At 72.8% G+C, this 110,830-nt stretch carries 107 protein-coding genes, 1 pseudogene and 1 riboswitch (2 of these 109 cut by a window edge); of the genes and pseudogenes, 60 read left to right on the top strand and 48 right to left on the bottom strand.

What is annotated here, in order from left to right; translation table 11 throughout:
* The 7 genes from ABT118_RS07910 to ABT118_RS07880 all read left to right on the top strand — a co-directional run.
* On the top strand, positions 1–39 hold the 3' end of the coding sequence (locus tag ABT118_RS07910; protein ID WP_350645799.1) for a MarR family winged helix-turn-helix transcriptional regulator. 411 nt of this gene lie to the left of the window's left edge; the window shows 39 of its 450 coding nt (coding positions 412–450); the start codon falls outside the window, past its left edge; it ends in the stop codon at positions 37–39.
* Positions 40–281: 242 nt separating this feature from the next.
* Entirely contained in the window at positions 282–1,748 is a 1,467-nt protein-coding gene (locus ABT118_RS07905) for an AMP-binding protein (RefSeq protein ID WP_350645797.1), read from the top strand.
* A complete protein-coding gene (locus ABT118_RS07900) occupies positions 1,745–2,008 on the top strand; it encodes an acyl carrier protein (protein ID WP_350645795.1) in 264 nt (87 codons plus the stop codon). The genes ABT118_RS07905 and ABT118_RS07900 overlap by 4 nt, the downstream gene beginning before the upstream one ends.
* A gap of 63 nt (positions 2,009–2,071) precedes the next feature.
* The gene (locus tag ABT118_RS07895) at positions 2,072–2,446 is read left to right on the top strand and encodes an ectoine synthase (RefSeq protein WP_350645793.1); all 375 of its coding nucleotides are present in this window, start codon (positions 2,072–2,074) and stop codon (positions 2,444–2,446) included.
* A 78-nt stretch (positions 2,447–2,524) separates the two neighbouring features.
* Positions 2,525–3,643, top strand: coding sequence for an acyl-CoA dehydrogenase family protein (locus ABT118_RS07890; RefSeq protein WP_350645791.1), 1,119 nt, complete (start codon positions 2,525–2,527; stop codon positions 3,641–3,643).
* Positions 3,644–3,675: 32 nt separating this feature from the next.
* On the top strand, positions 3,676–4,353 hold the full coding sequence (locus ABT118_RS07885) for a transglutaminase-like domain-containing protein (RefSeq protein WP_350645789.1): 678 nt from the start codon (positions 3,676–3,678) through the stop codon (positions 4,351–4,353).
* A gap of 10 nt (positions 4,354–4,363) precedes the next feature.
* Complete coding sequence (locus ABT118_RS07880) at positions 4,364–5,173, top strand: maleate cis-trans isomerase family protein (RefSeq protein WP_350645787.1); 810 nt, start codon at positions 4,364–4,366, stop codon at positions 5,171–5,173.
* A 131-nt stretch (positions 5,174–5,304) separates the two neighbouring features.
* On the opposite strand, the gene ABT118_RS07875 is transcribed toward ABT118_RS07880, so the two are convergent.
* Together ABT118_RS07875 and ABT118_RS07870 are read right to left on the bottom strand one after the other, a co-directional pair.
* On the bottom strand, positions 5,305–5,814 hold the full coding sequence (locus ABT118_RS07875; protein WP_350645785.1) for a hypothetical protein: 510 nt from the start codon (positions 5,812–5,814) through the stop codon (positions 5,305–5,307).
* 23 nt (positions 5,815–5,837) lie between these two features.
* The gene (locus tag ABT118_RS07870; RefSeq protein WP_350645783.1) at positions 5,838–6,203 is read right to left on the bottom strand and encodes a gamma-glutamylcyclotransferase family protein; all 366 of its coding nucleotides are present in this window, start codon (positions 6,201–6,203) and stop codon (positions 5,838–5,840) included.
* A 181-nt stretch (positions 6,204–6,384) separates the two neighbouring features.
* On the opposite strand from ABT118_RS07870, the gene ABT118_RS07865 reads away from it, so the two are divergent.
* Positions 6,385–7,521 carry a hypothetical protein gene (locus ABT118_RS07865; protein ID WP_350645781.1) on the top strand — a complete coding sequence of 379 codons (1,137 nt, stop codon included), beginning with the start codon at positions 6,385–6,387 and terminating at the stop codon, positions 7,519–7,521.
* A gap of 63 nt (positions 7,522–7,584) precedes the next feature.
* Here ABT118_RS07865 and ABT118_RS07860 read toward each other — a convergent pair whose 3' ends face one another.
* The 4 genes from ABT118_RS07860 to ABT118_RS07845 form a co-directional block, all read right to left on the bottom strand.
* A complete protein-coding gene (locus tag ABT118_RS07860) occupies positions 7,585–8,157 on the bottom strand; it encodes a PASTA domain-containing protein (protein ID WP_350645779.1) in 573 nt (190 codons plus the stop codon).
* Positions 8,154–8,702 carry a SigE family RNA polymerase sigma factor gene (locus ABT118_RS07855; RefSeq protein WP_350645777.1) on the bottom strand — a complete coding sequence of 183 codons (549 nt, stop codon included), beginning with the start codon at positions 8,700–8,702 and terminating at the stop codon, positions 8,154–8,156. Before ABT118_RS07855 ends, ABT118_RS07860 begins: the two co-directional genes overlap by 4 nt.
* Positions 8,703–8,742: 40 nt before the next feature.
* Positions 8,743–9,027 (bottom strand): VOC family protein, encoded by a 285-nt coding sequence (locus ABT118_RS07850; RefSeq protein ID WP_350645775.1) that lies wholly within the window; start codon positions 9,025–9,027, stop codon positions 8,743–8,745.
* A 98-nt stretch (positions 9,028–9,125) separates the two neighbouring features.
* Entirely contained in the window at positions 9,126–10,292 is a 1,167-nt protein-coding gene (locus tag ABT118_RS07845; RefSeq protein ID WP_350645773.1) for an epoxide hydrolase family protein, read from the bottom strand.
* 192 nt (positions 10,293–10,484) lie between these two features.
* Here ABT118_RS07845 and ABT118_RS07840 point away from each other — a divergent pair, with 192 nt between their 5' ends.
* Entirely contained in the window at positions 10,485–11,672 is a 1,188-nt protein-coding gene (locus ABT118_RS07840) for an acyl-CoA dehydrogenase family protein (protein ID WP_350645771.1), read from the top strand.
* 88 nt (positions 11,673–11,760) lie between these two features.
* Here the strand turns inward: ABT118_RS07840 and ABT118_RS07835 are convergent, their stop codons facing one another.
* Positions 11,761–13,050 carry a chitinase gene (locus ABT118_RS07835; protein WP_350645769.1) on the bottom strand — a complete coding sequence of 430 codons (1,290 nt, stop codon included), beginning with the start codon at positions 13,048–13,050 and terminating at the stop codon, positions 11,761–11,763.
* A gap of 471 nt (positions 13,051–13,521) precedes the next feature.
* On the opposite strand from ABT118_RS07835, the gene ABT118_RS07830 reads away from it, so the two are divergent.
* Positions 13,522–13,920 carry a hypothetical protein gene (locus ABT118_RS07830; protein WP_350645767.1) on the top strand — a complete coding sequence of 133 codons (399 nt, stop codon included), beginning with the start codon at positions 13,522–13,524 and terminating at the stop codon, positions 13,918–13,920.
* Positions 13,921–13,993: 73 nt separating this feature from the next.
* A complete protein-coding gene (locus ABT118_RS07825; protein WP_350645765.1) occupies positions 13,994–15,244 on the top strand; it encodes a DUF6357 family protein in 1,251 nt (416 codons plus the stop codon).
* Between the two features lie 51 nt (positions 15,245–15,295).
* On the opposite strand, the gene ABT118_RS07820 is transcribed toward ABT118_RS07825, so the two are convergent.
* The 7 genes from ABT118_RS07820 to ABT118_RS07790 all read right to left on the bottom strand — a co-directional run bounded on the left by ABT118_RS07820 (position 15,296) and on the right by ABT118_RS07790 (position 24,894).
* A complete protein-coding gene (locus ABT118_RS07820; protein ID WP_350645763.1) occupies positions 15,296–17,065 on the bottom strand; it encodes an SMI1/KNR4 family protein in 1,770 nt (589 codons plus the stop codon).
* A 52-nt stretch (positions 17,066–17,117) separates the two neighbouring features.
* Entirely contained in the window at positions 17,118–18,827 is a 1,710-nt protein-coding gene (locus ABT118_RS07815) for an ABC transporter ATP-binding protein (RefSeq protein WP_350645761.1), read from the bottom strand.
* Positions 18,828–18,894: 67 nt separating this feature from the next.
* On the bottom strand, positions 18,895–20,679 hold the full coding sequence (locus ABT118_RS07810; RefSeq protein WP_350645759.1) for an ABC transporter ATP-binding protein: 1,785 nt from the start codon (positions 20,677–20,679) through the stop codon (positions 18,895–18,897).
* A gap of 35 nt (positions 20,680–20,714) precedes the next feature.
* On the bottom strand, positions 20,715–21,770 hold the full coding sequence (locus ABT118_RS07805; protein WP_350645758.1) for an iron-siderophore ABC transporter substrate-binding protein: 1,056 nt from the start codon (positions 21,768–21,770) through the stop codon (positions 20,715–20,717).
* A 90-nt stretch (positions 21,771–21,860) separates the two neighbouring features.
* Entirely contained in the window at positions 21,861–22,739 is an 879-nt protein-coding gene (locus ABT118_RS07800; RefSeq protein WP_350645756.1) for an ABC transporter ATP-binding protein, read from the bottom strand.
* Positions 22,740–22,783: 44 nt separating this feature from the next.
* Positions 22,784–23,842: a FecCD family ABC transporter permease gene (locus tag ABT118_RS07795; protein ID WP_350645754.1), complete on the bottom strand. Its 1,059-nt coding sequence runs from the start codon at positions 23,840–23,842 to the stop codon at positions 22,784–22,786.
* Positions 23,839–24,894, bottom strand: a complete 1,056-nt coding sequence (locus tag ABT118_RS07790; protein WP_350645752.1) for a FecCD family ABC transporter permease — start codon at positions 24,892–24,894, stop codon at positions 23,839–23,841. The genes ABT118_RS07795 and ABT118_RS07790 overlap by 4 nt, the downstream gene beginning before the upstream one ends.
* 378 nt (positions 24,895–25,272) lie before the next feature.
* On the opposite strand from ABT118_RS07790, the gene ABT118_RS07785 reads away from it, so the two are divergent.
* The gene (locus tag ABT118_RS07785; RefSeq protein WP_350645750.1) at positions 25,273–25,407 is read left to right on the top strand and encodes a hypothetical protein; all 135 of its coding nucleotides are present in this window, start codon (positions 25,273–25,275) and stop codon (positions 25,405–25,407) included.
* 97 nt (positions 25,408–25,504) lie between these two features.
* Here the strand turns inward: ABT118_RS07785 and ABT118_RS07780 are convergent, their stop codons facing one another.
* A complete protein-coding gene (locus tag ABT118_RS07780; RefSeq protein ID WP_350645748.1) occupies positions 25,505–26,971 on the bottom strand; it encodes an MFS transporter in 1,467 nt (488 codons plus the stop codon).
* 161 nt (positions 26,972–27,132) lie between these two features.
* On the opposite strand from ABT118_RS07780, the gene ABT118_RS07775 reads away from it, so the two are divergent.
* Entirely contained in the window at positions 27,133–27,780 is a 648-nt protein-coding gene (locus ABT118_RS07775; RefSeq protein WP_350646298.1) for a TetR/AcrR family transcriptional regulator, read from the top strand.
* Between the two features lie 42 nt (positions 27,781–27,822).
* The gene (locus ABT118_RS07770) at positions 27,823–28,368 is read left to right on the top strand and encodes a GNAT family N-acetyltransferase (RefSeq protein WP_350645746.1); all 546 of its coding nucleotides are present in this window, start codon (positions 27,823–27,825) and stop codon (positions 28,366–28,368) included.
* 9 nt (positions 28,369–28,377) lie between these two features.
* On the opposite strand, the gene ABT118_RS07765 is transcribed toward ABT118_RS07770, so the two are convergent.
* Complete coding sequence (locus ABT118_RS07765) at positions 28,378–28,803, bottom strand: nuclear transport factor 2-like protein (protein ID WP_350645744.1); 426 nt, start codon at positions 28,801–28,803, stop codon at positions 28,378–28,380.
* 87 nt (positions 28,804–28,890) lie between these two features.
* On the opposite strand from ABT118_RS07765, the gene ABT118_RS07760 reads away from it, so the two are divergent.
* The 3 genes from ABT118_RS07760 to ABT118_RS07750 all read left to right on the top strand — a co-directional run bounded on the left by ABT118_RS07760 (position 28,891) and on the right by ABT118_RS07750 (position 31,597).
* The gene (locus ABT118_RS07760; protein WP_350645742.1) at positions 28,891–29,463 is read left to right on the top strand and encodes a PadR family transcriptional regulator; all 573 of its coding nucleotides are present in this window, start codon (positions 28,891–28,893) and stop codon (positions 29,461–29,463) included.
* Positions 29,447–30,247 (top strand): SGNH/GDSL hydrolase family protein, encoded by an 801-nt coding sequence (locus ABT118_RS07755; RefSeq protein ID WP_350645740.1) that lies wholly within the window; start codon positions 29,447–29,449, stop codon positions 30,245–30,247. The genes ABT118_RS07760 and ABT118_RS07755 overlap by 17 nt, the downstream gene beginning before the upstream one ends.
* A 70-nt stretch (positions 30,248–30,317) precedes the next feature.
* Positions 30,318–30,404: riboswitch (ZMP/ZTP riboswitch) on the top strand.
* 35 nt (positions 30,405–30,439) lie between these two features.
* Positions 30,440–31,597, top strand: a complete 1,158-nt coding sequence (locus ABT118_RS07750; RefSeq protein ID WP_350645738.1) for a phosphoribosylaminoimidazolecarboxamide formyltransferase — start codon at positions 30,440–30,442, stop codon at positions 31,595–31,597.
* A gap of 34 nt (positions 31,598–31,631) precedes the next feature.
* Here ABT118_RS07750 and ABT118_RS07745 read toward each other — a convergent pair whose 3' ends face one another.
* Positions 31,632–32,111 carry an NUDIX domain-containing protein gene (locus ABT118_RS07745; RefSeq protein WP_350645736.1) on the bottom strand — a complete coding sequence of 160 codons (480 nt, stop codon included), beginning with the start codon at positions 32,109–32,111 and terminating at the stop codon, positions 31,632–31,634.
* A gap of 271 nt (positions 32,112–32,382) precedes the next feature.
* Between ABT118_RS07745 and ABT118_RS07740 the strand changes: the two genes are divergently transcribed.
* Positions 32,383–33,105 carry a siderophore-interacting protein gene (locus tag ABT118_RS07740; RefSeq protein ID WP_350645734.1) on the top strand — a complete coding sequence of 241 codons (723 nt, stop codon included), beginning with the start codon at positions 32,383–32,385 and terminating at the stop codon, positions 33,103–33,105.
* A gap of 54 nt (positions 33,106–33,159) precedes the next feature.
* Here ABT118_RS07740 and ABT118_RS07735 read toward each other — a convergent pair whose 3' ends face one another.
* The 3 genes from ABT118_RS07735 to ABT118_RS07725 form a co-directional block, all read right to left on the bottom strand.
* Positions 33,160–33,750: a hypothetical protein gene (locus tag ABT118_RS07735; protein ID WP_350645732.1), complete on the bottom strand. Its 591-nt coding sequence runs from the start codon at positions 33,748–33,750 to the stop codon at positions 33,160–33,162.
* 3 nt (positions 33,751–33,753) lie between these two features.
* Positions 33,754–34,119 (bottom strand): PH domain-containing protein, encoded by a 366-nt coding sequence (locus tag ABT118_RS07730; protein ID WP_350645730.1) that lies wholly within the window; start codon positions 34,117–34,119, stop codon positions 33,754–33,756.
* 85 nt (positions 34,120–34,204) lie between these two features.
* A complete protein-coding gene (locus tag ABT118_RS07725; protein ID WP_350646297.1) occupies positions 34,205–36,052 on the bottom strand; it encodes an eCIS core domain-containing protein in 1,848 nt (615 codons plus the stop codon).
* A 214-nt stretch (positions 36,053–36,266) separates the two neighbouring features.
* Here ABT118_RS07725 and ABT118_RS07720 point away from each other — a divergent pair, with 214 nt between their 5' ends.
* Positions 36,267–37,049, top strand: coding sequence for a sporulation protein (locus tag ABT118_RS07720; protein WP_350645728.1), 783 nt, complete (start codon positions 36,267–36,269; stop codon positions 37,047–37,049).
* Between the two features lie 48 nt (positions 37,050–37,097).
* On the opposite strand, the gene ABT118_RS07715 is transcribed toward ABT118_RS07720, so the two are convergent.
* Entirely contained in the window at positions 37,098–37,889 is a 792-nt protein-coding gene (locus tag ABT118_RS07715) for a VOC family protein (protein WP_350645726.1), read from the bottom strand.
* Between the two features lie 253 nt (positions 37,890–38,142).
* Here ABT118_RS07715 and ABT118_RS07710 point away from each other — a divergent pair, with 253 nt between their 5' ends.
* Genes ABT118_RS07710 through ABT118_RS07700 form a run of 3 tightly spaced genes read left to right on the top strand, consistent with a single transcriptional unit; the run spans position 38,143 to position 41,347 of the window.
* Entirely contained in the window at positions 38,143–39,267 is a 1,125-nt protein-coding gene (locus ABT118_RS07710) for a DegT/DnrJ/EryC1/StrS family aminotransferase (RefSeq protein ID WP_350645724.1), read from the top strand.
* A gap of 10 nt (positions 39,268–39,277) precedes the next feature.
* Positions 39,278–40,216, top strand: a complete 939-nt coding sequence (locus ABT118_RS07705; RefSeq protein ID WP_350645722.1) for an NAD-dependent epimerase/dehydratase family protein — start codon at positions 39,278–39,280, stop codon at positions 40,214–40,216.
* 24 nt (positions 40,217–40,240) lie between these two features.
* Positions 40,241–41,347, top strand: coding sequence for a glycosyltransferase family protein (locus tag ABT118_RS07700; protein ID WP_350645720.1), 1,107 nt, complete (start codon positions 40,241–40,243; stop codon positions 41,345–41,347).
* A 188-nt stretch (positions 41,348–41,535) separates the two neighbouring features.
* Here ABT118_RS07700 and ABT118_RS07695 read toward each other — a convergent pair whose 3' ends face one another.
* The 3 genes from ABT118_RS07695 to ABT118_RS07685 all read right to left on the bottom strand — a co-directional run bounded on the left by ABT118_RS07695 (position 41,536) and on the right by ABT118_RS07685 (position 44,039).
* Positions 41,536–42,264, bottom strand: a complete 729-nt coding sequence (locus tag ABT118_RS07695) for a polysaccharide deacetylase family protein (RefSeq protein WP_350645718.1) — start codon at positions 42,262–42,264, stop codon at positions 41,536–41,538.
* Positions 42,264–43,073 carry an SDR family NAD(P)-dependent oxidoreductase gene (locus ABT118_RS07690; protein ID WP_350645716.1) on the bottom strand — a complete coding sequence of 270 codons (810 nt, stop codon included), beginning with the start codon at positions 43,071–43,073 and terminating at the stop codon, positions 42,264–42,266. Before ABT118_RS07690 ends, ABT118_RS07695 begins: the two co-directional genes overlap by 1 nt.
* Before the next feature lie 84 nt (positions 43,074–43,157).
* Positions 43,158–44,039, bottom strand: a complete 882-nt coding sequence (locus ABT118_RS07685; protein ID WP_350645714.1) for a DMT family protein — start codon at positions 44,037–44,039, stop codon at positions 43,158–43,160.
* An 85-nt stretch (positions 44,040–44,124) separates the two neighbouring features.
* Between ABT118_RS07685 and ABT118_RS07680 the strand changes: the two genes are divergently transcribed.
* Positions 44,125–44,697, top strand: a complete 573-nt coding sequence (locus tag ABT118_RS07680) for a YdeI/OmpD-associated family protein (protein WP_350645712.1) — start codon at positions 44,125–44,127, stop codon at positions 44,695–44,697.
* A 20-nt stretch (positions 44,698–44,717) separates the two neighbouring features.
* Here ABT118_RS07680 and ABT118_RS07675 read toward each other — a convergent pair whose 3' ends face one another.
* Entirely contained in the window at positions 44,718–45,866 is a 1,149-nt protein-coding gene (locus tag ABT118_RS07675) for an ABC transporter substrate-binding protein (RefSeq protein ID WP_502884495.1), read from the bottom strand.
* 541 nt (positions 45,867–46,407) lie between these two features.
* Between ABT118_RS07675 and ABT118_RS07670 the strand changes: the two genes are divergently transcribed.
* Together ABT118_RS07670 and ABT118_RS07665 are read left to right on the top strand one after the other, a co-directional pair.
* Complete coding sequence (locus ABT118_RS07670) at positions 46,408–48,543, top strand: family 20 glycosylhydrolase (RefSeq protein ID WP_350645710.1); 2,136 nt, start codon at positions 46,408–46,410, stop codon at positions 48,541–48,543.
* A gap of 150 nt (positions 48,544–48,693) precedes the next feature.
* Positions 48,694–49,896 (top strand): saccharopine dehydrogenase family protein, encoded by a 1,203-nt coding sequence (locus ABT118_RS07665; RefSeq protein WP_350645708.1) that lies wholly within the window; start codon positions 48,694–48,696, stop codon positions 49,894–49,896.
* Positions 49,897–49,920: 24 nt separating this feature from the next.
* Here the strand turns inward: ABT118_RS07665 and ABT118_RS07660 are convergent, their stop codons facing one another.
* Positions 49,921–50,379, bottom strand: a complete 459-nt coding sequence (locus ABT118_RS07660; protein WP_350645706.1) for an Lrp/AsnC family transcriptional regulator — start codon at positions 50,377–50,379, stop codon at positions 49,921–49,923.
* A gap of 62 nt (positions 50,380–50,441) precedes the next feature.
* Between ABT118_RS07660 and ABT118_RS07655 the strand changes: the two genes are divergently transcribed.
* The 5 genes from ABT118_RS07655 to ABT118_RS07635 all read left to right on the top strand — a co-directional run bounded on the left by ABT118_RS07655 (position 50,442) and on the right by ABT118_RS07635 (position 53,317).
* Complete coding sequence (locus tag ABT118_RS07655) at positions 50,442–51,185, top strand: AzlC family ABC transporter permease (RefSeq protein ID WP_350645704.1); 744 nt, start codon at positions 50,442–50,444, stop codon at positions 51,183–51,185.
* On the top strand, positions 51,178–51,507 hold the full coding sequence (locus ABT118_RS07650; protein ID WP_350645703.1) for a branched-chain amino acid transporter permease: 330 nt from the start codon (positions 51,178–51,180) through the stop codon (positions 51,505–51,507). Before ABT118_RS07655 ends, ABT118_RS07650 begins: the two co-directional genes overlap by 8 nt.
* Before the next feature lie 73 nt (positions 51,508–51,580).
* Positions 51,581–52,165 (top strand): RNA 2',3'-cyclic phosphodiesterase, encoded by a 585-nt coding sequence (gene thpR, locus ABT118_RS07645; RefSeq protein WP_350645701.1) that lies wholly within the window; start codon positions 51,581–51,583, stop codon positions 52,163–52,165.
* 87 nt (positions 52,166–52,252) lie between these two features.
* Complete coding sequence (locus ABT118_RS07640; RefSeq protein ID WP_350645700.1) at positions 52,253–52,444, top strand: hypothetical protein; 192 nt, start codon at positions 52,253–52,255, stop codon at positions 52,442–52,444.
* 81 nt (positions 52,445–52,525) lie between these two features.
* Positions 52,526–53,317, top strand: coding sequence for a YhjD/YihY/BrkB family envelope integrity protein (locus tag ABT118_RS07635; RefSeq protein ID WP_350645698.1), 792 nt, complete (start codon positions 52,526–52,528; stop codon positions 53,315–53,317).
* Between the two features lie 25 nt (positions 53,318–53,342).
* Here ABT118_RS07635 and ABT118_RS07630 read toward each other — a convergent pair whose 3' ends face one another.
* Positions 53,343–54,821: an FAD-binding oxidoreductase gene (locus tag ABT118_RS07630; RefSeq protein WP_350645696.1), complete on the bottom strand. Its 1,479-nt coding sequence runs from the start codon at positions 54,819–54,821 to the stop codon at positions 53,343–53,345.
* Positions 54,822–55,210: 389 nt separating this feature from the next.
* On the opposite strand from ABT118_RS07630, the gene ABT118_RS07625 reads away from it, so the two are divergent.
* Positions 55,211–55,414 (top strand): cold-shock protein, encoded by a 204-nt coding sequence (locus ABT118_RS07625; protein ID WP_350645694.1) that lies wholly within the window; start codon positions 55,211–55,213, stop codon positions 55,412–55,414.
* 90 nt (positions 55,415–55,504) lie between these two features.
* Here the strand turns inward: ABT118_RS07625 and ABT118_RS07620 are convergent, their stop codons facing one another.
* The 5 genes from ABT118_RS07620 to ABT118_RS07600 form a co-directional block, all read right to left on the bottom strand.
* Positions 55,505–56,197 (bottom strand): class F sortase, encoded by a 693-nt coding sequence (locus tag ABT118_RS07620; protein ID WP_350645692.1) that lies wholly within the window; start codon positions 56,195–56,197, stop codon positions 55,505–55,507.
* A 3-nt stretch (positions 56,198–56,200) separates the two neighbouring features.
* Positions 56,201–56,866, bottom strand: a complete 666-nt coding sequence (locus ABT118_RS07615) for a hypothetical protein (RefSeq protein WP_350645690.1) — start codon at positions 56,864–56,866, stop codon at positions 56,201–56,203.
* 268 nt (positions 56,867–57,134) lie between these two features.
* Positions 57,135–58,529 (bottom strand): protein kinase domain-containing protein, encoded by a 1,395-nt coding sequence (locus ABT118_RS07610; RefSeq protein WP_350645689.1) that lies wholly within the window; start codon positions 58,527–58,529, stop codon positions 57,135–57,137.
* Entirely contained in the window at positions 58,526–59,284 is a 759-nt protein-coding gene (locus ABT118_RS07605; RefSeq protein ID WP_350645687.1) for a serine/threonine protein kinase, read from the bottom strand. Before ABT118_RS07605 ends, ABT118_RS07610 begins: the two co-directional genes overlap by 4 nt.
* Before the next feature lie 128 nt (positions 59,285–59,412).
* Positions 59,413–60,033: a TetR/AcrR family transcriptional regulator gene (locus ABT118_RS07600; RefSeq protein WP_350645685.1), complete on the bottom strand. Its 621-nt coding sequence runs from the start codon at positions 60,031–60,033 to the stop codon at positions 59,413–59,415.
* A 111-nt stretch (positions 60,034–60,144) separates the two neighbouring features.
* On the opposite strand from ABT118_RS07600, the gene ABT118_RS07595 reads away from it, so the two are divergent.
* The 4 genes from ABT118_RS07595 to ABT118_RS07580 all read left to right on the top strand — a co-directional run bounded on the left by ABT118_RS07595 (position 60,145) and on the right by ABT118_RS07580 (position 66,657).
* Positions 60,145–60,930: a hypothetical protein gene (locus tag ABT118_RS07595; protein ID WP_350645683.1), complete on the top strand. Its 786-nt coding sequence runs from the start codon at positions 60,145–60,147 to the stop codon at positions 60,928–60,930.
* A 101-nt stretch (positions 60,931–61,031) separates the two neighbouring features.
* Entirely contained in the window at positions 61,032–61,637 is a 606-nt protein-coding gene (locus tag ABT118_RS07590; RefSeq protein ID WP_350645681.1) for an SGNH/GDSL hydrolase family protein, read from the top strand.
* A 346-nt stretch (positions 61,638–61,983) separates the two neighbouring features.
* Positions 61,984–63,660 carry a glycosyltransferase family 2 protein gene (locus ABT118_RS07585; RefSeq protein WP_350645679.1) on the top strand — a complete coding sequence of 559 codons (1,677 nt, stop codon included), beginning with the start codon at positions 61,984–61,986 and terminating at the stop codon, positions 63,658–63,660.
* Positions 63,661–63,675: 15 nt separating this feature from the next.
* A complete protein-coding gene (locus tag ABT118_RS07580) occupies positions 63,676–66,657 on the top strand; it encodes an acyltransferase family protein (protein WP_350645677.1) in 2,982 nt (993 codons plus the stop codon).
* A 56-nt stretch (positions 66,658–66,713) separates the two neighbouring features.
* Here the strand turns inward: ABT118_RS07580 and ABT118_RS07575 are convergent, their stop codons facing one another.
* Complete coding sequence (locus ABT118_RS07575) at positions 66,714–67,631, bottom strand: LysR family transcriptional regulator (protein WP_350645675.1); 918 nt, start codon at positions 67,629–67,631, stop codon at positions 66,714–66,716.
* A 102-nt stretch (positions 67,632–67,733) separates the two neighbouring features.
* Between ABT118_RS07575 and ABT118_RS07570 the strand changes: the two genes are divergently transcribed.
* On the top strand, positions 67,734–68,471 hold the full coding sequence (locus ABT118_RS07570) for an SDR family NAD(P)-dependent oxidoreductase (RefSeq protein ID WP_350645673.1): 738 nt from the start codon (positions 67,734–67,736) through the stop codon (positions 68,469–68,471).
* 51 nt (positions 68,472–68,522) lie between these two features.
* Here ABT118_RS07570 and ABT118_RS07565 read toward each other — a convergent pair whose 3' ends face one another.
* The 3 genes from ABT118_RS07565 to ABT118_RS07555 all read right to left on the bottom strand — a co-directional run bounded on the left by ABT118_RS07565 (position 68,523) and on the right by ABT118_RS07555 (position 71,455).
* Positions 68,523–69,101, bottom strand: a complete 579-nt coding sequence (locus tag ABT118_RS07565) for an AMIN-like domain-containing (lipo)protein (RefSeq protein WP_350645672.1) — start codon at positions 69,099–69,101, stop codon at positions 68,523–68,525.
* A gap of 69 nt (positions 69,102–69,170) precedes the next feature.
* A complete protein-coding gene (locus tag ABT118_RS07560) occupies positions 69,171–70,484 on the bottom strand; it encodes an aldehyde dehydrogenase family protein (RefSeq protein ID WP_350645671.1) in 1,314 nt (437 codons plus the stop codon).
* A gap of 44 nt (positions 70,485–70,528) precedes the next feature.
* Complete coding sequence (locus tag ABT118_RS07555; protein ID WP_350645669.1) at positions 70,529–71,455, bottom strand: NADP-dependent oxidoreductase; 927 nt, start codon at positions 71,453–71,455, stop codon at positions 70,529–70,531.
* A 116-nt stretch (positions 71,456–71,571) separates the two neighbouring features.
* Between ABT118_RS07555 and ABT118_RS07550 the strand changes: the two genes are divergently transcribed.
* From ABT118_RS07550 to ABT118_RS07510, 9 genes are all read left to right on the top strand, one after another.
* A complete protein-coding gene (locus ABT118_RS07550; protein WP_350645668.1) occupies positions 71,572–72,009 on the top strand; it encodes a MarR family winged helix-turn-helix transcriptional regulator in 438 nt (145 codons plus the stop codon).
* A 338-nt stretch (positions 72,010–72,347) separates the two neighbouring features.
* Positions 72,348–76,217 carry a Pls/PosA family non-ribosomal peptide synthetase gene (locus tag ABT118_RS07545; protein ID WP_350645667.1) on the top strand — a complete coding sequence of 1,290 codons (3,870 nt, stop codon included), beginning with the start codon at positions 72,348–72,350 and terminating at the stop codon, positions 76,215–76,217.
* Between the two features lie 35 nt (positions 76,218–76,252).
* Entirely contained in the window at positions 76,253–77,611 is a 1,359-nt protein-coding gene (locus ABT118_RS07540) for a M1 family metallopeptidase (RefSeq protein WP_350645666.1), read from the top strand.
* A 64-nt stretch (positions 77,612–77,675) separates the two neighbouring features.
* Positions 77,676–78,374, top strand: coding sequence for an alpha/beta hydrolase (locus ABT118_RS07535; RefSeq protein ID WP_350645664.1), 699 nt, complete (start codon positions 77,676–77,678; stop codon positions 78,372–78,374).
* Between the two features lie 35 nt (positions 78,375–78,409).
* Positions 78,410–79,174: a bestrophin-like domain gene (locus ABT118_RS07530; protein ID WP_350645663.1), complete on the top strand. Its 765-nt coding sequence runs from the start codon at positions 78,410–78,412 to the stop codon at positions 79,172–79,174.
* Positions 79,175–79,327: 153 nt separating this feature from the next.
* The gene (locus ABT118_RS07525; protein ID WP_350645661.1) at positions 79,328–80,215 is read left to right on the top strand and encodes a hypothetical protein; all 888 of its coding nucleotides are present in this window, start codon (positions 79,328–79,330) and stop codon (positions 80,213–80,215) included.
* Positions 80,182–80,697, top strand: a complete 516-nt coding sequence (locus tag ABT118_RS07520) for a hypothetical protein (RefSeq protein ID WP_350645660.1) — start codon at positions 80,182–80,184, stop codon at positions 80,695–80,697. Before ABT118_RS07525 ends, ABT118_RS07520 begins: the two co-directional genes overlap by 34 nt.
* Positions 80,690–81,985 (top strand): Dyp-type peroxidase, encoded by a 1,296-nt coding sequence (locus tag ABT118_RS07515; protein ID WP_350645659.1) that lies wholly within the window; start codon positions 80,690–80,692, stop codon positions 81,983–81,985. The genes ABT118_RS07520 and ABT118_RS07515 overlap by 8 nt, the downstream gene beginning before the upstream one ends.
* A complete protein-coding gene (locus tag ABT118_RS07510; RefSeq protein WP_350645658.1) occupies positions 81,982–82,431 on the top strand; it encodes an SRPBCC family protein in 450 nt (149 codons plus the stop codon). The genes ABT118_RS07515 and ABT118_RS07510 overlap by 4 nt, the downstream gene beginning before the upstream one ends.
* Before the next feature lie 17 nt (positions 82,432–82,448).
* Here the strand turns inward: ABT118_RS07510 and ABT118_RS07505 are convergent, their stop codons facing one another.
* A complete protein-coding gene (locus tag ABT118_RS07505) occupies positions 82,449–83,771 on the bottom strand; it encodes an ABC1 kinase family protein (RefSeq protein ID WP_350645657.1) in 1,323 nt (440 codons plus the stop codon).
* 189 nt (positions 83,772–83,960) lie between these two features.
* On the opposite strand from ABT118_RS07505, the gene ABT118_RS07500 reads away from it, so the two are divergent.
* A complete protein-coding gene (locus ABT118_RS07500; protein WP_350645656.1) occupies positions 83,961–84,620 on the top strand; it encodes a winged helix-turn-helix transcriptional regulator in 660 nt (219 codons plus the stop codon).
* Between the two features lie 31 nt (positions 84,621–84,651).
* Here ABT118_RS07500 and infA read toward each other — a convergent pair whose 3' ends face one another.
* Positions 84,652–84,879, bottom strand: coding sequence for a translation initiation factor IF-1 (gene infA, locus ABT118_RS07495; protein WP_350645654.1), 228 nt, complete (start codon positions 84,877–84,879; stop codon positions 84,652–84,654).
* 73 nt (positions 84,880–84,952) lie between these two features.
* Positions 84,953–85,735, bottom strand: coding sequence for a GNAT family N-acetyltransferase (locus tag ABT118_RS07490; RefSeq protein ID WP_350645652.1), 783 nt, complete (start codon positions 85,733–85,735; stop codon positions 84,953–84,955).
* Between the two features lie 339 nt (positions 85,736–86,074).
* Between ABT118_RS07490 and ABT118_RS07485 the strand changes: the two genes are divergently transcribed.
* Positions 86,075–87,256, top strand: a complete 1,182-nt coding sequence (locus ABT118_RS07485; RefSeq protein ID WP_502884494.1) for a serine hydrolase domain-containing protein — start codon at positions 86,075–86,077, stop codon at positions 87,254–87,256.
* A gap of 1,191 nt (positions 87,257–88,447) precedes the next feature.
* Here the strand turns inward: ABT118_RS07485 and ABT118_RS07480 are convergent.
* Positions 88,448–89,797: an NsdA family TPR-like regulatory protein gene (locus ABT118_RS07480; RefSeq protein ID WP_350645650.1), complete on the bottom strand. Its 1,350-nt coding sequence runs from the start codon at positions 89,795–89,797 to the stop codon at positions 88,448–88,450.
* Positions 89,798–90,112: 315 nt separating this feature from the next.
* Here ABT118_RS07480 and tgmA point away from each other — a divergent pair, with 315 nt between their 5' ends.
* From tgmA to ABT118_RS07455, 5 genes are all read left to right on the top strand, one after another.
* A complete protein-coding gene (tgmA, locus tag ABT118_RS07475; RefSeq protein ID WP_350645649.1) occupies positions 90,113–90,367 on the top strand; it encodes a putative ATP-grasp-modified RiPP in 255 nt (84 codons plus the stop codon).
* Between the two features lie 3 nt (positions 90,368–90,370).
* Complete coding sequence (gene tgmB, locus ABT118_RS07470) at positions 90,371–91,351, top strand: ATP-grasp ribosomal peptide maturase (RefSeq protein WP_350645648.1); 981 nt, start codon at positions 90,371–90,373, stop codon at positions 91,349–91,351.
* Entirely contained in the window at positions 91,348–92,442 is a 1,095-nt protein-coding gene (locus ABT118_RS07465; protein WP_350645647.1) for a methyltransferase domain-containing protein, read from the top strand. The genes tgmB and ABT118_RS07465 overlap by 4 nt, the downstream gene beginning before the upstream one ends.
* 505 nt (positions 92,443–92,947) lie before the next feature.
* Positions 92,948–94,351 carry a hypothetical protein gene (locus tag ABT118_RS07460; RefSeq protein WP_350645646.1) on the top strand — a complete coding sequence of 468 codons (1,404 nt, stop codon included), beginning with the start codon at positions 92,948–92,950 and terminating at the stop codon, positions 94,349–94,351.
* A gap of 167 nt (positions 94,352–94,518) precedes the next feature.
* Complete coding sequence (locus ABT118_RS07455) at positions 94,519–95,658, top strand: serine hydrolase domain-containing protein (protein WP_350645645.1); 1,140 nt, start codon at positions 94,519–94,521, stop codon at positions 95,656–95,658.
* A gap of 21 nt (positions 95,659–95,679) precedes the next feature.
* On the opposite strand, the gene ABT118_RS07450 is transcribed toward ABT118_RS07455, so the two are convergent.
* The 4 genes and pseudogenes from ABT118_RS07450 to ABT118_RS07435 all read right to left on the bottom strand — a co-directional run.
* Complete coding sequence (locus ABT118_RS07450) at positions 95,680–96,294, bottom strand: hypothetical protein (RefSeq protein WP_350645644.1); 615 nt, start codon at positions 96,292–96,294, stop codon at positions 95,680–95,682.
* 20 nt (positions 96,295–96,314) lie between these two features.
* Entirely contained in the window at positions 96,315–97,247 is a 933-nt protein-coding gene (locus ABT118_RS07445; protein WP_350645643.1) for a S1 family peptidase, read from the bottom strand.
* Between the two features lie 273 nt (positions 97,248–97,520).
* Entirely contained in the window at positions 97,521–98,060 is a 540-nt protein-coding gene (locus ABT118_RS07440) for a YbhB/YbcL family Raf kinase inhibitor-like protein (protein ID WP_350645641.1), read from the bottom strand.
* A 484-nt stretch (positions 98,061–98,544) separates the two neighbouring features.
* A pseudogene (locus ABT118_RS07435) lies at positions 98,545–98,643 on the bottom strand (IS5/IS1182 family transposase); the annotation flags it as partial.
* A gap of 718 nt (positions 98,644–99,361) precedes the next feature.
* Here ABT118_RS07435 and ABT118_RS07430 point away from each other — a divergent pair.
* The 7 genes from ABT118_RS07430 (at position 99,362) to ABT118_RS07400 (ending at position 107,106) form a co-directional block, all read left to right on the top strand.
* Positions 99,362–100,687: an aminotransferase class I/II-fold pyridoxal phosphate-dependent enzyme gene (locus ABT118_RS07430; protein WP_350645639.1), complete on the top strand. Its 1,326-nt coding sequence runs from the start codon at positions 99,362–99,364 to the stop codon at positions 100,685–100,687.
* A 650-nt stretch (positions 100,688–101,337) separates the two neighbouring features.
* Positions 101,338–101,934 (top strand): GNAT family N-acetyltransferase, encoded by a 597-nt coding sequence (locus tag ABT118_RS07425; protein ID WP_350645637.1) that lies wholly within the window; start codon positions 101,338–101,340, stop codon positions 101,932–101,934.
* A 205-nt stretch (positions 101,935–102,139) separates the two neighbouring features.
* A complete protein-coding gene (locus tag ABT118_RS07420) occupies positions 102,140–102,592 on the top strand; it encodes a type II toxin-antitoxin system PemK/MazF family toxin (RefSeq protein WP_350645635.1) in 453 nt (150 codons plus the stop codon).
* Positions 102,593–102,743: 151 nt separating this feature from the next.
* Positions 102,744–104,801: a phosphocholine-specific phospholipase C gene (locus ABT118_RS07415; protein WP_350645633.1), complete on the top strand. Its 2,058-nt coding sequence runs from the start codon at positions 102,744–102,746 to the stop codon at positions 104,799–104,801.
* 92 nt (positions 104,802–104,893) lie between these two features.
* Positions 104,894–105,466 (top strand): MarR family winged helix-turn-helix transcriptional regulator, encoded by a 573-nt coding sequence (locus ABT118_RS07410; protein WP_350645631.1) that lies wholly within the window; start codon positions 104,894–104,896, stop codon positions 105,464–105,466.
* Positions 105,463–106,263, top strand: a complete 801-nt coding sequence (locus ABT118_RS07405; RefSeq protein ID WP_350645630.1) for an arylamine N-acetyltransferase family protein — start codon at positions 105,463–105,465, stop codon at positions 106,261–106,263. The genes ABT118_RS07410 and ABT118_RS07405 overlap by 4 nt, the downstream gene beginning before the upstream one ends.
* A 51-nt stretch (positions 106,264–106,314) precedes the next feature.
* Positions 106,315–107,106 carry an isocitrate lyase/PEP mutase family protein gene (locus ABT118_RS07400; protein ID WP_350645628.1) on the top strand — a complete coding sequence of 264 codons (792 nt, stop codon included), beginning with the start codon at positions 106,315–106,317 and terminating at the stop codon, positions 107,104–107,106.
* A 96-nt stretch (positions 107,107–107,202) separates the two neighbouring features.
* Here ABT118_RS07400 and ABT118_RS07395 read toward each other — a convergent pair whose 3' ends face one another.
* Genes ABT118_RS07395 through ABT118_RS07380 form a run of 4 tightly spaced genes read right to left on the bottom strand, consistent with a single transcriptional unit; the run spans position 107,203 to position 109,599 of the window.
* Positions 107,203–108,165 (bottom strand): poly-gamma-glutamate hydrolase family protein, encoded by a 963-nt coding sequence (locus ABT118_RS07395; RefSeq protein WP_350645627.1) that lies wholly within the window; start codon positions 108,163–108,165, stop codon positions 107,203–107,205.
* 40 nt (positions 108,166–108,205) lie between these two features.
* Positions 108,206–108,676 (bottom strand): DUF5360 family protein, encoded by a 471-nt coding sequence (locus tag ABT118_RS07390; RefSeq protein WP_350645626.1) that lies wholly within the window; start codon positions 108,674–108,676, stop codon positions 108,206–108,208.
* A gap of 42 nt (positions 108,677–108,718) precedes the next feature.
* Positions 108,719–109,051: a DMT family transporter gene (locus tag ABT118_RS07385; RefSeq protein ID WP_350645625.1), complete on the bottom strand. Its 333-nt coding sequence runs from the start codon at positions 109,049–109,051 to the stop codon at positions 108,719–108,721.
* Positions 109,048–109,599, bottom strand: a complete 552-nt coding sequence (locus ABT118_RS07380) for a TetR/AcrR family transcriptional regulator (protein ID WP_350645624.1) — start codon at positions 109,597–109,599, stop codon at positions 109,048–109,050. The genes ABT118_RS07385 and ABT118_RS07380 overlap by 4 nt, the downstream gene beginning before the upstream one ends.
* Positions 109,600–110,210: 611 nt before the next feature.
* On the opposite strand from ABT118_RS07380, the gene ABT118_RS07375 reads away from it, so the two are divergent.
* Positions 110,211–110,830, top strand: the 5' portion of a protein-coding gene (locus tag ABT118_RS07375) for an aminotransferase class I/II-fold pyridoxal phosphate-dependent enzyme (RefSeq protein ID WP_350645622.1). It continues 619 nt past the right edge of the window; only the first 620 of its 1,239 coding nucleotides appear in the window; it begins with the start codon at positions 110,211–110,213; its stop codon lies off the right edge, out of view.

Genomic DNA, 110,830 nt, shown 5'->3' with positions numbered 1-110,830 from the left:
GGTCCCACCGTCCAGGCCCTGCGCGCAGCCCGGGTCTGACCCCGGGTCAGCCCTGGTCGGGCCCTGCTCCACCCGTACTTCCCCGCCCCGAACGCACTCAGCGTTCGGGGCATTTTTTTGCTTGAACATGCAACTTAAGTGGTCTGGGTCACACCCACTTCGGCAAGTAGATGCTTGACCAAGCATGTACTTGCCCGGGTACCTTCAAGTCCGACAGCGCACGATTCGAACAGTCGGACGGCACCGATCGCCGACGGCTGAACCGACGCGAGGAATCCCCCGTGCCATCGTCCCGCTTGGCCGAAACCGTCGCCGCCCACGGCGACAGCCATCCCCATCGCATCGCGCTCCACTACAACGACGAGGCCGTCAGCTACGGCCGCCTGTGCGACCTGACCCGGCGTCTGCGCACGGGGCTCACCCGGCTCGACCTCCCGGCGGGCAGCACCGTCTGCGTCCCGGCGCACAAGACGCCGGGGACCGTGGCCCTGCTGCTGGCCGTGCTCCAGGAGGGTCACACCGCACTCGCCCCCTCACCCGACCTGGGCAGTGCCGCGCTCGACCGGCTGGCCGGGCAGGCCCGCGTCTCCCACCTGCTCACCGCGACCGAGGACGGCGGGATCACCGCCGTGCCGGTGCGGCCGGAGGACGGCGCGGCCGACGGGTTCACGACGCCGGACCCGGGCCGGACCGGGCTGCTGCTGACCACCTCGGGCTCGACCGGCACCCCCAAGATCGTGCCGATCGAGGCCGCCGGGTTCGACGCCTTCGCGGACTGGGCCACCGAGGAGTTCGGCCTGTCCGACCGCGACACCGCCCTGTCCTACGCACCCCTCAACTTCGACCTGGCACTGCTCGACGTCTGGACCTTCCTCCGGCTCGGTGCCGCCGTGGTCCTGGTGGACCGTCAGCGGGCCACCGACGCGGCGCACCTGGCCGGGCTGGCGGCCCGGCACCGGGTCACCTTCGTCCAGGGCGTGCCGATGATGTACCGGCTGCTGCTGGAGCACGGCGACTCGTTCGGCACGGTGCGCCACGTCGTCTTCACTGGTGAGCAGATGCCGGGCGAGCTGCTGGGCCGGGTCGCCCCGGCCTTCCCCCGGGCCGCCTTCCACAACGTGTTCGGCTGCACGGAGACCAACGACTCGTTCATCCACCGGGTCGACCCCGACCTGGGCGGGCCGCTGCCCATCGGCCGTCCGATCCGCGGCACCGAGGCCCTGGTGCTGGACGCCGACGGCGTGCCGCTCGCCTCGGCCGGCACTGGCGAACTCCTGGTCTCCACACCGTTCCAGACCACCGGATACCTGCGCCGGGACCTGAACGACGCGGTGTTCACCCAGGTCGGGGACCGGATCTTCTACCGCACCGGCGACATCGTCACCCGCACCGCCGAGGGCCTGCACCACCTGGAGGGGCGCGCGGACTGGCACGTGAAGGTCAGGGGCGTGCGCACCAACCTGCAGGAGGTGGAGAACGTGATCGCGGCCCACCCGGACGTCACCGAGGCCGTGGTGGTGTCGCTGCCCGACCCGCAGGCGGGCGTCCGCCTGCACGCCCAGGTCACCAGCCGCCCGGGCAGCGGCCTCACCAGCCTCCGGCTCCGCACCCACCTGGGCCGGCACCTGCCGCGGCACGCCATCCCGGGATCGGTGCACCTGACCGCGGTCTCCCTGCCCCGCACCTCGACCGGCAAGCCCGACCGCAACCTGATCAAGCAGAACTGCCTGAAGGAGAGCGACGCATGAGCAGTACCGACATCGCCGGCGAGATCCGCGCCTACGTCGCGGCCGAGTTCCTGGCCGGGGAGGACACCGCGGACCTGACCGGTGACTACGACCTGATCGACTCCGGCGTCATCGACAGTCTCGGCCTGGTGAGACTCCTCTCGCACGTCACCCATGTCTATCAACTCCCGGTCGACGAGATCGAGTTCGGGCCGGACAACTTCCGCACCGTCGACGCGATCGTGGCCCTGGTCGAGGACCACCGGCCGGCCGCGGTCTGACCCGCCCCCGATCCGCACCACCACCCTGCACCACCAACCTGATTCAGAAGGAGAACCAGAGAGATGTTCGTTCGCAGCCTCGATGATGTCGCCCCGGTCGAGTGGGGCAACGGTCTGAGCTACCGGCTACTGACCAAGGCCGACGGCATGGGCTTCGCCGTCGCGGACACCCTGGTGCGGAAGGGCACGTCGAGTGCCCTGCAGTACCGCAACCACCTGGAGGCCTGCTACTGCGTCGGCGGCTCGGGCGAGGTCGTGGAGAAGGACGGCACCCGCCACAAGATCACCAAGGGCACCATCTACGTCCTCAACGAGCACGACCCGCACTACCTGGTCGCCTCCGACGACGAGGACCTGCTGCTGGTGTCGATCTTCAACCCGCCGATCGTCGGCAACGAGAAGCACGTGCTGTCCGAGGACGGCTTCTCCCAGTACTGACCGGACCGGGCACCACGCCGGGCCGGGCCGGGCCCCGGCCCGGCGTGGTGCCTCCGCCACCGACCCCGAGGACCTGCCGTGACCGAAGACCTCTTCCACCTCACCGCCCCGTGGGCCGACCGACTCAACGCCGAGACCCGCGAGTTGGACGCGGCGGGCGCCTTCCCGCACGACAAGTGGAAGGCCCTGCGGGAGACCGGACTGCTGCGCACCCACTTCGATCCGGAGTTCGGCGGCGCCGGCCGCAGCCTGACCGAGACGATGCGGGCGCTGGAGGGGCTCGGCCACACGTCGAACGACGCCGGCCTCTCCTTCTCCGCCTCGACCCAGATCGTGTCCGTGGGCGTACCACTGCAGCGGTTCGGGAATCAGCAGCAGAAGGAGCGGTACCTGCCGGGGATCATGTCCGGCGAGTCGATCACCGCCCACGCGATCACCGAGCGGTCCGGCGGTTCCGACGCGCTGAACCTGGCCACCGCCGCCCGCCGCGACGGGGACCACTACGTGGTCGACGGCGACAAGATGTTCATCACCAACGCCCCCGTCGCGGACCTGTTCCTGCTCTACGTCCGGACCGGCAGGCCCGGCCCGTTCGGCCTCACCACCCTGCTGGTCGAGGCCGGCACCCCCGGCCTGACCGTCGGCCCCGCGATGGACAAGATCGGCCTGCGCACCAGTCCGATCGGCACGCTCGCCTTCGACGGACTGCGCGTCCCGGTGGCCCAGCGGGTCGGGCAGGAGGGCGCCGGTTTCCTGGTGCTGGACCACGTGATGAAGCGTGAGGTCCTGTTCGGCTTCTCCATCACCCTGGGCGAGATGACCCGCCGGCTGGAGCAGACCATCGCCTTCGCCCGGGAGCGGCGCCAGTTCGGCCAGGCGATCGGCAGCTACCAGGGCGTCTCGCACCGGATCGCGGACATGAAGATGCGGGTGGAGACGGCCCGCAAGTGGCTCACCGACACCGGCGCCAAGGTCGAGCGGAACGAGGACGCCGCACTCGACCTCGCGGCCACCAAGACCATCGTCTCCGAGGCCAACCTGCAGACCGCGCTCGACGCGGTGCAGATCCACGGCGGCCGCGGCGTGCTCACCGAGTACGGGATCGAGCGCGACCTCCGCAACTCGGTCGCCGGGACGATCTACTCCGGCACCTCCGAGATCCAGCGCAACCGCATCGCCACCCTCCTCGGGCTCTGACCCGCCATCCGACCGACCGACAGGAAGCACTGATGACCGAGCAGTTGGACCATCTCACCCGACCGACGGCCTTCCTCGACTACGAGACCGACGCGGTGCAGGACTTCATCGACCACGCCGTCAAGGACCGTTCCGCCGACCGGCGGACCAACGCGGTCGAGTTGTACTACGCCGTCCGCGACGGCGTCTTCTACGAGGTCTACGGCGCCCCGCTCTCCCGCGACGGACTCCGGGCCTCGCACACCGCCGCCACCAAGTCCGGGTTCTGCCTGCACAAGTCGGCCCTGTACGCGGCCGCCGTACGCGCCCTGGGCATCCCCTCCCGGCTGGTCTACGGCGACGTGCGCAACCACCTCGCCTCGCCCCGGCTGCTGGAGCACATCGGCGGCGACGTGTTCTTCCACGCGCTCACCCAGGTCCACCTGGACGGCAAGTGGGTCAAGGCCACACCGGTGTTCAACAAGCTGCTCTGCCGGATGTACGGCATGCAGGCGCTGGAGTTCGACGGTCTGAGCGACAGCCTGCACCACCCGTTCGGGGAGGGCGGCGGCTCGATGGAGTTCCTCACCGACCACGGCAGCTTCGACGACGTCCCCTACGACTTCGTCCTGGAGTCGATGCGCGGCCGCCACCCCAGGTTCCTCGACGCCGACGGGACCGGCACCGTCGGCGGCGGCCGGCTCGCCGACGAGTCCACCCTCACCCGGTAAGGAGCGCGCCATGACCGGCACCCCCGCACCGCTCGACGGCTGGGACGCCTCGACCCGGATCGGCGTCGTCGTACCGCACGCCGACGTCGGCCCGGAGGCGGAGCTGCAGGCCGTCGCCCCCGCCTCCGTGTCCGTGCACGCCTCCCGGATCCACTTCGCGGCGATGCGGGCGGGCGGCGAGATGGACGAGAAGATCCCGCACGACCCGATCCTGGCCTTCGTCCAACCCCCCTACCTGGACCAGGCCGTGGAGCTGCTGGCCGCCGCGCCGCTGCACGCGCTCGCGCTCGGCTTCACCTCCTCCAGCTACGCCCTGAAGGCCCGCGGCGAGCAGGAGCTGTACGAGCGGCTGCGGCCGGTCACCCGCGGGCTGCCGATCACCGGCACGACCCGGGCCGCCCGGGCCGCGTTCGACGCCCTGGGCGCGGACCGGATCGCGGTGGTGAACCCGCCCTGGTTCGACGACCTGCTGTCGGGCCAAGGTGCGGACTACTTCCGCGAGTTCGGCTACCAGGTGGTGCACCACGGCCCTTGCGGACTGCCCTCGAACCAGAAGGCGATCACACCGGAGAACCTGTCGGCGTGGATCCGCGGCACGGTCGCCGCGCATCGGCCCGACGCCGTCCTGGTGGCAGGCAACGGCATCCGGGCCGTGGGCACCGTCCAGACCCTGGAGGACGAGCTCGGCCTCCACGTCGTCACCGCCAACCAGGTGATCCTCTGGCACGCCCTCCACCTGGCCGGTGCCGCCGACACCGCCCACGGCATCACCGGGTACGGCCACCTCTTCACCACCGCCCCCAAGGCCGAACGTACCTGAGCCTGCTCGATGCCCGCCCTCGGCCAACCGGCCGTACCCCCGAAGCCGGGCATCAGCCGGCCGCCACCCCCGGCCCCACCCGGGGGTGGCCGTCGTTCCCGGCCGGGCCCGCCGGCCCGGCGCCGAGCGGGTCAGGCGCAGTGGGCGGCGACCTGTTTCCGGAAGTCGGCCACGGAGACGACCTCCGACCCCGACGTGCCGTGGCCGACCACGACCTGGTCCGGCCCGAGGCCGAGCAGGGTGGCACCGTCGACCCTGACCTTGCCGGGATCGAGCAGGCCGTCGCGGCTGACCGAGACCCCGATCCGGTACGTCGCGCCGGTCCGGGGCGCGCCCGGCAAGTCCCCGCTCGACGCCCAGTCCGGGCCGAGCTCCGCCGGTTTCGCCGGGTCGGCCTGCGCCGTCGGAGTCCGGGGCAGCGCGACCCAGCTCTCCAGTTTCCCGTCGGCCTCGGTGACGACGGACAGGTCCGCCACCTGCTCGTCCGGACACCGGGCCGGTTCGATGACCAGGCTTCCCTGCTCCATCCGGACCCCGACGAGCCGGGTCTCGGCCGGGGTGCAGGCGGCCAGCACGGGCAGCGTCAGGGCACCGGCGAGCGCCGCGACCAGCAGCCGGCGTCCCCGATCGAACGAACGCATCGATCCTCCTCCGCGGTCGGGTTTCAGTCTCGGCTGCCGGTGGCCGCTTCGGGATCCGCCGCGAGGTAGACCCAGGCGGTGGTGCCCGAGGCGAGCCGGACCTCGGAGCGGGCGTAGTCGTCCACCTCGTAGTCGTCGGCCGCGGCCAGGTCGGCGTCGGTGAGCTCGAAGACCGTGCCGTCGACGGCGTCCCGGGTGTCGGCCGAGGGCAGGACCAGCGGGTGGCGGTCGGTGCCGCTGCTGGCGATGACGGCGGGGTCGGTGACCTCCACCCAGGACAGCCGGAAGCCCGGCAGTGCGTCCGGACGCCCGGTCAGCAGCCGGCCGAACCGGTCCCGCTGCACCTGCTCCAACTGGAGCGTTCCGTAGGAGAACAGACGGTGGGTCATGGATTCGGACACGGTGAGAACCCCCACGGACTCGGCATCGCCATCGGGCCGGATCCTAGCCTGCGGGCGTTCCGCGCCGTTGAGGAGGTTTCTTTTCCGGGTTGCCGTGGTGAGTGGCAGTTCGGCCCTGTGGCCACCGCGACAGGTGGTATGACGGTGCAGAGCCTGGAGGTGGTCCGTCATGACCCGGTACTGCGTCGACCCCGTCCGCTACGAACTCATCGCGACCTGGGGGAGTGGGGAGGGCGATCTGGCTGCACGGATCGCCGCCGTCCCGTCCGGCACCGACATCGGGGCCCTGTCCCGCGTCGCCGTCACCCTCACCCAGCTGTCCAAGGCGGCCTGGGGCACCTACACCCACCCGGCCGGCGCGGTCGACTCGCTCGAACCCGACAGCGAGGGCTGGCGCCGGGAGCACGAACGCAAGGCCTTCGGCGAGATCGCCCGGGCGGTGGCCGAGCCGCACCTCCCCCGGGGCGGCTCGATCGAGGTCTCGTACAGCCCGCTGGTGGAGTCCGCGAACCGGCTCGGCCGCGCGCTGCTGGCCCTGGCCGTACCGGAGTTGAGCGAGGCCGTGCAGACCGAGGTGGCCACCGAGCTGGCCTCGGTCGAGAGCGCCGAGCTCGGCGACCTCTCCGGGCGGGCGCAGCAGGCCGTGCTGCTCAGCCGCGAGGACGCCTCCCCGGTGCAGGTCGCCGAGGCCGACCGCCTGTTGCAGCAGGACCCGTTCGGGCCGCGCGCGCTGTTCTCCGACGTCGACCCCACTGCGGCAGCGGTGGCTGCGGCGCACTGGCTGTACGCCGCGGCGGAGACCGTCGCGGAGACGTCGGGGCACGTGGTCACCTCGGTGGTCCTGGAGGCGGACAACATCGAGAGCCTCCCGCACGAGACGCCGACCCTCGTGCTCGAACTCCTGGAGTCCGGCGCCTCGCCGTACGACGTGGTCACCGGGCTGGTGCGGCACGCCATGCGGGTGGCCGACGGCGTGCTGCCCGACCCGGGGGCCTTCCGCGAACAGCTCGACGAGGCCGAGGAGATCCTCGCCGAGTACACCGACGACGACGAGGACGCGGAGCTCGGCGGCCTGCGCCTGACCCCGCTCGACCCCAAGCGCCCGGCCCGCGACCTGCTGGAGGACCTGCTGGCCGGCATCCACGGCTGCTGGCTGCTGCACGACGAGCACGCCGAACCCCTCGACGACGGAGCCGACGACGAGGGGGCCGACCTGCGCGCCGAGCAGCAGCAGAACCGCAGCCGCGAGGAGTTCGCCGCCCGCGTGCGCACCACCGCCGGCCGGCAGCACGACCGGCTCATCTGACGGGTCGGGCCGCCCGGCCCGCACGGAGCCGTCGCCGGTGGGCAGGCCGAAGGGCCTGGTTGCTCATGTTCCGCCGGGTTTGCCGGTCGAGACGTGCAGGAGGACGGACGAGCCCGGTGCCACCGGTTCCGCGCCGCCCCGAGGATGAGTGCTCATCACCTGGCCGGCGGGGGTGTTCCAGTCTGTGTGCCGCATGATCGTGCAGCCCAGTCCGAGTCCGCGCAGCAGGCGTTCGGCCTGTTCTGCCGGCATCCCGGTCAGGTCCGGCAGCGTGATGCCCGCTCCCGCGGTCCGTTCCTGTGCCGGAGTCGCGTTGGCGCTTCCGCTCTGAGGGGTACCGGTGGCGAGCGGGGCGCACGCCGCGCTCACCGGCGGGGACAGGGCTGGGGAGGCGCCGGGCGCGGGCGCCACGGGCTTCAGGGCGACGAACCCCACCGTGGCGCACGCCATCGCGCAGCACGTCACGGCAGTGCCGAGGATCATCCGGCGAGTGCGGCTGCGGCTGACGGATCGCTCGATCGCGGCCGCCTCCACGACCGGCGCGGTAGGCCCGTCGGCGAAGGAGGTCAATGCAGCACGCAGCTCGGCTTCCAGGCCCGGCTCGAACGGAGCCGGTCCGGACGACGTATTCCTCACTTCGTACCTCCGAAAGCGGCAGACGGCGTGTGCGGCGCCCGGGCGCCCGGTACGGAATCGCGCAGCTTGGCCAGGCCGCGGGCGAGCTGCGACCTCACCGCACTCGAAGAGATGTCCAGGACATCGGCAATCTGCCGGGTGTCCAGATCGTGCAGGTAGTACAGGACCACCACGCTGCGCATGCCCATCGGCAGCCCCAGCAGCGCCGCGATCAGTTCCGCGCGCAGATCCACGTGGCCGAACCGGTCCCGGGGGTCGGCTGCTTCGGGCACCCCCGACAGGCCGACGCGCTCACCCCGGCGGGACAGCCGCCGCCAGCGGTCGTTGGCCAGGTTCACCAGCACCTTGCGTACGTACGCCTCCGGCGAGTCCGCCACCGCGACCCTCCGCCACTGCCGGCATGCCCGCTCCAGCGCCTCCTGCACCAGATCCTCAGCCGTATGCACGTCACCGGTCAGTGCGTACGCGGTGCGGAACAACGCTCCCGACCGCTGTGCGACGAACTCCGCGAATCCGTTGCCCGGACCGCTCCTGCGAAATTTCACCCGCCGACCTCCTCTCCTCGTCCCGTCTCGATCACTGCCCTCAAGACGGCGAAACGGGGCCGGGTGCTGCACCGAGTCGCCGACAGTGACGTGAATCACAACCGGGGCGGGGGTGCTCCGCGACCCCGCGCCGGTGCCGCCCATGACGCGGGCGGCAGTCCGGCGAAGCGGAGGATCTCCGGCCGTCGGCGGCGGCGTCCCGTTCGAGCTGGATCAGGGCGTCCGTACGGATGAGCTCCCTGAACCCGAGGTACTCGGTGAAGAAGCGGCTGGAGGCGGCCGGGTCGCCGACCGCCAATGCCACGGTGGTGGACGTGATGTTCATGCCGCCCAGCCTGGGCCGGGCGGCCGACGTGAACAACGACGGTTCCCGCAACGTTCGTCAACCCTGGTGTCCGCGACGGGTTCGGTGCCGGGGAAGTGTCAGCGCTTGTCCAGGGACCGGTTGAACGCCTGGACGTCCTGCACGTACAGATCCGGCTGCTCCAGCGCGGCGAAGTGGCCGCCCCGGTCGAACTCGGTCCAGTGGCTGAGCGTCGGCAGCACCTTCTCGGCGAACCGGCGGATCGGCGGCGCCATGTCGTGCGGGAACACCGCGACGCCGGCCGGCATGGTCAGCGGCCAGGGACCGGCCCAGCCGGCGGCCGGGTTCTGGGCGGTGCGGTCGGCGGACTCGTAGTACAGCTGGGCCGAGGAGCCGGCCGTGGCGGTGAGCCAGTAGATGGTGACGATCGCCAGCATCCGGTCGCGGTCGACGGCGTCCTCGGGCACCGACTCGGAGTCGGTCCACTCCTTGAACTTCTCCACCAGCCAGGCCAGTTGCCCCACCGGTGAGTCGGTCAGGGCGTACGCGACGGTCTGCGGCCGGGTGGCCTGGAGCTTCAGGTGCCCGGACAGCTCCTGGTCGAAGCGCATCAGCTGGCCCAGGCGCTGCACGTCCTGCTCGGTGAGCTCGCCCAGCTCGGCCGGGTCCTCGGGCGGGAACGTCACCAGCATGTTCAGGTGCACGCCGGCCACGTGCTCGGGGTCGATCTGGCCCAGTTCCAACGACACCAGCAGGCCGAGGTCGGAGCCCTGGGCCAGGTACCGGTCGTACCCGAGCCGGGCCATCAGCTCCTGCCAGGCCCGGGCGATCCGGCCCACGTCCCAGCCGGCCGCGCCGGTCGGGCCGGAGAACCCGAAGCCGGGCAGGGTCGGGATGATCACGTGGAACGCGTCCGCCGGGTCGCCGCCGTGTGCGCGCGGGTCCGTCAACGGGCCGATGACGTCCAGGAATTCCACGAACGAGCCGGGCCAGCCGTGCGTGATCAGCAGCGGTGTGGCATCCGGCTCGGGTGAGGTGACGTGCACGAAGTGGACGTTCGCGCCGTCGATCTCGGTGGTGAACTGCGGGAGTTCGTTCAGCCGGGACTCCATCGCCCGCCAGTCGAACTCCGTGCGCCAGTACTGCGCCAACTCCTTGAGGTAGTCCACCGGAACACCACGTGCCCAACCAGCCCCTGGTACCTCGTCAGGCCAACGGATGTGCTCCAGCCTGCGGTTGAGGTCGTCCAGATCGGCCTGCGGAATTTCGATGCGGAAAGCTCGCATGTCTGCTCTGCCTTTCGTCCGGGATGCGCAAGCCACTATTTCCCGGGCGGCGGCCGGATCTTTCTCCGGAGTTGCCTTCTTTTCGGAACCGAACAATTTGGAAGAAGATCTCGAAAGCCCGCTGTGGCAGTGTTGTTGACGTAGGGACGTTCCGCTTTTGCACGGTCCTTTCCATTTGACCGAGGGGCACAGATGACGACCGCCGAAACGCAAGCGCAGCGGGCCGAGCTGGTCGGCCGGGCCACGGACCTGGTCGGCCTGATCCGCACGCGCGCCGCGTGGCAGGAGGAGAACCGGCTGCTGCACGACGAGGTGCTGCAGGGGCTCGTCGACGCCGGCCTGTTCCGGCTGCGGGTGCCGAAGCGCTACGGGGGATACGAGTCCGACGTCCGCACCGTGTGCGAGGTGATCGCCGAACTCGCGCGCGGGGACGGCTCGGTGGGGTGGACCGCCAGCACGCTGACGATCGGCTCCTGGCTGGTCGGCCTGTTCCCGGACGAGGTGCAGGACGAGATCTTCGCCGACCCGGACGCCCTGGTCGGCAGCAGCGTCAGCCCGAACGGGATCGCCGTCCCGACCGACGGCGGTGTGGTCCTCAACGGCAAGTGGGCGTTCAGCACCGGCGCCCTGCACAGCCGGTGGTTCATCCACTCCGCCCTGCTGGCCACCGAGGACGGCGGCCACGCCCCCGTCATGGTCGCCGTCCCGCTGACCGACCTGACGGTCGTCGACGACTGGTACACCTCCGGACTGCGCGGAACGGGCAGCGTGACGACGGTGGTCCGGGACCTGTTCGTGCCCGGGGCCCGGGTGCTGCCGCTGATCCCGGTGCTGGCCGAGAACAGGCACCGCTCGAAGCTGAACGCCGCCGCGCCGATGTGGCGGATCCCGTTCTCGCCGATCACGGCCGCCGGTGCCGCCGCCGTCCCGCTCGGCCTGGCCCGGGCCGCGCTGGAGGTCTTCCTGGAGCGGCTGCCGGAACGGAGGATCAGCTACACCCACTACGAGCGCCAGAGCGAGGCGCCGATCACCCACCTCCAGGTGGCCGAGGCGAGGATGAGGATCGACGAGGCCGAGTTCCACGTCCGGCGCGCAGCCGGGCGGGTGGACGGCAAGTCCCGGGCGGGCGAGGCCTGGAGCCTGGAGGAGCGGGCCGTCGCGCGGATGGACATGGGCGCGTCCTGCCTGCTGGGCAAGGAGGCCGTCGACCTCCTCAACACCGCCAGCGGCGGCTCCTCCATCTACTCGGACCAGCCGATGCAGCGGATCGAACGGGACATCCAGACGGTCAACCTGCACGGGGTGCTGCACCCGAACACCAACCTGGAGCTCTACGGCCGGGTGCTGTGCGGGCTGGAGCCCAACACCCAACTGATCTGACGCCGCTCCGCACGCACCGTTGCCGACGGACGGGCCGCACCGCCGGGAGCGCGAGCTCCGCGGCGGTGCGACCCGCATCCGGCCGGGTTCAGCAGGCGCCGTTGTCGGCCCAGACCCCCCACTGGCCGCTGAGGCTCGGGTCCTCGTTCAGGGTCCACCACTTGTTGGTCCAGTAGTGGCCCTTCCAGGAGACCTTGGTGCCCGCGGTGGCGTAGGTGGTGGTCGCGCTCCAGCTCGGCGCGGCCGAGCAGGTGCCGCCGGACGGGCTCGGGCTCGGGCTGGTGCTGTTGCTGGGCGTGGCGCTGGGGGTGCTGGTGGGCGGGGTCGCCCCGGCGAACTTCACCGTGAACTTGGTGAAGTCCCAGTCGTTCTGCACCACGCTGGAGCAGGAACCGGACAGGCCCGGGTCCACGGTGCCGGCGCACTGGCGGTCGCGGTTGACGGACCAGTAGGTGTAGCGGGCCATCCTGTGCGAGGTCGCGAAGTCCAGCACGGTCTGGAAGTCGGCCTGCCGGAAGTACTCGGCGGCATCGGTGCGGCCGTTCATCAGCGAGACGCCCTCGTGGGCGTACGCGGTGGCCTCGTTCCAGCCGAAGGTGCTCTGCAGGATGCCGTTGAACTTCACCAGCGCGTCGGTCTGCGCCGCCGCACCGTTGAAGCCGCCGTCGAACGGCATGATCGAGTAGTTGTCGGGGGTGAAGCCCTGGGACTTCGCCTCCAGCAGCATCTGGGTGCCGAACCAGCCGGTGCCGGCGTTGGTGCCCGCGGTCGTGATGGAGATGTAGATCCCCGGGTTGTTCTGCTGCAGGATCCGGGCCGCGCCGATCTCGTTGTGGATCGCGGCGGTGTTCTCGTACTCGGGCTCCTCGAGGTCGAAGTCGATCGCCTTGAGGCCGTACTTGGACACGACCTTCTGGTACGCGGCGGCGGTCGCCTCCGGGGTGCCGCAGGTCTGGCCGAGCTTGGTGCCGCCGTAGCCGCCCACCGACACCGAGACGTCGCCGCCCTTGTTGCGGATGGTCTGGATCACGGACGGCATGGTGGTGTCCGAGTCGATCGGGGAGGTCCCGCCCCAGGCCGGGCTGCAACTGCTGCCCTGGGCAAGGATGAAGGCCAGCTGGAACGCCTTCTGGCCGGTCGCGTCCATCACCGCGGCGGCGTTCGGCGGGCTGTTGTCCTCGGGCATCAGGTACGGCGCGGAGGCGTACCAGTTGGATCCGATCCCGGCGGCGGCGTTCGCCGGACCGGAGGCGGTGACGGCGGCGACCGTTCCGGCCAGCAGGCCGAACACGGACAGTGCGACCGCGACGGCGCGGCGCGGACTGCGCCGGGACGCCGGTGCCGGGGCGGGGGTGTGAGGGGGAAGTGCGCGTTCCATCGGGAACCTCTCCAGGAGGCGGCGAGGACGGCGGCCCGGGCGCGCGGAACTGACGGTGGGGGAGCGCTCCCGGGCCAACGGTCTGATACCAAGCCGAAGTTGACGTGACTGACCACTGGTATAGACCTATGCCAGGTCGCCGTCAACCTCTGCCGCGCGGTCACCGCCGGACCGCCTCCGGATCGACAAAGCGCAGGTCAACTGGGGGTCAAGGGGATTCAGTACCCGGTGAATTGAGGATCCGTCCGTTGTCACCGACGGTCCTCCGCACACGACTGCCGAACCGCCCCTACTGCGGGACCGATTCCGTGCCGGATTCCTCCCGGACGGGCAGGAGCAGCAGACTCACCGGGCCGGCCACTGGCCGGACCCGCCGGTTCTCCCGGCCGTCTGTCGGCGACGATCGGTAGGTTCATCCGCATCCGGTCCGGCTGCCCTGGCGGACCCGTCCCAGGTGAACGAAGGATGCGCATGGCCCGCCCCTACCGCCCCGGCCCGAAACAGTTCGTCTTCGCCGTCGGTGACGGCAACGACCACTTCGGCCAGTGGTTCGGCGACCTGGCCGACCTCGACGCGTCACCCGAGGTCCGCGGTGCCGCCAGCGCCGCCGCGATCACCACGGAAGCGGCCGCGATCGAGGCAGTCGCCCGGATCTGGGCGAACTCGGGCTACGTCGACCCGAGCGACCAGTACTACGTCTTCTTCGACTCGCACGGTGCCGAGGACGACCGCGCCGAACGGGCCGAACTGCTCCGGCTGATCGGGTTCCTCGGTCTCGAACGGGTCGACGCGCCGGCCGGCGCCGCCGGGGGCGAGGTCTGGGTGCGCACCGACGCACGCCTCGACGCCGCCTCCGCACGATGGGCGTGAAACAGCCGGTCCCGGGTGGGGCCGCGACGGCACCGTGCGGTCGGCCGCTACCGTTCCGGGGATGAGTGAGGCCATGAGAGACATCGTTTACACACGTACGAGCGGCTGGATCCCGCAGGTGGTCCGCGAGGACGGCGAGCTGAAGCTGACGCTCGGCGCCGGGGCCGACGCCAACCACGAACCCCGCACGTTCTCGTTCCCGATCGGCGCAGCCCATCTCGTGGTGATCCAGCAGGACCTGGCCCGGCACCTGTTGCTGTGGAGCGCGGTCCTCCCGCTGTGCGAGGCCGCCGGAACCCGGGGCGGGCTCGACCAGAACGCCGCCGTCGCGCTCCTGGACCCGATCCTCCTGGCCGAACCCGCGGACGTCGACGCGCTCTTCCGGCGCATCCCGTGGGAGACGGGCCGACTCGTCTCCCACGGGGCCGACATCGGCCTGCTCGAGCGCGGGCAGGTGTGCGCGGCGATGCGCGCGGCCACCGAGACGCCGGACGGGAAACGGGCCGCGACGTACCAGGTGACCCGCCGTCGGGCCGCGCGCGGAGTCGTACTCGGTCCGCTCGACACCGCGATCCTGAAGTACACGGGCCAGTACCTGCACGGCGCCACCGTCCCGGGACGGATACCCGGTGCCGTCGACCCCGCACTCCTGCCCGAGGTCATGCGGGTGGTCGGCGTTGCGGAGCAGGCGTGCGCAGGCCTGCGGATCGGCCGCGATCCGCGCCGCGGAAAACGCGCCACGGACAAGCGCGACTGGGAACGGATGGAGACGAGGGTCGAAGCGGCCGTGCGCCGTGCACACCCCGGGCTCGCCGAGGACGCGGTGCGCACGCTGAGTTCCCTGATGTGCTCGGAGGCCGCCGCCCGCTCCAGGAACACCCCTGTGGAGGACGAGGAGGAGGACACCGGTCAGGGCGCCGCCAGGAAGACGGCCCTGACCTTCACCGACGACAAGGGCGCCGAGCAGAAGTGGCGGCAGGACGGTCCCCGCACCGCCGTCGCGGAGTTCTGGGAGTTCGTCGGCGACCGCTCGGCCCGGGACAACGAAGTGTTCACCATCGAGGACGAGGAGATGGGCGAAGGGATCCAGGTCCACTTCTACGCCGACTCGGTCGCCCGGATCACGACGCTGCGCAAGGGCAGTGGCGGAGCGGAGCCGCAGTACCGGGTGGAGTACGGCCTGGTCGACGGTATGAGCGGGTACCGGAAGCTGGTGAGCACCTTCGTCCGCGGTGGTTGCGCCGCACTCGATCCCTACGGCCCCTGGATGTCGGACGTCGCCGAGTTCGAGCGCGCACGCCGGCGACGGCGCGACGCCCGGTAGTCCGGTTCGCCGAGCAGCAGTGCTCACCCTCGCTGTCGGGCCGCTGCGCGATCAGCGGGACAGGTCCGCCGCCAGCTCGTCGCGCCAGCGCACGGACAGGCGCAGGTTCAGGACCGTCTCCGCCGCCGCGGGCAGCGGCAGCAGCAGGAACCGGCGCAGGGCCCCGGCCGCCGCGTCCCGTCCGTGCCACGCCGCGAAGTCGGCCTCGGTGACGGGCGCCGGCTCCTGCTGGTGGCGGGCCGCGTCGAGCAGTCCGCGGACGGCCCGGGTCTCGGCCCGGATGGTCCGCATCCGCAGGTCGAGGGCTCCGTCGGCCGCCAGGTCCACCGGCTCGCCCCGACCGGCCTGCGCCAACGCCCGGACGATCTCCGGGTAGCCGTCGGTTCCGGTCTCCGCCGCCAGCCGGGCGAGCTGCGCCGCCACGGCGGAGCGCAGCCGCTCCGGCGCGGTCCGCTGCACCAGGGTGCCGAGGTCGAAGTCGCGGACGAAGGTGATCTGGTGCCGCGGTTCCGGGAGTTCGTCGAGGACCGGCAGCAGCAGCGCACTGGCCAGCGGTGCCGACGCGTCGTCCGCCGGGTCCCAGCTGATGCCGTGATCCGCCGTCAGGGCGGCCAGCAGCTGAGTGTAAGCGGCGGTCGAGCCGGGCCAGGGATCGACGCCGATCCGCTCCCACTGCTCTCCGTCGGGACCGGTCACGTAGTCCTCGCGCGGCGACATGACCCGGTGGCCCGCCTCCGGAAGCTCCGTGCCGTCCTCCACCACGGTCACCCGCACCTCGGGGCCCTCCTTCGCCAGCCGCACCACCCGGGTGCCGCGGGACAGCCGTCCCATCACCTCGGCACGGCCGAACTGGGCGTCACCGCCCTCCTGGGTGGCGTACGACCACCCGTCGCCGCAGGACCCGGCCCGGACCATCGGGCGGTGCGCGGCCCAGGGCGCACCGGCGGCCAGCCGGGCCTGCTCCCGGCTGCGCGGCCCGGCGGTCGCAGGCACGGCGCCCAGTCGGTCCAGCAGCTCCCCGGGGTCGATGCCCGCCACGAACACGACGTCCGGCTGCACCGGTGCTGCGGGCTCGGCTCCGAAGAGCCCGCCGCTCCCGAAGGCGACGGTGAGGTGAAGCCCGTCGGACTGCGGGCCGGGCGGGGCCGGTCGGGCCGTGGACGGCACCTGCGGCTCGGCGGCGCGGGCAGCGAGGTCCAGGGCGGAGGCCGGGTCGGCGACGAGCGTCCTGCCGCTGTCCCAGATCAGCCGGCCGTCATGGGCCAGGGGTGTCTGCCCGGCGAACGGCGATCCGTGCTCCAGCGCCGTGGCGACGTCGGAGAGGACCTGCCGCAGTCCCGACCAGGGGGTGAAGGCCGAGCCCGTCTCGTCGAAGTACCGGCCGACCCGCCCGCGGTGCGGGCCGGGGCGGGTGGCCAGGAAGAGCCCGTCGGAGGACTGCCAACTGATGCCCAGGGTGACCAGCAGCCGTTCGTGCGGCCAGTACGCGTACTCGTCGCGCTGCTCCTCGTCGAGCCCGTCCTCCTCCTCGGCGTCCGCCCCGATCCCGCGCAGGAACTCGGTGCTCTGGACGATCTCCTCTACTCCGGACGGCGGTCCGTAGTGGTCGAGTTCGAGCGTCCCGTCCTGGAGCTCCACACCGTCGTGGCGCAGCAGCGACTCCCGCAGGTCCGGCGGAAAGGCCACCCCCAGCCGGAGTTCGGCCGCCGCGACGTCCGCCGGGACGGCGGGCGGTCGCAGCAGCCCGTGGGTGACGGGGGCGTGCTGCGCGAGCCAGCGCTCGATGCGGTCCCAGGACTCGTCGACGGTGAACGTGATCATGCCCGTCACCCTAGGCCCGGGCACCGACACCCGGACGGGCCGGGGCCCGTGCTCAGCGGGCGACCGCGCGGGCGTAGTCCTGGTCGCGCGCCAGCAGTTCGCGGTGGGTGCCCTCGGCCGTGACGGCTCCGTCCGCCAGGACCAGGACCCGGTCGGCAGCGTCGAGCAGAGCCGGGCTGCTGGTGACCACCAGGGTGGTACGGCCCCGGCGGAGCTGCACGAGACGGTCGGCGATCGACTGCTCGGTGACCGCGTCGACGGCGGTGGTCGGGTCGTGCAGCACCAGGATGCCGGCGTCAGCGGCCAACGCCCTTGCCAGGGTCAGCCGTTGGCGCTGGCCGCCGGAGAGGTTCGACCCCCGGTCGTGCACCTCGTGGTCGAGCCCCCGGGAGTGCAGGGCGACCACATCGGTCAGCATGGACGCCCGCACCGCCTCGGCCACCCTCGTACCGCTGCCCGCCGGGTCGATGTTCGAGCGGAGCGTGCCCGCGAAGACCTCGGCGTCATGGGGGTTCACCAGCAGCTCGGCACGGACGGACGCGACCGAGAGCTCCGCCAGCGGCCGGCCGCCGAGCCTGACCACCCCCTGGTACCCGTCGGAAGGCACGTGCAGAGCCAGCACCGCGAGGAGGTCGGCCGCCTCCTGCGGCCGGTGCGCCAGCACGGCGGTGAACTCCCCTGCGGGGAGCCGGAGTCCGAGGCCACGCAGGGATCCGTACCGGAGCCCGTCCAGCTCCAGGCCCTCGCCGGGACCGGGAGCGGCGCGGTCCGGTCCCGGCCCGGTGACCGGCGGGGCGGACAGCACCAGGGCCATCCGCTCCGCCGACGCGCGCGCCGTCATCACGTACTTCGGCATGTCCGCGCACAGCTTGAGCGGCTCCAGCACGAACTGGGCCAGACCGACCGCCATGACCAGCTCGCCGATGCCGATCCGCCCGTCGAGGGCGAGCCAGCCGGCCGCCAGCGACACCGTGACGGCGAGCACCGCGTTGAGCGTCAGCGCGGTGCCCGCGTAGGTGCCGTTGGCCCGGGCGACGGTGACGGCCTGGTCCCGGGCCCGGGAGCTGAGCCGGCGGTAGGAGAGGAAGGCCGCGTGGTTGCCCCCGAAGCCGTGCAGCGGGCGCAGTCCGTTGATCAGGTCGGCGACCTTCGCCCCGGCCTGCGCCACCCTGGCCTGCTGCTCCTTGGTGCTCCGGCCGATCCGTCCCGACAGCAGGCCGAGCACCGCCAGGATGGCGGCGCTCCCGGCCACCACCAGGACGCCGAGCCCGATGCTCGCGGTGCCCAGGGCGACCGCCGTGACCGCCACCGCGACCAGCGAGCTGATCAGCACCGGCACCACTTCGACGATGTCCGCCGTCTGGTCGGCGTCCTCGGTGGCGATGGTCAGCACTTCACCGGAGCGCAGCCCGGTGTCCCGGGCCACCGGCTCGAGGCCGCAGGCCGCGACCCGGACCCGCCAGTGGTGCGCCTCGGTGGTGTTGGCCCGCTGGAGGATCCGCATCCCGAACCGCCAGGACAGCGAGACGGTGGTGATGATCGCGGCCAGGGCCGCGAGCGCCACGGCCAGGGACACCGGGCTGCGTTCGGCGAGCGTGTGCTCGACGATCAGGCCGAGCGCGATCGGGAAGGCCGTCTCGCCGGCCTGGTACAGGCCCATCAGGGCGGTGCCCCGGAGCATGGCGCCCGCGTTGCGGCGGAGCGCGGTACGGAGGATCTCGGAGCCGGGGGTGCGGGGGCGCAGAAGGCCGGGAAGGTTCATCGGGTGACGGACAGTCGCTTCCGGAGCTGGTGGGGGAGAGGTTCTCGACGGCCGGTCCGGGCCGGTGTCATCCGGTCCGGACCTTCGGGCGTTCCGGGTCGCTGCTGCCCCGCCAGGCATGCCAGAGGCGCGCGTACCGGCCGTCCAGCGCGACCAGCTCCGCGTGGGTGCCCTGCTCCACGATCCGCCCCGCATCCAGGACGGCGATCCGGTCCGCCGCGGCGGCCTGGGTCAGCCGGTGCGCCACCAGCAGGGTGGTCCGGCCGGCGCGGGCCGCCTCCACCGCCCGGTCCAGGCCGGCGGCGCCCGCGCTGCCGGCCTCGGCGGTCGACTCGTCGAGCACCACCACCGGGGCCCGGCCCAAGGCCAGCCTGCAGAGCGCGAGTTGGGCCACCCGCAGCCCATCCGGTCGGACGCCGCCCTCGCCGACCACGGTCTGCAGCCCGTCAGGCAGCGACTCGACCCAGCCGAGCGCGCCGACCGCGCGCAGGGCGTCCGTCAGAGCGGCGTCGGTGGCCTCGGGCGCGGCCAGCCGGAGGTCGTCGGCGAGCGGTCCGGAGAACACGTGCGTCTCCTGGGTCAGGATGCTCACCAGGCTCCGCACCTCCGCCTCGCCGAGGCCGGCCAGCGGGACGGAGCCGATGAGCACCCGGCCGGTCTGCGGCGTGCCGATGCCGGCCACCAGGGCGGCCAGGGTCGACTTCCCCGCGCCGCTCGCGCCGACCAGCGCGAGCGAACCACCGGCCGGGATGGTCAGGCTGACGTCCCGTAGCACCGGCCGCTCGGCTCCAGGGTGACGGAAGGTCAGCCCCTCCACCACCACCGAGCTGTCGGCGGGCCCGGCCGGGGCGGTCGCCGGATCGCCCACCAGCCGTTCCGCCGATGGCTCCGAGAGCACCCCGACCAGCCTGGTCAGGCTCGCACCCGACTTCTGGAACTCGTCGAAGGTGAACATCACCGCGCCCAGCGGGTTGAACAGCCGGTGGAAGACCAGCGGCGCCGCCGCCACCGCGCCGAGGCTCGCCGATCCGTTCTCCAGCAGCACGTAGCCGACCAGGACGATCAGCGCGAGGCCGATGAACTCCGCCCGGTTCTCCCGGCCGACGAAGCGGCCGAAGAGCCGGAAGACCTCCACGCCGAGATCCCTGACCCGCAGTGACTCCTCGGCGACCCGCCCCCGGAACTCCGGCTCCAGCCGGTAGGCACGGACGGTGTCGATGCCGTTCAGTCCGCTGATCAGCACCTGGGCGCGGTCACCCTGCGCGGCCCGCTGCCGCCGGTAGAGCGGTGCGGAACGGGGCAGGTACCAGCGCAGCGCGAAGCCGTACGCGGGCAGGCTGCAGGCGCCCGCCACACCGAGGCGCCAGTCGAGGCCGAACATGCCGACCGTGGCGATCACCACCAGGACCCCGGCGGAGAGCACCGTGGGAACGGCCGACCGGATCCCCCGGGACAGCACGGCGACGTCGTCGCCGACCCGGGACAGCACGTCCCCCCGGCCGACCTGTGCGATCCGGGCACCGGGCAGTCCGAGCACCGTCCGCACCGCGCCCTCCCGCAGCCGGGCGAGCAGGTCGGCCCCGAGCCGTCCGATCAGCCGGGTCGACACGGCGGTGGCCGCCGCACCGAGCAGTGCGGCGGCCACCATCACGGCCCCGGTGCCGAGCAGGGCCGAACGCGACCCGCCCCCGGCCACCCCGTCGACCACCCTGCTCAGCAGGAGCACGGGGAGGATCTGGAACGCGGCCCCCGCCACCGTGCTGAGCACGGTGGCGGTCGTCAGCCAGCGCCGCTCCCGGCAGTACGCCGCGACCCAGCGGGCCGCCTCGCCACCGGTGGTCGTCCGCAGCACGGCCGGACCGGGCCCCGTTCCGCCGTCGTCCACGCTCAGCCGACCGACTTGACGAGCTCGTCGATGGCGTACGGCACGGAGAGCAGCGTGGCCTGCGAGATGGCCGCGCCGGCCGCCGGGCCCTCGCTGTCCAGGAGGTAGGAGACCTTGCCGTTCTTGGCGACCTTCAGGTTGGTGAAGAGCTCGAACTTCTTGAGCGCCTCGGTGTCGGCCTTGTCGTTGATGACGAACACCCGGTCCACGTCGACGAGTTCGGTCCGCTCCGGGGAGAGCTGGGTGTAGAACTTGTCGCCCGCGATCTTGTCGATCTCGGTCTGCGCCTTGAAGCCCATGCCGGTCAGGAGCTGACCGCGCACGTCGGTGCTGGTGAAGGGAGCCAGCGAGTCCTTGTACCAGGACAGCGCGACGGCGGTCTGGCCGGCGAACTCCGGGTGGGCCTGCTTCGCCGCCGCGAGCTTGTCGTTGATGCCCTGGACCATCTTCCGGCCCTCGTCGGCCTTGCCGACGGCCTTGGCGATCTGCAGGGCGTTGTCCTGCCAGGGAGCGCTGAAGGGCTCCTTCTCCGCCTTGGTCCGGCCGACCGTCGGGGCGATCTTCGAGAGCTTGTCGTAGCCGGCCTGGTCGATCTCGGAGTAGACCGCGACGATCAGGTCGGGCCGCAGCGCCGCGATCTTCTCGAAGTTGGGGCCCGCGTCGCCGTTGCTCATGATGACCTCGGGCTTGGCGTCGCCCCACTTGTCCTTGACCCAGGGCCACTGGGTGTTGACGTCGGGGCTGGTGCCGGCCGGGTTCGGGTACTGGTCGACCATGCCGACCGGCTTGATGCCGAAGGCCAGCACCGACTGGTCGTCGGTGTAGCCGACGGTGACCACGCGCTGGGGGGCCTTGGTGACGGTGGTGGACCCGAAGGCGTGCTCCACCGTCACGGGGAAGGCACCGGAGGCGGCCGCGTCACCCGCGCCGGCCTTCCCGTCCTGGTCCGACGCACCGGAACCGCAACCGGCCAGCAGCCCGGCTCCGAGGGCGGCTGCCGTGGCGGTCACTGCCACCCGCTGCCAGGGGCTGGTGCGGTGGGAACGGTCGAGGAGCATGCGGGATCCCTTGCCTTCGTGCGGTCGTGCCGAGTCGGACCGGGCTGCCTGAGCAACCCGGCTCCGATGATCATATTAGGTGAGCCTAGCCTAAGCTTCGGGGTGCTTCCGGACCCACCCGGCCTCCCGGTCGTGCGTCCGGCCCTGCTTCCGGCCGATCGGGACGATGAGCGGGCCGCCGCTCACCGGGTCCTCGACCACCTCGGCCCGCAGGCCGAACGCCTCCGCCAGCAGCTCGGTGGTCACCACCGCGCCCGGGTGCCCCTGGGCCAGCACCGAACCGGCCTTCATCACCACCAGGTTGTCGCTGTAACGCACCGCCAGATTGAGGTCGTGCAGCACCATCACCACGGTGCGCCCGGCCTCCCGCAGGTCGTCCACCAGATCGAGCACCTCGACGGCGTGCGCGAGGTCCAGGAAGGTGGTGGGCTCGTCGAGCAGCAGCAGGTCGGTGCCCTGGGCGAGGGTCATCGAGATCCACACCCGCTGGCGCTGACCGCCCGAGAGCGTGTCGACCGGACGGTCCGCCAGATCGGCCACCCCGGTCATGGCCAGCGCGTCGGCGACCACCGAGGCGTCGTCGGAGGACCACTGCCGGAGCCAACTCTGGTGCGGGTGGCGGCCCCTGGCCACCAGGTCCGCCACCGTCAGGCCGTCGGGCGCGACCGGCGACTGGGGCAGCAGGCCGAGCTTCCGCGCCACCTCCCTGGTCCGGAGCCGGCCGATGTCCTCGCCGTCGAGCAGGACCGCCCCGGCGGTCGGCCGGAGCAGCCGGGAGAGGGTGCGCAGCAGGGTGGACTTGCCGCAGCCGTTGGGCCCGATGATGGTGGTGGTCGCACCCCGGGGGATCACCACGTCCAGGGCTTCGATGACGGTCCGGTCGCCGTAGCCGACCGTGACGCCCGCGGCCGCCAGGCGTGCGGGCTCGGCGGCGGGCGCTTCGGCCACGCGGGTCTGATCCACGGTCAAGACTGTTCCTCTGCTCGGGGGGTGCGGAACTGCGGCGGGCACGGTCAGCGGCGGTTGGCCCGCACCAGGAGGTGGACCAGGAACGGGCCGCCGATCGCGGCCGTGACCACGCCCACCGGCAGCGAGACCGGCAGCACCGTGCGCGAGACCAGGTCGGCACCGATCAGCAGAACGGCGCCCACCGCCCCGGAGGCCGCCAGCGGCGGGGTGGCGGAGCGGGTCAGGCGCATCGCCGCCTGAGGGGCCATCAGGGCCACGAACGGCACCGGTCCGGCGGCGCTCACGGCCGTCCCGGCCAGCAGCACCGCGCACAGCAGCAGCACCGCCCGGACCCGGGAGTACCTGACGCCCAGGCCGGCGGCCACGTCGTCGCCCAGGTGCAGCGGTCGGAACTGGAAGGCGGCGGCGGCCACCACCACCAGCAGCGCGGCCGTGCCCCAGAGCGCCGGCCGGACCTCCTCCCAGGACCGGCCGTCGAGCGAACCGACCAGCCACGCCTGCGCCCGCGCCACGTCCCTGATGTCGGCGGCGGTCAGCAGCCAGCTCGTGACCGCCTCCGCCGCGGCGCTGACCGCGACCCCGATCAGGATCAGGCGGAAGCCGTCGATGCCGCGCCGCCAGGCCAGCAGGTAGACCAGCAGGCCGGTGCCCAGGCCCCCGGCCAGCGCGGCCGCCGAGATCCCGATCGAGCCCGCCAGCGCCGACGCGGCACCGCCCGAGACCGTCACCAGGAAGACCGCGACGGCACTGGCCCCGCCGGTGACGCCCAGGATGTCCGGGCTGGCCAGCGGGTTGCGGGCGACGGACTGGGTGATCGCCCCGGAGATCCCCAGGGCCACCCCGACCACCAGTCCGGCGGCCGCCCGGGGCAGTCGGAGGTCCATGACCACGAACTCGTCCACCCGCTCGCCCCGGCCGAAGAGCGTGGCGAGCACGCGCGGCAGGCCGATCGGGAAGTCCCCGACCGCGATGGACACGCAGAACAGCAGGAACGCCGTGCCCACCAGGAGCAGCGTCACCAGGAGCAGCCTGGGCCGCCAGGGGAAGGACGTACCGGCTATCCGCAGGCCCGGTGCGAGCGCGGGCGCCGTCGACTCGGTCATGTGGTCCTGAACCTCCCGCGCCACACCATGGCGGCGAAGAACGGGGCGCCGAGCAGCGCGACCAGCAGGCCCGCCTCCAGCTCGCCCGGTCTCACCACCAGACGTCCGACGATGTCGCAGAGCAGCAGGACGAGGGCGCCGAGCAGCCCGGCGAACGGCACCGACCAGCGGTGGTCCGGTCCGGTCAGCGGGCGGGCCAGGTGAGCCACCATCAGACCCAGGAAGGCGATCGGGCCGCAGGCGGCCGTGGCCGCGCCCGCGAGGAGGGTGATGGCGGCGATGCCGACGGTCCGCATCAGGGCGATGTTCACGCCCAGGCCGCGCGCCACGTCGTCCCCCAGGTTCAGCAGGTTGAGGGTGGGCAGGGTGGCGAGCGCCAGGCCCAGCCCGAGCACGACGAAGAGGGTCATCGGCCAGATCACCCCGAAGCCGACCCCGGCCACCGATCCGGCGTTCCAGAACCGCAGCGCGTTCAGCGCGGCCTTGTCCGACAGTGCGACCGCCGTGGTCATCGCCGCGAGGAACACCGTGACCCCCTGGCCGGCCAGAGCCAGCGTCAGCGGGTTCCCCGCGCCGCGGCCGATGCTGGACAGGCCGAAGACCACGACCCCCGCGACCGCCGCTCCCAGGAAGGCGAACCAGACGTACTGGAACGGGTCGGTGAGGCCCAGCAGCGAGATCGCCGACACCACCGCGAACGAGGCGCCGGTGTTCACTCCCAGCAGCCCGGTGTCGGCGATGGGGTTGCGGGTGTAACCCTGGATCAGTGCACCGCCCACGCCCAGCGCGAGGCCGGCCACGACGGCGAGCACCGTCCTGGGCAGCCGGACGGTCTGCACGATGAGCCGGATTCCGGTGAGCTCCTGGTCCGCGACGGGCGGGTCGAACAGCCCGTGCCAGACCTCGCCGGGGGTCAGCGCGCGGGCGCCGACGAACAGCGAGAGCACGGCGGTGACCAGGACGGCGGCGCCGAGGACGCCGAGGCCGACCCGTCTGCGGCGGAGTTCCGAGGCCTGGTGACGCGCCGCCGGTGAATCTGTGGTCGTGCCCATGGTGACGTGCGTGATCCCTCGTGAACGCCGTGCTGTCCGAACCCCGTGCCACCCGGGCCCGGTGCGCTGCCGGCCTCCGGGCGCGACTTAGGCGAGGCTAACCTGATGAGCGCGCAATGTCGACCTTGCTCGGAGCGCCGTGGCGGCGAGGGCAGGTCCGGGTACACCGGCCGCAGGCCGTCCCGGAGTTGGCGCCGACCTCGGTCGACTGAGGCTCAGGTGGCACTTTTGCCTTCGATCATGAGGCGAAAAGCTGAACAGAATGGAAAATGAAAGGCGTTGGCCCGAATCGGGTGTAGGATCTGAAGCACAGAGGGTGAGCCGGGGGATCGGCATCGCGGTGATGCCAACGGAGCACCCATCGACTGGGGGATTGCCATGACCTACCACCTCGAAGCGGCCCGGGCGACGATCGACAACCGCCTGCGGGAGGCCGAGGACTACCGCCTCGCCCGTACGCTCCGACTGAAGAGCCGTGCCGCGCGCGCCGCCAAGCGTGCCCGCAAGGCCTGACCGCATGAGCACCACCGGCAACGGGCCGTCACCAGAACACTGGTGACGGCCCGTCCGTGTTTCCCGGGCCGCTCGGCCCGGGCCGGCTGATGCGGTGTCAGCCGTGCGACTCCTCGGTGGAGTGCGAGTCGGTGAGGCTGAGCGCGCCGAAGGCCGTGACCAGGCCGACCACCAGTGCCAGTACGGCGTAGGTGATCCGCTCGCCGTGGAAGAACGACTGGACCAGGGCGCTGTCCCAGACCCCTGCGGGCAGCTGCGTGGTGACCAGGGCGGCGATCAGGGTGCCGACCACGGCGGTGCCGACGCTGCTGCCGACCTCCTGGGCGGTGTCGTTGAGGGCTGTGCCGATCGAGGTGCGGTTGGCCGGCATCGCCTCGACCAGGGCGATGGCGCAGATCGTCATGACGGTGCGCAGGCCGATGGTCAGCACCACCATGCAGAGCGCGATGGCGGCGTACCCGTGGTCGACGCCCCAGGCGAGGCCGGCCAGTGAGCCGGCCAGGCAGGCCGCGCCGACCAGGCAGGCGATGCGGTGACCGAAGCGTCCGGCGAGCCACTCGGACAGCGGCGTCGCGACCAGCATGGTGACGATGATCGGCAGGTTCGCCAGGCCGGCCCGGACCGGGCTCCAGCCGTAGGCGTACTGGAAGTGGAGGATCAGCCCGAACATCACCGCGGCCATCGCGATCGCCGTGCCGAGCTGCGCGATGGTGGCGCCGCGGACGGTGCCGTTGGAGAAGAGCTTGAGGTCCAGCATCGGGGAGGAGCTGCGCCGCTCGTGCCGGACGAACGCGACGGTCGCGAGCAGGGAGCCGAGCACCGATCCGAGCGTGACGGCGGAGAGCCAGCCGTGCTCGACGCCGCTGGTCAGCGCGTAGCAGGCCAGGCCGATGGCGGTGACGCTCAGTGCGGCGCCGGGCAGGTCGAGCCGGTCCTGGGTCAGGTCCTGCGGCCGGTCGGCCGGGACGCCGAGCCGGACGCCGATGGCGGCGATCAGGGCAATCGGGGCGTTCACCAGCAGCAGCCACTGCCACTGCACGTGGGCGAGCGCGGTGCCGCCCAGCACCGGGCCGAGCACGAAGCCCGACATGCCGACGATGATCATCACGGTCATCGCCCGCATCCGCAGGGCCTGGTCCTCGAAGAGCCGGAAGACCAGCGAGTTGGTGATCGGCGCCATCGCGGCGGCGGCGATGCCGAGGGCGGCCCGCAGGGTGATGAGCTGACCGGTGCCGGTGACGAAGACGACACAGAGGCTGATCAGGCCGAACGCGGCCAGACCGACCAGCAGGACGCGTCGGCGGCCGAGCCGGTCGGCCATCGATCCGGCGGTCAGCAGCAGGCCGCCGAAGGTCAGCGAGTACGCGCCGGTGACCCACTGGAGGGCGGTGGTGCCGCTCCCGAGGTCGCGGCCGATGGTCGGCAGCGCGATCGAGAGCAGGGTGTTGTCGACCATCTCGACGAAGAAGGCCAGGCAGAGCGCGGCCATCGGTATCCACGCTGCGCGCAGGGACGGGTAGGTGCCCGGTGCCGTGGGCGCGGGGGCGGTACTGGTGCCGGCCATAGGCGGCCTCCTCTCGGAATGTCGCCGAGTATCGAACGACGTTCCACAGTAGAACGCAGTTCGATAATTCTGCAAGCTGTGATTGGATGGGGACCATGACACGCCCGCGCCCACGTCCCGCCGACCGGCCGACCCGGGAGCGCCGACGGGCCTCGCACTCCCTGGAGGCCGTCCTCACCGCAGCCGTGGCCCTGCTGGACGAGGCGGGTGAGTCCGCGCTGACGCTGCGGGCCCTGGCGAGCCGGCTCGGCACCGGCGTCGGCAGCATCTACTGGTACGTGTCCGGCAAGGACGACCTGCTCGACCGGGCCATCGACTACGTGCTGGGCGGGGTGCTGACCGCCGACGACTGGCGCACCGTCAGCGACGACCCGGTCGACGACCTGCGCGGCATGGCCGTCGCGCTGTTCGAGGCCGTGGTGGACCGGCCCTGGCTGGGATCCCGCTTCATGCGCGGCATCGACGCCCCGAGCAACACCCTCCGGCTGTACGAGGAGCTGGGGCAGCAGGCACTCCGGCTCGACCTGACGCCGCGGCAGCGGTTCCACGCCGTGTCGGCCGTCGTGGGCGTCGTGGTCAGCAACGCCGTCGACCTCGGCCAGGACCCGCCCGAGGCGGTGCTCGACGGCAGTGTGGACCGGGACGAGTTCCTCGGCCGCTACGCCGAGACCTGGCGCGCGCTCGACCCGGCGGAGTACCCGTTCGTGCACGACATCGTCGACGAGTTCGACGGGCACGACGACCGGGAGCAGTTCCTCGCCGCGCTGGACCTCACCCTGGCCGGCCTCCGCCTCCAGGCCGGACGGTAAATCCGCTGGGCCCGCCACCAGGGCCGATGCGAGGATCTGCGGATGAACCACATCATCAGGGCGGTACGGCACGAGGACTGGGCGAGGATCAGGGCGCTGCGGCTGGACGCGCTGCTGGACCCGGTCGCGCACCTCGCGTTCCACGACACCCACGAGCGGGCCGCGGCCCAGCCCGACGACTTCTGGCAGGGCCGGGCCGCCGGGGTGGCCGAGGGCCGGGCCGGTCGGCAGTTCGTCGCGGAGGCCGAGGACGGGCGCTGGCTCGGCACGGTCTCGGTGCTGGTCGAACGGCCCGGCGTCGAGACCTTCTTCGGTGACGTGCCCGAGCTGGCGCAGACGCACATCGTGGGCGTCTTCGTCCGGCCCGAGGCCCGCGGCACCGGGCTCGCGGCGGAGCTCTTCCGCGCCGCGCTGGAGTGGTCCTGGTCGCTGGCCGAACCGTCGGTCGAACGCGTCCGGCTCTTCGTGCACGAGGACAACGTCCGGGCGGAGGCGATGTACGGCAAGGTCGGCTTCAAGCGCACCGGCCACTCGGTCCCCGCCGCCGGAGCGCGCAGCGACTACGAGCTGGCCCTGCGCCGCAGCTGAGGCCGCGGGCTACTGCGCGGGCAGCAGGCCGTCGGCGACCAGGCCGCGCAGGACCGCGGCGGAGAGGGTCTGAACGGCCGTCAGGGGCCGGACCATCACGGTGAACTCGTTGATCCGGCCGTCCTGGTCGAACTGGAGCTGATCGATGCCGTGGATCTGGCGGCCGTCCACCGTGGTGCGGAACGGCAGGATCACCGCCGGGGCGGCGGGTCCGCCGCCGGTGGTCTCGGTGCTGCCCTCGAACCCGCCCAGGTAGCGGAAGTCCTCGAAGGTGCGCAGCAGCACGCCGAACAGCCCGAGCACCAGCGGGCGGCCCTCGAACGGGCTGAACTTCACCGGGCTGTAGAACCGGATGTCCGCACTGAACAGGTCCGCCAGCGCGGCGTGCTCGCCCTTCTCGACGGCGGTGCGGAAGCGGTCGGCGGTCGGTGTCACGGGGTCTCCTCGATAGTCATCGATCTGACTAGTCAGTTTCTTGAGTATGATGCAGGGGCGGACCTCGGATGGGAAGGGGCGGTGGAGATGGCACTGCGGCACGCCGTACTGGCTGCGCTGCTGGACGACGAGTACAGCGGCTACCAGCTGGCGAAGGCGTTCGACATCGGCGTGGCCAACTTCTGGCACGCGCTGCCCCAGCAGCTCTACGCCGAGCTGGCGAAGCTGGAGAAGGAGGGCCTGCTGTCGGGTCGTCAGGTGCTCCAGGAGGGGCGGCCCAACAAGCGGCTGTTCCGGGTCACCGAGGCCGGGCGGGCCGAACTGGAGGCGTTCGCGGAGACGGTGGCCAAGCCGTCCTTCATCCGGGACGACCTGATGGTGAAGGTGCAGGCCGCCGACCGGATCGGCACCGCAGCGGTGATCGCCCAGCTGGAGGAGCGGGCCGAGGTGTCCCGGGGCAAGGCCGAGTTCCTGACCGAGCTGCTCCGGACCCTCCGCGGCGGCGCACCGGAGGACGAGTACCTGCGCCACGGCGAGCGGATCGGGCCGTACCTGACCTGTCTGCGCGGCGTGGCGTTCGAACAGGAGACCCGGGACTGGTGCCTGCGCATCGCGGCCGTCCTGCGAGCGCGACAGGAGAACCGTGCCGAACACGCCTGACCCCCGGCCCCGTACCTACCTGCGGTACGTCGCCCTCGGCGACAGCCAGACCGAAGGCGTCGGCGACGGGGACGACACCGTCGGCCTGCGGGGCTGGGCGGACCGGCTGGCCGAGCAGCTGGCCGCCGCCGACCCCGCCGTGCAGTACGCCAACCTGGCCGTCCGGGGCCGGCTGGCCGGGCAGGTCCGGGCCGAACAGCTCGGCCCCGCGCTCGCGCTCCGCCCCGACCTCGCCACCGTGGTGGCGGGGGTCAACGACCTGCTCCGGCCGAGTTTCGACCCGGTCGCGGTGGCGGGCGAGCTGGAGGCGATGTTCGCCGCGCTCACCGAGGCGGGGGCGCAGGTCGCCACGGTGACCTTCCCCGACATCGGACGGATCGTCAGCCTGGCCAGGCCGCTGCGCCCCCGGGTGCTCGAACTGAACGACCGGATCCGGGCCGCCGCCGCCCGGCACGGCGTCGCGGTGGCCGAGACCGCCCTCCCGGAGGCGTCCACCGACCCCCGGATGTGGAGCACCGACCGCCTGCACGCCTCCCCGCTCGGCCACCAGCGGATCGCCGACGCGGTGGCGGACGCCCTCGGCCTCGCGGGCAGCGACGACTCCTGGACCAGGGGGCTGCCGCCGCAGGCCGTCCCCGGCGGTCTGCGCGCCACCGCCGCCGAACTCCGCTGGGCCGGCGCCTTCCTGGGCCCCTGGCTGGCCCGCCGCATCCGCGGCCGCTCCTCCGGCGACGGCCGCACCGCTCGCCGCCCGGCCCTGCTGCCGGTCGCCGCGGCGGGCTGACCGCGGCCGGAGCGCGCGGCTGGAGCGCGTGGCCGAGGTGGCCGCAGGCGTATCCGCGCAGGGTAGGATCCTGCTCAGCCGCGACTGGCGAAGGTGGACAACCACCGGGGAGCGGTGAGGGATTCGTACGTCTGCGTCGACCGCCTGGGCGCCTGCGTCAGTGATGTTCCAGCTGACCCAGGAGGCAATGACGTGGATCTGCGCTACGGGATCAACCCCCAGCAGCGGGCAGCCGGCGCCGAGCCGGTACAGCCCGGCCAGTGGCCGGTGCGGGTGCTCCAGGGGAGCCCCTCGTACATCAACATGCTGGACGCCCTGAACAGTTGGCAGCTGGTGCTGGAGGCGAGCCGCGCCCTGAACCGGCCGGCCGCAGCCTCCTTCAAGCACGTCTCACCCGCCGGAGCGGCCCTGGCCGGGCCGGTCGACGCCGTCACCGCCGAGCTCTACGGCGTCGACCCCGACCGGATCGGCCCGCTCACCAGCGCCTACCTCCGGGCCCGCGACTCCGACCCGAAGTCCTCCTACGGGGACTTCGTCGCCGTCTCGCACCCGGTCGACGCCGAACTCGCCGACCTGCTGGCCCGGGTGGTCTGCGACGGCATCATCGCCCCCGGCTACGCCCCGGGCACCACGGCGGTGCTCGGCCGGAAGAAGAACGGTCGGTTCCTGGTACTGGAGGCGGACACCGCGTACGCGCCGCCGCGGCAGGAGTCGCGCGAGGTGTTCGGCCTGCGGCTGACCCAGCAGCGCGACGAACAGGCTGTGTACGCCGGGCTGTTGGACGACGTCGTGTGCGGCACGCTGTCCACCGGGGCGACCGAGGACCTGCTGCTGGGCCTGGCCACGCTGCGCTACACCCAGTCCAACTCCGTCTGCTACCTGCGGGGCGGCCAGACGCTCGGGATCGGCGCGGGCCAGCAGTCCCGGGTGGACTGCACCCGGCTGGCGGGAGCCAAGGTCGACACCTGGTGGCTGCGGCGCCACCCGGCCGTGCGCGCCCTCGCCTTCCGGCCGGAGGTCCGGCGCCAGGAGCGGATCAACTGGCAGATCCGCTTCATCGAGGGCGACCTCACCCCGGACGAGACCGCCCGCCTGTCCACCGCACTCTCCGCCCCTGCCCCCGAGTTGACGGACAGTCAGCGGACCGACTGGCTCGCGGGCCTGCACGACGTCGCGTTCGTCTCGGACGGCGCCCTGCCCTTCCGCGACAACGTCGACCACGCCCACCGGCACGGCGTCTCCTGCATCGCCGAGCCCGGCGGATCCATCCGCGCCACCGAGGTCGAGGACGCCTGCCGCGAACACGGCATCGCCCTCGCCCGCACCGGCCTCCGGCTCTTCCACCACTGACCCCGCCCGGATCCCCGCCCACCCGGGCCGCTGCTCAGCCGACCAGGGAGCAGGGATCCTCGGCGGTGCCCCAGCCGTGGGTGGAGAACCCCCGGCCACCGCCCAGGTAGGACGTCAGCGCGGCATGCGCGGTGGCGAACATCGGAGTGGGCAGGGCGTCGGTGTCCGACCACAGGACGGCCAGGTGCTTGTCGGGCTCCCGGTTCACCAGCGCGCCCTGCCAGCCGGTGGCCGCGAACACCGAGAGCAGGAACGGCCCCTTGCCGTCCCAGCTCTGGCGGACCTGGACGGTGTGCACCAGGCGCAGCTCGTCGGGCGCCACGACCAGCCCGGTCTCCTCGACGAGTTCCCGAGCGGCGGCCTCGTCCAGCCGCTCACCCTCCTCGACCTTGCCGCCGGGGATCGTGTAGGCAGGTGTGCTGCTCCAACTGTCGTTTGCGTACCGGATGGTGGCCACCTTGGCGGCCTTCTCGTCGTGGACGATGACGCACACGGCCTGACGCAGACTCTGCATGGCGGACTCCAAGTGGTAGCGCGGACGGGTGTGCTGGTGCCGCCGGGGCGCAGTGTGGTCGGGAGGGGCGGTTCGGCGACCGTCCCGCTCCACCGGCCGACCCCTGATGATGGTGCTGTTCGAATTGCTCCATCAACCCGGATTCTCGGCCCTTCGCCCCGCGACCACAGGATGCCCCGCCCGCTCCGGTGATGTGGGCAAGAGATACCCGGCTCTGGAAATTAGGTTAGGCTAACCGAACCAGGCTGGGCTGGGTGATGCGGGAGGGCACATGGGGCACGGGTGGGAGGGCGTCGTCCTCAAGTTGATGCGGGGGCGGGACTTCGCGTTCACGGTGACCGGGGCGGAGGACGTCACGGAGCACTGCCGGCGGGTGCACTTCACCGACGGCGGCATGCTGGCCGCCACCGGTGTCCACCCGACCATGTGGGTGCGGCTCTGGTTCGACCACACCGGGCGTCCGCACCAGCGGGCATACACCGTGGTCGACCCCGACCCGGCGGCTGGTTCGTTCAGCATGGAGTTCGCGCTCCACGACGGCCCCGCCAGCGCGTGGGCGCGGACGGCGGGTGTCGGTGACACCGTCCAGGCCACGGTGCAGGGTTCGGCCTTCACGGTCCCGGACCCGCTGCCCGAGCGGATGTTCCTGATCGGGGACAGTGCCTCGCTGCCCGCCGTCAACTCCCTGCTGTCCGCGGTCCCCGACATCCCCGCCACGATCTGGCTGGAGACCCAGGACGACGCCGACGACCAGCTCCCGCTGCGCGGCCGCCCCGCCCGCCACGAGGTCCGCCGGATCCGGCGCGGTGCCCCGGCGGCCGACCTCGCCGCCACGGTCCGGCGCGACCTGCCGGAGCTGCTGGGGGACCCGTCGGGCGCGTACGTGTGGATCGCCTGTGACACCGTCACCACCCGTGCCCTGGCCCAGTTCGCCCGCAAGGAACTCGCCGTCCCGAAGGCGCAGGTGCACGCCCTCGGCTACTGGCGCCCCTGAGCGGCACCTCCGGCCCAGGGTCCGGCATCCGGTGCGGGTGGGGCGCGGCTGCGGTCAGTCGCCGCCGATCCAGTACAGCGCGAGGTCGATGTCCCGGGCCGTCCAGTCGGCCCCGAACGTGCCGGGCTCCCGGAGCAGTTGGTCGAGCAGGTCCAGGTACCGGCCGTACCGGCCGGAGGCACTGGTCAGCGTCAACCCGAACGACTCCAAGGCCCGTTGGGCCCGCTTGTCGTAGACCGCCATCCGCGCCGGGGCTGCCGCGGTGAGGACGGCGGAGGCCAGCGCGTCGCCGCTCCGGAAGCCCGGGAGGGCACTGATCGCGGCCCGGCCCGCCCGGGCCGCCTCCCCGCGCGTGACCGACGGGTCCCGGACGGCTGCCAGCGCCCGCCCCGTGACGGCCCGTACCCGGAGGTCGGGGACCGCCATCAGTTCGGCGGCCCACCGGGTGCGGGCGGAGAGGCGCTTCCAGGTGACCAGCGCGCCGAGGTCGGCCTTGCCCAGGCTGCCCGACTTCTCGGCCCGCCGGGCCACCTCCCACAGCACCTCGTCGTAGGCCGGAGCGGTCGCCGCCAGGTACGAGGTGCGGGCCGTGGCCAGCAGCGGCCAGATGTGCCGGGCCCGCTCCGGGTCGATCTCGGCCGCCACCGGCTACCTGGCCACGTAGCCGGTCAGGATGGCCTGGACCTCGTAGATGTCGACGCCCTTGGTGAAGGTCTTCTGGATCGGCACCGGGTTTCCGGAGACCCAGATCTTCAGCTCGGCGTCGAGGTCGAAGGTGCCGGCCGTCTCGACCGCGAAGTGGGTGATGCTGCGGTAGGGGACGGAGTGGTACTCGGTCTTCTTCCCGGTTATGCCCTGCTTGTCGATCAGGATCAGCCGCCGGTCGGTGAACAGGAAGGTGTCGCGGATGAGTTGGTACGCCGCGTGCACCTGCTCGCCCTGCCCGAGCAGCCGCGCGAACTCCTGCCCGGCCGCCGCCGGGTCCACCTGGTGCGCATTGCCGAAGAACGCCATGCCGGTCCTCTCGCCGTGCGCCCGCCCCGGGGCGCTGTGCTGAGAGTCTGTCAGCACGGCGCCCCGGGGCGGGCGGGGTGGTGGGTCAGAGGGTGTGCAGGGCCATCATCCGGCCGTGGGTGTGCAGCAGGGCCTGGACGTTGCCTTCGTGGCGGTTGGGGTTGGCGACCGCGGTGTGCAGGGCGAGCAGCCAGGCGGCGGTGCGGGCGGGGTCGCCGTGGTTGTTGGCGGCCAGGCGGACGTTGGCGTAGCGGAGGCCCTTGAGGACGTTGATCAGCTCGGTGTGGGCGTCCGGGGCGGGGCCGACCAGGTTGTGGTCGTCCTTGATGGTGTTCAGGGCCACCGCCGCGTACAGGGTGTCGGCGATCGCGTTCCACCGGGTCTCGGGGCGGGCGACGCGCAGGGTGATCGGGTTGGCGAAGCTGCGGACGCCGGGGGTGACCGGCTGGTGGGTGGGGGCGAGATGGGGCGGGGCGACGGCCGGGACCGGGGCGGGGATGGCGGCCATCGGCGTGGTGGTCCAGGCGGTGTGCCAGGTGTCCCCGGCGGCGGCCGGGTCGGTCTGGTAGAGCTGGAAGTAGTACCGGGAGTCGTGGCCGGCCACGCCGTCCTCGGCGTTGCGCGCGTAGTTCTCCAGCGTGATGACGTCGGTGCCGTCGGCGGCGACCACACCCGCCCAGTGGTCGCCCCAGCTCCGGTTCGCCAGCAGGACGGGATTGACCGCGCCGACCGGACGGTAGTGGTCGGTGTGGGTCGGATAGCCGCCCTGGACCAGCGCGACGCCCGCGACGATGTCGGTCAGGCCGCTGGTCAGGAAGCCTTCGCCGACGCCGGGCGCGGCGTACTGGTTCAGCCCGTAGTGCTGGAGCTGACCGGTGAACACGGCCCCGGCGGCGTGCGCGGCGGCGCCGTAGGCCGCGGCGATCACCCGGCCGGTGTTGGCGGCGTTGATCGGCGAGCTCACGTCGATGGCCGGCGGGTGCGGCAGCGGGAGCAGCGCCCGGGCGACGTTGTACTCGATCAGGTGGGCCGGGGGCACGTGCGGGTCGTTCTCGAACCGCGGGCCGGGCGCGGTCTGGCCGATGACGTGCTCGATCATCAGGTTGCACTGCTGCGGCCCGGTGGTGCCGAGCCCGGTGGTGCCGACGGCGACGTTCTGCGGCAGGACCCGGAGCAGGGTGTTGCCGCCGATGGTGATCCGCCGCTGGGTCGGGCCGACCGGGTCGGCGACCAGGCGGTAGTTGGACCCGATCAGCGTCAGCCGCTGGTTGCTCGCGGTCACCACGGCCTGGGTGGCGTAGAAGCACTTGGGCTGACGGCCGCTCAGGTCGCAGTCCTCGATCGCGATCCGGTTGTTCGCGGACACCCGCAGGGTCACCCCGGCCGGGTTGGTCGACGCCAGCCGGACCACCGGGGCCGCCCCGGCGGTCATGAACGAGGCGCCGCCGCCGGCCTTGACCTGGCCGATGAACGAGTCCTGCGGGTTCACCGGCGCGTTGTGCGCCCCGCCGCCCACCACCACGAACGGCGCGCCGAGCCCGGCCGCGTGCACGGTGTAGAACTGCGTCACCGCCGGCGCGTACGCACGAGCACCCGCCCGGCGGGGCGCGCCGTGGATGCGGACCGCGAGCCCCCGGGCGATCCGGCGGCCGGCCCGGACCGCCTCGGCCTCCAACTCCGCGTCCGCCACCGGGTCCTGCCCGGCCGGGCGGACCCGTCCGTACCGCTGCTGCAGCACGTGGGCCAGCTCGTGGCCGATGACCTCGCGCCCGGCCGCCGTGGTCGGGTCGTACGCCCCCGGCGCGAACGCGAGGTCCGCACCGTGCGCGCAGGCGACCGGTCCTGCCGCCCTCAATCCCCCCTGGTGGACCCGCACTTCGGCGAATCCCACCCCGAACAGCTCCTCGAACCCACGGCGTACCCCCGCCGTCATGGCACGACTGGTCCCCATAGCAGCCCCCCTGCTCGATCCGGCCCCCGTCTGCCCGCGAGGGTACGCGTCCGGTCCGCACCGGTGGCCCGCTTCCTCGGGACCGGCCACGGCGGGCGGTGATTTCCGGCCACCGCCACGCACCGGCCGTCCGGGCGGGATGGGAGACTCGGGGCAGATCCGTACGGGCACCGCTGCCCCGACGAGAGGAACTGTGATGGGTTTCAAGCGCATGCTGGCCGGGCTCGGTGCCGGGGGCGCCTCGGTGGAGACGGTCCTGGCCGAGCCGAACGTGCTGCCCGGCGGCACCCTGCACGGTGAGGTCCGGATCCAGGGTGGCAAGGTCGACCAGCGGATCGAGGGGCTGACGCTCAGCCTCCAGGCCCGGGTCGAGGTGGAGGGCGGCGACAGCGAGCGCCACCAGGACATCCGGTTCCAACAGAACCGCCTGGGCGGTGAGTTCGAGCTGAAGGAGGGCGCGCTGCACGTGGTCCCGTTCAGCTTCCAGGTCCCGTTCGAGACCCCCGTGACGGCGGTCGGCGGGCAGCAGCTGCGCGGCATGGTGCTCGGGGTCAACACCGAGCTGGCGATCGACCGCGCGGTGGACGCGGGCGACCTCGACCCGATCGCGGTGCACCCGCTGCCGGTGCAGCAGGCCGTGCTGGACGCGTTCGGCCGCCTCGGCTTCCGGTTCAAGAGCGCGGACCTGGAGCGTGGCCAGATCCGCAACACCCGCCAGCGGCTGCCGTTCTACCAGGAGATCGAGTTCTACGCCGCGCCGCAGTACCCCGGGCTGAACCAGGTCGAGCTGTCGTTCGTCGCCGACCACCAGGCCGTGGACGTGGTGCTGGAGATGGACAAGCGCGGCGGCCTGTTCACCGAGGGCTCCGACACCTTCCGCTCCTTCACCGTGGCGCACGCCGACGTGGCCACCACCGACTGGGCCGGCTACCTGCACCAGTGGCTGCACTCGGTGGGTGGCCGACGCGGCTGGGTCTGACCGGCGCCCCCGGCGCGAGCTGCGCCGGGGGCGGACCGCCGGAGCGGGTCACTTCCTCGGTTCGGGCTTCAGCAGCGCGAACACGGCCCCGAACGGGTCCGCGAGCCAGGAGATCCGGCCCACCTCCGGCACGTCCGCCGCCGGCATCAGCACCGTCCCGCCGTTCGACTGCGCCGCCGCCACCGTTGCATCGACGTCGACCGAGTGGAAGTACGGCACCCAGCGCGGCTTCCCGGCGCCGCCGCCCGCACCGTCGCCCAGCGGGGCGACCCCGCCGAAGGACGCGTCCTCCAGGTCGCCGTCCCGGACGCTCAGCACCCGGTACGTCATGCCGGGCACGTCCATGTCCTGGCTGCGCCAGCCGAACAGGCCCTGGTAGAACGCGATCGCGCCGACCGGGTCGGGTACGTGCAGCTCCGCCCAGAGCAGCGAGTTCGGGGCGGAGGCCAGCTCCAGACCTGCGGTCCGGGCGGGCTGCCAGAGCGCGAACTCGGCGCCCTGCGGGTCGGTGGCCTGCGCCAGCCGGCCCTCGCCCATGACGTCCGTCGGCTCCATCCGGACGGCACCCCCGCCCGCCGTCACGGCGGCCACCGTGGCGTCGATGTCCTCGGTCCTGAAGTGCACCATCCAGGCCGAGCTCGCCCCCTCCTCGGTGAGCGCCCCGAGCGCGCCGACGGTCTTCCCGTCCAGCTGGAAGAACCCGTAGCCGCCCGTCTCGGGCCCGGCGGACTCGAAGCTCCAGCCGAACACCGCCCCGTAGAACGCGGCCGCCGCCCCGGTGTCGGGACTGCCGAGGTCGAGCCAGGTGGGCGAGCCGGTGCTGAAGTCGGTGCCGAGCATGGGACTCCTCCAGGGATGCGGGGTGCAGGGTGCAGGGGTGGGGTCGGACTGCAAGCCACACTGCCGCTCCGTCCAGGGACCGTCCACCCACGGGCAGCCGAACAGGTCGCGCCCGGCTGCGGGTCACCCGACCGGTGCGGCAGACGGGTGACCCGGCGCGGTGCTCCCCGGAAAGACCGTCAGGCGGCCGTAGCCTGAGTCGCGCTGATCGAGCGGATTCGTACCGGTCGGTCCTGGTTGCTGGAGGTACCGTATGGCCGTTCCCCCGGCCCGAGTGGTGTTCAGCGAGAGCGACCGCTCGACGGTCGCGGCGGCGGTGACGGAGATCCTGTCTACCGGGGAGCTCACCCTGGGGCCCCGCACCGAGCGGTTCGAGGCCGGGTTCGCCGCCGCCCACGAGGCCTCGCACGCGGTGGCGGTCGCCAGTGGCACCGCAGCCCTGGAGATCGCGCTGCGCTGCGTGGGCGTGGCGGGGCGCGAGGTCGTCGTTCCGGCGAACACCTTCTACGCGACCGCCGCCGCCGCGGTGCACGCGGGAGCGAAGCCCGTCCTCGCCGACATCGAGGCGTCGACCTTCGCGCTGACCGCCGAGAGCGTCGAGGCGGTCCTCTCACCGGACACCGCCGCCGTCGTCCTGGTGCACATCGGCGGCCTGATCACGCCTGCGGTGGACGAGCTGCGGCAGCTCTGCGACGCGCGCGGCATCGCGCTGATCGAGGACGCGGCGCACGCGCACGGCTGCAGCTACCTGGGCCGCCCGGCCGGATCCTTCGGCCTGGCCGGGGCGTTCTCGTTCTACCCGACCAAGGTGGTCACCAGCGGCGAGGGCGGGATGATTCTGACCGAGTCGGCCGAGCTGCGCGACGAGGCCCGGATCCTCCGCGACCAGGGCAAGGGCGCGTTCGGCACCAACCACCACGTCCGCCACGGCGCCTCCTGGCGGCTCAGCGAGGTCAACGCGGCGGTCGGCGAGGTCCACCTGCGGCGGCTGAAGGAGTTCGTCGAGCTGCGCCGCTCGGTGGCCGAGCGCTACACCGCCGCACTCGCACCGCTCCCCGGGCTCGACCCCCTGGTCGAACCGCCCGGCGGCCGGAGCAACTTCTACAAGTACGTCGTGCTGCTCCCGCGCGGCACCGACCGGGACGGCTTCAAGCGCGAGGTGCGCGAGCGGTTCGACGTCCGGCTGGCCGGCGAGGTCTACGAACTGCCGCTGCACCGGCAGCCCGTCTTCGCCGACCTGGTGCACGGCCCGCTGCCGGTCGCCGAGGACGTGTGCGCCCGGCACGTCTGCCTACCGGTCCACTCGGACATGACCGACGACGAGGTCGACCAGGTGATCGCCGCCGTCTCGACCGTCCACTCCGAGCTGGCAGGGTGAGGGAGCGGTCATGCGCGTTGCGGTCACCGGCGGCTGCGGATTCATCGGCTCGCACGTCGTCGAACGCCTGCTGACGGCCGGTCACGAGGTGGTCGTGGTGGACTCGGTGAGCCGCCGCCTGCACCCGTCGGCGGAGTACGCCCGGGTCGACATCCTGGACCCGGCCGGCCTGACCACGGCCCTGGAAGGCAGCGAGGTGGTCTTCCACCTGGCCGCGATGGCCGACGTCGAGCAGGTCAGGGACGACCCGGTGCGCGCCGTCCGGCTCAACGTCGAGGGCACCACCAGCGTGCTGGAGGCCGCCCGCCGGGCCGGGCTCGGCCGCACCGTGCTCGCCAGCACCGTCTGGGTGTACGGCGCGGCGGCCGGCGACGGGGAGCAGCCCGGCCCCGGGCTGGACGAGGACGTCCCGTTCGACCTCGGCCGGAGCGGCCACCTGTACGTCGCCAGCAAGCTCGCCGCCGAGCTGGTGGCCCACAGCTACCGCGACCTGTACGGGCAGCACTTCACCGTGCTGCGCTACGGCATCCCGTACGGGCCCCGGATGCGGGACGAGCTGGTGGTGGCGCGGTTCGTGCAGGAGGCGCTGGCCGGGCGGCCCATCACCATCGCCGGGAGCGGCGGGCAGACCCGCAACTTCGTCTACGTCGGGGACCTGGCGGACGCCCACGTCCGGGCCCTGTCCGCCGCCGCGCAGGACCAGACCTTCGCGCTGGAGGGCGCCACCGCCGTGTCCGTGCGGGAGATCGCCGACACGGTCGACCGCCTGCTCGGCCCGGTCACCATCGAGCACGTCCCGGCCCGCGACGCGGACTACAGCTCCCGGCGGATCTCCAACGCCAAGGCCGAGCGGCTGCTGGGCTGGTCCCCGACCACGCCGTTCGACGAAGGCGTCCGCCGCTACGTCGACTGGCACCTCGCCCAGGACTCCCGGGACTCCCGGGGCTGACCCACCCGCTGCCGGGAGGCCGCCGTGCCGCACGCTCTGCTCATCTCCGGATCACTCGGCCAGGGCCACGACGTGATGGCCCAGGCCTGCGCCGACTCGCTGCACGAACGCGGCTGGACCACCCGCACCGTCGACGCGATGGCGCTGCTCGGCCGGGCCGGCTCGGCCGTCGGCGAGCGCCTGTTCCGCCGCCTGCTCGACCTGCCCGGCGTGTACGACGCCTTCCACTTCGCCGCGCTGCGCCCCGGCGCCCGGATCGCGCTGCTGGCCGAGTCGGCGGCGCGGGCCCGGCTGGTCCCGCAGCTGCGGGAGCTGCTCGCGGAGCAGCCCGCCGACCTGGTGGTCTCGGTCTTCGCGACCGCCACGGCGGCGGTGAACGAGCTGGGCGACAGCCTGCCGGGGCCGGTCCACCTGGTGCTGTGCACGGATGTGACGCCCCATCGGCTCTGGGTGCAGCAGGGCACCGACCTGTTCCTGGTCACCTCCGAGGTGGCGGCCTGCGCGGTCCGCCGCTACCGCCCGGAGGCCGAGATCGCGGTGGTGGCCGCGCCGCTGCGGTCCGGCTTCTACCGGCCGCCCGATCGGGCCGGGGCCAGGGCTGGGCTCGGGATCCCGGCGGAGGCGGCGTGCGTGCTGCTGATGTCCGGGTCCTGGGGTCTGGGGCCGATCGCCCGGACGGCGGAGCAGCTGGCGGCCGCCCGGCCGCACGTCCTTGCCGTGGCCGGGCACAACCGGGCCCTGGAGCGCCGGCTCAGGGCCGTCGCGGCCCGGCAGCCCCGGGTGCACGCCTTCGGCCACACCGACCGGATCCCCGAGCTGATGGCCGCCGCCGACCTGGTCGTCACCAGCTCCGGCGACACCTGCAGCGAAGCCAGGGCGCTCGGCCGCCGCCTGCTGCTGCTGGACGTGGTGCAGGGCCACGGCCGCGACAACCTCCAGCACGAGCTGGAACTCGGCCACGCCGACGTCACCTCCGCCCGCCCCGACGAGGTGGTCCGCAACGCCCTGGCCGCACTGGAGCGCCCCGCACCCGCACCCTCCGCGGGAGCCTTGCCGGGGGCCTGGCGGGAGGGGTTTGCCGAGGCGCTCGCCCGGGTCGGTCTCGCCGACGGTGCGCGGGCCGGGCAGTAGGGCCTGTCACACCGTCAGGCCGTGGTCGCGCAGCGGCCCGAGCTGCCCGCAGGGCCTTGGCCGCACTGGAGCGTCCCGCGCCCGTGCCCTCCGTGGGAGCCTCGCCGGACGGCTGGCGGGAGGGGTTCGCCGAGGCGCTCGCGCGGGTCGGTCTGGCCGACGGTGCGCGGGCCGGGCAGTAGGGCCTGTCACACCGTCAGGCCGTGGTCGCGCAGCGGCCCGAGCGTCAGCCCGAGCTGCGCGCAGCGCTCGGCCAGCTGCGGCAGCGCGCCCAGTGCCGACCGCCAGGCCCCCGGCGCGGAGGTGCAGTCGGAGTCGTGCAGCAGCACGGTGGCGCCGCCCCGCAGGTCGGGCAGCAGGGTCCGGTACACCGAGGCGGCGGTGGCCCGGTCGGTCCAGTCCCGGCCCCAGGCGGTCCAGAGCACCGGCCGCAGCTCCGCCCCGCGGGCGGCGGCGAGGAGTCCGGCCGTGAGCACGCCGTACGGGGGGCGGTACCAGGTCGGGCGTACGCCGCACGCGGCGGTGACGGCCTCGACGGTGCGGCGGAGTTCGCGCGCGTCCCGTCGGGGGGAGGGCCGCCACTGCCGCCGGTGGTGCCAGCCGTGCACGGCGACCTCGTGGCCCCGGTCGGTGAGTTCGCGGCCGAGGGCGGGGGCGCGTTCGAGCATGTCGCCGAGGAGGAAGAAGGTGGCTCGGACGCCGAGCGCCTCCAGGCCGTCGAGGAAGCGGGGGGTACTGGCCGGGTCGGGCCCGTCGTCGAAGGTGAGCGCCACGTGGCCGGGGGCGCCGTGGCCGGCCAGTCCGGGGCGGAGCCGCCGTCCCACCGGCGCCAGCCGGGCGGCCGCCGGGGCCAGGTGGGCGGCCTCGACCGCCACCGTGGCGGCCCCGGCCAGCAGGGCCGTCCGCCGCGCGTCCATCAGCCGAACCGGGAGCTCAGCCGTCGGAACAGCTGCGGCGCCGTCCCGTGCACCCGGGCGGGGAACCCGAGCCAGCCCGGGACGAAGAAGTCGTCGCGGGGGCTGCCGATGGCCCGCAGGATCGTGTCGGCGACCCGCTCCGGCGGGATCGGCCGGGGGTGCCGGCGCTGGTACGGGGTACCCCGCCGGCTGAAGAACGCCGTGTCGACCGGCCCGGGCAGCACCACCCGGACGCCCACGCCGCTGCCCCGGATCTCGTACCGCAGGCTCTCCGCGAACATGGTCAGCGCCGCCTTGGTGGCCGCGTAGGCGGCCTCGTCCCGGACCCCGACCGCGCCCGCGATCGAGCCGACCAGGACGATCCGGCCGCGCCCGCGCTCCAGCATGCCCGGCAGCAGCAGGCGGCAGAGCCGCAGCGGGGCGGTGAGGTTGACCTCGACCATGCGGTCCAGCACGTCCAGCGGCATCCGGGCGAACGGTCCGCGCCAGCCGATGCCCGCGTTGGCGACCAGCAGGTCCACCCGCCCGGCCACCGCGAGCGCGCGGTTCGCCAGTTCCTGCGGGCCGCCCGGCGCGGCCAGGTCCTCCACCAGGGCCCGGCCCCCGGCGCCGGCCGCGACGGCGTCCAGGCGGCCCGGGTCCGACCCGGAGAGCAGCGGGAACCAGCCCTCCTCCGCCAGCCGGGCGGCCGTCGCGGCCCCGATGCCGGAGGAGGCCCCGGTCACCAGGGCGACCGGCGAGCGGCCGGCGGAGACGGGGAAGGCGGCCGCAGGTGTCGGCGAGGGCGGGGAGAGCGGGACGTCAACCATGGGGTCACCTGTCCACCGGGTGCGGCGGTCGTACGGGCCGGAATACCTCGGATCTCCACGGTCCCACCGGATCATCCGCTCCGCTCAGGGGGACCGGGTGGCGGTGCTCCGGGCCGCTGCGGCCGGGACCGGAGCGCCGTCGAGGGGCGCGACCTCGCCGAACCGGGAGAGCGCGAACGTACCGCCGACGGCCACCAGGAACCCGGCCACCGCGAGCCAGCCGAGGCCGGGCCTGGCCTGGTCGCCCAGCACCAGCACCCCGACCAGGCCGGGCGCGAAGGTCTCCGAGACGGTGGAGGCCGCGGTGGCGGCGGTGACCGAGCCGCGCTGGAGGGCGAGGGCGTAGGCGAGGTAGCCGCCGACCCCGCCGAGCGCCAGCGCGTACCCGGCCGGGTCGGTGAGCAGGTCGGCCGGGCCGGACAGGTCCAGCACCCGCACGGCCAGGCTGGTGACGCCGAAGCCGACCCCGGCGAGCAGGCCGAGGCCGGCCGCCGCCCAGTCGCCGTCCCAGCGGCTCAGCACGGCGGTGAGCAGCAGCATGGCCAGCGTCGCCGCGAGCAGCGCGAAGTGGAACAACGGGCCGGCGGAGTCGCGGCCCTCGGCCCCGGAGGCGGCCGCCAGCAGGATCAGACCGGCCACCACGGCGGCGATCCCCGCCAGGTCGCGCGGCCGGAGCCGGACGCCGAGCAGCCGGACGGCGGCCCCCGCCGTCACCGCCAGGCTCGCGTTGGTGACCGCCTGGACCAGGAACAGCGGCAGGCTGCGCAGGGCGATGATGCTCAGCGCGAAGCCGGCCACGTCCAGCACCGTGCCCAGCACGAACGGCCAGGACCGCACCAGCCGCGCCACCAGCCCGGCGCGCAGCCGCGCCTCGCGCGGCACCGCACGGGCCCCGCGCGCCTGGAAGACGGACGCGAACCCGAAGCAGACGGTCGCGACCAGAGCGGTGGTGAGTCCGAGGAACATCACCACCAGTGTCGGACCGCCCGCGTCCGCCCGCAGCCGCCGCGCGGTGCCACCCGGGCCCCTGGTACGGCACTAGCCTGACGGTATGGAGCAACGGGACGGTGTGGAGATCATCGCGTTCGCCGACGGCGCGGCGTTCGAGAGCTGGCTGGCCGAGCACCACGGCCGGGCGGCGGGGGTGTGGGTGAGGGTGGCGAAGAAGGACTCCGGCATCCCCACCGTCACCGACCAGGAGCTGGTCGACATCGGGCTCTGCTACGGGTGGATCTCCGGCCAGCGGCGCTCCCTCGACGCGCAGTGCTATCTGCAGCGGTACGTCCCGCGCCGGGCCCGCAGCCTGTGGTCGCAGGTGAACGTGGACAAGGTGGCCGAGCTGACCGCCGCCGGCCGGATGCGCGAGCCCGGCCTGGCCGAGGTCCGCCGGGCCCAGCGGGACGGCCGTTGGGCGGCGGCGTACGCCTCCCAGCAGAACGCGACCGTCCCGCCCGACTTCACGGCCGCCCTCGCGGCGGAGCCCGCCGCCGCGGCCGCGTTCGAGGCGCTCGGCCAGACGGCCCGCTACCAGGTCATCCTGCCGCTGCTCCAGGCCCTCACCCCGGAGACCCGGCAGGCCCGCCTGACCCGGGCCGTCGGTCGGCTGGCCGGGGCGGGGGACTGACGGCGGGGGACTGACGGCGGTCACTGCGGGCCGGGGGTGACGGTGGACCAGGTGCTGCGGACCAGTCGGAGCGCCTTGGCCTGCTGGGCCTCGGTCGGGAAGTCGGGGACGCCCTCGACGGTCGGCAGCCGGGCGGCGAGGGCCGTGTCGAGGGTGCCGTTCGCGGCCATCACGTCCATCAGCACCGGCCGGGCGTAGTCGACCAGGCGCAGGTTCTGGCCCTCCGGACCGGCGAGGTACTCCTCCCAGAGCCGGGCCGCGGCCGGGTGCGGGGCGTCCTTGTTGACGGCCTGGGCGTAGTACTGGGAGAAGCTGCCGTCGAACGGGATGGACACCTTCCAGTCGGCGGTCGTGGTCCTGAGGTCGTCGGCGTGGCGGAGGTTGAGGTAGTCCCACTCGATGTTGATCGGCGTCCGGCCGTCGGCGATCGCGTCGAGGGTGGAGTTGGTGCGGTTGAAGTTGCCGACCCGGTCGAGCCGGCGGAAGAAGTCGATGCCCGGCCCGATGTCGTCGAACGACCCGCCGTTGGCGAGGGCCGCCGCGTAGACGGCGGCGAAGGCCGAACCGGCGGTGGTGGGCTCGCCGGTGAGCGCGACCATGCCCTTGTACTGCGGTTCGAGCAGGTCGGCGTAGGAGACGGGGCAGTCCGGGACCCGGCTGTGGTCGCAGCCGATCGAGATGTAGCCGCCGTAGCTGTTGTACCAGCGGGCCTGACGGTCCTTCTGGGCCGACGCGATCCGGTCGTAGCCGGCCGTCCGGTACGGGGCCAGCAGGCCCTGCTGCGCGGCGGACTGGGCGAAGGAGTCGCCGAGATCCAGCACGTCGGGTGCCTGGGGCAGGCCCCGGTAGCGCTTGACGTCGTCGATCTCCTGCTGGCTGGAGCCCTCCGGGTTGTCGTTGACGACCTTGATCCCGTACTTCTTGGCGAACCCGTCCATCAGACCGCCGTAGTTCGCCCAGTGCGGGAGCAGCGTGGTCGTGTTGAGCTGCCCCTCGGCTTGGGCCAGCCGGATCAGCGCGGCCAACCCGCCCGCTTCCCGGGCGGAGGCGGCCTGGGCCGCGGGCACCGGTGGTCCGGTCCCGCTTCCGCCGCAGCCGCCGAGGCCGAGCGCCACCAGGCCGAGACAGGTGGCGAGGGCGAGGGTGCGGCCCCGCTGACGTGTGGTCACGACGACGCCTCCCGGAACAAGGACGGGAGAGGGGCCACGGAGGGCTGCTGTCGGAACCAGCGCGGCAGCCGGGCTTCGGTGGCCGGGATGCCGGGCGGTTCGTCAGCTCGGCTTCGGTGCCGGCGCCGCGTGCAGTCCTGAACATCGCGGCAGGGGGGCCGCGAGGGGGCGGATCGCCGAACAATCTCCCGGGGGTGACCGTTACGGATTCCAGCGTACTCGGCAGGCCCGTCCTGCACCGGGAGAGCGGGACGGCGGCCGGAAAAGCGGACACACTCTCCCGTAAACGAACATGTTCGCGCGGCCTCGGCGGGCGGGCCCGATCGGCCCGATGCTTGCATGTGCTCGAATCTGCCCACTAGCATGCACGATCAAGCAGTGGCGGGGCCCGGCGCAGACCGGCCCGCCCGTGCCTCCTCCACGCACGACCGGGATTCTCCCGTAGTTCGCAGGTGCGTCACCTCCAAGCCGTGTCCGGCCGTTCCGGGCGCCGCGCCATGCCCAACGGCGTTGCGGCCCCGTTCACTTGAAGGAGTCATCGATGCGGTTGCTTCGTGGGCGAGACCGCTGTCTCGCCGTGTTCGGTGCGATGGCGATGGCCGTCCCGCTGCTGTCGGGCACGGTGGCGGCCGGCCCCGCCGGTGCCGCAGCGGTGCTGCCCGCCGTCGTGCCCCAGCCGGTGTCGGAGACCGCCGTGGCGGGCAGCGGCTTCACGCTGTCCGCCCAGACCCCGGTGGACGTGCTGTCCACCGACGCCGCCGCGGTCGGCGTCGGCGCCTACCTGGCCGGGCTGTTGGCGCCCGCGACCGGCTACACCCTGCCGGTGGTGAGCACCGCGACGGCGCAGGGCCAGGCGATCGTGCTCGACCCCAACGGCCCGCTCGCGCTCGGCCAGGAGGGCTACACCCTCGCCTCCGGCAGCACCGGTGTCACGGTGACGGCGCACGGGGCGGAGGGCCTGTTCCGCGGGGTCCAGACGCTGCGTCAACTCCTGCCCGCCGCAGTGGAGTCGAGCACGGTGAAGCCCGGGCCGTGGACGGTCGCACCGGTGCAGATCTCCGACGCGCCCCGCTATCCCTACCGGGGCGCGATGCTCGACGTGGCGCGCCGGTTCTACCCGGTCGCGCAGGTCAAGCGGTTCATCGACGAGGCCGCGACCTACAAGATCAACACACTGCACCTGCACCTGACCGACGATCAGGGCTGGCGGATCGCGATCGGTGCGCTGCCGAGCCTGACCACGGTGGGGGCGAGCACGCAGAGCGGCTTCACCGGGGGCACCTCCTGGTACTACACCGCCGCCGACTACCAGGACCTGGTCGCGTACGCCAAGTCCCGCTTCATGACGGTGGTTCCGGAGATCGACGGCCCCGGGCACACCAGCGCCGCGCTGGCCTCGGTGGCCGGGCTGAACTGCAACAACCAGGCGAAGGCCCCGTACTCCGGCTTCGACGTCGGCATCAGCCTCTACTGCCTGGGCGACGCGCAGCACATCGCCGGCGTCGGCTCCTTCCTCAGCACCGTGATCAGCGCGGTGGCGGCCCTCACCCCCGGCCCGTACGTGCACGTCGGCGGTGACGAGACCCCGCAGGCGACGGCGTCCCAGTACGCCGCGTACGTGTCGGCGGCGGCCTCGGCGACCAGCGCGCAGGGCAAGACGCTGATCGGCTGGCACCAGCTCGGCCAGGGGACGCTGCCGGCCGGCAGCCTGCTCCAGTTCTGGGGTGACGCCGCGGACCGCGCCAGTGTGGGCGGTTCGCAGGAGACCGTCGGCATCCGGCAGGTCCGGGCCGGGGTCGCGCAGGGCGCGAAGTTCATCATGTCCCCGTCCGACCACGCCTACCTGGACATGAAGTACGACGCGTCCACTCCCTACGGTCTGTCCTGGGAGGGCTACGTGTCGGTCCAGAAGGCGTACGACTGGGAGCCGACCACCGTCACCGCGACGACCGACGGGACCTCGCCGGTCGTCCCGGCCGGCCGGATCGCCGGAGTCGAGGCGGCGCTGTGGGCGGACCGCGCCTACGCGGGCAGCACCAGCCTGCCGAGCTCGACCGGCCAGTTCCCCGAACCCTGGGTCTACACCGACCACATGAGCTTCCCCCGGCTCCCGGCAATCGCCGAGATCGGCTGGTCGCCGCAGTCCACCCACGACTGGGCCTCCTTCAGCCGGCGCCTCGCCACCCACGGGCCGCGCTGGACGGCGGCGGGCATCAACTTCTATGCCGCGCCCGGCATTTCCTGGCCCAGCAGCGGCACGCCCGGCAGCCTCGACGGGGTGCACACCGTGGCCACGGGCGGCCAGGCGCTGGACGATCCGGCGAGTTCGACGGCGACCGGCCTCCAGCTGGACACCTGGGCCCTGCACGGCGGCAGCAACCAGAAGTGGACCTTCGCCCAGCAGGCCGACGGCAGTTACACCCTCACCAACGGGGCCTCCGGCCTCTGCCTGGACGTCAACGGCGGTTCGATGTCCGCGGGGGCGGCCGTGATCCAGTACACCTGCAGCGGCGGCGCCAACCAGCGCTGGCAGGTCACCGCGCTCACCGGCGGCGGGTACACGCTGGCCTCGGCCAGGAGCGGCCTGCTGCTGACCACCGGCTCCACCGCCAACGGCGCACCGGTGACCCAACAGGCCGACTCCGGCTCCGCGCTGCAGCACTGGGTGGTCGGCTGACGGTGCGCCGGCACCCGACCCGCCGCCGGATCGGCGGGCTGGCCCGTCGGGGCGGAGGTGGCGGAGAATCCGGGTGAGGCAGGGACCGGCCGGTGCTACAGCGACCGGCCGGTGTCCCGCCCGCCCGGCCGCCGACAGGGAGAGGACCGCATGAACCGCAGCCCGGAGGACCAACCGCTTTACGACGTCACGCTCTTCGGTGCGACGGGGTTCGTCGGACGGCTCACCGCCGAGTACCTGGTGGCGCATGCGCCGCCGGGGTGCCGGGTGGCGCTGGCCGGGCGCAGCCGGGCGAAGCTGGAGCGGCTGCGGCAGCAGTTGGCCGTGCGGTATCCCGACCGGGCCGCCGGGCTCGCGCTGGTGGCGGCGGACGCGGCCGATCCGGCGGCGATGCGCGGGCTCGCGGAGTCCACTCGGGTGCTGGCGTCGACGGTGGGGCCGTACGCCTGGTACGGGGAGGAGCTGGTCGCGGCCTGCGCGGCGGCGGGGACGGACTACACCGACCTCACCGGCGAGCCGGAGTTCGTCGACCGGATGTTCGTGCGCTACGGCGCGCTGGCCGCCCGGACCGGCGCGCGGATCGTCCACTCGTGCGGGTTCGACTCGCTGCCGCACGACCTCGGTGCGTACTTCACCGTCCAACAGCTGCCGGAGGGCGTGCCGTTGACCGTCGACGGCTTCGTCCGGACCAAGGCGATGTTCTCCGGCGGGACGCTCGCCTCCGCGCTGGCCGCGATCGGGCGGCAGTCCCAGACCCTGGCCGCCGCCCGCGAGCGGCGGCGGCACGAGCACCCGCCGGTCGGGCGGACGGTCCGGACGCCGCTGGGAGTGCCGCGCCTCAGCCGGGAGACGGCGGCGTGGGCGCTGCCGCTGCCGACCATCGACCCGCAGGTGGTGGGGCGTTCGGCCGCCGCGCTGGAGCGGTACGGGCCCGACTTCCGCTACCGGCACTACGCGTCGGTGCAGACGCTGCCGATGGCGCTGGCGGCACCGGCCGGGCTGGGCGCGCTGGTCCTGGCCGCTCAACTGCCCGCCGTACGTTCGTGGTTGACCAGCCGTTACGCCCCGGGGGACGGGCCGGACGAGGAGCGGCGGGCCCGCAGCTGGTTCCGGGTCCGGTTCGTCGGCGCGGGCGGCGGCCGCCAGGTGTTCACCGAGGTCTCGGGCGGCGACCCGGGCTACGGCGAGACCGCCAAGATGCTCGCGGAGGCGTCCCTCTGCCTCGCCCTGGACGAGCTGCCGAAGACCTCGGGCCAGGTCACCCCGGCGGTGGCGATGGGCGACGCGCTGATCGACCGGCTGGGCGCGGCCGGAATCCGCTTCCGGGTCAGCCGGGTGCGCCGCTCGGGCTGAGCCGGCCGGCCGGGGTGCGGGCCGTCAGGGGCTGCTCTTGATCGTCTTCATGGTCAGGTGCGACTCCAGCCGCAGCACCCCGGGCAGGCCGCTGAGCTTGCGGGTGAGGAAGGCCTCGTACGCGGCGTGGTCGGCCACGGCGACCCGGATGAAGTAGTCGGGGCGGCCGAACAGGCGACGGAACTCGATCACCTCCTCGTAGGAGGCCACGGTCTCCTCGAACTCCTCGAAGCTCTTCCGGTCGGTGGCGCTGACCTCGACGTCGACCAGCACCTCCAGGCCGCGGCCGAGCGCCCCGGGCTCGATCACGGCCCGGTACCCGCCGATGACGCCCTCCTCCTCCAGCCGCTTCACCCGGCGCAGGCACGGCGGCGGGGTCAGGCCGACCCGCTTGGCCAGCTCGACGTTGGTCAGCCGCCCGTCCCGGGCCAGGTGGAACAGAATGTCCCGGTCGATGCGATCGAGATGAGGTTCATTGCGCACAGCCGGATCATAGAGGCATGACCGGCAACCATATGAGGCCGAATCTGGCCTAATGTGTCGGCATGCCCATACTTCCGTCCGCCGTCGGCGCTCCGGCGCCTGCGGCCCCGGCCCCCACCGCCGCCTCGGCCGCCTCGGCCGCGTTCAGGGACTCCGCCTCGGTCGGCCTGGGGCTGGTCCCGCTCGGCCTCGCCTTCGGGGTGCTCGTCACCCAGTCCGGCCTGGCCTGGTGGTGGGCGACGGCGTTCACCGCGCTGGTCTACGCCGGGTCGTTCGAGTTCCTGCTGGTCGGCCTGGTGGCAGCCGTCGCACCGCTGGGGACGGTCGCCCTGACCGCCCTCCTGGTCAACATCCGGCACGTCTTCTACGCGCTCTCCTTCCCGCTGCACCGGGTGCGCGGGCGCCTCGGCCGGACGTACAGCACCTTCGCCCTGACCGACGAGGCGTACGCCCTGACGACCGGTCAGCAGGCCCGCTCCTGGCCCGGCGGCCGGATCCTGTGGCTCCAGTCGTTCATGCACCTGTACTGGGTCGGCGCCGCGACGGCCGGCGGGCTGCTCGGCGCGCTGATCCCCGCCGGCGTCACCGGCCTGGACTTCGCCCTGACCGCCCTGTTCACCGTCCTGGCCCTGGACGCGGTGCGGGAGCAGCGCGGCGACCTGTCCACCCCCGTGCTCGCGCTGCTCAGCGCGCTGGCCGCCCGCGTCCTGGTCCCCGGCCAGATGCTGCCGGTGGCCTTCGTCCTGTTCACCGCCGCGCTGCTGGCCCGGCACCTCAGCACCCGGAGGGCGGCCCGCGATGCCTGACACCCGCTACCTGCTCGCGGCGGTCGCCGTCTCCACCGCCGTCACCTGGGCCCTGCGCGCCCTGCCGTTCGCCGTGCTGGCCCCGCTGCGGGCCAGCAGCACGGTGCGCTACCTCAGCACCCGGATGCCGGCCGGGGTCATGGTCATCCTGCTCGTGTACTGCCTGCGGGACCTCCCGCTGACCCAGCCCCGCGCCGTCGCCCCGCTCGCCGCCCTGGCCGTCACGGTCGGCCTGCACCTGTGGCGCCGCAACGCCCTGCTCAGCATCCTCGGCGGCACCGCCGTCCACGTGGCCCTCGCCAGCGCGGTCTTCACCGGCTGAGGGCGTCCGCAGGCCGGCCCGCGACGGCCGACACGGTGCGGGGACCGGCCCGACGGGGTGTTAGAAATCCCTGGTGACCGATCAACCGCAGTCCCCGACCGTCCGTGTGTTCGTCGCGCTCGCCCCGCCGGACGAGGCGAAGGACGAGCTGGCGCGGGCCCTGCGGCCCGCCTACGAGGCGTACCCGCGCCTGCGCTGGAACCGGATCGAGGACTGGCACATCACCCTGGCCTTCCTCGGCGAGCAGCCGGTGGCGGCCGTCCCGCTGCTGCGCCCGGCCCTGGCCGGACTCGCGGCCGACCGCCCGCCGCTGCGGCTGGGCCTGCGCGGCGGCGGCCACTTCGACGAGCGGCTGCTGTGGAGCGGGATCGAGGGCGACCTCGACGGGCTGCACCGGCTCGCCGCCGACGTCCGCGACCTGGCCAGGTCCTGCGGCGTCGCCTTCCAGGAGCGGGTGCTGCGCCCCCACCTGACGCTGGCGCGGGCCCGCCGGGACGATCCGGTCGGCGCGGTGCGGGTGGCCGCCTCCCTCGACGGGTTCGCCGGGCGGCCGTGGGCGGCCGAACGCCTCCACCTGGTGGGCAGCAACATCGGCCGGGGCCCGGGGGTGATCCGCTACCGCGACATCGAGGCCTGGACGTTCGGCGGCGGGTCCTGATCCCGGGTCGGCGCGACCCGGGCGGAGAGCGGTCGCAGTACGGTGGGGAGTCGACCGTTCGGACCCTCCCGGGGAGGAGCCACCGCCATGACCGCCGCCAACCGTGAACCGACCACGCTGGGAGAGCTCTTCCCGGCCGACACCGAGCCCCCTGGTCCGGACGTCCGGGCCAAGGTGCGGCTGCTGGTCGCCTCGTACGCGACCGGCCCGGACGACTGCCGGCTGCTGCTGGAGGTGCTCGGCCTGCTGCCGGTCGAGGAGGGCCCGCAGCCGGACTGACCCGGTGTCAGTCCGGCGGCCGAACCGCGGCACGGCCGTGGCTGCACCGTCCTGGGGCCCGGTGCTGCATAGGCTGGCACGGTGAGCACTCTCTCCCGGCGGCTTCAGGTCGCGGTCACGGCGGTGTGGCGGCAGGGCCGGGAGGTGGAGCTGCTGCACCGGTCGATGGCCTTCGCCGCGCTCTGCTTCGTCACCCTCGTCCCGCTGCTGGTGGTGATCGCCGCGGCCTCGCCCACCGGCGGCAGCGGCATCGCCGACTGGGTCACCGACGGCCTCGGGCTGTCCTCGGCGGGGGCGGACGCGGTGACCGAACTGTTCGCCTCCCGCCGGGAGGTGCTGAGCACCACCACCGCCTTCGGCCTGGCCGTACTGGCCGTGTTCGGGGTCAGCCTGATGGCCGCCGTGCAGAACGCCTACGAGCGGATCTGGGAGATCAGACCGGGTGCCTGGCACGCGGTGTGGCGCCAGGCCCTCGCCCTCGCCGGGCTGATCGGCTACGTCCTGGTCTCGGCCTGGAGCGGGGTGCTCTGGCAGGAGGGGCCGGCCAAGCTGGCGGTCCGGGTGGTGACCACGCTGGGCGGCGGGGCGCTGATGTTCTGGTGGCTCCAGTGGCTGCTGCTCGGCTCCCGGGTCGCCTGGCGCCGGCTGCTGCCCGGGGCGCTGGCCACGGTGGCCGCGCTGGCCGGGCTGCGGGTGTTCTCCCGGCTGGTCTTCGCCCCGCTGGTGGTCTCCAACGCGGTCTCCTACGGCCCGGTCGGCACCGTCCTGGTGGTCCAGTCCTGGCTGATCGGCGTCGGCTACACGGTGTACGCGGGCGCGCTGGCGGGCCGCGCCTTCGACACCCACCCGCCGCACCCGCAGCACCAGCGGTGAGCGGGCGGGCGGGGTGTCGCGCCCTTCAGGCTCGGGACACCGACTGGGGGAAGGCGAAGACCTGGTCGGGGTCGTACTGCCGGGAGACCCCTTGCAGCCGGGCCAGGTTGTCGCCGTAGTAGGCGGTACCCCAGTCGGGCAGGGTGGCGTCGATGTAGTTCACGTACGCCCCCGTCGCACCCAGCGCCGCCAGACCGTCCCGGATCGCGTTCACGGCGGCGGTCGCCCCGGCCCGGCCGGCCGGCGTCGTGCTGGCGTAGACCTGCGCGCTGGCGAGCGCGCAGCGGTGCGGGAACGCGGTCGCGTCCGGGGCCAGTCGGGCCACCTCGCCGCCCAGGGAGTCCAGCAGCAGGTCGATCCCGCTGTGACCGGCCATCAGGTCGGCCACGCCGCCCCCGTCCAGGGCCGAGCCGAGCACCCGGGAGGCGGCGACGAAGGAGGAGCGGGGGAGGCGGCCGCCCTCGGAGACCGGGTGGCACTGCGCGACGGTGTCGTTGGCGCAGCCCGCCATGTACTTCATCGCGTCCAGGTAGGACTTGGGCTGGACGCTCCGCGAGGTCGGGCCGGTCCCGGCGGCGGCGACCAGCCGGTCCAGCATCTGGTCCAGCGCGTTCGGCGGGCCGACGTAGCAGCCGCCCACCCGGGCGGTCGGCGGGGTGCCGCCGGAGACCACGCAGTTGGACCAGAGCTCGAAGGGGGCGTCGGCGATCCACTCCTGCCAGGCGCCGATCACCGCCGGGGCCGCACCGGCGGGGAAGCGGAGCGAGAACACGGTCAGGTCCGGGGCGGGCTCGGTGCTGAAGGTGAACCGGGTGACCACGCCGAAGTTGCCGCCGCCCCCGCCGCGCAGTGCCCAGTACAGGTCCGGCTCGGAATCCGGCGCGGCCGTCAGGACCCGCGAGTCGGCGGTGACCACCTGGGCGGACAGCAGCCGGTCGCAGGTCAGCCCGTACTTACGGGTCAGCACGCCGATGCCGCCGCCCAGGGTCAGCCCGCCGACGCCGACGCTGGGGCACGAACCGGCGGGCAGCAGCCGCCCGGCCCGGGCCAGTGCGGCATAGACCTCGATCAGCCTGGCCCCGGCGCCGACCTCGACCGCGCCGTCGGGCCCGACCCGGACCTGGGCCAGTTCGCGCAGGTCCAGCACCAGCCCGCCCTCGGGCACGCTGTACCCGAGGTAGCTGTGGCCGCCGCTGCGGGCCGCGATCGGTACGCCGTGCCCGCGCGCCACCTCCAGGCAGGCCTGGACGTCCGCCGGGGAGGTGCAGCGGGCGACCGCGGTGGGGAACTGACCGTCGTTCAGTTCGTTGTAGCCGAGCCGCTCCACGCCGTACCCCGGGTCCCCGGCCAGCAGCAGCCGGCCCGCCAGGCGTTCCCGCAGTGCCTGCCAGTCCGGCGGGCCGCCGGCCGCCGCGGCACGTCCGGCGCCGGTGCCGGCACCGGCGAGGACCGCTGCGCCGCCCGCCCCCAGTACGGTCAGAAACCTGCGTCGGTCGATCCTCATCCGCCCACCACTTCCGCCGGCCCGCTCGACCGCGCCCGTCGCGCGGCCCCTGTCGCGGTCATCCTCGCGCCGGGGTCCGGCCGGGCTGCGGGTCCGGGCGGAGGACGCGCCGTGATGTCGGCCTCGCGGGGGAACGGCATGGGAGGACTACGAACATCTGGGCGATTTGCCCGGTCTGCACAAATAATTGGCGGGTTTCTCCAGAAATGTCACTCCGCCTGCTACAGTCGTGTTAGTTGCAGTTGTGGTCCCCAGGAACTCTGTGTGCGCCTGCTGTTGTGATCGCAGGCGCATTTCTGTTTTTTCCCGGTTCTTCCCGGGTGGGTCATCATCGCGGCGACTCGGCTCCACACAGGTCGGAGTCGACCCGCACCCCAAGGAGAATTTTTATGGCTAACGGCACCGTTAAGTGGTTCAACGCGGAAAAGGGCTTCGGCTTCATCGAGCAGGACGGCGGCGGTCCTGACGTGTTCGCCCACTACTCGAACATCAACGCCAACGGCTTCCGCGAGCTGCTCGAGGGCCAGAAGGTCGAGTTCGACGTCACCCAGGGCCCGAAGGGCCCGCAGGCCGAGAACATTCGCCCGCTGTAGTTTCTGACTGCGCCGGCCCAGCCGTGCAGTGAGGGGCCCGCTCCGCGTTCACACGCGGGGCGGGCCCCTCGGGCGTTCCCGCCCGCCGTCTCAGTCAGTGGCAGTGCCGGTGAGGTGGGCGAAGACGACGGTGTTGTCGCGGTAGGTGTGTTTCCGGCGGTCGAAGGGGCCGCCGCAGGTGACCAGCCGCAGGGCGGGGTGGCCGGGGTCCTGGTAGACCCGGTCGGCGGGGAAGGCGGCCTGGGGGAAGTCCTCGACCGAGTCCACGGTGAACTGCGCGGTGCGCCGGTCGGCGCGCCGGACGGAGACCGTGTCGCCGGGGCGCAGGCGCTGCAGCAGCAGGAAGATGGCCGGCCCGGTCCTGGTGTCGAGGTGGCCGATCAGCACGGCGGCCCCGGCGGTCCCGGGGGCGGGGGTGGTGGTGAGCCAGCCGGCCTGCTCGGGGTGCTTCATCGTCGGGGCCTGGGGCATCCCGGCGGGGTCGAGGCCGAGGGGTACCAGCGGAGCGTGCACGCCGATGGCGGGGATGTCGACGCCGACCGGCGGGGAGTCCGGCAGGGGGTCCGGCAGCGGCGGATCGGCGGGCCCGGGGGCGGGTGGGATCGGATCCGGCGCGGCTGCCGGTGCCGGCGCGGGCGGGGAGACCACGGTCGGTGAGACGGCGGCCGGGGCCGGCCGCGGACGCTCCCCGGTGAGGGGAGTTCCGCAGCCGGCCCCGATCAGCAGGAACGCCGACAGCAGCGCGGGCAGGGGAGTGAGCAGCAGTGCCCGGCGGTCCGGCACGGGTCAGCGGCGCCGGAGTCCGCGGCGCAGGGCCAGGGTGCCGCCCGCGGCGAGCAGCAGCGCACCGGCGCCGGCGGCCAGACCGGTGACGGGCCCGTTCTCGGAGTCGGTGCCGGCCGGACTGTCCGGGGCGGTGTCGCCGGACTGGAGCGCCGCGTAGCCGCCGCCCGCGTGCGGGCCCTTGCCGGAGTGGCCGCCCGTGCCGCCGCCGCCCGTCCCGCCGGAGGGGGTGATGTCGCCGCTCTGGCCGCCGCCACCGCCGGGCACCGGTGCGGGGCTGCCGCTGGGCGTGGGGGTGGGTGTGCCGGTGGGCTCGGTGGGGCCGGCCTTGCAGCTGTTGGTCAGGACCTTGACCGTGGTGCCGTCGGGGGTGGTGATCCGGATCGTGAAGGTGGCGTCGGTGATGGGCGTGAAGGTGTGCTTGTCGGTCTGGCCGGGGCCGATGAACTTGGAGTACGCCTGCCCGTCGACCGTGGCGGTGTACGAGTACGGCACCCGGGCCCCGTTGGTGGCCGTGAGGGTCACGACCTCGCTCGGGACGGCGGCTCCCAGCACGCACTGGGTGCTGTAGCCGACGGTGATGCCCGCGGCCGCCTGGCTCGCGGTGGGAAAGGCCAGGACGGCGGTCGAGGCCAGGACGGCGAGCGTTGCGGTACGAACTGTTCGCATAGCGGCGGGGTACCTCCGTGAGCCGAGCCAGCATCCGGGGCATGGCTCCATGGACTGCTGGGGTACCACCAGATGACGGCCCGTCATGTCCGCGACGGACCACCGCACCCCGAACGGGCCAGCACAACCACCCGGTCGGCCAGCGGCAGTGGTCCGGGGAGCGGCTTAACACGGTGTCAGCCGCCGGTCAACCTGCAGGAATGCAGCTACCGCCGGGCCGCCCGGTGGGCGAGGGTGGTGCCGGAGCCCGGGGCCGGGCTCCCTCGGGTCACGGGGCCGAGGGAGCCTGGCAGACCGGTACGTCCGGTGCGTCGCGGGTGCGGACGGCCGGGAGCCAGGCGTGGCCCTCGGGGATGGTGTCGATCCAGACCCGGTACCAGCGGGGGGTGCCGATGCCGTTCTCGTCCTCGACCCGGTCGCCGTTGTTGTCGACGCAGTCGGTGCGCAGCACGTCGCCGTGCCAGACCCGGTGGTCGACCACGTTGCCGGCCGCGTACTTGAGGTGCGGATCGCGGGCGAGCCCGAGGCTGCAGGAGGGCAGCCGCTCGGTCAGGTCCTTGCAGTTGCCGTCGATGTTGTAGACCTGGACCGGCCTGGTCGTGGTCCGGGCGGCCGGCGGGTCGGAGGGCCAGACCAGGACGGTGGTGGTGACGGCGGTCGCGAGCACGGCGGCCCCGGCGAGCAGCCAGGGCCGGCGGCTGCGGCGCGGGTGCGGTGCGGCCTGCTCGGCCGCCGCGCGGATGCGGGGCAGCAGGGTCTCCATGGTGTGCCGGGCCCGCTCGGCGGGGTCGGCGGCCAGGCAGTCGGTGAGGACGGCCTGCCAGCCGGGCGCGAGTTCGGGTGCCAGCCGCAGCCGGCTGCGGCCGCTGCCGTACTCGTGCAGGGCGGCCGCCCGGGCGGCCGGGGTGCCGCCGGTGAAGGGCAGGGTGCCGCCGGTGAGCAGTTGGTGGGCGGTGACGCCGAAGGCCCAGATGTCGGTGCCGGGGCGGGTCATGACGCCCCGTTCGCTGAGCTGCTCGGTCCGGCGCTCCGGCGGGAGGTAGTCGGGGGAGCCGAGCGGCGGTGCGTACCCGTGGGTGCCGTCGATCCGGGCGGCCAGGCCGAAGTCGGCCAGCCGGGCGGTGCCGTCGGCCATCAGCAGGATGTTGCCGGGCTTGAGGTCGCCGTGCACCCAGCCGGCCGCGTGCAGGTGCGCGAGTGCCTCGGCGACCTGGACCAACAGTGCTCCGGCAGCGGGGAGTCGACCGTCCTCGGCGTGCTCCTCCAGCAGCTCCAGCAGGCTGCGCTCGGCGCGCTCCATGATCAGGGCGACCGCGCCGTCCAGGGCCGGGACGTCCGGGTCGGAGATCACGGCGGTGCCGAGCACCCGGATCAGGTGCGGGTGGTCGGTGGCCCGGCTGAAGGCGACCTCGCGGTCGGCCGTCTCGGCCAGGGCCCGGGCCTGGCGGGGCGCGAGGCCGGTGGTGGAGAGGAACTTGACCGCGGCCTCGGCCGGTTCGCCGTCGGGTACCGGGCCGGTCCGCCGTGCCAGGTGGACGCTGCCCCAGCCGCCGGCGCCGAGGAAGCCGGTGATCTCCCACTCCCCGACCCGGTAGCCGGGCGGGACGGTCTCCCCGCCGTCGGACGCCGGGGCCGGGGCGGTGGGGTCGGACGTGTCGGTCATCGGGTCTCCGTGCGCGAGGTCGGGCGGGCGGGCAGCAGGCCGAGGTGCTCCTCGCGCACCAGCCCGAAGCGGAGGGCGAGCGAGACCACGGCCTCGCGCTTCCCGTCCATCCGCCGTCCGCCGCTGTCCGGCTGACGGACCCGCAGCTTGTTGCGGGCGAGGTAGTCGATGTGGAAGCTGACGGTGGGTTCGGTGATCTCCTGGCAGCAGGGGTGGCTGCGCAGCCGCTCCACCACCTGGCGGGTGGTGGGCACGGCGGACGCGGACATGTCGCGCAGCCGGGGCTCGCAGAGCGCGACCAGGACCAGGAAGTAGGTGGCCGCCTCGTCCAGCGGGAAGGCCATCAGGGTGGCCGACTCCGGGGACTGCGGGTGCGGGGGCGCGTCGTAGTAGGTGTGCGCGGGCGCGTACACCTGGAAGCTCTGCATGGCGCCGTGGGTGGGCAGCACGATCCGGGCGAACTCGAACGGGATCGGCGCGCCGATCCGGCGGGCGGCGACCCTGATGTACTCGCCGGCGCCCTCCGGGTTCTCCACCACGTAGCCGGCCGAGGTGGAGAAGTTGCTCAGCTGCCAGTGGTCGTCCGAAGCCCTGATCTCCCCGGCCAGCCGGGGGACCGCCGGGTCGGACAGCGTGATCTCCACCGGCCGGTCGGCGCTGCCGCGCCCGAACCGGGCGACTTCGCCCGGGCCGAGCTCGAGGCTGACGGCCGTGGCGCCGTCGGCCTCCCGGACGTGAATCAGAACGCTCCCCATCTCCCACCCCTTCGCCCCGGGCACACGGTTCGGCCGGTCCACACCGGGCGAGGACCTGTCAGGGCGCCTTCAGAATCGACGGTGTGTCGAGATTAATCAACATGATGCACGCCACAGGGCGGAAAGTGTCATCGCGGGGTCGGGGCATACACGGTCCGCTGGACGATCGCCTCCAGCAGCTCGACCACCGCGGTCTCCGCCTCGTCCCCGGGGGAGCCGAGCGGCGAGGTGGCCAGCACCGCGAAGGTGACCTGGTTCAGCGCCCGGGCCAGCGCCTCGGCGCTCGGCGGCCCGTCCGGGGCGAGGCCGGCCGCGCGGTCGCGGCGGATCCGGGCGGCGGCCAGGTCGATGCAGTCGCCGATCATCCGGGCCCGGTACGGGGCGATCACCGGGTCCGGTGCGGGGTCGAGCAGGACCTCCCGGAGCAGGTCGCGGTGGCGGCGCCAGACCTCGATGCTCGCCCGCAGCCCGGTCCGCAGCGCCTCGGGGGTCAGCCCGCTGCCCTCGCTCCAGAGCGCCAGGGCCCGGCTCAGCTCGGCGGCGACCGGTTCCAGCAGCCGGGCGATCACGGCGGACTTGGAGCCGAAGTAGAAGTAGAACGAGGACCGGGAGATGCCGGCCGCCGCCGCGAGGCTGTCGACGCTGATCTGGGAGACCGGCTGCCGGGTGACCATGGCGGCGGCCACTTCCAGGATGGTCCGTTCCCTCAGGTCACCCTTGCTCGGCCCGCGTCTGCGCCCATCGGTCATCGGCCAATCGTACGAGTACCGCCCGCCGTCCGGAGCGCTGCCCTCCGGCCGGCGGGGGCGCGTGACCGTCCGGATAGGGTCCTCGGCAGATCGTTCTGAACCGGGGGAACCATGCACGCACGTCCGTCCGCCTTCGCCACCACCGTCCTGGCCGCTCTGCTCGCCGTGCTGCTCGGCGGGTGCGGCAGCACCGTTGCGGCTGGTCGGGCCGCCCCGGCCTCCTGGGGGCTGGTCGGGCCCTCCGCCGTCGAGGGCGCGCGCACCGCCGAGGACGGGAAGGCGCTGAGCGTCGACGTCCGGGTGCCGGCCGGCGGCGGCGAGTGCTACCGCGCGCTCACCGGATCGGTCGAGACGGTCGAGGCGGGCACCGTGCACGTCCGGGTCACCTACGAGGCCCCCCGCGGCGACAGCCGCACCGACTGCACCGGATACACGACTGCGACCGCCACCTTCCCGCTGCCCGAACCGGTGGGGGAGAAGAAGGTGCTGATCAACAGTCAGTACGTCTTCACGCCGGCCGGTGCCGTGCCGCCGGCGCTCCGGCTCTGCGGCAGCCAGGGGTGCGACCCCGTGGCGACCAGCTGCACCGACGGCTCGTACCGGCAGGCGCTGGTCCAGGCCGACACCCCGCAGCACAGCTCGTGGCGGGCACGGGGCTGCGACGGGCGCTGGCTGGTCCTGGAGATCTCGGTGCCGACCGGCGCCGCCTGCGGTGACCCGGGGCCGGACTGCAGCGCCTCGGTGCGCACCGCCCGCTGGTTCTACCGGTCCGGTCCGGCCGGCTGGACGGCGGTCACCACCGACGGATCGGCCGGCTGCGCGGGTGTCCACCGGACCGAGCCGTCGTTCCCGGCCGCCCTGTGCAGCGCGCTTCCCGCGCTCCCGGACCGGGGCTGACGGGCCGTCGGGTATTCGTTGGTCACCTGTGCCCCGCCGTGATCGGATGAGTACCGGGTCCGGACGGCCGGACCCGGTACTGCGAGGTAGGGGATGACGACGTGATCGAGCTGTCCGAGAAGCCGATGACCTGGGTGGCCACCGGAGACAGCATCACCCAGGCGGTGCTGCACACCTACGGTGCGCGCGGCTGGGTCGAGCACCTGCACGAGCGGGTCCGTTGGCAGTTGGACCGGCTGACCGACATCGTGGTCAACACCGGGGTGTCGGCCTGGCGGGCGAGCGACGTGCTCGGCTCGTACGACCATCTGATCGGCCGGTTCGCCCCCGACGTGCTGTCCATCTCGCTGGGCACCAACGACGCGCGGGCCGGGCTGGCGGGGCTGGCGGAGTTCAAGGAGTCGATGCACGCGATCATCGCCAGGTCGGCCGGGGCCCAGATCGTGGTGCACACGCCGGTGCTGACCAGTCTCAGCGGCCGCGCGGCCCGGGCCGAACTGCCCGCGTACTGCCAGGCGGTGCGGGAGATCGCGGCCGAGGCGGAGGTGCTGCTGGTGGACCACGAGGCGTACTGGCTGGCCGAGTTCGCCGACACCGAGGCGATCCCGTGGCTGGACGACCCGGCCCACCCCAACGCCGTCGGCCACCGCCGGATGGCGGACCTCACGCTGCGCACGCTCGGGCTGGGAGAGCTCACCGGGCTGTAGGAAATCCACTCATGACGGAGTGTGACATCGGCGTTTCCTCCGTGGACGACCGGATGAACGTCTGCCGTCGTGAGATGCACAGCGTGCGAACGGTGGTGGTGCCCGGTCGGGCCAAGGCGTGCCTGATCCGCCGGTCCGGCCGGGCCCCGAGATGAAGTTGGACGACTGTTAACCCCGGGGTGACCTGCTGATTCCCGCAGTGCACCGGCCGGGCGGTCTCATGATCACGGACGGTGCGCGGGCCCGCCGCGGCGGCGTCCACTCGGCGGGCGCTGGTCCAATGGTCTATACCAATTGCGCTACTGTGACCTCGGTCTGCTGTCAGAGACGCGGCTGTGGGGGCCCAATGACTGTGCATCACCTTCCTCAACCTCCTTCCGATCAGGAGCTCTACTGGTACTTCGGGCCGCAACGGCGGTGGGTGCTGATCTGCACCTCGCTCGCCTTCGTCTTCACGGCGGCCACCATGCTCACCTTCTCGCTCCGCACCCCGGCCCTGTGGGCCTTCCTCGCGGTGCTGGTGCTCAACCTCGGCGCGCTCGGCCTCTCCTCGGTCAACAGCCTGCGCCAGCGCCGGCTCACCCGGCAGTCCCACGAGGTGCTGGTCAATGCCTGGCACCCGGCCGAACTGCCCACCGTGGACCTGTACTTGCCGACCTGCGGGGAACCGCTGGACGTGCTGGACAACGCCTACCGGGCAGTAGCGGCGGTCGACTGGCCGAACGCGCTGACGGTCTGGGTGCTGGACGACGGCGACCGCACCGAGGTGGCCGAACTCGCCGCCGCCTACGGCTACGAGTACGTGGTCCGGCCGAACCGGGGCCACCTCAAGAAGGCCGGCAACCTCAACCACGCGCTCACCCTGAGCCAGGCGGAGTACATCGCCATCCTGGACGCCGACTTCGCGCCCAGGCCGGACTTCCTGCACCACCTGGTGCCGTACTTCGCCGACGCCAGGATCGGCATCGTGCAGAGCCCGCAGTGCTTCGACACCGACGAGACGATGGGCTGGATCCAGCGCGCCGCCGGTTCGGCCCAGGAGTGGTTCTTCCGCTGGATCCAGCCGTCCCGGGACGCCAGTGACGCCGCCATCTGCTGCGGCAGCAACGCGGTCTACCGGCGCACCGCGATCGACGCGGCCGGCGGCTTCGCCAAGCTGGAGCACAGCGAGGACCTGTTCACCGGACTCGCGCTCTACGAGCGGGGGTTCCGCACCCTGTACGTCCCGGTGCTGGTCGCCAAGGGCACCTCGCCGGACAACCTCGCCTCGTTCGTCAACCAGCAGTACCGCTGGGCGATGGGCAACCTGCACCTGCTCAGCACGCCCGAGCTCAAGCGCATCCGCGCACCCTGGCGGATGCGGCTGTGCTTCTACGAGGGCGTGGTGGGCTACCTCGCCACGGCGGTGAACATCTTCGCCGCACCGCTGCCGCCGCTGGTGATGATGTTCTGGTACCCGGACCAGATCCGGCCCTGGCACGTGCTGCCGCTGCTCGCGCCGCTCTGGCTCTGGCACGTGCTGCTGCCCCGGATCAGCCGGACCCGGTGGCGGGTCGAGGTGATCCGCTCCAACGTGCTGATGAGCGTGGCCGCCGGCGCCGCCTTCTGGCACACCCTGCGCGGCCGCAGCGCCGCCTGGGTGCCCACCGGCGCGGGCAAGGCCAAGCCCGGCGGGCTGGCCCGCCAGGTGGTCGTGGTCTCGCTGGCCTGGCTCTGCGCCTCGGTCGGCGCCGCCGCGGTCGGACTCGCACTGGCGGTGGCCCGCAACGGAGTTGCGCCCAACTGGGGCCTCGGCCTCTACCTCGCGGTGCAGTGCCAGATCGGCATCCCGCTGATCCGCGACCTGATCGGCGAGCTGCGGCCCGCCGACCCCGACCGCGCCGCGGCGCGGGCCGCCGCCCGGGCCGAACGGGGCATGCTGCCCCGACGCTGGCCCGAGGCACTGGCCGCCACCGCCGTCCTCGTGCTCACCGCTCTGCTCGCCTCCGGCTGGGTCAGCCCGATGCTGCCCTGGCTGGGCTGAAAGGTCGTCACACCGATGTCCTCGACCGTGGTTCCGGACCTCCGTCCGGAGACGTACACCATTCCCGGTCCACCCGCCCGACCCGCCGCCGGCCAGCGGCGGAAGCCCGACGCCAAGGGGTTCCGCCCCGACATCGAGGGCCTGCGCGCCGTCGCGGTGCTCGCGGTGCTCGCCTTCCACGCCTCCGTCCCCGGCCTGGCCGGCGGCTTCGTCGGCGTGGACGTCTTCTTCGTCATCTCCGGCTACCTGATCACCAGCCTGCTGGTGCGCGAGGCGGTCACCACCGGCCGGATCAGGCTCGGCGAGTTCTTCTCCCGCCGGGCCCGCCGCCTGCTGCCCTCCGCCGCCCTGGTGCTCGGCGCGGTCGCGCTGGCCGGGGTCTGGCTGACCGTGCCGCTGCGCCGCACCGACCTGGAGTACGACGTCCTGGCCTCGGCCCTGTCGGTGGCCAACTGGCGCTTCGTCGCCCAGCAGACCGACTACCTGGCGGCCGGGCGGGAGCACAGCCCGCTGCTGCACTTCTGGTCGCTCGCGGTGGAGGAGCAGTTCTACCTCGCCTGGGCACCGCTGCTGGCACTGATCGTGTTCTTCGTCGCCCGGGCCGCCCGCCGGGGCCGCGCGGTGCGCTCGACGGTGGCCGTGCTGGCCGGCGTCCTGACGGTGGGTTCGTTCGGCCTCTCGCTGTACTGGACCCACGGCTCGGTCTCGCTGGCCTACCTCGGCACGCCGTCCCGGGTCTGGCAGTTCGGGGTCGGGGCGCTGCTCGCGCTGCTGCCCTGGCACCGCCTGCCCGGACCGCGTCCGCTGCGGGTCCTGGCCGGCTGGGCCGGCCTGCTGGCGATCGGTGCCTGCGTGCTCGGCTACGACGCCGGCACCCCCTACCCCGGGTACGCCGCGCTGGTGCCGACCCTGGCGACGGCCGCCGTCATCCTGGCGGGCACCCCCGACCGCAGCGGTGCCGCCGCCGCGAGCGGGGTGGACCGGCTGCTCTCGGCCCGGGCGCCCCGCGCCGTCGGCCGCCTCTCCTACAACCTCTACCTGTGGCACTGGCCGGTGCTGGTCCTGGTCGAAGCCCGCTTCGGGGCGCTGGACTGGCCGGTCAAGGTGGCCCTGACGGCCGCCGCCGCGCTGCCCGCGCTGGCCGCCCTGCACTGGATCGAGCAGCCGCTGCGCCGCAGCCGCATCCTCTCCGAACTGCCCAGGCGCGGACTGTCGTTGGGTCTCGCCGCAGTGATCGTCCCGGTGGTGCTGGCCCTGGTGGTCGGCACCGGGACGCTCCGGCTGCTCGGCCCGGCGGGCCCGGTCGACACGCTCGGCCTGCCGCCCGGCGCGTCCGACGGCACCTCGCTGCTGGCGAAGACCGGCGCCCCGCTCAAGGGCGGCCCGGTGGTGCCGGACGCCGCCCAGGCCCGGAAGGACTTCCCGCCGGACGGCGAGTGCGAGGTGCCCCCGACCGCGGTCAGCAGCCCGAGCTGCCTGTTCGGCGCCACCGCCAGCCCGGACCGGATCGTGCTGCTCGGCGACTCGCACGCGGGCCAGTGGTTCTCGCCGCTGCTCGCCGTCGCGGCCGAACGGCAGTGGGCGCTGGAGGAGCTGGTCAAGCAGGGCTGCCCGCTGCCTGAACTCACGGTGACCAACCCGCAGTTGGGCCGGACCTACCGGGAGTGCGACACCTGGCGGGCGGCCGCGCTGACCCGGCTCCAGCAGGGGCCCAAGCCCCGGCTGATCGTGGTCTCCTCGCTCAACCGCTACACCGCCGACCAGCAACTGCTGCTGGCGGGCTGGGAGAAGACGCTCCAGCCGCTGCGCGCGCTCGGGGTGCCGATCGTCTACCTCCAGGACACCCCCGTCCCCGGCACCGACATCCCGGCCTGCGTCTCCGGGCACACCGAGGACCCGTCGGCCTGCGCCTTCGACCGGGAACAGGCCCAGTGGCCCGACCCGCTGGCGCAGGCGATCGCGGCCGGGCGGATGCCGGGCGTGCAGTCGGTGCAGGTGAACTCGGTGATCTGCCCCGCCACGGCGCGCAGTTGCCCGGCCGTGCTGGAGCGCATCCTGCTCTACCGCGACGACGCCCACCTGACCAATGTCGCGGCCGTGGTGCTCACGCCCCGGCTGGAGCGGCTGCTGACCGAGTCCGGCGCGCTGCCGGCCCGGACCGCACCGGGCGCCGACGGCTGGACCCAGGTGCTGCGGGACGACTTCGACGGACCGGCAGGCAGCCGTCCCTCAGCCGTCAACTGGCAGTACGACCTGGGTACTTGCTACCCGGGCTGCCCGGCCGCCCAGTGGGGCACCGGTGAGATCGAGACCATGACCGACTCGACCGCCAACGTCCGGCTCGACGGCAAGGGCGCACTGGAGATCGTGCCCACCCGGGAGAACGGGCAGTGGAGTTCGGGCCGGATCGAGACCCGCCGGTCCGACCTCGCACCGCCGCCCGGCGGGGTGATGCGGATCGAGGCCTCGATCGCGCTGCCGGACGTCACCGGCCCGGCGGCGGCCGGGTACTGGCCCGCCTTCTGGACCCTCGGGGCCGGGCTGCGGGACGGGTACACCGGCTGGCCCGCGATCGGCGAGCTGGACGTGATGGAGAACGTCAACGGCCGGGACTCGGTGTTCGGGACGATGCACTGCGGCACCCTGGACGGCGGACCCTGCCGGGAGCCGAAGGGCCTCGGCTCGGGCGACCAGCCGTGCACCGACTGCCGGACCTCCTTCCACACCTACGCGGTCGAGGTGGACTTCACCGCCGGGGCCGAGCAGGTGCGCTGGTACCTGGACGGGCGGGAGCACCACCGGGTGACGGCTGCTCAGATGGACGCCGCGAGCTGGGACCGGGCGGTGCACCACGGCCTGTTCCTGATCCTGAACGTGGCGGTGGGCGGCAACCTGCCGGCCGCGCTGGGCGGGACGCCGGGGCCGGCCACCGAGCCGGGCCACCCGATGCGGGTGCAGTACGTCGCGGTCTCGACCAAGGCCGCGGCCCGCTCCTGATCGGACCCGCGAAGGGGCGGTGACCACCGGCGACGGTGGGCACCGCCCCTTCGGCGTCAGGCCGCCGCCGCTGCCGGGCGGTGCAACTGCCCGAACAGCTCGGCGGCCAGGGCCTCGACCAGGTCCGGCCGGGGGCCGGGACGGGTGGCGCAGTACCAGGTGCGGACGGTCGCTCCGGCGCCGATCCGGACCAGCGCCAGCCCGTGCGAGGCGGCGTAGGGGGAGGCCACCCAGCTCGGCAGCACGGTGGCGCCCTGGCCGCCGGCCACCATCTCGATCAGCAGGTCGGTGATGACCGGCATGGTGGTGATCCGGCCCGGCCTGGCGCCGTGCGGGATCGGCAGCGGCGTACTGGGGGACAGGCTCTGGTCGTAGAGGTCGTAGAGCACCAGCTCGGCGCCGTCGAAGTCCGCGGCGGTCAGGTGCGGGAGGGCGGCCCAGGGGTGGTCGGCCGGGACGACGGCGACCATCTCGTCGTCGAACAGCGGGGTCAGCCGGACCCGGTCCATCTGCGGGTCCGGCTTGGTGATCAGCGCGAGGTCCAGCCGGTCCTCCAGCAGGGCCGTGATGAGCGAGTCCGCCGGGAGCGAGGACTCGATCCGGACCTCGGCGCCGGGGCAGCGGGCCCGGAAGCCCCGGATCACCGGGGGCAGCCACTGGAAGGTGGTGCTGCACTGCACCGCCAGCCGCACCCGGCGGCCCCGGCCGGTCTGCATTTCGGCCAGGTCCCGGGCGGCGGAGTCGAGTTCGGCCAGGATCTGGCGGGCCGCCAGCAGCATCCGCTGTCCGGCCGCGTTCGGCACCAGGCCGCGGCCCTGGCGGTCGAACAGCTGGGTGCCCAGCCGGGCCTCCATCCGGGTCAGCCGCTGGCTCAGGGCGGGCTGGCTGACGTAGAGCAGCTCGGCCGCCGCCGTCAGGGTGCCGCTGTCGGCCACGGCGTGCAGCAGTTCGAGGTCACGCAGGTCGACATCCATAACCGTGGATTATGCCGTACTCCACAATCGGTCGTGGCGTTATGGACGGGGCGCTCGTACGGTTCTCGTATCACCCCAGCAGCACCTGACGGAGGATCAACCATGTCCGAGCACAGCACCGTTGTCGTCACCGGATCGTCCAGCGGCATCGGCCTCGACATCGCCCGCGACTTCCTGGAGCAGGGTGCGAACGTGGTCCTGAACGGCCGCGACCCGGACCGGCTGGCCAAGGCGGCCGCCCAGCTCGGGGCGGAGGGGCGGGTGGCCGCCGTCGCGGGCGGCATCGGCGACGCGGCGACCGGCGAGGCCCTGGTCCGGACGGCGGTCGAGCGGTTCGGGCGGGTGGACGTCCTGGTCAACAACGCCGGGACGTTCGCGGCGAAGCCGTTCACCGAGGTCACCGAGGAGGAGCTGGACGGGTTCCTGGGCAACAACCTCAAGGGCACCTACCTGACCACCCAGGCGGTGGTGCGGCAGCTGCGCCGGCAGGGCGGCGGCGGAAGCATCGTCAACATCGGCACCGTGCTGGTGGAGCACGCGATCGCGGGCTTCCCGGCCTCCGCCCCGATCGTCAGCAAGGCGGGCGTGCACGCCCTCACGGTCAGCCTGGCCGCCGAGCTGGCCGCCGACCGGATCCGGGTCAACCTGGTGGCCCCGGGCATCATCAGGACGCCGCTGCACGAGGGCGGCGAGGTGGACGCGTACGGCGGCCTGGCGCTGCTGAACCGGGTCGGCGAGGTCTCGGAGATCGCCGAGGCGGTGCGCTACCTGGCGACGGCGGGCTTCGTCACCGGGCACGTGCTGCGGGTGGACGGCGGCTACGTGACCGGGCGGTCCTGACGGTCCGGGCGTGACCGGCCGGGCCCGGGGGCGGCCGGCCGGTCACCCGGTTCACCGGGCGGTGGCGGTCCAGCTGTGCGCCACGTCGACCACCAGTCGGCCGTCGAGCTGGAACACCTGGAACGGCAGCCGGGCCCGGACGCCCAGCCCGAGCTGGGTGCGGCCCTCGAAGCTGGAGGCGAACTTGGCCTCCACGAAGGTGCGGTAGCCCGTCAGGTCGACCCCGGGCAGCGGCTGCCCGGCCCGGCCCGGGTAGGTCGCGCCGCCGGTGCCGACGTCGTAGGACGGCGCCTCGACCACGATCTCGATCAGCGCCCCGCCGCGCACCGGGACCGGTCGGCCTGAGCCGTCCTGATACAGGGTGTCGACGTAGCGGACGTGGTAGCCGACCGGGTGGGCGGCCGAGCTGCCGGGGACGTCCAGGACGATCCGGTCGAAGCAGGGCTGGGCGCCCGTCCGGACGTTCACCAGCGGGAGCGAGCCGGCGGCGGTCCGGTCCTCGGGCAGGCTGCCCCAGCCGGTCGGGCAGACAGTGCCGGTGGTGGGTGCGGCGGTGGCGGTCGGTGCGGCTGCGGCGACCCCGCCGCCCAGCAGCACCGCCACCAGGGGAAGTACGACCAGGCGTCTCATGACCTGCCTCCTCGGCTCGTCCCTGATCCCTCACCGGGGAGGACGCCGGGCCCGGTACGCCCGGTTGCCTCAGTGCAGCGGCTTGTCCAGGACGGCCTTGCTGTGGCTGAACGTGTCCAGCGAGTACTCGCCGTGGTAACGGCCCATGCCGCTCTCGCCGACGCCGCCGAACGGCAGCTCGGGGACCGCGAGATGGGAGACCGGCAGGCCGAACACCAGGGCGCCGGAGGAGGTTTCCCCGGTCAGGCGCTGCTTGGTCCGCTCGGACTCGGTGAAGGCGTAGAGGGCCAGCGGCTTGTCCCGCTCGTTGACGAAGGCGATCGCGGCGTCCAGGTCGGGGACCGCGAGCACCGGCAGGATCGGGCCGAAGATCTCGCTCTGCATCACCGCCGCCTGCGGGGAGACCTCGGCCAGTACGGTCGGGGCCAGGTAGCGGGTGTCCCGGTCGTGGTCGCCGCCGGCGACGGTGCGGCCCTCGCCGAGCAGCGCCGTCAGGCGGTCGAAGTGCCGGGTGTTGACGATGCGTCCGTACTCCGGATCGACTGACGGATCGTCACCGTAGGCCTCCAGAACGGCTGCTGCCAGCTCCTCCGTCAGCCTCCCGGCGGTGTCGCCGACGGCGAGCACGTAGTCGGGGGCGACGCAGGTCTGGCCCGCGTTGAGGAACTTGCCCCGGACGATCCGGCGGGCGGTGACCGCGAGGTCGGTGTCGGTGTCCACCACCACCGGGCTCTTGCCACCGAGCTCCAGCGTGACGGGGGTGAGGTTCTTGGCGGCGGCGGCCAGCACGATCCGGCCGACCGCGCCGTTGCCGGTGTAGAAGATGTGGTCGAAACGCTGCTCCAGCAGGGCCGTGGTCTCCGGCACCCCGCCCTCGACCACGGCGACGGCCGCCGGGTCGAGGTAGCGCGGCAGTAGCCGGGCGATGGCGGCGGAGGTGGCCGGGGCCAGCTCGCTCGGCTTGACCAGCACGGTGTTGCCGGCCGCCAGCGCGCCCACCAGCGGGGCGAGCGCGAGTTGCAGCGGGTAGTTCCAGGGGGCGATCACCAGGACCACACCGAGCGGCTCCCGCACCACCCGGGCCTCGGCCGGAAGGAAGGCGTCCGGTACGGCGGCCGGCCTCGGGCTCAGCCACTCCGCCAAGTGCCGGACGGTGTGGTCGAGTTCGTTGAGGGTGAAGCCGATCTCGGTCCGGTACGCCTCGGCCGGGCCCTTGCCGAGGTCGGCGTGCAGGGCCTGCTGGAGCGTCTCGCGCTCCTCGGTGAGCAGCGTGCGCAGCGCGGCCAGCTGGCCGAGCCGCCAGTCGAGCGGCTTGGTCCGGCCGGTGGCGAAGGTGGCGCGCAGCCCGGCCACCACGGTGGCGGCGGCGGAAGATGTGGTCATGGTGTCGTGCTCCAAGGGGGACTGACGGGTGCTCGGCGGTCGGTTCAGGCGACGGTGACGACGATCTTCCCGCGGGTGTGCCCCTCGGCGCTGAGGCGCTGCGCGTCGGCGGCCCGCTCCAGCGGGAAGGTCGCGGCGACCTCGACCTGGAGCAGCCCCTGGTCGGCCAGGTCCGCCAGCGCGGTGAGGTCGGCGGTGTCGGGCCGGACGAAGACGTACCGGCCGCCGAGCGCGAGCACGGCGCCGTCGGCGATCGAGGCCAGTCGGCCGCCCTCGGCGAGCAGGCCGGGGGAGAGCTTGAGGGCCTCGCCGCCGACCAGGTCGAGCACGGCGTCGACGCCGTCGGGGGCGAGCGCGCGGACCCGGTCGGCCAGGCCCTCGCCGTAGCTGACCGGCTCGGCGCCCAGGCCGCGCAGGTAGTCGTGGTTGCGCTCGCTCGCGGTGCCGATCACCCGGGCCCCGAGCGCGGTGGCGACCTGGACGGCGAGCGAGCCGACGCCGCCGGCCGCCGCGTGCACCAGGACGGTCTCGCCGGGCTTGAGCTCCAGTGTGCGGGTGAGCGCCTGGTAGGCGGTCAGCCCGGCCAGTGGCAGGCCGGCGGCCGCCTCGAAGCCGAGTGCGGCGGGCTTGTGGGCCAGGGTGCGGACGGGTGCGGCGACGTACTCGGCGAAGGTGCCGCGGCCGACCATGTCCTCGCGGACGTAGCCGATCACCTCGTCGCCCGGCTTGAACTCGGTGACGCCGACCCCCACCTGCTCGACCACGCCGGCCACGTCCCAGCCCGGGATGACCGGGAAGACGGCGTCCAGCACGCTGTCCAGGTAGCCCGCCTGGATCTTCCAGTCGACCGGATTCACCGAGGCGGCCCTGACCTTGACCAGCACGGCGTCGGCGCCGAGCTTGGGCTGCGGGACGTCGCCGTACTCCAGGACGTCGGGGCTGCCGTAGGTGCGGTAGGTGATCGCCTTCATGGTGGTACTCCAGAGCAGAAAGATTTGATGAGGTAGATGGTTGAACTCATCAAGCAATAAATCGAAGGTAGACCTCGATGATTGAGGATGTCAAGTAATCGCCCTAGACTGTCCCCATGGACGCCACGGACCAGACCAGCGCACCCGCCCCCGGCACCGAGGCGCTGATGGAGCACCTCGCGCACGCCGCCGCCTGCTACTACCGCAGCTTCGCCGTGGTCGCCGGGGGCCAGGGCCTGACCCTGATCCAGGGCAAGCTGCTCAGCGTGCTGGAGCGGCCGATGCCGATGCGCGGCCTGGCCGAGCTGCTGGGCTGCGACGCCTCGAACGTCACCGGCATCGTCGACCGGCTGGAGGGGCGCGGCCTGCTCCGCCGCGAGGCCGATCCGGCCGACCGGCGGGTCAAGACGGTGCGGCTCACCCCGGACGGCGAAGCGGCCGTCCGGCGGATCAGGGCCGAGATCGTCACCGGCCTGCCCGGCCTCGCACAGCTCGGCGCCGAGGACCGGCGGGCCCTCCAGGGCCTGCTCGACCGGGCCTTCCCGCGGGCCTGAGCCGACCGCACGGGCCGGTGCAGCCGGTCGACACGCCCGCAGACGTGTGGCATGGGTCACATCGCCAGGATCGACCTGACGGTCCGTCAGATCATCTGATGGTCCGTCAACTGTGCGGCAGTGGCACGGCAGCCGGGGCTGACGGGTCGTCAGTTGTCCACCGGATTGGGCCAGTCGGGTGTACGAGGGCTCCTCCGGAATGCTCCGGCACCGGGCTACCATCGGTTGGGTTGTCCGCTTCGGCCTGGAGCGCGGCGTCCGATCGGGGCGTGCGGCGCAGTCCCCCCAGGGCCTGGCATCGGTCATGGACGGGGGAGACGGACGAGGGGCACAGCACTGTGACGACACAGATCTCCACCGAACGGAGCCGGGCGGCAGCACCGCTCGCCCTGTTCACCGCAGGCCCGGCCCCGGCGCCGCGCACGCTGCTGGACGTCCTGGAGACCACCGCCAGGACCCACCCGCACGAGCCCGCCCTCGACGACGGCCGCACCACCCTGAGCTACCGGGCGCTGGCCGCCGAGGTCGAGACCGTCCGCCGCCGCCTCACCGCCGCCGGGATCGGCCCCGGGGACCGGATCGGCATCCGGGTCCCGTCCGGCACCAACGACCTCTACGTCTGCATCCTGGCCACCCTCGCGGCCGGCGCCGCCTACGTCCCCGTCGACGCCGAGGACCCGGACGAGCGGGCCGAGCTGGTCTTCGGCGAGGCCGCCGTGGCCGCCGTGCTCGGCGCCGGACGCGCCCTCACCGTGACCGGCCGCCCCACCGCCGGCCGGGCCGGCACCCGCCCCACCCCGGCCGACGACGCCTGGATCATCTTCACCTCCGGCTCCACCGGCAGGCCCAAGGGCGTCGCCGTCACCCACGCCAACGCCGCCGCCTTCGTGGACGCCGAGGCCGGGCTCTTCCTCCAGGAGGAGCCGATCGGCCCCGGCGACCGGGTGATGGCGGGCCTCTCGGTCGCCTTCGACGCCTCCTGCGAGGAGATGTGGCTGGCCTGGCGGTACGGCGCCTGCCTGGTCCCCGTCCCGCGCTCGCAGGTGCGCGGCGGCGCCGACCTCGGCCCCTGGCTGGCCGAGCAGGAGATCACCGTGGTCTCCACCGTCCCGACCCTGGCCGCGCTCTGGCCCGCCGAGGCGCTGAACGAGGTCCGGCTGCTGATCTTCGGCGGCGAGGCCTGCCCGCCCGAGCTGGTCCAGCGCCTGGTCACCGAGGGCCGCGAGGTCTGGAACACGTACGGCCCGACCGAGGCCACCGTGGTCGCCTGCGGCGCGCTGCTCACCGGCGAGGGCCCGGTCAGGATCGGCCTGCCGCTGGACGGCTGGGAGCTGGCCGTGGTGGACGAGGCCGGGCAGCCCGTCCCGATGGGCGGCACCGGCCAGCTGGTGATCGGCGGCGTCGGCCTGGCCCGCTACCTCGACGCCGAGAAGGACGCCGAGAAGTACGCCCCGCTGGAGTCGCTCGGCTGGGACCGCGCCTACCGCAGCGGCGACCTGGTCCAGGCCGACCCCGAGGGCCTGGTCTTCCTCGGCCGCGGCGACGAGCAGATCAAGCTCGGCGGCCGCCGGATCGAACTCGGCGAGGTGGACGCCGCCCTCCAGGCCCTGCCCGGCGTGGCCGGCGCCGCCGCCGCCGTCCGCACCGCCAAGGGCGGCAACCAGCTGCTGGTCGGCTACCTGGTCACCCAGGACGGCTGGGACCAGACCGCCGCCGTCGAACTGCTGCGGGCCGCGCTGCCCGCCGCCCTGGTCCCGCTGCTCGCCCCGGTGGAGAGCCTGCCGACCAGGACCTCCGGCAAGGTCGACCGGGACGCCCTGCCGTGGCCGCTGGCCCACCTGACCACCAGCGGGCCCGGCGAGCAGCTCTACGGCACCGAGGCCTGGCTGGCCGAGCAGTGGAGCGAGATCCTCGGCATCGAGGTCGGCAGCGCCCAGGACGACTTCTTCGCCATCGGCGGCGGCAGCCTGGCCGCCGCCCGGCTGACCACCCTGCTGCGCAGCCGCTACCCCGCCGCCGCCGTGCTCGACATCTACCAGCAGCCGGTGCTGCGCAAGCTCGCCCGCCACCTGGAGCGCTCCGCCCAGGGCGACGGCGCGGCCCGCACCATCGCCCTGGTCCCGACCCGGGCCAAGGTGGTCCAGACCCTGCTGCTGCTGCCGCTGTTCACCCTGGTCGGCCTGCGCTGGACGGTCGGACTGCTGGCCCTCGGCAATGCGCTGGCCTGGTTCGGCAGCTACCCCTGGGCCCCGACCGCCTCCTGGTGGGTGGTCGGCGCGGGCGCACTGCTGCTGTTCAGCCCGCCCGGTCGGCTGGCCATCGCGGCCGGCGGCGCCCGGCTGCTGCTGCGCGGCCTGCGCCCCGGCAGCCACCCGCGCGGCGGCAGCCTGCACCTGCGGCTGTGGACCGCCGAGCGGCTGGCCGAGGTCTCCGGCGCCACCGCGCTCTCCGGCGCCTGGCTGGTCCGCTACGGCCGCGCGCTCGGCGCCCGGATCGGCCCCGAGGTGGACCTGCACTCGCTGCCGCCGGTGACCGGCCTGCTCAAGCTGGGCCGGGGCTGCGCGATCGAGGCCGAGGTCGACCTGTCCGGCTACTGGCTGGACGGCGACCGGCTGGAGATCGGCCAGGTCAAGGTCGGCTCCGGCGCGGTGGTCGGCACCCGCAGCGTGCTCTTCCCCGGCGCCCGGGTCGGCAAGCGGGCCCAGGTCGCCCCCGGCTCCGGCGTCACCGGCCAGATCCCCACCGGCCAGCGCTGGGCCGGCGCACCCGCCGCCAAGCTCGGCAAGGCGGAGAAGAACTGGCCCAAGCAGCGCCCGCCGCGCCGCGCCCACTGGGCCGCGCTCTACGGCGCCAGCGGCCTCGGCCTGAGCCTGCTGCCGGTGCTCTCGGCGCTGGCCGCGCTCGCCGTGGTCAGCCGCTTCGTCCACCCCGGCGACAGCCTCGGCGCCGCGCTCACCGGCGCGCTGCTCGCCCTGGTCCCCGCCACCCTGGCCTACGGCCTGGTGTACGCGGCCCTGCTGCTCGGCGCCGTCCGGCTGCTCAGCCTGGGCCTGCGGACCGGCAGCCACCCCCTGCACGGCCGGATCGGCTGGCAGGCCTGGACGGTCAGTCAGCTGATGGACCTGGCCCGGGGCACCCTGTTCCCGCTGTACGCGGGCCTGATCACCCCGTTCTGGCTGCGCGCCCTCGGCATGAAGGTCGGCAACGGCGCCGAGGTCTCCACCGTGCTCGCGCTGCCCAGCCTGACCACCGTCGGCGACGGCGCGTTCCTGGCCGACGACACCCTGATCGCCCCGTACGAGCTCGGCGGCGGCTGGCTGCGCCTGGGCGAGGCGGAGATCGGCGAGCGGGCCTTCCTCGGCAACTCCGGGATGACCGCGCCCGGCCGGGCGGTGCCGGACCGGGGCCTGGTCGGGGTGCTCTCCGCCACGCCCAAGAAGGCGAAGAAGGGCAGCTCCTACCTCGGCATGCCGCCGATGCGGCTGCCGCGCTCGGCCGACACCGGCGACCAGAGCCTCACCTACGACCCGCCGGCCCGGCTGCTCTGGGCCCGGGGCCTGGTCGAGGTCTGCCGGCTGGTGCCGGTGTTCGCCTCGGCCGCGCTCGGCGCGCTGACCCTGGCGGCGCTGGCGGCGCTGGCGGCCCACTCGGTGCTGCTGGCCGCGCTGCTCTCCGGCGTGGTGCTGCTGGCCGCCGGGCTGGTGGCCTGCCTGGTCTCGGTGGCCGCCAAGTGGCTGCTGGTCGGCCGCTTCCGCGCGGTCGAGCACCCGCTGTGGAGCGGCTTCGTCTGGCGCAACGAACTGGCCGACACCTTCGTCGAGGTGCTCGCGGTGCCCTGGCTGATCGGCGCGGTGCCCGGCACCCCGGTGCTCAACCTCTGGCTGCGCTCGCTCGGCGCGAAGGTCGGCCGGGGCGTCTGGTGCGAGAGCTACTGGCTGCCCGAGGCGGACCTGGTCACGGTCGGGGACGGGGCGACCATCAACCGCGGCTGCGTCGTGCAGACCCACCTCTTCCACGACCGGATCATGCGGATGGATACTGTGATCCTTCACGAGGGCGCGACCCTCGGTCCGGGCGGCATCGTGCTGCCCGGCAGCACCGTCGGCGCGCGCAGCACCCTGGGGCCCGCCTCGCTGGTGATGCGTGCGGAGTCCGTTCCGGCCGACACCCGCTGGCTGGGCAACCCGATCGAGGCCTGGCAGTCCTGACGGGCCGCCAGGCAGGACAGCAGGAGTACGAACCCGTGAGTCCCAAGCAGGTGGCGCCCACCGGCGTCGACCCCTACTTCCCGACCCACGGGGACGCCCGCTACCGGGTGCACCGCTACGAGCTGGTGCTGGACTACCGGCCCGGGCCGAACCGGCTCGGCGGCTCGGCCCGGCTCAGCGCGGTGGCCGGCGCCGCGGCGCTGGCCGAGTTCGCGCTCGACCTGGCCGAGTTCCGGATCGGCCGGGTCCTGGTGGACGGCAGGGCCGCGCACTACACCCACCGGGCCGGCAAGCTCCGGATCCGCCCGGCCAAGGCGCTCGCCGCCGGGGCCGCGTTCACCGTCGAGGTGCACTACACCGGCAACCCGAAGCCGGTCCGCAGCCAGTGGGGCGGACTGGGCTGGGAGGAGCTGACGGACGGTGCCCTGGTGGCCAGTCAGCCCGTCGGCGCCCCGTCCTGGTACCCGTGCAACGACCGCCCGGCGGACAAGGCCTCGTACCAGATCTCGGTCACCACCCCGACCCCGTACACGGTGATCGCCGGCGGCCGGCTGCTCAGCCGCACCACCCGCTCCTCCAGCACCACCTGGGTGTACGAGCAGCCCGCGCCCACCTCGAGCTACCTGGTGACGGTCTCGATCGGCCAGTACGCGACGGTCCGGCTGATCGAGGGCTCGACCACGCCTTCGCCGAACCGGACGGTGCCGCAGACCGCCTACCTGCCGGCCCGGCTGCTGCCGGAGTTCACCACCGACTTCGCCCGGCAGGCCCGGATGATGCACCACTTCGAGGACCTGTTCGGCCCCTACCCCTTCGGCGAGTACGCCGTGGTGGTCGCCGACGAGGAGCTCGACGTGCCGGTCGAGGCGCAGGGCCTGGCCACCTTCGGCACCAACCACCTGGACGGCAGCCGGACCTCGGAGCGGCTGGTCGCGCACGAGCTGGCGCACCAGTGGTTCGGCAACAGCGTCTCGATCGCCGACTGGCGGCACATCTGGCTGAACGAGGGCTTCGCCAAGTACGCCGAGTGGCTCTGGGCCGAGTACGCGGGCGGCCGCACCGCCGCCGCGCACGCCGCCACCGCGCACGCCCTGCTGGCCGGGCTGCCGCAGGACCTGCGGCTGGGCGACCCGGGGAAGAAGCTGATGTTCGACGACCGGCTGTACCAGCGCGGCGGGCTGACGGTGCACGCGCTGCGCTGCGCGCTCGGCGAGGAGGCCTTCTTCCGGATGGTGAAGGACTGGGCGGTGCGGAACCGTCACGGCGTCGTCGCCACCGCCGACTTCACCGCGCACGCCGACCGCTACGCGGCCGCGCCGCTGGACGGCCTGTTCCACGACTGGCTGGACGACCCGTTGCTGCCGCCGCTGCCGACGGCGGGCGTGTCACGGTAGGTGTGGGTATCGTCGCTCACGGTTGCGGGGCCTGACGCCTCGCCAGGTCTCCGGAGGCAGCGGCATGAGCGACAGGCCCACCATCGTCCTGGTCCACGGCTTCTGGGGCGGCGCCGCCCACTGGGCCAAGGCGATCGGCGAACTCGACCGGCGCGGCCACGCCGGCCTGCGCGCGGTGGAGAACCCGCTCACCTCACTCGCGGACGACGCCGAGCGGACCCGCCGGATGGTCCGTCAGGTGGCGGGCCCGGTGCTGCTGGTGGGCCACTCGTACGGCGGCGCGGTGATCACCGAGGCGGGCGACCTGCCGAACGTGGTCGGCCTGGTCTACGTCGCGGCGTTCGCCCCCGACGCGGGCGAGAGCCCCGGGCAGCTCAGCCAGGAGGTGCCGCCCGCCGCGCTGGCGAACCTGACCCCGGACTCCGACGGCTACCTCTGGATCAGGCCGGAGAAGTTCCACGAGAGCTTCTGCCAGGACCTGGCGCCCGACGAGGCCCTGGTGATGGCGGTCACCCAGAAGGCGCCGCTGGCCTCCACCTTCGGCGACAGCATCACCGCCCCGGCCTGGCGGGCCAAGCCCAGCTGGTACCAGGTCTCCACCGAGGACCACATGATCCACCCGGACAACCAGCGCCGGATGGCCGCGCGGATGAACACCCGCGAAACGGTCGAGCTGCGGGCCGGCCACGCCTCGCTCGCCTCGCAGGCGGGAGCGGTGGCCGACCTGATCGACCGGGCCGCCGCCGCTGTCACCGGCGCCTGACGGCCCGGCGGGCGAGGGAGCCGGCCGGGACGCCGATGGGACTGTCAGGACTCTTCATCCCGCTCGCCGCAGCGGCCGCCGCCGCGCTGCTGGCCTGGCTCAGCCATGTGCTGCTGCACCGGCACACCCTGCCCGACACCGGGCCCGCCGTCGGCACCGCGGCGGGGGCCGTGCTGTCCTTCTTCGTCGTCACCATGGCGTTCCTGCTGGTCAACTCCACCGGTGCGCTGACCACCGCCCGGCAGAACAACTATGCCGAGGCGGCCGCGGCCGTCGACCTCTACCTGGCCGCGCAGCAGCTGCCGGAGCCGGCCAGGCACCAGCTCCGGGGCCACACCGAGGAGTACCTGCACCAGGTGATCGAGGTGGAGTGGCCGCAGATGGCGGCCGAGCGGATCGATCCGGCGACGTTCGCCCCGGCCTACCACATGCGGCAGATCATCCAGAACCTGCCGGTCGACGTGCCGGTGCGGGCGTCCGACGACGCCCATGACGCGATGGTCGGGCTGCTGACGCAGCGCCGGATCCGGATGGCCGCGGCGAACGACGGCGCCCCGACCTTCCTGCTGGTCACGCTGGCGGGTGCGGCCGTGCTCTCGGTGCTCTTCCTGGTGCTGCTCGGCTGGCCCCGGGGCAGGCGGGGCATCATCGCCATCGGCGTGGTCGGCGGGGTGCTCGCCTTCTCGATCTGGCTGGTGCTCCAGATCGACCACCCGTACGGATCGGGCATCCGGGTGGAGCCGGCGGCGTTCGACGAGGCGCTGGTGCGGATCTCGGCGATCCGGAGCGCCGGCTACTGACGGCCCGTCGGCCGGGCCCGAGATCGATTCAAAAATCTATAGTGACTTCCCCCGCGAAGTCTTGACCTCATGGCTGGACATCGTCAATCGTGTACTCCGCACGGCGCGATCCTCTGCGTGATCAGATGTCATCTGCCTGTGAGGAGACCGGAGTTGGACGAAAAGAAGAGCGAGACGGAGCAGGCCGAGGAGACCTCACCCGCCAGTCGGCGCGGGTTCCTCAAGATCATGGGAGCCACGGCCGCCGCCGTGTCCGGCAGCCAGCTCGTCCCCGACTCGGCCGTGGCGGCAGCCGCCAGCGGTGAGCCGCAGATCGCCCTGGACGTGGTCGACTACATCGACGGCCACTACGTGCTGGCCGCCCGGTCCGCGCACCTGGTGGCCGGCATGCCGACCAGCGGCAGCCCGCTCCGCCTCCGGGACGGACTGAAGATCGAGCTCACCTCGGGTCGGGCGGAGATCCGGGAGGACCGGTACACCGGCGCCATCCTGCTCAAGCCCGGAGCCGGCGAGGTGGTCCGGGCCCGCGCGACCGCCCCGGCCCGCAGCGCCGCCGCCGCACTGGTCGGCTCGAACACCGACCGGACGGTGGGCGGCCCCGAGGCCGCGGTCGGCTACGACGCCAAGGGGCTGCCGCCGGGCCAGCTGCTCACCGACGCCGCAGGTGGCGGGGCCTGCAAGGCCTCCGGATCGCCCACCGAACTCCGGGCGCTGATGGCCCCGATGACGGAGCACCTGTCCGCCGAGCGCCGGGCCGTGGTGGAGTCGCTGGCGGGTGACGGCTACCGGACCAGCCTGCGGGTCAGGGCCGCCATCATGGGCAACGTGATCCCGCTCGCCCCGGACCAGCGCGCGATCCACTGGCGGCACGCCCGCTACTACGGCTACGAGGCGATGCTCGGCCTGCTCCGCTTCACCTACAACACCGGCAGCCGCTCCACCCTGTCGATGCAGGGCCGCGGCCGGGACTTCTACCCGCCACCGGACTCAACTCGATCTACTGCCGGATGGAGATGCTCGACCTCGGACTCGCCGGGCTGACCCGCGACCCGATGCGGCTGCCCTCGGACACCCTCACCTGGCCGCCGTACTCGACCCCGATGCACCTGTCCGCGCCGGTCACCTTCTACGACGAGGCGCACCCCGAGACCTCGCTGCTCACCATCGAGCAGAACACCATGTCGCTGTACGACTACCACGGCATGACGATCCGTCCGCTCAGCTCCAAGGTCGACGCGGCGGGTGTGCTGCACGCCGCCTACCAGGTCACCAACCAGACCGGAGCCCGCTTCTCCGGCCGGTGGATGCTGATCGGCGACCACGCCGACCGGACCTTCGCCAACACCGACAAACCGCTCGAACTCGGTCCGGCCGGCTCCCGCACGGCCACCGCCACGATCGAGGTGACCGCACCGGTCACCAAGTCCGAGCTGACCCAGCGGGTGGCGTTCGCCGTGATGTCGCTCTCCGACCCGGTGGTGCTCGGGATCACCGCGCGCTCGTTCAAGTACCCGTATGCCTGACCGTTCCGACGCTCCGCTCGACAGCCGGGTGCCCTTTCGGGGTGCCCGGCCGTCGGCCGGTGGTGAGGCGCAGGCCACCGGTGGCCGCTGGCTCGGGATCGACAGCGAGCAGCCGGGCCGGACACTGGTCGTGCAGGCCGATCTGACGGCGGACCGGGTGGAGGACTGCCTCCGGACGCTCACCGCCCTGACCCGGGCGCTGGGCGCGGCCGGTGCCCGGCCCGGCTTCGCCCGGGTGGCGGCGGGCGCCCCGGTGGTGGCGCCGACCGTGCTGGTCGGGTTCTCCGCCCGCCTGTTCGGCGGCCCCTGGACGGTGCTGCGCGACGACGAGGAGCACTCCGCGCGCTGGGGGCACCGGGTCCGCCGCCCGTCCTCGCTGCGGATGATGGACGCCAAGCGGGACGACGAGTACCCGGCGTTCCGGACCGAGAGCCAGTACATCGCCCACGAGACCGACCTGGTGCTGGTGGCCGAGGCCGACCGACAGGACCAACTCGACACCGTGCAAGAGGTGTTGCGCGAGGTGGAGGCGGCCGGCGGCCTGGCCGTGCGGGCCGTGCACCGGGGCGGGCTGCTGGCCGGAGGGCGGGACCCGTTCGGCTTCGAGGACGGCACCAGCAACCTCCAGTACCTGCGCGAGCACGACCCCGAGCGGTACGCCGACCTGGTCCTCGACCGCGACCTGTACGGAGGCGGTGGCGGCGATTCGGCAGGCAGCTACCTGGTGTTCCGCCGCTACCGCACCTTCCCCGAACGGCTCACCGCGGCGGAGCCGCTGGAGCTGCCCGCGTCCCGGGGCGTCCCGGCCCGGAGCCTGACCCCGGTCGAGGTGGTCGGCCGCTGCCCCGCCTCCGGCCTGGTCGTCGACGCCCTGACCCGCCGTCCGCTGCCCGCCGAGCCGGACGAGCGCCAGGGCGCCCGCGCGATCCCGCAGTCGCACGTACGCCAGGCGAACCCGCGCGGGCAGGGCACCACCAACTTCGGCCACGCCGTCCGGGTGCCCGACGCCCGGATCCTGCGCCGCAGCTACCCGTACGTCGGGGAGGGCCCGGACGGCACCGAGTGCGGGCTGCTGTTCATGGCCTATCAGGCCGAAATCCAGCACAGCGGCTTCGAGTTCATCCACAATGAATGGCTGATGTCCCAGTTCAATGGCGCCCCGGACCCGTTGCTCGCGCCCGAGTCCGGGCTGGTCGAGCCGCTGACCGGCTGCTACTACTACGTTCCCCGGGACCAGCCGCAACTGGACGAGGTGCTGGGGGAGTTGCTCGCACAGGAGGAGACATGACCCAGGACCAGGTCACCGTGGCGGCTGACGGGACAACCGTACGAGCGGTGGTCCGGCTGCCGGGGCGGAGCGCCCAGGACGCGCTGGCCGCCTTCACCGATCCCGTCCTGCTGAAGAGCTGGTGGGGCGGTGAACTCACCGTCGGGCTGGACCCCCTGGGCCGGTACGCCGTGCACTTCCCCTTCCTGGAACAGACGATGGACGGTCGGGTGCTCGACTACCGCCCCGGTGAGCTGCTGGTGTTCAGCTGGGACTGGGCGCACCAGCCCGAGCAGGTGGGCGACTGGTCGGTGACGGTCCGGGCCACCGGCACGGCGGACGGCGCCCGGCTTGACCTGGTGCACGGGCCCCGGGACGGTGCCCGGCCGACGGCGGAGGCGGAGTCCGTCGAGGGTCACCGGGAGGGGTGGGCGTACTTCCTGCCCAGGCTCGCTGCTGCGGTGTAGCCGTACGGCCCGCGCCTTCAGGCCGGCCAGGTGGTGCTGCCGGGCAGGGAGGCCGGGGTGCTGCTTGCCGCCTCGAAGAGCACCGGGATCGCCTCGCTCTGGAAGTCGACGTCGGAGTCGAACTCCTTCACCATCCCCTCCAGCACCAGCAGGGAGAGCAGCGGGAAGGCGAACTCCGCTGCGGCGTAGACCCCGAAGTCCCGCTGGGCCTGGAACAGCTTCGGTGCGAACTCGGCCAGGTTGAAGTCCTTGGAGACGGCCAGGGTCGCCTCGGCGACCAGCTTCTCGACCCGATCGCGGAATCCCGCCACATCGCAGTCCGGATCGACCACGGCGGCGCTCTCGATCGTGATGTCGGCGCAGCGCCGGCCGCGCCCCAACGCCATGTTGAGGAAGAACTCACCGAACAACCGCCGGACATGATCCGGGAGTTGGACCACGAAGCCGCCGTCGAGGATCACCACCTCGCCCTGGCCGGTCAGGTAGAGGTTCCCGGGGTGGAGGTCGCAGTGGACCGTGCCGTCCAGGAAGAGCATCCGGTAGACGGCCTGCAGCACGGTGCGCACCACCTCCCGGCGGGCCTCCGGGTCGAGCGCGTCGGGGCGGAAGCGTCCGAGGTCGGTCATGAACTCCATCACCACCGTCTCGTCCGTCGACAGCGCGTCGTCCGGCAGCGGGAGTCGGAGACCGGGCAGATCGGCCAGGTTCTTCCGCAGCACGTGCAGCGATCGGCGCTCCAGCGCGAAGTCGAGCTGGCGCAGGATCGCGCCCCCGACCTGGCCCACCATCTCCTCCGCCGGGACCCGGCGGAGCGAGGGCACCCAACGGGCGCAGCGGGCAACGGCGGTGGCCAGCCGCAGATCCGTCGCCATGGTCGCGGCGATACCGGGCCGGCGGATCTTGAGCGCGACCGTCCGGCCGTCGCGCAGCACCGCGCGGTGCACGGTGGCGATGCTCCCGGCGGCCACCGGCGCCCAGTCCACCGAGGTGAACGGCCAGTCGTGCTCCGGGCCGTGGACCGACTCGACGATCGCCCTGATCTCCTCCCGCCCGGGCGCCGGGACCCGGTCGGTGAGCCCGCCCAGCGCACGGCAGAGCGCGGGCGGCAGCAGATCCCTTCGGGTGCTGAGGAGTTGGCCGCCCTTGACGAAGAACGGGCCGAGCTCGGCCAGCAGGGCGGGCACCGCATGGGCATGGCCGCGCCGCAGCCGACGCGGGGTCACCTGCCGGACGGCGGTAGCGGCACCGGCGCGGACCAGATGGCGGCCCAGGACCAGGACGATCTGCCCGGCCCGCCGGGCGAGCTGCTGCGAGCCGATGGGTGCGGAGGGGGCCGTCATGACGTTCCGTCGCCTCGTTCCACTTCGGGGGCGGTGCTCGGATGCTCGATCAACTGACCTGTTTGTCATGACTACTACACCGCCGGAGCGGTTCACAAGACCCCGTCCGGCCGGTACCGGTGCTGCGCCGGTAGGGTTTCTGGGAACTGGTGCGGCTCGGTTCGGTTCGGTTCGGTGGGAGGTGGGGGGATGGGTCGGCGTACGTACGGCCAACTCTGCGGCATCGCCTCGGCCCTGGACGTCCTGGGCGAGCGGTGGACGCTGCTGGTGGTGCGCGAGCTGCTGCTCGGCCCGCAGCGCTTCAGCGAACTGCTGGCCAACCTCGACGGCATCGGCCCGAACCTGCTCACCGAGCGCCTCCGCTCGCTGGCCGAACACGGCGTCATCGAGGGCGTCGCCACCGCGGCCGCCACCGCACAGGACGGCCGCGCCCGCTCCTACCGGCTCACCGAACTCGGCGAGCAGCTGCGCGAACCCGTGCTCCAACTCGGCCACTGGGGAATGGCGTTGCTCGACGGCGACGAGAACCGGCAGGCCCGCGCCCACTGGGGCTTCCTGGCGGTCCAGACGATGGTGCGGGGCAACCCGGTGCCCGACGCCGACGAGGAGTACGAGTTCAGGATCGACGGCCTGCACTTCCACATCGCCGTCGAGGCCGGCCGGCCGACAGCCCGCAAGGGCCCGGCCGACCGGCCCGCCATGGTCGCCACCTCCGACGCCCACACCTTCGTCCGGATCGGCGCCGCCCTGATCACCCCCTTCGAGGCGGTGACAGCAGGCCGGCTCGTCCTGGACGGCGACCCGGACGCCGTCGTGCGGTGCAGCCGCCTGCTGGGACTGCTGCCGTGAACCGCCCCGGCGCCACCGCCTCGTTCAGCCCCTAGGACCGGTAGCGGAACAGGATCCGACCACGGGTCAGGTCGTACGGGCTGAGCTCAACGAGCACCCGGTCGAACGGCAGGATCTTGATGTGGTGCCTCCGGATCTTGCCACTGATGTGCGCGAGCACCTTGTGCCCGTTCTCCAACTCCACCCGGAAGTTGGCGTTGCGGAGGCACTCGACGACGGTCCCGTCGGTCTCGATGCCCCCTGCTGTCGTTGTCTTCATTTTCTCTCCTCGCGTCGGTGGCTGTGCAGTTGTCGGTCCCGGTTCGGGACGGTGGAGCGCCGGGTCGGCCGAGTCAGCGGAGCACCAGTTCCAGGCTGCTGCCCATGCGCCGGGCGCCGATCCCCTCGAACAGCGCCACGGCCGCCCGGTTGGATTCGTCGACCTCGGCCGAGGCTGCCGCCACCCCGGCCCGGTGCAGCGCACCCAGGGCCTGGGCCAGCAGCGCCCGCGCGATCCCGCGCCGGTGCTGCCCGGCCCGGACGGCGATCAAGCCGATCCGGGGCTGGCGGGGGACCGGTGCCAGGCGGAGCAGCCCCACGTACTCGCCGTCCACCACGGCCACCACGTACTTCGACAGGTCGAGCGGCGTGCGCCCGTCGGGACGTGCGACCATCTCGGCCGGCATGGTCCGCCATCCGACGGAGGCCTCGACCTCGGCCCGGATCGCGTGGTCCAGCGCACGCAGAGGTTCCTCCTCCGCCGCACCGGCGGCCAGGACCGTCACCCCCGACGGCGGTCGTACGGAGCCGAGGCCCGTGACGCCCGGGTCGGTGGGCACGAGGTAGTGGTGTTCGGTGCGTTCGGCGGTGAAGCCCGCCCGCTGCCAGCCGGCCGTGAGCTCGGGGTCGGCCGCGTCGACCACCGTGTACAGCGGCCTCGGCAACGCCGGTGGCATCGCCTGGAGCAGCTGATCGAAGGCGTCGCCGTGCCAGGACTCGATCCCGAGGAACGTCCGCCCGTCGGGCCTGCTCCACGCCTCGCCGTAGCCGACCACCTGGTCGTCCGCCTCGGCAGCCTGCCAGCGATCGTCGGCGACCCGCGTGACGGTGACCGGGTGGGAATGTGTGGTGTTCATAGGTGTCTGCCCTTCAGGAGTGCTTGGTGTTCAGGCACTCCCGGCGACACCTACGTCAACCGCCCAACCGTGAAGGACTGGGGGAGCACCCATGCAGTACTGCGTTCACGGGTCTCACCTCCAAGGCGTGGTTTCACGGTCGACCGGACGGTATCAGCCGGGCCGCCCGTCGCCCAACCCCTTTTTGTCGCCGGTCCGCGCGCACGCCGGGGCGGTGGCCGCTCGGCCAGCCGGGTCACGGTGGACGTCCGGCCGTTTCTCCGGGCCGTCGACGGGTGATGCCTTGCTGCTGGAGCGGCGGCCGTCCCCGCCGCCGAGTCGCCGTCTGGAGGCCCCGCCGTGTCACTCCGCTCCCGCCGTTCGACGCTGACCCGCCGTCACGGGCGTGCGGTCACCGCCCTGCTCACCGCTTCGCTGGCGCTGGTGCCCGCCGGGCCCGCCCTGGCGGGGCCCGGCGGGCCCGGCGGAGCAGCGCTCCGGGCCCGGCTGCAGGAACTGGTCGACCGCCCGGACGGACCGCCCGGCGCCATCGCGGTGCTCCGCGACGGCGAACACCTCCGGGTGTACCGGGCCGGGGTGGCCGAACTCGGCACCGACCGTCCGCTCCGCCCCACCGACCACATGCGCCTCGCCAGTACCGCGAAGGCGTTCAGCGGCGCGGTCGCGCTCCGCCTGGTCGACTGCGGACTGCTGGGCCTGGACGACACTCTCGCCGACCGCCTGCCCGCGCTGCCGGCCGCCTGGGGCGCGGTGACGATGCGTCAACTGCTGCAGCACACCAGCGGGTTGCCGGACTACAGTGCCGCACCGGACTTCGTCTCGCTGCTCCGTGCCGACCCCCACCACGTGTTCGACTCCCGGCACCTGCTGGACTTCGTCGCCGACCGGGACCTGGAGTTCGCCCCCGGTTCCCGCTACCAGTACTCCAACTCCGACAACATCGCCGTCGCCCTGCTGGCCGAGGCCGCGACTGGACAGCGCTACGAGGACCTGCTCGCCTCGCAGGTCTACCAGCCGCTCGGACTGACGCAGACCAGCCTCCCGTCCGGCTACCAGCTGCCCGAGCCCTACCTGCACGGCTACGACGTCGAACCGGGCAGCCCGACGGAGGACGTCAGCACGCTGTTCGGCGCCTCGGGGTCCTGGGCGTCGGGCGGCCTGGTGTCCACCCCGAAGGACTTCAGCGCGTTCATGGCCGGCTACGCGGGCGGTCCGCTGATCAGCGACGCGACCCGGCAGCAGCAGCGGGCCTTCGTCACGGGCGCCTCCGAGCCGGCCGGCCCGGGAACCAACCGGGCCGGCCTGGCGATCTTCGAGTACACCACCCGATGCGGTGTGGTGTACGGGCACACGGGCAACACCGCGGGCTACACCCAGCTCGGCGCGGCCACCCCGGACGGCCGCCGCAGTCTCACCCTCTCCGTCACCGAACAGGTGAACCAGAGGAGCAACCCGGACCTGCTGGCACACCTGCGCTCGGTCGAGGAGGACTTCGTCTGCGCGCTCCTGGCCGACGGCTGAGGACGTCGGTGCTCAGGGATTGCTCGTGGTGACGGTTCGCGGTGGTGTGCGAACTCGACGGGCAGCGGGGGTTGCATCGGGCGGTCTGTGGCGACGGTCCGGGGTGGGCCGGGGTGCGGAGGGTGTGCTGGGACCGCCACAGGTGGGGGCGCCAACAGCGTTCGGGGGACAGGCGCTTCGGGACGGTTGCTGCTGGTGCGGAGCCGGTGGTGGATGGTCTGCAGGCCGTGCGGCCGTCCCGGAGCGGGCCTGTCGCTGCATGATCGCTATGCTGCGGGACATCCGTTGTCGAAACGGCGTGGCGAAGCGTGAGAAGGAGTGGTCTTGGTGGCCGACTCTGTCGACCAGCCGGATGAGCCGGCAGGCATATCCCGGACAGTGCGGAAGAGGTGGCTCGGCCTTGCTCTGCTGGGCACCGTGCTCGTCGCGGCGTCTGCTGTGGGTTGGGCGCTCGTCGGTGGTGACGCCGACCGCGTGGCCGTGCCCGCCGCTACCCAGGGAAACCCGGCCTCCGCCGAGCCGACCCCGTCGGCCACCCCGTCCCCGACGCTCTCACCGTCACCCTCCCCTACGCCGAGCCCATCGCCGACGCTCACCGCCGAACCAGAGGCGACCACCACCGACTCGCCCGCCACGGCCCGTTCGACCGCCACCCGCAGCGCGACGAAGACCCCGGCATGGCAGATCAGCCCCGGCCATGACCACACCGCCGTTCCCTCGCCCACGCGTAACCCCACGTGCGCGTACGACCCGGCGGGACGGCTGATGACCTGCGACCCCGTCCGCACCGCGACCCCGCTTCCCAACCCCGCGCTTTCGCAGAAGCCTTTCACCCCGTCCACAGTGCCGCCGGGGGGACACCTGTAACAGCGTCAAGGGAGCACCCGTGACCGTGGAAGCCGAACACCGGGTTGGCGTCCGGTGCCTTCGCCAGTTCCTGTATCTGCTTGCGGACTCCCACCCAAGACCCAGTGCCAGCGTCGGTCAAGCCGCCGCACTGTGCCTATCAGCTCTGGCTGCTAGCACTGCTGCTGCGTTGAGAAGCGTGGTCTCTTCTGCTGGGACCCTGCGCAGGGCGGGAATCCAGTGGGTGTAGTGGTCAGCATCGCCGACGGCTGACCTCCGCATGTGCGAGGACGACCTGGTGCGCACGGTGATCTGCACGGTACTGTTCGGCTGACCCACGGGCGTTCAGACGGACTTCGCCTGTGCCACCGCCCCGGCTCGATCGCCGAGCTGACGAACCACCCGCACCGCCGGCTTCGCCCGGACATGCTGCCGCAGGGTGGCGAAATGCTCGTCTCCCCGCACGGTCGAGAGAGCTTCGTAGTCGTCCAGGAAGCGGTCCCAGGTTGCCGCCGCGGCCTCGACATGGCCCTGCTGCCACTGACGGGTGGCCAGAACGCCGTTCGCGTGGAGTCGCCCCTGCCGTTCGTTCACGGGGCGTGACCGGTTCGACTGCTGCATGGCCTTGATCGACCCGGGCAGGTCTCCGAGTTCGGCGAGAACGTGCGAGACGTGGAAGAAGTAGGCGGCCTGGTCGTACCCGCCGACGGCGTCGTTGCGGCCGTCGGCCTTCGACAGGGCGGCCTCCGTTTCGGCGAGCCAGGCGAACGCCTGCCGTCGGTCCTTCACCATGGCTGCGCCGTGGGCCTGTTGGCCTCGGAGGAAGGCAGTGAGGCGCGGCCCCGCGGCCGGGGCGGCCTCGGCGGCGCTGTCCGCCAGTTGCAGGGCCTTCGGCCCGTGGCCGAGGTTCGACGCCTGCAGGGCCATGCCGCGCAGCGTTCGACAGTAGGTCAGCTGGTCGCCGGCGTCTCCGGCCAGTTGGAGTGCCTGGAGGTAGTACTGCTGGCCGAGCCCGTGCGCCTTCTCGTACATGGCCATCCACCCGGTCAGGTACACCAGGTCAGAGGCTGCGGCGAGCATGCCGGCCTTCACCGCTGACGTGGCTTCAGCGTTCACCCAGGGCATCACGGTGTTCGCCAGGAACGCTGCGGCCATCGGTCGGGCGTGGCCCGCCCCCAGTTCGTCCAGGATGTCGGCGATCCTGGTGGTCATGGTCCGCACCGTGGTGACCTCGCCGGCGCCGATGCGCACTGTACGGCCGGCCCGCTCGGTGATTGCGGAGCTGTCCATGCGGTCGCCGAGTTCAGAGAATCCGGGGACCGCCAGGGCCGCTGAGTAGAGGGTGGCGGCGAGCATGCCGCGCCGGGAGGGGTCCATATCGTCCTTCACCAGGTCCACCAGGTTGTCAGGCGTGCCACCAGGGCCGGAGGCCGTCGTGCTGAAGCCGGCCGCAGCCGATGTCACGGGCCGACCGAGCGCGGTCGAGAGTGCTTCGAGGACCAGGGGCTGGACTCTCCGCCGTGGCAGGGTTCCGGACCGCCAGTACGACACGGCCGACTCGTCGTATGACAGGTCCAGACGAGCCGCCGGGCCAAGCCGGTTCACCGCCCGGGCGAGTCGGCCGTTCGTCCATCCCGCCTCGTTGATCAACGCGGACAGCGCCTGGTTTGGTGCGCGCTTCCGTGGTGCCGTCACGGTCGCCTCCCGACTTTCAAGGCATTCAAGTTTCTTACAAGCATGCCCAGTTCTCTCCGACGGTGTAAGGGCGTTGACTGATTGTCAGTCGCATCGGGGCGAGGACCGGAGTGATCCGGCCCATCGGGCATCGCCCGGCGCATGATCCAGGGAGCGCACATGACCCGTATGAGCCCCAGTCGGTGGCTGCGGCGCGTCCGAGGGTCTGCGCGAAGCTCGCCGACCTCCGCTGCGCCTTCCCCTGAAACGCCGCTGCTCGGGCCCGCGCAGCGGCGGCCACCATCCGTCGCACCACCGACAGAAGGAGCACAGTCCATGTCCGCCGCAACCACCGAGCGACGGGGCGTCCCGTTCGGCGCTCGCGAGCTCCAGCCCCCGTACACGGTCCACATCGACCCGTCCGAGTTCAGCTACGACCCCGACCGGCAGGTCAACGTCATGAACGCCGACGGCTCCCTGTGGGCCCTGACGCCGGTTGCCGCCTCGAGTACCGGCACGAACAACGACTCCACCGGGTCGGCCGACGAGACGTCCGACCCGTACGCGTTTCCCGGTGACGAGGCGGCGTAACCGATGACAACCGCGCCGCGCGGGCAGGTCCTTGTCGTTGCCGAGGACCTGGACCCGTCTGCCGACCTGGTCGTGCAAGCACTCGCCGACCGGAACGTGCCGGTGATGCGCTTCGACCTGGCCCGCTTCCCCCAGGACCTTGAGCTTGCGGCCGAGCATGAAGGCTGCGCGCCCGGGTGGTCCGGGGAGTTGGCGACCAGCGCTCGCGCGGTGCGGTTGGAAGAGGTCCGGGCCGTCTACTACCGGCGGCCCGGCCTCCCCGAGCCGAGCCCGGCTGTGGCGCCGGAGTACCGCGACTGGGCCGTGAGCCAAGCCCTGGTGGGCATGGTGCAGGTGCTCGGTGCGCTTCCGGCGGTGTGGATGCATCACCCTGACGTCTACCGCGCCGCAGCCCACAAGCCAGGTCAGCTCACCGCCGCCACCGCCTCGGGTCTGCGCGTCCCGCGGACCCTGGTGACCAACAGTCTGAGCCGAGCCCGGCGGTGGGCCGAGTCGACCAGCGGGTCGCTGATCGTCAAGCCGGTCACCGCAGGTGCCATCACCCTGACCGGCCGGCGGGCGATGCTGCTCCCCACTCGCCGCTTCGAGGCGGACCAGCTGGACGAGTCGCTGGAACTGACAGCCCACCTGCTCCAGGAATGGGTACCGAAGGCGTTCGAAGTGCGGCTCACGGTCGTCGGCGAGCAGATGTTCCCAGTTGCCATCCACGCGGGCAGCGCCGCTGCACAGGTGGACTGGCGCAGTGATTACGACGCGCTGGAGTACGAGCCCGTCCCGATTCCCAGCACCGTGGCGTCCGGGGTGCGCCGCTTCATGGACCGCTACCAACTCAACTACGGAGCCTTCGACTTCGCCGTGACTCCGAACGGTGACTGGGTGTTCTTCGAGTGCAACCCGGCCGGACAGTGGCAGTTCATCGCCGTGGCCACCCACCTTCCGATCGCCGAGGCCCACGCCTCACTGCTGCAAGGAGCTGTCACGTGACGACCACCGTCGACTTCGGGGACACCCGCGCCAGGCGCGATGCCCTCGCCGACCGACTCGCGACCGCCGGCCACGGCCGGGAGTGGACGGAGGCGGTGCGAGCGGTGCCGCGTCACCTGTTCGTGCCGGAGTTCTACGAGCAGGACCCGGCCGGCCACTGGCGTCCGGTTCGCTCCGGCGATACCGGGTACCTCGACGGCGTGTACAGCGACCGGGCTCTGACGACGCAGGTCACCGAGGGTCTGCCCACCTCGTCCTCCAGCGAGCCGGATCTGATGCTCACCATGCTCGAGGCCCTCGACCTGGAGGCGGGGCAGCGGGTCTACGAGTGCGGCCTCGGCACCGGTTGGAACGCGGGGCTCATGACCCACCGGGTCGGCGACCAGAACGTCACCAGCGTCGATATCGACGCTGATCTGACCGGGCCGGCCACGCGGCGACTTGCCCGTGCCGGGTACCGGCCGCACGTGCGCACCGGGGACGGCGTCGTCGGCGCCCCCGACCGCGCTCCCTTCGACCGGTTCATCGCCACCTGTGGGCTGCAGTCGATTCCGCGGCCCTGGCTGGCCCAGGCCGCACGTGATGCCGTGGTGGTCGCGCCGATCGGTTGGGGCCTGGTCCAGCTGACCGTGCACGGCGATGAGGCACACGGTCGCTTCCTGCCCCAGGGCGCTCACTTCATGGCGCGTCGAAGCACCGCCGCCAAACCCCGATTCGACGAGCTGAACGATGCCCCCACGCGCCGCACCACCGTCACCGTGGAGGCGGTCGAACGACTCGAGTTCCCGCTCTCCCTGGCACTGCCCGGCCATCAGTGGTGCACGTGGTCCGATGGCGAAGGAACCCTGTCCGCAGTCGGAATCTGGACGCCGGACGGATCGACCGCCATCGCCCGGGCCGACGGAACCGTACGGCAGATCGGACCCCGCCGCCTGGGGGACACCGTGGGCGAGCTGCAGCACGCATTCAGCAGCTCGGCCCCCAACCGCGCGGACTTCGGACTGACGGTCACACCGGAGCAGCAGCGGGTCTGGTGGGGCGATCCGGGCCATCTCGGCTGGGATCTGCCCGAGTTGGTCTTCACGCCCTGACCGGCCAGCTAACCACGGAAGCCCAATCAGGTCCTTGACAGTTACTACGACGGCTGACTCCTGCCTGTGCAGGGAGGACAGAACAGACCGGATGCGACAGCCCTTCGCCGCCGGTCGACCGCTCGGATTCCCACAGGACCAGGGGATCGGCAAACCCCCCTTCATCTCATCCTGGCGGTCCGAGTGCCATAGACCTGCACAGGTCATGGGTGCGGAAGTCCAGGCGCAAGCACGAGGCCTGCGTGGCGGAGGCTGTCCGGCCCGTACCGGAGATCGGGTCGGTAGGTCGTCAAGGACGTACGGGCCTGCGCCGGCCCTCGACAGCGATCCGGGTCGGCTGCTCAGGCGTCACTCACCGACCGGTACCCACGGGGTGCGGACGCGGTCCCATCGCATCCGCACCCCGCCCGCGTTCCGGGACCGGTGATCACGGAATCGGCGAACACCCGTACGGGCGGGCCCGTAGATTGTGGCCCTCGTGACGATTCCACCCCGGAGGCCGGCCGTGCGACAGCCCGCCCTGCACACCCTCGCCGCCCTGCTCGACCGTTCGCTGACCCAGATCGCCGAAGCCGCCGCCGATGCCCGGACCTTCGACCGCCGGCGGATCGCCCGGGTGTCGGACGTCTGGGACAACAACACCATCGGCTTCGTCAAGGCGGCCACCGTACGACCGGCCTGGGTCGGGGAGTCGTTCGCCCGCCGGGCCCTGCGCTGGATGGCCGACTTCGGCGTGCAGCGGCACGCCTGGGTGGCAGAGAGCGCCCTGGCGCCCGGGCTGCTCCCGCCGCCGCCGGCCCCGGTCTCCCCGGATCCGGCGTGGGACTGGAACGACGACATCACCCCGCCGTGGCAGCAGCCGCTCACCGCCGACGCCCTGACGCCCTACCACCTGACGGACTGCCGGATCGTCGGCTTCCAGGCCGAGTACACGGGTGACCACCTGCACGCCTCGATCGAGCTCGGCATGCGGCGCCGCTACGAGACCGCTCTCCTCCCGCACGGGGGAGCCCGGTTGCGGCTCCTGCTGGACGGGCTGACCGCGCTCGACCTGACGACGCACAGCAGTCCGCGGACCGATCTGGAGTGGCGCACCGGGGACGGCACCGTCGAGGTCCTGCTCGCGCCGCACGGCCGGCTGACGGCCCGGGAGGTCACGCTGCAGAACGAGGACCGCTTCTGGCACCTCAGCGAGGCCGGGATCGCCGCAGCCGCCGCCACCCCGCCCAGGCGCCGCAGCCTGCCCCGGCGCGACCGGCGGCCCTACGGCTTCCTGGGCAACGGGGCCGCGCCGCTGGCCGCCCGAGTGGTACGGCGGGCCCTGATGGACATGCGGTTCGTCCGGTCCGCCTACGGAGTCGAGCAGCAGCACGTGCTCGCGCTCTGCCGGGCCTTCGACGGAGCGGGCAGCGCCGTGCTGGCCGCCGCCGACCGGGGCGAGCAGGGCTTCCGGGACCTGGTCCTGGAGTGGGTGGAGCGAGGGTCCGACCCGCTGGCCCGGTGGTTCGCCGAGACGCTGCGGGAGAATTGGCACGGCGACGGCCCGACCGCGCGCTGGGCCCGGGAGCTGGCCACCGGGCTCCACCGCCGCCCCGTCCCGCCCCGGCCGGTGGGCGCACCGTCCGGGACGGCCGGCCTGCGCCAGGTGATGGTGGAGTTCGACGACCGCCGGACCGAGGGCTTGCCGGCCGAGGCCGCCGTCCACCTCGCCGTGCCACCACTGCCCGGCGCCGCCGACGGCGCCGGCAGCGGCTGGGAGCTGCTCTCGGTGGACTTCGCCGACTTCCGCCAACTCCACCTCACCCACGAGGCGTTCAGCACCCTCGCACCGCTGCGCCGGAGCCGGGACGCGCTCACCCTTGGCACCGCCTTCGCCCTCCACCACGGCCGCCCGGGCGGGCGCCCCTGACCGGCCGTCAGGGTCGGGTACGCCGCTGGGACCAGGGCCCGGCACTCCATCGGTAGCACGCCGGGACCGTAGTCCTCGTCCCGGGTGCTGACGACCGGTCAGGACCCTTCGTGGTGCCCTGGAAGGGACCGGGAGCACCGCGCTCCCCACCCCGGAGGAGACCACCCGTGCCCCTGTCCGCGCTGCGCCGCGCCACCGTCGTCACCGTGACGGGCCTCGCCCTGCTGGCCCCCGCCGCCCCCGCACTGGCCGACTCCGCCCGCCCGTCCGCCACACCGCTGCAAGGGCAGGTGGACGCTCTGGTGCGGGACCTCGGGGTGCCCGGCGCGGTGGCCACCGTGCGTGACCGGGACGGCCGGGTGGAGAGCCGCACGGCCGGCATCGGCGACCTGGCCACCGGTGCCCCGGTGCCGAGGGACGGCGCGATCCGGGTCGGCAGCAACACCAAGACCTTCGTCGCCGTCGCCGTGCTCCAACTGGTCGGCGAGCGGCGGATCGAGCTGGACCGGGATCTGGACCACTACCTGCCGGGCCTGGTCCGGGGCCCGGGCGGTGACGGGCGGCGGATCACCGTGCGCCAACTGCTGGGGCAGACCAGCGGCCTGCCCAACTACAGCAAGTACCTCTCCGACGAGATCCGCCCCTACCGGCCCGCCGAGCTGCTGGCGATCGCGCTCGCCCACCCGGCCACCTCGAAGCCCGAGGACCGCACCTGGGCGTACAGCAACACCAACTACCTGCTGGCCGGGATGCTGGTCGAGGAGGTGACGGGCCGTCCGCTGGGCGAGGAGCTGGAGCGGCGGATCATCCGCCCGCTCGGTCTGCGCCACACCCGCTTCCCCGCCCCCGGCGAGAGCACCATCGCGGGCCCGCACCTTCGGGGCTACTACCGGGACACCCCGGCCGAGCCGTTCACCGACATCACCGACATGGACCACTCCTGGGCCTGGGCGGCCGGGCAGTTGGTCTCCACCCCCGGTGAACTCAACCGGTTCTTCGGCGCACTGCTGCGGGGAGAGCTGCTGGCGCCCCGTCAGCTGGAGCAGATGCGCACCAGCACCTCCGACGCCTCGGCCACCTTCGGCCCGGGCGCCCGCTACGGCCTCGGCCTGGTGAGCCGCCCGCTCTCCTGCGGCGGCGTCTCCTGGGGGCACGGCGGCAGCATCCCCGGCTACGAGAGCCGGGTCGGCGTCACCGAGCACGGCCGGCGGGCGGCCGCCGTCGCGGTGAACGAGCAGCGGGGCGACGCCGGGCGCGAGCAACTGGACCGGGTGGTCGACGCCGCGCTCTGCGCCCAGCCTCGCTGAAGTCCTCCGGCGGGTCGTCCGTCAGAACCGGAAGGCGGCCCCGGGGTCCTCGAACGCGGGCGACCAGCAGTCGATCGTGCCGCTCGACGGATCCGCTTCGCCGTTGTACCAACGACCGTCCTCCGCCTGCACCAAGCGGACCTCGCCAACGTCCACCACCAACCGGGCCCGGAGCGGGGCACCCTCCAGGGTGACCGGACCGAGGGGTGTGACGAGTGCCGTCTCCGGACGGCCGGAGATCCGCCGCAGGTCCGTCAGCGTCCAGCCCTCCGGCAGGAGTTCGTTCCCCGGCTCGTGGTCCGGCAGGACCCGGGCCACCACCGCGTACCAGAGCACGTCCGGGGACAGGCTCAGCGGCAGGTGCGCCGTGAAGCAGAGGTGAGCGGCCCGCAGCAGCAGACCGGAGGTCCGCTGCCGGTACTCGTCGGGCACCAGGCCGGAGAACTCCACCTGCCCCTCGGTGCTGCGGTGGTGGAACCCCACCGGCGCTCCCGCCACCGCCCGGAGGAACTGTTCGCTCCCGGTCCCGGTGAGCGTCGCCGCTAGCTCGGCCGCCTCCGGGTCGTCGGCGACGGGCAGCTCGAACCCGACGGGCGTGCGCGGCGTCCCTCGGGGTGCGGGCGGATACGGGTGCACCGCGATCCTACGGACCGGGCTCAGCCGGCGGCGGCGGACTTCCGGCGGCGGAGCACCAGGGCGGTGCCGCCGGCGGCGGTGAGCAGGACGGCGGCGCCGACCGCGAGGGTGCGGGTCCGCTCGTCGGCCGGGGCGGCGGGCGCGGGGTTCTCGGCCATGGTGCTGCGGATCCAGGAGGCGTACGCGGGGGCACTGGTGTAGAGCCCGGGGCCGTCCTCGCAGGGGACCCCGGGGGCGCCGGGGCCGGAGGTGACGCCGACCAGCTCCCATTGGTCGTCCCGACCCTTCTGGAGTTGGGGGCCACCCGAGTCGCCCGCGCAGGCCATCGCCCTGGGCTTGGTGGAGACGGTGCAGAGCCGGGTCGGGCCCGCGTAGCCGGGGGCGCACTCGGCCTCCGCACCGAGCCGGGTCTCCAACTCCTGGAGGCGCTCCGGGAAGCGCCACTCCCCGAAGACGGTGGTGCCGAAGCCGAGCAGCCTGGTCGGGGTGCCGGTCGGGCCGGCCGCGTCGGCGATCCTGACCGGCCGCTCGGTGACCGGCCGGTCCAGCCGGATCAGCGCCAGGTCGTCCTGGTTGGCGGCCTTGTTCTCGCCGTTGCGGTAGCCGGGGTGGACGAAGCTGCGGTCGATCCCCCGGACCGTGCCGCCGTCCTTCCGCCGGTCACTGCCGATCCGGACGGTGCCGTCCGGGACCACCCCCTCGACCGCCAGGCAGTGGGCCGCCGTCAGCACCCACTGACGGTCGATCAGCGAGGCCCCGCAGTTGCCGTCCAGCAGGCCGTGCGCCGGGGCGGTCTCCGGGATGGTCGCCATGAAGGAGTAACCGGCAGGGGAGTCGGCCCCGTTGACGATGGCTCCCGCGCTGCCGACGGCGGCGGTGGCGCAGGCGAGGGCGGTCAGGACGCCGACGGTGGCGGTGCGGACGGTACGGCGGACGGGCTGCGAGCTCTGCACGAAACGTTCCTTCTGTCCGGGAATCGGTACGTGCCCAGCCTCGCCGTCCAAGATCCACCGGACCACGGTGCCAGCCGGTGGACCGGCGCACCGGGCAGCCACCCGGGCCACGGTGGGGCTGTCCCCCCGCTCGGCGCCACCCGCCCGGCGCCACCAAGGAGACAGCCCTGGCCGCCTGCACCGTCCCCCTGGGCGTACCGACCGTCGAACGCCTTGCCCTGCTGGGCAGTTGGACGGCGGCCGGTACGCCTGCGGATTCGGTTCGTCGGTGGGTCAGGCGCCCTCGGGACCGCCGGGGTTCTCGTACGTGGCGACGACGGTGGCCCGGGCCAGTGCGAGGAAGCCCAGGGTGCCGCTGATCGCGGCGGCCGAGGTGTCGGCGTCGAGACCGATGCTCTCGACGCCGAGGGCGTGGACGGTGAAGACGTACCGGTGCGGTCCGTGCCCGGGCGGCGGGGCAGCGCCGCCGAAGTCCCTGGTGCCGTAGTCGTTGCGGCCGTGCACGGCGCCTGCGGGCAGGCCCGGGAAGACGCCGCTGCCGGCACCCGCCGGGAGCTCGGTGAGGTCGGCCGGGAGGTCGAACAGCACCCAGTGCCACCAGCCGCTGCCGGTCGGGGCGTCAGGGTCGAAGCAGGTCACCGCGAAGCTCCTGGTCCCCTCGGGGAAGCCCGACCAGCTCAGCTGCGGGGAGAGGTTGCCCTCCACGTACACCTGGAGCGGGGACAGCGTGCCGCCCTCCCGGACGGTGTCGCTGGTGACGGTGAAAGCCGGCACGGGGCGCTGGATATCGTGCGGCAGTGGGGGCTTGGACATGGCGGAACTGTGCTCCCTGTTCGGTCGGTCGACAACGAGCGGGACAGTAGTGCAGTCGGCGCCGGACACGCCCAGGTCCGCCGTAAACCCGGTTTGCGCCGGCCGGGCCGATAAGCTTTTTTACAGGAACCGACGCCCGATCACGGCAGCGGCGACGGCCGGCGCTGCGCCGGGCCACGCGAGCGCGGCCTGACTCGGCGGGTGGTCCACGAGCGGGACGAAGCGGATGCCGTCCACCCGAACCGAACCGCTACCAGGTCGACCCCCGCTTCTTGTTCGCCTCGAACCCGGAGATCCGCCGCCTGGACGCCTCGCGGCACCTGATGCGCGATCACGGCCCGCTGTCGGCCGAGCTCGGCGTCAACCCGGTCCGGGGGCGGACGATCCGGCATTCTTCGACACCTCGCACGAGAGCTGCGCCCATGTCGTGTTCCACATCTGGCTGTTGCTGGTGCGTGGTCAGGTGCAACGGCGGGGCCGGTCGGTGCCAGTCCCGTAGTCGACGCCAACAGGTCATCCCCGAGCCGAAGCCCAACTCCTGTGGCAGCCAATCCCACTGGATCCCGGCCTGCAGCACGGACAGCCCAACGAGCGGGCAGACGAGGTGACATGGCCGCAAAACAGCTTCGTGTCAGCTCCTCTGAGTTGACACATCCGCACACCGAGCCATCGGCCGAAATCCGAACGTGACCAGCAGTCGGCCCAGTGCCGCCCGTCAAAACTTTTGACGGCTAAGCCCATTTCCGTTCCTACTCAGATCGCGAATATCGCACAGCCGCCGCAGGCCAGGGCCATGATCCTTTTCATGGTGAATTCCAGCACCGGAACTACTCATACCCAGGACACCAGCACCTCCGTCATCCTTCCGGTATCTGTCCCAGCAGGCGACCTCGCCGACGTGTCACTACAAAGTGATTCACTTCGCTCATCCCGATGATCGGTTGAGTCGTCACGAGACACCGGGCGGCCAATCATCTTCAGCCGTCATCCGTAATCCGGATGAGTGATTCCCCGTGGCCCGCCGCCTAAGATCCTTCTATTCGTCGTCCCTGCTCATTGCGCCTTTCCAGGATGTTCCGGATCACCAGGTCCCCCACCCGGACAGCCGAATGGGGTCCTCGATGGGACCCTCCCGAGGAGCAGAATCCTCACCGTTATGTTCTCGGAGTCAGGGTGAGCCACCGGCCCCCGAAGACTCTCAGACCGGTGTAGCGCTGACGGCCCTCGCACCAGACCCGCGAACCCTCTGGTTCGGACATGGGCGGTGCCAAGGGCGTCAGACTCTGAGTGGAGCAACCCGCATGGCAACTCCTTCAATTCCTGACGTCCCGCCGTTGTCCGTCCTCAAGGTCAATTCGACCCGGTTCGCCTCTCTGCGCGGTGCGAACCTGCTGGAGCGCACCACGCCGTTCAGCACAGACTTCTGGCAGCCGCGTCTGACGCACGATGTGCTGCCGTACCGCCGGACCGTACACGGCGATGTGAGTCCCCGCGTGCGCGTCAGCGGGATGCAGGGAGATGCCTGGAGCGGTGTCTCCTTCACCGCCCAGGACTACCTCGGCCTTTCGCGCGATCCGTCGGTCCGCAACGCGGTACAGGAGGCGTTGCACTGCTACGGGCCGCACGCGGGAAGCTCGCCGATGCTGGCCGGAGTGACGCCGTTGTCGGAACAACTCGAAGAGGCCCTGGCCGCGTTGACGGGCATGCCGCACGTCGTCCTGTTCCCCACGGGATGGGCGGCGGGGTTCGGTGCGATCACGGGCCTGGTCCGCTCGCGTGACCACGTCGTACTGGACAGTCGGGCGCACGCCTGCCTCCAAGCCGGCGCCCGTGCAGCCACCGCTCAGGTGGCGATCGCCGCCCATCTGGACAACGCATCAGTACGCGAAAAGCTCGCCGAAATCCGCAGCACCGACACCTCGAACGCGATCATGGTCGTCACCGAGGGGCTGTACTCCATGGACGCCGACTCGCCAGACCTGCGTGAACTCCAGGACATCTGCCACGAGTTCGAAGCAGTCCTGCTCGTGGACATGGCTCACGACCTCGGTGCACTCGGTCCGGGCGGTACAGGTCAGGCCGGCGTCCAAGGCATGTGGGGGAAGCTGGATCTGGTGATGGGATCATTCAGCAAGTGCTTCGCCACCAACGGCGGCTTCGTGGCCACGCGGTCCCGAGAAGTGGCCCAGTACATGCGTATGTTCACGAGTTCACACTTCTTCTCCTCCGCACTCTCCCCCCTCCAGGCAGCGGCAGCGTTGCAGTGCGCCCGAATCGTCACCTCCAACGAGGGGGAACAACGTCGGCAGCAGCTCGGCGAAGCCTCCGACCATTTCCGCAAGGCCCTGGCGAACCGAGGCCACACCGTGGTCGGCGAGAGATCCGCCATCGTCCCGGTGGACTGCGGCACCCAGGAAGCCGGGCGCCTTGCCTGCCGCCTGGCAGAACAGCGCGGCCTGGTCCTCGCCCTGGTCGAGTTCCCGGCCGTCGCGCGCGGTACCGCACGCTTCCGCATGCAACTCATGTACGACCACGACCTGCGGGACCTCGACACGGCAGCCGACATCGTTCACGACTGCCTCGCCGGGGCCGAACGGCAGATCCACGACCTCCAGGTCGCGAAGTGACACCCGCAGCACTCAGCACCAGCGCCCGGCGAGGGCGTTTCAAAGTCCTGTCGATCGCCTGAACTGCGGGGCATCGAGGGCGACCCGTCACGGAAACAACGAAGCTCCGGTTGAACGGGGTGGCTCTCCCAGGCTGCCCTGAACCACCGGAGCTTCGATGTGCCGGAACGAGTAGCCGCACGATAGGACTTGGGACGTGCCGGCCTGGCGGTTCGGCTCGGGGTGGATCAGCGGGCTGTCACGTGGTGGCTTCGTTCACGAGAGTTTGGGACACATACGCGGGGCGGGGGGTGACCCTCCCGATCCCGGATCCCAGACCCAACGACCTCATCCGTCTGACGGAGGTCGAGGTCGAGTACACCGACTGCATGGGGCGCCGATGGCACCTGGAGAGCCGTTGAGCTGCATACCGAGACCCAGACGCTCGGCGAGCTGTGGTGGCGGCTCGGCCCCCGCGATCACCTTCAGAGTTCCGGGTTCCCGTCGGCGTGGGCGCTGCCCTGCTGGCGCTCCTCGGGCTGTCCTGCGGCTTCCACCTGCTTGTCCGCTGACGGGCCACCACCGCCGGGTCCTGCCTGGGCGCGCGCTGCGTCCGACCCGGCGGACAATGCGATGGCTCTGGTGGCTGTGCGTTCGGCATGATCGATGCCATGACGTCTCCCGTGCTCTCGTTCGCTGCCAAGCCCACGCTGGTCGGTGAGCGGGTGCTGCTGCGGCCGGTCACTGCCGCCGATGCCCCAGGGCTTGCGGAACTGCTGAACGAGCCGGAGGTGCGTCGGCTGACGGGGACGCACGGGAAGGTCCGGCCGGGGGTTCTGGAACGTGCCGAGCAGTGGTACTCCTCGCGGGCAGCGGAGGACGACCAGCTGTATCTCGCGGTCGTCGAGCAGGCCACGGGTGAGTACGTCGGCGAGGTCGTGCTGAACGACCTGGATGCCGACAACCGGTCGTGTTCGTTCCGGATCGCTCTGGTCGGACCCCGCGCTTTCGGCCGTGGTTACGGTACTGAGGCCACCAGGCTGATCCTTGCCCATGCCTTCGAGACTGTCGGTGTCCACCGGGTCGACCTTGAGGTCTACGCCTTCAACCCGCGTGCCCGGCACGTCTACGAGCAGGTCGGATTCGTCCACGAGGGTACGAAGCGCCAGGCGCTGCACTGGCAGGGCGCCTGGGTCGACGCGCAGATCCTGGCAGTCCTCGCCGGTGACTGGTCCAGGCACCGCGGGTTCCCCCGATCCAGTGAGTGATCCACCACCTGGGACGAGCCTCATCTGTCTGCTGGGGACGTCCTGTTCGGGGTCGGACAAGAGGTTCCGGGCGTTCGACCCGCACGAGTCCGGCTGCAGCCCCCGTCGCCGGACGACCGTGTTCAGGCTCCGATGTTGGGGCCGGGAGTGCGATCGGCTCCCGGGTGGCTTGATCGGCCCGGACAGAGCTGGCTAGCCTGCCGGTATGGCTGAGTTGACCGAGCAGGACCAGCAGACCCCGGGCCGTTTCGGCGCGTCCGCGACCGTGGAGGTCGAGGCCCGGGAGGTGGGGCGGGTGCGGACGGAGTATGCGCCGGACCATGACGGGGATCCGGATCCGGGGGAGATCGTCTGGACCTGGGTGCCGTACGAGGAGCGGGACGGGCGGGGCAAGGACCGGCCGGTGCTGGTGGTGGCGCGGGAGGGCGGCGGGACGCTGCTCGCGGTGATGCTGTCGAGCAAGGGGCATGACCGGGACCAGGACTGGGTGCCGATCGGTGCGGGGCCGTGGGACCGGTCGGGGCGTGATTCGTGGGTGGCGCTGGACCGGGTGATGCGGGTCCACGACCGGGGCATGCGGCGGGAGGCGTGTGCGTTGGACCGGGCCAGGTTCGACCTGGTGGTGGCCGCGTTGCGGCGGCGGTACGGCTGGAGTTGACGCTGCGGCAGGCGGAGTTGGCCGGACAACTGGGGCAGGCGTTCGCCTGACGTACGGCGGGCAGACATGACCTGTCCGCCGAGCGGTCCCCCGCAGGCGTTGTCCTTGGGTCGCCCACTGCCCACCCTCACCCGCAGAGGTCGACTCACCCATGGCAGAACTGAACCGTCGCCGTTTCCTTCAGCTGGCGGGTGGCGCGTCCGCGCTCACCATGCTGTCCGACAGCATCGCCCGGGCCGCCGCCATTCCGGCGCAGGGCAGCACCGGCACCATCCAGGACGTCGAGCACATCGTCGTGCTGATGCAGGAGAACCGTTCCTTCGACCACTACTTCGGTGCGATGAAGGGTGTCCGCGGCTTCGGCGACCCGCGCCCGGTCACCCTGCCGAGCGGCAAGTCGGTCTGGAACCAGGCGAGCGGCGGCAAGGTGACGCTGCCGTTCCGGCCGCCGGGCGACGACCTCGGGATGGAGTTCCTGCAGGGCCTGAACCACGACTGGGCCGGTGGCCAACAGGCGTTCAACAAGGGCAAGTACGACCAGTGGGTGCCGGCCAAGACCGCCACCACGATGGCCTACCTGACCCGTGACGACATTCCGTTCCACTACGCGCTGGCGGACTCCTTCACGGTCTGCGACGCGTACCACTGCTCGTTCATCGGCTCGACCGACCCGAACCGCTACTACCTCTGGTCGGGTCACACCGGCAACGACGGCACCGGCGGCGGCCCGGTGCTCAACAACGCCGAGGCCGGGTACGGCTGGACCACCTACCCCGAGCGGCTGGAGGCGGCCGGGGTCTCCTGGAAGATCTACCAGGACATCGGCGACGGCCTGAACGCGGCGGGCTCCTGGGGCTGGATCAGCGACGCCTACCGGGGCAACTACGGCGACAACTCGCTTCTGTACTTCAACAGTTACCGTAACGCCCAGCCCGGCAACCCGCTCTTCGACAAGGCCCGCACCGGTACCAACGCCAAGGCGGGAGAGGGCTACTTCGACCGGCTGCGCGCGGACGTGAAGGCCGGGCAGCTGCCGAAGGTGTCCTGGATCGCCGCGCCCGAGGCATTCTCGGAGCACTCCAACTGGCCGTCCAACTACGGCGCCTGGTACATCGCCCAGGTGCTGGACGCGCTCACCTCCAACCCGGACGTGTGGGCGAAGACCGCGCTCTTCATCACGTACGACGAGAACGACGGCTTCTTCGACCACGTGGTCCCGCCGTACGCACCGTCCGGGAGCAGCCAGGGCCTGTCGACCGTGCCGACCACGCTGGACTACTTCGGCGGGAAGACCGGTTACGTGGCGGGCCCGTACGGTCTCGGGCCGCGGGTGCCGATGCTGGTGGTGTCGCCGTGGAGCACGGGCGGGTACAGCTGCTCGGAGACCTTCGACCACACCTCGGTGATCCGGTTCATCGAGCGCCGGTTCGGCGTGACCGAGCCGAACATCTCGCCCTGGCGCCGGGCCGTCTGCGGTGACCTGACCGCGGCCTTCGACTTCGCCCGCACCTCGACCGCCCCGGTCGCGCTGCCGCCGACCGCCGGGTACTACCCGCCGGACCGCGACCGGCACCCCGACTTCAAGGCGCCCGCCCCCGCGGTCGGCGCCATGCCGAGGCAGGAGCCGGGCAGCCGGCCGACCCGGCCGCTCAAGTACGCGCCGTACGTGGACGGTTCGGCCGACACCAGTGGCGGGAAGTACAAGCTGACGTTCAGCGGTGGTGCGGCCGCCGGTGCGAACTTCTACGTCACCTCGGCCAACCGCACCGACGCGCCGTGGAGTTACACCACGGAGGCGGGCAAGACGATCGCCGACACCTGGAACACCCAGTACTCCAAGGGCGTCACGGACCTGACGGTGCACGGCCCGAACGGCTTCCTGCGCCGCTTCCGCAACCCCGGCAAGACGGCCGGCCCCGAGGTCACCGCCCGCCACAACGCGGCCACCGGCAGCCTCGACCTGACCCTCACCAACGCGGGCACCGCCGATGCCCGACTGACCGTCACCAACGCCTACGGCGGCAGCCCGCAGGCCTTCACGGTCCGCAAGGGCGCCACCGTCACCACGGCGGTCGACCTGAGCGGCTGCCGCCACTGGTACGACGTGACGGTCACCTCGGCCGCCTCCGCCGACTTCGTCCGCCGGCTCGCCGGCCACGTCGAGACCGGCGCCCCCGGCCTCTCCGACCCGGGCATCATCACCAGCTGACGCTCCAGGCCGTACGCCGCGCGCCGCTCCGGACAGCACCGGGGCGGCGCGCGGCAGTTGTGGAAGCGGCCGAAGTGAAGTAGAACTTCACTGTGAAGCAGGTACATAACCACGAGGGCCTGGGCTCCGACCCCGACGGCACCCTCTACGATCCGGGTGTCCGCGCCTCGATGGGGGCGTTCGCGCTCGGGGACGACACGCTCGCGCTGGAGGCGGCCGCCGCCGTCCGGTCAGCCTCGCAGGCCGTCGACCGGCTGCGCGGCCAGGGCGCCGGCGGGCGCGGCCTCAGTGCGGGGGCGCTCGACGTACTGGCCCGGCTGAGTGCGGGCGACGAGGACGGCTTGACCATCGGCGAACTCGCCCGTGCGGCCGGGGTGAGCTCGCGCAACGTCACCGGGCTGGTGGACACGCTGGAGCGGGACCGGTTGGCCGAGCGGGTCCAGGACCGGCACGACCGCCGCTCGGTCCGGGCCCGGATCACGCCTGCGGGCCGGGACTGGCTGGACGCCTTCCGGCAGCCGACCCAGCGCGCCATGTCCGCGGTCTTCCAGGGCTTCTCTCCGGCGGAGCTGGCGCAGTTCCGCCACCTCTGCCTGCGGCTGGTGGAGAACCAGCGCCGGATCGAGCACCACCTCAACAGCCAGAGCCAGGAGCACACTTCATGACCGCCGAGCACGTCCGGCCGGACGGCGGCCTGACCGAGGCCCAGGTGGCGGCGTACCTGGAGCGGATCGGGGTGCCGCGACCCGGCGGTCCGAGCCCGGAGGGCCTGGCTGTGCTGCAGCGGGCGCACCTGGCGGCCGTACCGTTCGAGAACCTGAGCGTGCATCTGGGCGAGCCGATCGTGCTGGAGCCGGGTGCACTGGTGGAGAAGATCGTCGGGCGGCACCGGGGCGGGTTCTGCTACGAACTCAACGGCGCTTTCGGCGAGTTGCTCCGGGCGCTGGGCTACCGGGTGACGCTGCTGGCGGCGCGGGTGTTCGGCGGCGGGCGCCTCGGGCCGCCGTTCGACCACATGGCGCTGCGGGTGGACCTGGACGGCGGGGCCTGGCTGGCGGACGTCGGCTTCGGCCGGTTCAGTGAGCTGCCGCTCCGGCTGGACCGGCGCGGCGAACAGGTCGACCCCGGCGGGGTGTTCACGGTGGTGGAGCACGGTGACGAGCTCGACGTCCGACAGGACGGCGAGCCGCAGTACCGGCTGGACCAGCGGCCGTACCAGCTGGCCGACTTCGGGCCGACCTGCTGGTGGCAGGCCACCTCGCCCGAGTCGCACTTCCGCCGCTCGACCACCTGCTCCCTGCTCACCGCCGACGGCCGGATCACGCTCAGCGGCACCCGTCTGATCCGCACCGCCGTCGACGGCACCCGGACGGAGCAGCAGCTCGACCAGGACGGCACCCTGGCGGCGTACCGGACGCACTTCGGCATCGTGCTGGAGCAGCTGCCGGGCGCCCAGGACTGAGAACTACGCGCTCGCCCCGTCCAACCCATGCTGGAACCAGGCTGATTGACCGTGACCGACCGGAGGACCGCCATGACCGGCTTCGCCGCCCTGCACCGCGCCGCCGCCCCGCTCCTGCTGCCGAACGCCTGGGACCACGCCTCGGCCGCACTGTTCGCCGCCCAGGGGTTCCCGGCGATCGGCACCACCAGCCTCGGGGTGGCGGCCACGGCCGGGTTGCCCGACGGCACGGGCGCGACCCGGGACGAGACGGTGCGGCTGGCCCGGCGACTGGGGGGCGGTCCGTTCCTGCTGTCGGTGGACGTCGAGGGCGGATTCAGCGAAGACCCGGACGAGGTGGCCGGGTTGGCGCGGGAGCTGGCCGCCGCCGGGGCGGTGGGCATCAATCTGGAGGACGGCCGGGCCGACGGTTCGCTGGCGCCGGTCGGCCTGCACGCGGCGAAGATCGCGGCGGTGAAGGACGCCGTGCCGGAGCTCTTCGTCAACGCCAGGACCGACACCTACTGGCTGGACGGCGACCGCTCCGCCACGGCGGACCGGCTGGACGCCTACCAACGGGCCGGCGCCGACGGCGTGTTCGTGCCCGGGCTGACCGACCCGGCGCAGATCGCGGCGGTCCTGAAGGGCATCGACGTCCCGCTGAACGTGCTGTACTCGCCCGCCGGCCCCGCCCTGGCGCAGCTGGCCGAGCTGGGGGTGGGCCGGGTCAGCCTGGGCTCGCTGCTCTACCGGGCGGCGCTGGGCGCTGCGCTCGAGGCGCTGGGCGAGATCGGCGCGGGTCGGCCGGTCCGGGCCGGGGCGCCGTCGTACCAGCGGGTGGCGGGGCTGGCGGAGCAGTTCTGACGGTTCGGCCCCGAGCGCCCGCACGTCTTCGCCGCCCCCACGGCCCCGCCACCTCGACCGCCGCCGGCGCTGGCGCCGTGGGCGGCTGACGTCAGGTCAGCCGGTCGGGTTCCGCTCGATCCGGAGGATGGCGGCCCGGATCACGTCGCGCAGGCCCAGGCCGAAGCGGTCCGCGTCCTGGTTGGCGGCCGAGGGCTTGCCGAAGGTGGCGGCCCGGTCCGCACGGCCGTCCGGGTCGCCGAACATCGCCTTCCGCAACTCGGTGGTCATCTCCAGCTGGGCGCCGCGGCCGCTGTAGGTGCGGTTGGTGATGTTCGTGGGCACGTCGCCGTCGAGGCTCTCGAACTTCGGGTTGTTCGCGATCACCATGGCACCGTTGACGCCACTGCCGAACTTCGCCCGGAGGCCTTCCGCCAGGTAGGCGGTGAAGGTGGTGTCGAGGCCGCCGACCACCACGGCCCGGTCGCCGACCGTGGTGAGTGCCTGGGAGAACGCGATGGAGGGGTCGCACTTCCTCAACTGGGAGGCGAGGCAGCCGTGCAGGGCCACGGCGTGCCGGGAACCGCCGGTTATCGCGAGTGCGGCGGGGTCGTCGCAGTTGCTGGCGGTGACGTGCAGGACGTCGTTCTCGCCCTTGCCCATCAGGCCCTCGAACATCCAGTAGTCGTAGGTCGGCCCGAGGCCGCTCGACTCGGCCGGGGCGTCCGGCTTCCAGCCCGCCACGGCGAGGGCGAGCTCGCTGGTGCCCAGCTCGATGCTGCCGCCGTGCGGCGCCAGGACGGCGGTGCGGGGGAAGGAGTCGAAGGCGGCGAACCGGGCCGCGGCGGGGAGTTCGGCGCGGTGGTAGCGGCGGGCCCAGTCCACGCCCTCGGTGTACTTCGAGCTCCGGTAGAGCGCGGTGTTGGAGGGGAACTCGATCGGGTCGGGCAGGTTGACCGGGTCGCCGGGGCCGGCCGCGTGCGCTGCGGGGGCGGGCCCGGCCAGACCGTTCAGCAGTGGTGCGGCCACCACGGTGGCGGCGAGGGCGGTCAGGACGGATCGTCTGGTCTCGAGAGTCATGATCGTCATCATTGAGGATCATCACCGCCCGGCGCCACTGCTATCCGTCGCTCCGCGGCCGGCCGGCCCACTGACGGATGATCAGTACGGCTCCGGGCAGCGGGAAGAGCAGCAGGAAGAGATTGGGCAGCCACCAGGAGAGGGTGAAGTCCCCGCGCAGGGCCCAGAAGGCCACCGCCTGGAGGCCGGCGATGCTGGTCAGCACGAGCGAGACCAGCATCAGCGGCCGCGCACCGGCCCGCCCGGAAGGCCCGGCTCGCCCGGCCCGCCCGTCCCGGCGGCTCAGCCGCAGGGCGGCCAGGCCGGTGACGCTGGCCGCCACGTCGAGCGGGACGAAGGAGTAGTTCCAGGCGCTGAGCACCGGGTTGTCGTAGTCCTTGTACGCGTACTGGGCGGGCACCAGTGCGAGCAGGGTGACCGACCAGTACAGCAGGAAGCCGATGTCGGTGACCGCCATCGACGCCTTGGTGAGGCGCAGGATCACGCGGTCGGCGCAGGCTGTGGCGTGCATGGGTTACCCCCTCCGTCGGGACCGGGCCGGACCGGCCTGCCGTCATTCGTGGTTCATGCCGCCGCCCAGGTACATCACCGCGACCCCCAGCACCACCAGGGCCGCCCCCGCGGCGGTGGCGGGCTTGACCGGCTCGTTGAAGGCGACCACCCCGCCGATCAGGGCGCCCACGGTGCCGAGGCCGGACCAGATCGCGTACACCGGGCCGACGTTGAGCGACTTGAGCGCCTGGGCCAGCAGGACGAAGGCCGCCACGTAGCCGACGGCCACGATCAGACTGGGCGTCAGCCGGGTCAGTCCGTGCGAGGCCCGCAGGGCCAGCGTGGCGGTCACCTCGGCGCCGATGGCGGCGCCGACCAGTAGATAGGCCGTCATATTTCCCCCCCGTTGTCCGGGACGTTGTCCCGGATCAGATTCACCAGAAGTTTACGCAGCCCCCGGTGCAGCCCGTCGTGCGGCGGGCTCAGGTCCATCAGCCGGGCCGACCACCAGCCGTCGACGGCCATCCGGACCAGCGTCGCGACCGCCGGGTCGATGCCGTCCTCGGTCAGCCGCCGCTGCCAGCCGAGGTAGCGCTCGCGCAGGACGTCGAGCACCTCGGGGCCGCCCGCCGCCGCGAGCAGGGACACCGGTACCTGGTCGGCGCCGCTGACGTCGCCGGTCGGGGACTCGGGCGGGATGCTCGCCTCCAGCCAGGCCAGGGAGTAGGCGCCGGCCGGTGCGTCCGGGCCCGGCAGGACCGACTCGAACCGGTCGGCCAGCCGCTCGACCACGCCCTGGACCAGCGCACGCTTGTTCGGGAAGTGGTGCAGCAGCCCGCCCTTGCTGACACCGGCCTCCGCCGCCACGGCATCCAGGCGCACCGCGTCCACTCCGTCCTTCACCAGGAGTCGTTCGACGGCATCGAGCAGTTGATCACGCACCGGTGGTTCCCTTTCGTGCAGTTGCGGACCGTCCAGACGGTCGGTCCCACTCTAGCAGAGCGGCCCCCCGGTGCCGGAGGGATTGGAAAGGCTTGGGTTGACAGTTTCGAATGGGACATGCTTACGTTTTCTCGGTTCCGCCCGGAGTGAATGAACGAACCGCCGGGTCGGTCCACCTGAAGATTCATTGCACGATGATCGAAAGCGGCGTCCGACATTTCCGTCGGCCGTCGGGGGAACGCTGTCGTCATCAACGGGGGATCATGCAAGACATGCGGATCACGCGATGTCCGCGCGGGCCGGTACCGCTTTTCAGCCAGTACTGAGCCACCGCCAGCACCGCTTCACCGCAGGGCCACCAAGGGCTGCCGGGACTGTCCCGGCCGGTCGGCCGCGCCCTGCCGTCCTTCCGGGCCGGTTGCGCAGCGCCGCGCAGGCCACCGCCCCGAGGGACCCCGATCGGCCGTCGGCCAATTTCGCCATGCCTGCCCATGCCTGCCCACGGGTGACCCGGACGGGCATTCCTCCGGCATGCGGAAAATATACCGGGCCGACGCGTCGAATTTCCGCTCATTGAATCCAAGGGATCTCTGGTGGACATTTTCTCCAAGGTGACGAGCTACAGAGCCGCCCGCGACGCCATGGCGGCCGGGCTCTACCCGTACTTCCTGCCGCTGACCGGCCACGAGGGCACCACGGTGACGCTCGGTGACCAGGAGCTGGTGATGTGCGGTTCCAACAACTACCTGGGGCTGACCGCCGACCCCCGGGTGAAGAAGGCCGCGGCCGAGGCGCTCGACCTCTACGGCACCTCCTGCACCGGCTCCCGCTTCCTGAACGGGAACCTCGCCCTGCACGACCTGCTGGAGGAGGAGCTCGCCGACTTCTACGGCAAGCCGGCCGCGGCCGTCTTCTCCACCGGGTACCAGGCCAACCTCGGCGTGATCAGCGCCCTGGCCGGCCGGGGCGACCTGGTGTTCGCGGACCGCGACGCGCACGCCTCGATCGTGGACGGCACCGTGCTGAGCGGCGCCAAGCTCCGCCGGTTCCCGCACAACGACGCCGCCGCGCTGGACCGGCGGCTGGCCGACGCCCCCGAGGGCAGCGGCCGGCTGGTGGTGGTGGACGGCGTGTACTCGATGGAGGGCGACCTCTGCGTCCTGCCGGAGCTGGTCTCGGCCAGCCGGCGGCACGGCGCCCGGATCGTGGTGGACGACGCGCACGGCCTGGG

It is taken from the genome of Kitasatospora sp. NPDC002040, from assembly GCF_040296785.1.
Classification (GTDB): domain Bacteria; phylum Actinomycetota; class Actinomycetes; order Streptomycetales; family Streptomycetaceae; genus Kitasatospora.
The sequence above is the reverse complement of the archived record's forward strand: the minus strand, read 5'-3'. Positions and strand labels throughout refer to the sequence as shown.

Excerpts from the sequence above, each read along its gene's own strand:
- ABT118_RS07900 (WP_350645795.1), top strand. The coding sequence starts at position 1,745 with ATGAGCAGTACCGACATCGCCGGCGAGATCCGCGCCTACGTCGCGGCC.
- ABT118_RS07895 (WP_350645793.1), top strand. The coding sequence starts at position 2,072 with ATGTTCGTTCGCAGCCTCGATGATGTCGCCCCGGTCGAGTGGGGCAAC.
- ABT118_RS07885 (WP_350645789.1), top strand. The coding sequence starts at position 3,676 with ATGACCGAGCAGTTGGACCATCTCACCCGACCGACGGCCTTCCTCGAC.
- ABT118_RS07880 (WP_350645787.1), top strand. The coding sequence starts at position 4,364 with ATGACCGGCACCCCCGCACCGCTCGACGGCTGGGACGCCTCGACCCGG.
- ABT118_RS07875 (WP_350645785.1), bottom strand. The coding sequence starts at position 5,814 with ATGCGTTCGTTCGATCGGGGACGCCGGCTGCTGGTCGCGGCGCTCGCC.
- ABT118_RS07870 (WP_350645783.1), bottom strand. The coding sequence starts at position 6,203 with ATGACCCACCGTCTGTTCTCCTACGGAACGCTCCAGTTGGAGCAGGTG.
- ABT118_RS07865 (WP_350645781.1), top strand. The coding sequence starts at position 6,385 with ATGACCCGGTACTGCGTCGACCCCGTCCGCTACGAACTCATCGCGACC.
- ABT118_RS07850 (WP_350645775.1), bottom strand. The coding sequence starts at position 9,027 with ATGAACATCACGTCCACCACCGTGGCATTGGCGGTCGGCGACCCGGCC.
- ABT118_RS07845 (WP_350645773.1), bottom strand. The coding sequence starts at position 10,292 with ATGCGAGCTTTCCGCATCGAAATTCCGCAGGCCGATCTGGACGACCTC.
- ABT118_RS07840 (WP_350645771.1), top strand. The coding sequence starts at position 10,485 with ATGACGACCGCCGAAACGCAAGCGCAGCGGGCCGAGCTGGTCGGCCGG.
- ABT118_RS07835 (WP_350645769.1), bottom strand. The coding sequence starts at position 13,050 with ATGGAACGCGCACTTCCCCCTCACACCCCCGCCCCGGCACCGGCGTCC.
- ABT118_RS07830 (WP_350645767.1), top strand. The coding sequence starts at position 13,522 with ATGGCCCGCCCCTACCGCCCCGGCCCGAAACAGTTCGTCTTCGCCGTC.
- ABT118_RS07825 (WP_350645765.1), top strand. The coding sequence starts at position 13,994 with ATGAGAGACATCGTTTACACACGTACGAGCGGCTGGATCCCGCAGGTG.
- ABT118_RS07820 (WP_350645763.1), bottom strand. The coding sequence starts at position 17,065 with ATGATCACGTTCACCGTCGACGAGTCCTGGGACCGCATCGAGCGCTGG.
- ABT118_RS07815 (WP_350645761.1), bottom strand. The coding sequence starts at position 18,827 with ATGAACCTTCCCGGCCTTCTGCGCCCCCGCACCCCCGGCTCCGAGATC.
- ABT118_RS07805 (WP_350645758.1), bottom strand. The coding sequence starts at position 21,770 with ATGCTCCTCGACCGTTCCCACCGCACCAGCCCCTGGCAGCGGGTGGCA.
- ABT118_RS07795 (WP_350645754.1), bottom strand. The coding sequence starts at position 23,842 with ATGACCGAGTCGACGGCGCCCGCGCTCGCACCGGGCCTGCGGATAGCC.
- ABT118_RS07790 (WP_350645752.1), bottom strand. The coding sequence starts at position 24,894 with ATGGGCACGACCACAGATTCACCGGCGGCGCGTCACCAGGCCTCGGAA.
- ABT118_RS07785 (WP_350645750.1), top strand. The coding sequence starts at position 25,273 with ATGACCTACCACCTCGAAGCGGCCCGGGCGACGATCGACAACCGCCTG.
- ABT118_RS07780 (WP_350645748.1), bottom strand. The coding sequence starts at position 26,971 with ATGGCCGGCACCAGTACCGCCCCCGCGCCCACGGCACCGGGCACCTAC.
- ABT118_RS07770 (WP_350645746.1), top strand. The coding sequence starts at position 27,823 with ATGAACCACATCATCAGGGCGGTACGGCACGAGGACTGGGCGAGGATC.
- ABT118_RS07760 (WP_350645742.1), top strand. The coding sequence starts at position 28,891 with ATGGCACTGCGGCACGCCGTACTGGCTGCGCTGCTGGACGACGAGTAC.
- ABT118_RS07745 (WP_350645736.1), bottom strand. The coding sequence starts at position 32,111 with ATGCAGAGTCTGCGTCAGGCCGTGTGCGTCATCGTCCACGACGAGAAG.
- ABT118_RS07740 (WP_350645734.1), top strand. The coding sequence starts at position 32,383 with ATGGGGCACGGGTGGGAGGGCGTCGTCCTCAAGTTGATGCGGGGGCGG.
- ABT118_RS07730 (WP_350645730.1), bottom strand. The coding sequence starts at position 34,119 with ATGGCGTTCTTCGGCAATGCGCACCAGGTGGACCCGGCGGCGGCCGGG.
- ABT118_RS07725 (WP_350646297.1), bottom strand. The coding sequence starts at position 36,052 with ATGACGGCGGGGGTACGCCGTGGGTTCGAGGAGCTGTTCGGGGTGGGA.
- ABT118_RS07720 (WP_350645728.1), top strand. The coding sequence starts at position 36,267 with ATGGGTTTCAAGCGCATGCTGGCCGGGCTCGGTGCCGGGGGCGCCTCG.
- ABT118_RS07715 (WP_350645726.1), bottom strand. The coding sequence starts at position 37,889 with ATGCTCGGCACCGACTTCAGCACCGGCTCGCCCACCTGGCTCGACCTC.
- ABT118_RS07710 (WP_350645724.1), top strand. The coding sequence starts at position 38,143 with ATGGCCGTTCCCCCGGCCCGAGTGGTGTTCAGCGAGAGCGACCGCTCG.
- ABT118_RS07705 (WP_350645722.1), top strand. The coding sequence starts at position 39,278 with ATGCGCGTTGCGGTCACCGGCGGCTGCGGATTCATCGGCTCGCACGTC.
- ABT118_RS07695 (WP_350645718.1), bottom strand. The coding sequence starts at position 42,264 with ATGGACGCGCGGCGGACGGCCCTGCTGGCCGGGGCCGCCACGGTGGCG.
- ABT118_RS07690 (WP_350645716.1), bottom strand. The coding sequence starts at position 43,073 with ATGGTTGACGTCCCGCTCTCCCCGCCCTCGCCGACACCTGCGGCCGCC.
- ABT118_RS07685 (WP_350645714.1), bottom strand. The coding sequence starts at position 44,039 with ATGTTCCTCGGACTCACCACCGCTCTGGTCGCGACCGTCTGCTTCGGG.
- ABT118_RS07680 (WP_350645712.1), top strand. The coding sequence starts at position 44,125 with ATGGAGCAACGGGACGGTGTGGAGATCATCGCGTTCGCCGACGGCGCG.
- ABT118_RS07670 (WP_350645710.1), top strand. The coding sequence starts at position 46,408 with ATGCGGTTGCTTCGTGGGCGAGACCGCTGTCTCGCCGTGTTCGGTGCG.
- ABT118_RS07665 (WP_350645708.1), top strand. The coding sequence starts at position 48,694 with ATGAACCGCAGCCCGGAGGACCAACCGCTTTACGACGTCACGCTCTTC.
- ABT118_RS07655 (WP_350645704.1), top strand. The coding sequence starts at position 50,442 with ATGCCCATACTTCCGTCCGCCGTCGGCGCTCCGGCGCCTGCGGCCCCG.
- ABT118_RS07650 (WP_350645703.1), top strand. The coding sequence starts at position 51,178 with ATGCCTGACACCCGCTACCTGCTCGCGGCGGTCGCCGTCTCCACCGCC.
- ABT118_RS07640 (WP_350645700.1), top strand. The coding sequence starts at position 52,253 with ATGACCGCCGCCAACCGTGAACCGACCACGCTGGGAGAGCTCTTCCCG.
- ABT118_RS07630 (WP_350645696.1), bottom strand. The coding sequence starts at position 54,821 with ATGAGGATCGACCGACGCAGGTTTCTGACCGTACTGGGGGCGGGCGGC.
- ABT118_RS07625 (WP_350645694.1), top strand. The coding sequence starts at position 55,211 with ATGGCTAACGGCACCGTTAAGTGGTTCAACGCGGAAAAGGGCTTCGGC.
- ABT118_RS07615 (WP_350645690.1), bottom strand. The coding sequence starts at position 56,866 with ATGCGAACAGTTCGTACCGCAACGCTCGCCGTCCTGGCCTCGACCGCC.
- ABT118_RS07610 (WP_350645689.1), bottom strand. The coding sequence starts at position 58,529 with ATGACCGACACGTCCGACCCCACCGCCCCGGCCCCGGCGTCCGACGGC.
- ABT118_RS07605 (WP_350645687.1), bottom strand. The coding sequence starts at position 59,284 with ATGGGGAGCGTTCTGATTCACGTCCGGGAGGCCGACGGCGCCACGGCC.
- ABT118_RS07600 (WP_350645685.1), bottom strand. The coding sequence starts at position 60,033 with ATGACCGATGGGCGCAGACGCGGGCCGAGCAAGGGTGACCTGAGGGAA.
- ABT118_RS07595 (WP_350645683.1), top strand. The coding sequence starts at position 60,145 with ATGCACGCACGTCCGTCCGCCTTCGCCACCACCGTCCTGGCCGCTCTG.
- ABT118_RS07585 (WP_350645679.1), top strand. The coding sequence starts at position 61,984 with ATGACTGTGCATCACCTTCCTCAACCTCCTTCCGATCAGGAGCTCTAC.
- ABT118_RS07580 (WP_350645677.1), top strand. The coding sequence starts at position 63,676 with ATGTCCTCGACCGTGGTTCCGGACCTCCGTCCGGAGACGTACACCATT.
- ABT118_RS07575 (WP_350645675.1), bottom strand. The coding sequence starts at position 67,631 with ATGGATGTCGACCTGCGTGACCTCGAACTGCTGCACGCCGTGGCCGAC.
- ABT118_RS07570 (WP_350645673.1), top strand. The coding sequence starts at position 67,734 with ATGTCCGAGCACAGCACCGTTGTCGTCACCGGATCGTCCAGCGGCATC.
- ABT118_RS07565 (WP_350645672.1), bottom strand. The coding sequence starts at position 69,101 with ATGAGACGCCTGGTCGTACTTCCCCTGGTGGCGGTGCTGCTGGGCGGC.
- ABT118_RS07560 (WP_350645671.1), bottom strand. The coding sequence starts at position 70,484 with ATGACCACATCTTCCGCCGCCGCCACCGTGGTGGCCGGGCTGCGCGCC.
- ABT118_RS07555 (WP_350645669.1), bottom strand. The coding sequence starts at position 71,455 with ATGAAGGCGATCACCTACCGCACCTACGGCAGCCCCGACGTCCTGGAG.
- ABT118_RS07550 (WP_350645668.1), top strand. The coding sequence starts at position 71,572 with ATGGACGCCACGGACCAGACCAGCGCACCCGCCCCCGGCACCGAGGCG.
- ABT118_RS07535 (WP_350645664.1), top strand. The coding sequence starts at position 77,676 with ATGAGCGACAGGCCCACCATCGTCCTGGTCCACGGCTTCTGGGGCGGC.
- ABT118_RS07530 (WP_350645663.1), top strand. The coding sequence starts at position 78,410 with ATGGGACTGTCAGGACTCTTCATCCCGCTCGCCGCAGCGGCCGCCGCC.
- ABT118_RS07520 (WP_350645660.1), top strand. The coding sequence starts at position 80,182 with ATGGAGATGCTCGACCTCGGACTCGCCGGGCTGACCCGCGACCCGATG.
- ABT118_RS07515 (WP_350645659.1), top strand. The coding sequence starts at position 80,690 with ATGCCTGACCGTTCCGACGCTCCGCTCGACAGCCGGGTGCCCTTTCGG.
- ABT118_RS07510 (WP_350645658.1), top strand. The coding sequence starts at position 81,982 with ATGACCCAGGACCAGGTCACCGTGGCGGCTGACGGGACAACCGTACGA.
- ABT118_RS07505 (WP_350645657.1), bottom strand. The coding sequence starts at position 83,771 with ATGACGGCCCCCTCCGCACCCATCGGCTCGCAGCAGCTCGCCCGGCGG.
- ABT118_RS07500 (WP_350645656.1), top strand. The coding sequence starts at position 83,961 with ATGGGTCGGCGTACGTACGGCCAACTCTGCGGCATCGCCTCGGCCCTG.
- infA (WP_350645654.1), bottom strand. The coding sequence starts at position 84,879 with ATGAAGACAACGACAGCAGGGGGCATCGAGACCGACGGGACCGTCGTC.
- ABT118_RS07490 (WP_350645652.1), bottom strand. The coding sequence starts at position 85,735 with ATGAACACCACACATTCCCACCCGGTCACCGTCACGCGGGTCGCCGAC.
- tgmA (WP_350645649.1), top strand. The coding sequence starts at position 90,113 with ATGTCCGCCGCAACCACCGAGCGACGGGGCGTCCCGTTCGGCGCTCGC.
- tgmB (WP_350645648.1), top strand. The coding sequence starts at position 90,371 with ATGACAACCGCGCCGCGCGGGCAGGTCCTTGTCGTTGCCGAGGACCTG.
- ABT118_RS07440 (WP_350645641.1), bottom strand. The coding sequence starts at position 98,060 with ATGTCCAAGCCCCCACTGCCGCACGATATCCAGCGCCCCGTGCCGGCT.
- ABT118_RS07430 (WP_350645639.1), top strand. The coding sequence starts at position 99,362 with ATGGCAACTCCTTCAATTCCTGACGTCCCGCCGTTGTCCGTCCTCAAG.
- ABT118_RS07425 (WP_350645637.1), top strand. The coding sequence starts at position 101,338 with ATGACGTCTCCCGTGCTCTCGTTCGCTGCCAAGCCCACGCTGGTCGGT.
- ABT118_RS07420 (WP_350645635.1), top strand. The coding sequence starts at position 102,140 with ATGGCTGAGTTGACCGAGCAGGACCAGCAGACCCCGGGCCGTTTCGGC.
- ABT118_RS07415 (WP_350645633.1), top strand. The coding sequence starts at position 102,744 with ATGGCAGAACTGAACCGTCGCCGTTTCCTTCAGCTGGCGGGTGGCGCG.
- ABT118_RS07405 (WP_350645630.1), top strand. The coding sequence starts at position 105,463 with ATGACCGCCGAGCACGTCCGGCCGGACGGCGGCCTGACCGAGGCCCAG.
- ABT118_RS07395 (WP_350645627.1), bottom strand. The coding sequence starts at position 108,165 with ATGACTCTCGAGACCAGACGATCCGTCCTGACCGCCCTCGCCGCCACC.
- ABT118_RS07390 (WP_350645626.1), bottom strand. The coding sequence starts at position 108,676 with ATGCACGCCACAGCCTGCGCCGACCGCGTGATCCTGCGCCTCACCAAG.
- ABT118_RS07385 (WP_350645625.1), bottom strand. The coding sequence starts at position 109,051 with ATGACGGCCTATCTACTGGTCGGCGCCGCCATCGGCGCCGAGGTGACC.